At 61.0% G+C, this 115343-nt stretch carries 79 protein-coding genes, 1 tRNA gene and 2 pseudogenes (2 of these 82 cut by a window edge); 48 read left to right on the plus strand and 34 right to left on the minus strand.

The window, feature by feature from the left end:
• The 3 genes and pseudogenes from IPM54_31270 to IPM54_31280 form a co-directional block, all read right to left on the minus strand.
• On the minus strand, nt 1-719 hold the 5' portion of the coding sequence (locus tag IPM54_31270; GenBank protein MBK9264271.1) for a hypothetical protein. It extends 1330 nt beyond the left edge of the window; the window shows 719 of its 2049 coding nt (coding positions 1-719); the start codon lies at nt 717-719; its stop codon lies off the left edge, out of view.
• Between the two features lie 281 nt (nt 720-1000).
• Nucleotides 1001-2837: pseudogene (locus tag IPM54_31275) on the minus strand (c-type cytochrome).
• Between the two features lie 273 nt (nt 2838-3110).
• The gene (locus IPM54_31280; protein MBK9264272.1) at nt 3111-3566 is read right to left on the minus strand and encodes a hypothetical protein; all 456 of its coding nucleotides are present in this window, start codon (nt 3564-3566) and stop codon (nt 3111-3113) included.
• Nucleotides 3567-3834: 268 nt separating this feature from the next.
• On the opposite strand from IPM54_31280, the gene IPM54_31285 reads away from it, so the two are divergent.
• Nucleotides 3835-5343 carry a hypothetical protein gene (locus IPM54_31285; GenBank protein ID MBK9264273.1) on the plus strand — a complete coding sequence of 503 codons (1509 nt, stop codon included), beginning with the start codon at nt 3835-3837 and terminating at the stop codon, nt 5341-5343.
• Between the two features lie 76 nt (nt 5344-5419).
• On the opposite strand, the gene IPM54_31290 is transcribed toward IPM54_31285, so the two are convergent.
• Together IPM54_31290 and IPM54_31295 are read right to left on the minus strand one after the other, a co-directional pair.
• Nucleotides 5420-5614: a hypothetical protein gene (locus tag IPM54_31290; protein MBK9264274.1), complete on the minus strand. Its 195-nt coding sequence runs from the start codon at nt 5612-5614 to the stop codon at nt 5420-5422.
• A 50-nt stretch (nt 5615-5664) separates the two neighbouring features.
• A complete protein-coding gene (locus tag IPM54_31295; protein MBK9264275.1) occupies nt 5665-5913 on the minus strand; it encodes a hypothetical protein in 249 nt (82 codons plus the stop codon).
• Nucleotides 5914-6073: 160 nt separating this feature from the next.
• On the opposite strand from IPM54_31295, the gene IPM54_31300 reads away from it, so the two are divergent.
• The 3 genes from IPM54_31300 to IPM54_31310 all read left to right on the plus strand — a co-directional run bounded on the left by IPM54_31300 (nt 6074) and on the right by IPM54_31310 (nt 13395).
• Nucleotides 6074-7678 (plus strand): TolC family protein, encoded by a 1605-nt coding sequence (locus IPM54_31300; GenBank protein MBK9264276.1) that lies wholly within the window; start codon nt 6074-6076, stop codon nt 7676-7678.
• Between the two features lie 112 nt (nt 7679-7790).
• Nucleotides 7791-9995 (plus strand): sodium/proton-translocating pyrophosphatase, encoded by a 2205-nt coding sequence (locus tag IPM54_31305; protein ID MBK9264277.1) that lies wholly within the window; start codon nt 7791-7793, stop codon nt 9993-9995.
• Nucleotides 9996-10068: 73 nt separating this feature from the next.
• Nucleotides 10069-13395, plus strand: coding sequence for an SNF2 helicase associated domain-containing protein (locus IPM54_31310; GenBank protein ID MBK9264278.1), 3327 nt, complete (start codon nt 10069-10071; stop codon nt 13393-13395).
• Between the two features lie 98 nt (nt 13396-13493).
• Here IPM54_31310 and IPM54_31315 read toward each other — a convergent pair whose 3' ends face one another.
• Genes IPM54_31315 through IPM54_31325 form a run of 3 tightly spaced genes read right to left on the minus strand, consistent with a single transcriptional unit; the run spans nt 13494 to nt 15361 of the window.
• Nucleotides 13494-14096, minus strand: coding sequence for a biopolymer transporter ExbD (locus tag IPM54_31315; GenBank protein ID MBK9264279.1), 603 nt, complete (start codon nt 14094-14096; stop codon nt 13494-13496).
• Nucleotides 14093-14674 carry a biopolymer transporter ExbD gene (locus IPM54_31320; protein ID MBK9264280.1) on the minus strand — a complete coding sequence of 194 codons (582 nt, stop codon included), beginning with the start codon at nt 14672-14674 and terminating at the stop codon, nt 14093-14095. Before IPM54_31320 ends, IPM54_31315 begins: the two co-directional genes overlap by 4 nt.
• Before the next feature lie 12 nt (nt 14675-14686).
• Nucleotides 14687-15361 (minus strand): MotA/TolQ/ExbB proton channel family protein, encoded by a 675-nt coding sequence (locus tag IPM54_31325; protein MBK9264281.1) that lies wholly within the window; start codon nt 15359-15361, stop codon nt 14687-14689.
• Between the two features lie 626 nt (nt 15362-15987).
• On the opposite strand from IPM54_31325, the gene IPM54_31330 reads away from it, so the two are divergent.
• From IPM54_31330 to IPM54_31345, 4 genes are all read left to right on the plus strand, one after another.
• Nucleotides 15988-16650, plus strand: coding sequence for a MotA/TolQ/ExbB proton channel family protein (locus IPM54_31330; protein MBK9264282.1), 663 nt, complete (start codon nt 15988-15990; stop codon nt 16648-16650).
• Nucleotides 16651-16867: 217 nt separating this feature from the next.
• Nucleotides 16868-17425, plus strand: a complete 558-nt coding sequence (locus tag IPM54_31335) for a biopolymer transporter ExbD (protein ID MBK9264283.1) — start codon at nt 16868-16870, stop codon at nt 17423-17425.
• Nucleotides 17426-17519: 94 nt separating this feature from the next.
• Entirely contained in the window at nt 17520-18029 is a 510-nt protein-coding gene (locus IPM54_31340; protein MBK9264284.1) for a biopolymer transporter ExbD, read from the plus strand.
• Entirely contained in the window at nt 18029-19057 is a 1029-nt protein-coding gene (locus IPM54_31345) for a hypothetical protein (protein ID MBK9264285.1), read from the plus strand. The genes IPM54_31340 and IPM54_31345 overlap by 1 nt, the downstream gene beginning before the upstream one ends.
• Nucleotides 19058-19066: 9 nt before the next feature.
• Here IPM54_31345 and IPM54_31350 read toward each other — a convergent pair whose 3' ends face one another.
• Nucleotides 19067-19672 carry a hypothetical protein gene (locus IPM54_31350; protein MBK9264286.1) on the minus strand — a complete coding sequence of 202 codons (606 nt, stop codon included), beginning with the start codon at nt 19670-19672 and terminating at the stop codon, nt 19067-19069.
• A gap of 71 nt (nt 19673-19743) precedes the next feature.
• Entirely contained in the window at nt 19744-21072 is a 1329-nt protein-coding gene (locus IPM54_31355; GenBank protein ID MBK9264287.1) for an HD domain-containing protein, read from the minus strand.
• Between the two features lie 441 nt (nt 21073-21513).
• On the opposite strand from IPM54_31355, the pseudogene IPM54_31360 reads away from it, so the two are divergent.
• From IPM54_31360 to IPM54_31385, 6 genes and pseudogenes are all read left to right on the plus strand, one after another.
• A pseudogene (locus IPM54_31360) lies at nt 21514-23475 on the plus strand (hypothetical protein).
• Between the two features lie 286 nt (nt 23476-23761).
• Entirely contained in the window at nt 23762-25090 is a 1329-nt protein-coding gene (locus IPM54_31365) for a hypothetical protein (protein MBK9264288.1), read from the plus strand.
• Nucleotides 25087-26442, plus strand: a complete 1356-nt coding sequence (locus tag IPM54_31370; protein MBK9264289.1) for a cation:proton antiporter — start codon at nt 25087-25089, stop codon at nt 26440-26442. Before IPM54_31365 ends, IPM54_31370 begins: the two co-directional genes overlap by 4 nt.
• A gap of 56 nt (nt 26443-26498) precedes the next feature.
• Nucleotides 26499-27596, plus strand: a complete 1098-nt coding sequence (locus tag IPM54_31375; GenBank protein MBK9264290.1) for a zinc ribbon domain-containing protein — start codon at nt 26499-26501, stop codon at nt 27594-27596.
• A gap of 74 nt (nt 27597-27670) precedes the next feature.
• A complete protein-coding gene (locus IPM54_31380) occupies nt 27671-29098 on the plus strand; it encodes an insulinase family protein (GenBank protein MBK9264291.1) in 1428 nt (475 codons plus the stop codon).
• Nucleotides 29095-30672, plus strand: a complete 1578-nt coding sequence (locus IPM54_31385; GenBank protein MBK9264292.1) for an insulinase family protein — start codon at nt 29095-29097, stop codon at nt 30670-30672. Before IPM54_31380 ends, IPM54_31385 begins: the two co-directional genes overlap by 4 nt.
• Before the next feature lie 60 nt (nt 30673-30732).
• On the opposite strand, the gene IPM54_31390 is transcribed toward IPM54_31385, so the two are convergent.
• Entirely contained in the window at nt 30733-31344 is a 612-nt protein-coding gene (locus tag IPM54_31390) for a hypothetical protein (GenBank protein ID MBK9264293.1), read from the minus strand.
• Between the two features lie 39 nt (nt 31345-31383).
• Entirely contained in the window at nt 31384-32775 is a 1392-nt protein-coding gene (locus IPM54_31395; protein ID MBK9264294.1) for a hypothetical protein, read from the minus strand.
• Nucleotides 32776-32974: 199 nt separating this feature from the next.
• On the opposite strand from IPM54_31395, the gene IPM54_31400 reads away from it, so the two are divergent.
• Nucleotides 32975-34570, plus strand: a complete 1596-nt coding sequence (locus IPM54_31400) for a thrombospondin type 3 repeat-containing protein (GenBank protein ID MBK9264295.1) — start codon at nt 32975-32977, stop codon at nt 34568-34570.
• Between the two features lie 3 nt (nt 34571-34573).
• Here the strand turns inward: IPM54_31400 and IPM54_31405 are convergent, their stop codons facing one another.
• Nucleotides 34574-38044 carry a HEAT repeat domain-containing protein gene (locus tag IPM54_31405; GenBank protein MBK9264296.1) on the minus strand — a complete coding sequence of 1157 codons (3471 nt, stop codon included), beginning with the start codon at nt 38042-38044 and terminating at the stop codon, nt 34574-34576.
• A 317-nt stretch (nt 38045-38361) separates the two neighbouring features.
• Here IPM54_31405 and IPM54_31410 point away from each other — a divergent pair, with 317 nt between their 5' ends.
• The 4 genes from IPM54_31410 (at nt 38362) to IPM54_31425 (ending at nt 42009) form a co-directional block, all read left to right on the plus strand.
• Nucleotides 38362-38814: a hypothetical protein gene (locus tag IPM54_31410; protein ID MBK9264297.1), complete on the plus strand. Its 453-nt coding sequence runs from the start codon at nt 38362-38364 to the stop codon at nt 38812-38814.
• A gap of 4 nt (nt 38815-38818) precedes the next feature.
• Nucleotides 38819-39436, plus strand: a complete 618-nt coding sequence (locus IPM54_31415) for an STAS domain-containing protein (protein ID MBK9264298.1) — start codon at nt 38819-38821, stop codon at nt 39434-39436.
• Nucleotides 39437-39556: 120 nt separating this feature from the next.
• Nucleotides 39557-40567 carry an alpha/beta hydrolase gene (locus tag IPM54_31420; protein ID MBK9264299.1) on the plus strand — a complete coding sequence of 337 codons (1011 nt, stop codon included), beginning with the start codon at nt 39557-39559 and terminating at the stop codon, nt 40565-40567.
• A 71-nt stretch (nt 40568-40638) separates the two neighbouring features.
• Entirely contained in the window at nt 40639-42009 is a 1371-nt protein-coding gene (locus IPM54_31425; GenBank protein MBK9264300.1) for a 7-dehydrocholesterol reductase, read from the plus strand.
• A 272-nt stretch (nt 42010-42281) separates the two neighbouring features.
• Here IPM54_31425 and IPM54_31430 read toward each other — a convergent pair whose 3' ends face one another.
• The gene (locus IPM54_31430; protein MBK9264301.1) at nt 42282-42857 is read right to left on the minus strand and encodes a class I SAM-dependent methyltransferase; all 576 of its coding nucleotides are present in this window, start codon (nt 42855-42857) and stop codon (nt 42282-42284) included.
• Between the two features lie 98 nt (nt 42858-42955).
• Nucleotides 42956-43855: a 1,4-dihydroxy-2-naphthoyl-CoA synthase gene (locus IPM54_31435; protein ID MBK9264302.1), complete on the minus strand. Its 900-nt coding sequence runs from the start codon at nt 43853-43855 to the stop codon at nt 42956-42958.
• Nucleotides 43856-44060: 205 nt separating this feature from the next.
• Between IPM54_31435 and IPM54_31440 the strand changes: the two genes are divergently transcribed.
• Both IPM54_31440 and IPM54_31445 read left to right on the plus strand, forming a co-directional pair.
• On the plus strand, nt 44061-45536 hold the full coding sequence (locus IPM54_31440) for a hypothetical protein (protein ID MBK9264303.1): 1476 nt from the start codon (nt 44061-44063) through the stop codon (nt 45534-45536).
• Between the two features lie 26 nt (nt 45537-45562).
• Entirely contained in the window at nt 45563-46336 is a 774-nt protein-coding gene (locus IPM54_31445) for a hypothetical protein (protein ID MBK9264304.1), read from the plus strand.
• 27 nt (nt 46337-46363) lie between these two features.
• Here the strand turns inward: IPM54_31445 and IPM54_31450 are convergent, their stop codons facing one another.
• Both IPM54_31450 and IPM54_31455 read right to left on the minus strand, forming a co-directional pair.
• Nucleotides 46364-47104, minus strand: a complete 741-nt coding sequence (locus IPM54_31450) for a hypothetical protein (protein ID MBK9264305.1) — start codon at nt 47102-47104, stop codon at nt 46364-46366.
• A 33-nt stretch (nt 47105-47137) separates the two neighbouring features.
• A complete protein-coding gene (locus tag IPM54_31455; protein ID MBK9264306.1) occupies nt 47138-47764 on the minus strand; it encodes a hypothetical protein in 627 nt (208 codons plus the stop codon).
• A 101-nt stretch (nt 47765-47865) separates the two neighbouring features.
• Between IPM54_31455 and IPM54_31460 the strand changes: the two genes are divergently transcribed.
• Together IPM54_31460 and IPM54_31465 are read left to right on the plus strand one after the other, a co-directional pair.
• On the plus strand, nt 47866-49836 hold the full coding sequence (locus tag IPM54_31460) for a hypothetical protein (GenBank protein ID MBK9264307.1): 1971 nt from the start codon (nt 47866-47868) through the stop codon (nt 49834-49836).
• Nucleotides 49837-50010: 174 nt separating this feature from the next.
• Nucleotides 50011-51357 (plus strand): response regulator, encoded by a 1347-nt coding sequence (locus IPM54_31465; GenBank protein MBK9264308.1) that lies wholly within the window; start codon nt 50011-50013, stop codon nt 51355-51357.
• Here IPM54_31465 and IPM54_31470 read toward each other — a convergent pair.
• From IPM54_31470 to IPM54_31480, 3 genes are all read right to left on the minus strand, one after another.
• Nucleotides 51351-56642 carry an AAA family ATPase gene (locus IPM54_31470; protein MBK9264309.1) on the minus strand — a complete coding sequence of 1764 codons (5292 nt, stop codon included), beginning with the start codon at nt 56640-56642 and terminating at the stop codon, nt 51351-51353. The genes IPM54_31465 and IPM54_31470 overlap by 7 nt on opposite strands.
• A gap of 94 nt (nt 56643-56736) precedes the next feature.
• A complete protein-coding gene (locus tag IPM54_31475) occupies nt 56737-57846 on the minus strand; it encodes a hypothetical protein (protein ID MBK9264310.1) in 1110 nt (369 codons plus the stop codon).
• Between the two features lie 19 nt (nt 57847-57865).
• Nucleotides 57866-59104, minus strand: a complete 1239-nt coding sequence (locus IPM54_31480; GenBank protein ID MBK9264311.1) for a PEGA domain-containing protein — start codon at nt 59102-59104, stop codon at nt 57866-57868.
• A gap of 191 nt (nt 59105-59295) precedes the next feature.
• Here IPM54_31480 and IPM54_31485 point away from each other — a divergent pair, with 191 nt between their 5' ends.
• From IPM54_31485 to IPM54_31505, 5 genes are all read left to right on the plus strand, one after another.
• On the plus strand, nt 59296-59877 hold the full coding sequence (locus tag IPM54_31485) for a hypothetical protein (GenBank protein MBK9264312.1): 582 nt from the start codon (nt 59296-59298) through the stop codon (nt 59875-59877).
• A gap of 81 nt (nt 59878-59958) precedes the next feature.
• Nucleotides 59959-61458 carry a sigma-54-dependent Fis family transcriptional regulator gene (locus IPM54_31490; GenBank protein MBK9264313.1) on the plus strand — a complete coding sequence of 500 codons (1500 nt, stop codon included), beginning with the start codon at nt 59959-59961 and terminating at the stop codon, nt 61456-61458.
• A gap of 46 nt (nt 61459-61504) precedes the next feature.
• Nucleotides 61505-62869, plus strand: a complete 1365-nt coding sequence (locus IPM54_31495; protein ID MBK9264314.1) for a TolC family protein — start codon at nt 61505-61507, stop codon at nt 62867-62869.
• Nucleotides 62870-63239: 370 nt separating this feature from the next.
• Entirely contained in the window at nt 63240-63716 is a 477-nt protein-coding gene (locus IPM54_31500; GenBank protein MBK9264315.1) for a VOC family protein, read from the plus strand.
• 131 nt (nt 63717-63847) lie between these two features.
• Nucleotides 63848-65050 (plus strand): dispase autolysis-inducing protein, encoded by a 1203-nt coding sequence (locus IPM54_31505; protein ID MBK9264316.1) that lies wholly within the window; start codon nt 63848-63850, stop codon nt 65048-65050.
• Between the two features lie 485 nt (nt 65051-65535).
• Here the strand turns inward: IPM54_31505 and IPM54_31510 are convergent, their stop codons facing one another.
• Entirely contained in the window at nt 65536-67488 is a 1953-nt protein-coding gene (locus tag IPM54_31510) for a protein kinase (protein MBK9264317.1), read from the minus strand.
• Nucleotides 67489-67596: 108 nt separating this feature from the next.
• Between IPM54_31510 and ccsA the strand changes: the two genes are divergently transcribed.
• From ccsA to IPM54_31545, 7 genes are all read left to right on the plus strand, one after another.
• Nucleotides 67597-68349 carry a cytochrome c biogenesis protein CcsA gene (gene ccsA / locus IPM54_31515; GenBank protein MBK9264318.1) on the plus strand — a complete coding sequence of 251 codons (753 nt, stop codon included), beginning with the start codon at nt 67597-67599 and terminating at the stop codon, nt 68347-68349.
• Between the two features lie 5 nt (nt 68350-68354).
• Nucleotides 68355-68636 carry a CcmD family protein gene (locus tag IPM54_31520; protein MBK9264319.1) on the plus strand — a complete coding sequence of 94 codons (282 nt, stop codon included), beginning with the start codon at nt 68355-68357 and terminating at the stop codon, nt 68634-68636.
• Nucleotides 68633-68776, plus strand: coding sequence for a hypothetical protein (locus IPM54_31525; GenBank protein MBK9264320.1), 144 nt, complete (start codon nt 68633-68635; stop codon nt 68774-68776). Before IPM54_31520 ends, IPM54_31525 begins: the two co-directional genes overlap by 4 nt.
• 4 nt (nt 68777-68780) lie before the next feature.
• A complete protein-coding gene (locus tag IPM54_31530; protein MBK9264321.1) occupies nt 68781-69920 on the plus strand; it encodes an acyl-CoA dehydrogenase family protein in 1140 nt (379 codons plus the stop codon).
• A 138-nt stretch (nt 69921-70058) separates the two neighbouring features.
• A complete protein-coding gene (locus IPM54_31535; GenBank protein MBK9264322.1) occupies nt 70059-71660 on the plus strand; it encodes an SBBP repeat-containing protein in 1602 nt (533 codons plus the stop codon).
• A 749-nt stretch (nt 71661-72409) separates the two neighbouring features.
• A complete protein-coding gene (locus IPM54_31540) occupies nt 72410-76525 on the plus strand; it encodes a hypothetical protein (GenBank protein ID MBK9264323.1) in 4116 nt (1371 codons plus the stop codon).
• Nucleotides 76522-79833: a hypothetical protein gene (locus IPM54_31545; protein ID MBK9264324.1), complete on the plus strand. Its 3312-nt coding sequence runs from the start codon at nt 76522-76524 to the stop codon at nt 79831-79833. The genes IPM54_31540 and IPM54_31545 overlap by 4 nt, the downstream gene beginning before the upstream one ends.
• A 45-nt stretch (nt 79834-79878) precedes the next feature.
• Here the strand turns inward: IPM54_31545 and IPM54_31550 are convergent, their stop codons facing one another.
• Complete coding sequence (locus tag IPM54_31550) at nt 79879-80724, minus strand: HAMP domain-containing histidine kinase (GenBank protein MBK9264325.1); 846 nt, start codon at nt 80722-80724, stop codon at nt 79879-79881.
• A 303-nt stretch (nt 80725-81027) separates the two neighbouring features.
• On the opposite strand from IPM54_31550, the gene IPM54_31555 reads away from it, so the two are divergent.
• A complete protein-coding gene (locus IPM54_31555) occupies nt 81028-81429 on the plus strand; it encodes a response regulator (protein MBK9264326.1) in 402 nt (133 codons plus the stop codon).
• 50 nt (nt 81430-81479) lie between these two features.
• Here IPM54_31555 and IPM54_31560 read toward each other — a convergent pair whose 3' ends face one another.
• Nucleotides 81480-81899 (minus strand): response regulator, encoded by a 420-nt coding sequence (locus IPM54_31560; protein MBK9264327.1) that lies wholly within the window; start codon nt 81897-81899, stop codon nt 81480-81482.
• 264 nt (nt 81900-82163) lie between these two features.
• Here IPM54_31560 and IPM54_31565 point away from each other — a divergent pair, with 264 nt between their 5' ends.
• The 3 genes from IPM54_31565 (at nt 82164) to IPM54_31575 (ending at nt 87458) form a co-directional block, all read left to right on the plus strand.
• Entirely contained in the window at nt 82164-82865 is a 702-nt protein-coding gene (locus tag IPM54_31565; protein MBK9264328.1) for a HAMP domain-containing histidine kinase, read from the plus strand.
• A gap of 42 nt (nt 82866-82907) precedes the next feature.
• Nucleotides 82908-84089, plus strand: a complete 1182-nt coding sequence (locus tag IPM54_31570; protein ID MBK9264329.1) for a hypothetical protein — start codon at nt 82908-82910, stop codon at nt 84087-84089.
• 114 nt (nt 84090-84203) lie between these two features.
• Nucleotides 84204-87458 carry a hypothetical protein gene (locus IPM54_31575; GenBank protein ID MBK9264330.1) on the plus strand — a complete coding sequence of 1085 codons (3255 nt, stop codon included), beginning with the start codon at nt 84204-84206 and terminating at the stop codon, nt 87456-87458.
• Between the two features lie 46 nt (nt 87459-87504).
• On the opposite strand, the gene IPM54_31580 is transcribed toward IPM54_31575, so the two are convergent.
• Together IPM54_31580 and IPM54_31585 are read right to left on the minus strand one after the other, a co-directional pair.
• Nucleotides 87505-89484 (minus strand): thioredoxin domain-containing protein, encoded by a 1980-nt coding sequence (locus IPM54_31580; GenBank protein MBK9264331.1) that lies wholly within the window; start codon nt 89482-89484, stop codon nt 87505-87507.
• Nucleotides 89485-89905: 421 nt separating this feature from the next.
• Nucleotides 89906-90430 (minus strand): hypothetical protein, encoded by a 525-nt coding sequence (locus IPM54_31585; protein ID MBK9264332.1) that lies wholly within the window; start codon nt 90428-90430, stop codon nt 89906-89908.
• A 522-nt stretch (nt 90431-90952) separates the two neighbouring features.
• Between IPM54_31585 and IPM54_31590 the strand changes: the two genes are divergently transcribed.
• Together IPM54_31590 and IPM54_31595 are read left to right on the plus strand one after the other, a co-directional pair.
• The gene (locus IPM54_31590) at nt 90953-93802 is read left to right on the plus strand and encodes a protein kinase (protein MBK9264333.1); all 2850 of its coding nucleotides are present in this window, start codon (nt 90953-90955) and stop codon (nt 93800-93802) included.
• Between the two features lie 111 nt (nt 93803-93913).
• Nucleotides 93914-95359 (plus strand): MATE family efflux transporter, encoded by a 1446-nt coding sequence (locus IPM54_31595; protein MBK9264334.1) that lies wholly within the window; start codon nt 93914-93916, stop codon nt 95357-95359.
• A gap of 15 nt (nt 95360-95374) precedes the next feature.
• Here the strand turns inward: IPM54_31595 and IPM54_31600 are convergent, their stop codons facing one another.
• From IPM54_31600 to IPM54_31615, 4 genes are all read right to left on the minus strand, one after another.
• On the minus strand, nt 95375-97318 hold the full coding sequence (locus tag IPM54_31600) for a hypothetical protein (GenBank protein ID MBK9264335.1): 1944 nt from the start codon (nt 97316-97318) through the stop codon (nt 95375-95377).
• 26 nt (nt 97319-97344) lie between these two features.
• Nucleotides 97345-100176, minus strand: a complete 2832-nt coding sequence (locus tag IPM54_31605; protein ID MBK9264336.1) for a cation-translocating P-type ATPase — start codon at nt 100174-100176, stop codon at nt 97345-97347.
• Between the two features lie 14 nt (nt 100177-100190).
• Entirely contained in the window at nt 100191-101033 is an 843-nt protein-coding gene (locus IPM54_31610) for a PspA/IM30 family protein (protein MBK9264337.1), read from the minus strand.
• A gap of 129 nt (nt 101034-101162) precedes the next feature.
• Nucleotides 101163-101561, minus strand: a complete 399-nt coding sequence (locus IPM54_31615) for a CesT family type III secretion system chaperone (protein ID MBK9264338.1) — start codon at nt 101559-101561, stop codon at nt 101163-101165.
• Between the two features lie 208 nt (nt 101562-101769).
• On the opposite strand from IPM54_31615, the gene IPM54_31620 reads away from it, so the two are divergent.
• The gene (locus tag IPM54_31620) at nt 101770-102744 is read left to right on the plus strand and encodes a serine/threonine protein kinase (GenBank protein MBK9264339.1); all 975 of its coding nucleotides are present in this window, start codon (nt 101770-101772) and stop codon (nt 102742-102744) included.
• A gap of 17 nt (nt 102745-102761) precedes the next feature.
• On the plus strand, nt 102762-104126 hold the full coding sequence (locus IPM54_31625) for a sigma 54-interacting transcriptional regulator (GenBank protein ID MBK9264340.1): 1365 nt from the start codon (nt 102762-102764) through the stop codon (nt 104124-104126).
• Nucleotides 104127-104462: 336 nt separating this feature from the next.
• Here IPM54_31625 and IPM54_31630 read toward each other — a convergent pair.
• Nucleotides 104463-104557 (minus strand) — tRNA-Sec (locus IPM54_31630).
• A 186-nt stretch (nt 104558-104743) separates the two neighbouring features.
• Here IPM54_31630 and IPM54_31635 point away from each other — a divergent pair.
• From IPM54_31635 to IPM54_31645, 3 genes are all read left to right on the plus strand, one after another.
• Nucleotides 104744-105895: a transposase gene (locus IPM54_31635; protein ID MBK9264341.1), complete on the plus strand. Its 1152-nt coding sequence runs from the start codon at nt 104744-104746 to the stop codon at nt 105893-105895.
• A 691-nt stretch (nt 105896-106586) separates the two neighbouring features.
• Nucleotides 106587-108563 (plus strand): FG-GAP repeat protein, encoded by a 1977-nt coding sequence (locus IPM54_31640; protein ID MBK9264342.1) that lies wholly within the window; start codon nt 106587-106589, stop codon nt 108561-108563.
• 108 nt (nt 108564-108671) lie between these two features.
• The gene (locus IPM54_31645) at nt 108672-109670 is read left to right on the plus strand and encodes a threonine/serine dehydratase (GenBank protein MBK9264343.1); all 999 of its coding nucleotides are present in this window, start codon (nt 108672-108674) and stop codon (nt 109668-109670) included.
• A 21-nt stretch (nt 109671-109691) separates the two neighbouring features.
• Here IPM54_31645 and IPM54_31650 read toward each other — a convergent pair whose 3' ends face one another.
• The 4 genes from IPM54_31650 to IPM54_31665 form a co-directional block, all read right to left on the minus strand.
• Nucleotides 109692-111209 carry an ABC transporter permease subunit gene (locus IPM54_31650; protein ID MBK9264344.1) on the minus strand — a complete coding sequence of 506 codons (1518 nt, stop codon included), beginning with the start codon at nt 111207-111209 and terminating at the stop codon, nt 109692-109694.
• The gene (locus tag IPM54_31655; GenBank protein MBK9264345.1) at nt 111206-111973 is read right to left on the minus strand and encodes an ATP-binding cassette domain-containing protein; all 768 of its coding nucleotides are present in this window, start codon (nt 111971-111973) and stop codon (nt 111206-111208) included. Before IPM54_31655 ends, IPM54_31650 begins: the two co-directional genes overlap by 4 nt.
• 7 nt (nt 111974-111980) lie before the next feature.
• Nucleotides 111981-112841, minus strand: a complete 861-nt coding sequence (locus tag IPM54_31660; protein ID MBK9264346.1) for a methyltransferase domain-containing protein — start codon at nt 112839-112841, stop codon at nt 111981-111983.
• A 136-nt stretch (nt 112842-112977) separates the two neighbouring features.
• A complete protein-coding gene (locus tag IPM54_31665; GenBank protein MBK9264347.1) occupies nt 112978-114063 on the minus strand; it encodes a hypothetical protein in 1086 nt (361 codons plus the stop codon).
• Here IPM54_31665 and IPM54_31670 point away from each other — a divergent pair.
• Together IPM54_31670 and IPM54_31675 are read left to right on the plus strand one after the other, a co-directional pair.
• Nucleotides 114062-114295: a hypothetical protein gene (locus IPM54_31670; protein MBK9264348.1), complete on the plus strand. Its 234-nt coding sequence runs from the start codon at nt 114062-114064 to the stop codon at nt 114293-114295. The genes IPM54_31665 and IPM54_31670 overlap by 2 nt on opposite strands.
• Before the next feature lie 156 nt (nt 114296-114451).
• Nucleotides 114452-115343: the 5' portion of a proprotein convertase P-domain-containing protein gene (locus tag IPM54_31675; GenBank protein MBK9264349.1), read on the plus strand. Its footprint extends 821 nt past the window's final position; the window shows 892 of its 1713 coding nt (coding positions 1-892); the start codon lies at nt 114452-114454; the stop codon falls past the right edge of the window.

Raw genomic sequence — 115343 nt, forward strand, 5'->3', positions numbered from 1 at the left:
AGCGAGATGCCAGCCGCGATCGCGCCTGCTTTGATCTCCGGTGCTTTCACGGCGCCATCGCCGACTCCCGTGAGCGTCTTGCTGATGAGCGGCTCGGCTGGCTTGACCGCGACCGAGACTGCCGGCGGCTTGATGACCGGTGCGGCAACCTTGTTGGTGAGCGGAATGGGCGTATTGGCCGGCGTTGCAGGCTTTGCTGCAGGCGTGACGACGGGCTTGATCGCGGGGGGCGTGACGACGGGTTTGACCGCGGGTGTCGTCAAGGCGGGTTTGACCGCGGGCATGGACGACGTCGAACCAGGCTTGGCAAGAGGCGCTTCCGCGGGCTTTGGTGTCGCGAACGGTATCGGCGTTTTCGTGGCTGCGGGCTTTGGCGTCGCCGCGGCAGCAGGCGCTTTCGGCGCTTCCTTCGCAGGCCCTGGCAACGGCGCTGCAAGCGGGACCGGCGTATCGAACGTTTCGGTGGTGTCGCCCCAGTCATCCGTAGCAACGGCCTTCTTGGCGGCCGCCGTGGTCGGAGCCGGCACGCGCACCGGTGGCGCTGCGATCGGAGCTGCGATGGCCGGTCCAGCAACATCATCCGTGGCGCGACCCACTGCGGCAGCCGTCGGCTGTGCCGCCCCAATCGCCGCTCCACGGCCAGTTCGAGGCTTGGCAGCGTTTGTCCTGACCTTCTCGAGAAGCGCTTCGAGGGCCAGTATTCGTTGTTCGACGTTCACGCCCGGGAGCATACCGGAAGCTGCGTCAAGTGACGAGGATCCGGAGACTTGCGCAAAAAACTTGCGACGTCTGCAACCACGTCTGGGACAGCACGCTCGCGAAGCGCGCATGGGACGCGCGCTTCCCGAGGTTTTGTTCACGTTGGGGGGGCCGAGCCTCGCCGTGCTGCTTGCGCAAAAGCACGGCGAGGCTCGGCCCCCCCAAACCCCCCGAGGGACAAACTGAAGCCGGGTTCAATCGGGTGGTGCGGGGGCTGGACCTTTACATGGGCCGCGTGCTTTCAGAGCGTTTCGAGGTACGCGACGAGGTCGTCGATTTCCGCCGACGTGAGGTGCGAAATGACGCCGTGGTTGTCGCCACCGGTACATGCAGCGTTACCCGTGAAGCGGTCACGCAGCGTGGGAGCGCAGCCGTCGTGCATGTACGGCGCGCGGTCGGCAATGCCCATCAGCGTCGGGACCTGGAACTGTTTGCCCGTGCCGACGTCGGCAAACTGATTGTTCGTCAGTTTGGCGCCGTTGTGGCACGACCCGCAGGCAACCTTTTCGTCGTTGTAGATGGCCTTGCCACGCTCGACGGCCGCCGTGTCGACAGGCGCGGTGTGCGGAAGCTTGGGCACCGAGTCCATCCAGCGGGACACGAGCTTCGCTCGACGCGGATCCTGCTTGGTGCCTCCCATGCGATTGACGAACACCTCGCTCATGATGTGACCGACGTCGCGCATGTCGCCGTCCCAATGCAGCGGCGCCGTATCCGAAATGCCGCCGCGCAAGGTCTGGGTGCGTCGCGGCCCAATCGTTTGGAAGTCCCACGTACGCGCATCATCACCGCCGCCGGGATGGCACGACGCGCAGGCAATCGAGCTCGTCACGAACGTCTCGCCGAATGCGTCTCCTCGGCTGAGCGACGGGCTTTGGTGGAACAAGTCGTGCCCCGTGTCGCGACGGCTCTCGCCCGGAAGTGTGATGATGTCGTCGGTGCCCGGAAGGTAGAGCGCAGCGGGTTCGCGAAGCTGAACGACCGCGATTCCGCTCGACAAAAACGCTGCGGCAACGGGTTGGCCGGGAACGTCTTCCGTTGGCGGAGGCCCGCAGGGATCTTCCATTCCAGCCGGCGTGATGCCCGCAACGCTCGTGCGCACGATCGCGTTCGCACCAGCCGCAACGACGACCATTTGGCCCGTGGAAGAGACCGCAATGTCGACCGGCAGCGCCGTGCCCGGAATCGACGCATTGCCCGTCGCCGGAATGTCGATGGGCGACGCTTCGCCGCCGTCATTGACCTCGGTCACGGTCGTCTGGACGATGCCCTCATCGCAGCCGCCACCGCTGTAGCCGCCAGGCTCCGTGGTGATGACGGGGCCGGCCATGCCGCGCTGATGAATCATGAGCGCGCCGCCATTGGGGCGACCAACCATGCGCCAGGCAACGGCTGGTTGAAAATCGTTCTCCATACCCGTCAAGAAATTCAGCTTGCGGACCGTCGGCGGGGTTTGTCGTTGCCAAACCTTGCCCTCCGGGCCGATGACGAGAACTTCTGCGCTGCGAAGGCGGCTGACCAGGAGTTTGTCGCCCTGAACGACGACATCGCGAAGATCGCGGTCGAGCTTCACCGTGCGCGTGGGAGCCCCGCCGGCTGCCGGCATCGTCACGAGCTCACCGCCTGCACGCGACGTGAATGCGGTCGCCGGCAGCTTCGTAAACGATACCGCGTGGAGCGGCGCACACCTCGCGACGCTCCACGAGTTTGCCCGACGCGACGTCGACGGTGGCAACCGCGCCGCCCGCCATCAAGACCACATGGGCTCGGTCGCTTTCGTCGACGACCACACGACCAGGCTGATCGCCCGCTTCGAGCGCCACTGTCGCCTTCAATGCGGACGCGTGGACATCGACAATCCAGACGACGTCACGATCGGTATCCGCAGCGATCGCCGTGTTGCCGTCACGTGCAATGGCCAACGTGCCACCGTTGATGGGCGGCGGCGCGACGGCCGCGATGAAAATGTCCTCCTGGGGGACGATCGTGTCGGTACCTGAACAGCCGGCGGCAATGGAGCTGCCGGCAAGGGTGACGAGAAGCAATGCAAGCGCGCGTCGAGGATAGGTGGATCGCATGAGGCCTCCGCGGTCGGGCTTGGCAAAAATGAAGCCAAGCATCCATCATTGTCGCTTCTTTGTCTTTCGGCGCCAACTGGCCTTGGGACGCAGAATGTCCGCAACCCCAAAGGCCCGCTCCGAACGTCGTCCGCAGCGTTTCGTTCGCACTTTCGGCCGACCTCTTTGCGGCACGTGGAGCTCTCCTTCGCGGCTGCCCGGACCTGTGCCGCAAAGTGTGCCACTCGCAGCCGCCATGACGGGCGCGTCAGAGTCGATCGGCTGCGGCCACACTCACACCAGCTCGATGCGCTGATCGAGCAAGCCGCCCTGTACGTTCACGATGATCCGCTCCGGCGTGACTTCGATTCGTTCGAGAGCCACCGAGAGCAAAAATTTCGACGCGCTGAACGTTTCGTTCTTGCGAAAACGCAACTCCACCCCGCCATTGACGAGCGCGGCTTGCCCAGAAATGCGCTCCGGAACGACGAGGTTGAAACTCTTCAGCCGGATCGTCATGCGCGGCCCCAAGTTCATGAACGACGAAACACCCGCCTGCTGCTCGAAGGTCAATTCACCACGAGCTTCGAGCTGTTGTAATGCGGAAGGTTTGAGCTTTCCGCCGGCGGCGGCTTCGACGACCTGGGCAAGCGGGAGCCGGCCGCCGTCGCGTATGGCTGGGACGCACGAAGCGATCAAGTTCTCGATCGCTGGCTGCAAGTCGGGGCGTTTGTGCGTCTGAACCGGCATGACGAAATCTCCGCGCTTTCGGCAATGAATGCAGATGCATGGGCTGCGCCGACCTGATGCGTGTCCCACCTGTGCATTTTCGATGCGTCCAGGATGGTTCACGACATGATGCAAACCATGGCGTGGCGTGAATCCTTGCAAGATGTGTATCGAAAGGGCAAACAAACGCGCACGAAGTTTGGAGTTGCGTAATGCATGTCGCATGCACGCCAATGCATTCACATTAAATGGCTTGATATGCCCGGGCAAACCTGCCAAGCCCTGGCGCATGATTCGTACATCGATTCCTTCGCGCTTCGCCGCAATCGTGGGCGTCGCTGCTGGGGTTGCAGCGCTCTCCGTGGGCGAATCGGCATTTGCCGCGACCTATCAGGTTGGTCCGAGTAAACCATTCAAGCAATTGGGCGACGTCGCACCGCAGCTCGCTCCAGGAGACGTCGTCGAAGTCGATGGTGACGCAACGTATTCGAGTGTGTCACTCTCCAAAAATGGATCACCGCAGTCGAAAATTACCATTCGCGGGATCAAGAGAAATGGAAAGCGCCCCGTCATCAAGGGCGGCACCAATACCATCGCCATTCACGGCAGCCATTACGTCCTCGAAGGGCTCGACGTCACCGGCGGCAGCGCGCGGTGTGTCTTCCACCATGCGAACGACGTCACGGTGCGCGATACCGTCGTGCACGATTGCCCTGCGCACGGGATCCTCGGGGCGGACACCGAATCGGGATCGCTCACGCTCGATCGAGTCGAAGTGTATCGATCCGGCGAGGGAACTCGAAAACATCAAATCTATGTCGCGACGGACGAACGAATGTATCCCAATGCTGTCTTTCGCATGCAGCATAGCTACGTGCACGATAGCAATGGTGGAAACAGCGTAAAAAGCCGAGCCGGACGCAACGAGATCTATTACAACTGGATCGAGGGCGGGACCTACCACGAGCTCGAGCTTATCGGCTCGGAAGAATTTCCCACGAATCTCTTGCGCGAAGATTCGGATGTCGTCGGCAACGTCCTGCGGAAAACCAAAGGAGCGTTCGCCGTGCGTTTCGGCGGTGACGGGAGCGGCGAGACCAAAGGCCGTTATCGCTTCGTCAACAATACGGTCATCGCCGATGGCGGAACGAAGTACATATTCCGCTTGTTCGACGGGCTCGAAAGCGTCGAAATGCACAACAACGTGTTTGCCAGCGCTTCGGCGACTCCATTCACGCTCATTCGTGATGTGGAAGCAAAGTGGGCAAAAGGCCATCCCATCGTCACGGGATCGAACAACTGGGTTCCAACCGGCATGAAGACCCCCGCGCAATGGACCAAGACCATTGCGGGCAGTGATCCCGGGTTCGTCAATGCAAGCGCGCTCGACTATTCCCCGGCTTCCGGGAGTGCGCTGCGTAATGCTGGAAATAACTTTCCGTCGAGCTCGAGCGCGGCGCCTTTCCCGAATCCGCTGGCAACTGCATCATTCATTCCGCCGTCGCGAACGATTCAAGCGCCGCAGACGCGGGCAAATGATGGAGCCATCGACATTGGCGCGCTCGAAGTTGGCTCGAGACAGCAATCGAAGCGGGCTTTTTCGCTCGAAGAACAACTCGACGAAGACGAAATGAATTTGGCGGAAATGGAAGCGGCGCTCACCGATGCGTATGCCACGGGTGAACCGATGGCATGTTCGGTGGGCTCGGGACGCTCGAGAAGTCTCGCAGCGCCGACGGCGCTCGTGGGCTTTGCTGTGTTCGCTGCTCTGCGCCGCCGCAAGCGATCGCGACGCTGACTCGCGAGTCAAAATCAGCGATCATCTACCCAGCGTAACGCCGGCAAGCCATCGATGCTCACGGCGTTACGCAGCGCTACGAATTCGCAAAGATGCGCACGACCATCAAGGATTGCGTTTCGGGATCGATTTCAGCCCAAGCGGTGGCGCCTTTTACGTGAATGCTGATGCGGTATGGGTTATCGGCGCGGAGGCGTAAAATCTTGCCCTTGCCGGTTTCCGCTGCCGTATAGATTGCCTTGCAGATGGCTTCTGCGAGCCACGGATTCATGTTCCGGACTTGCGTCGTATTGGCAGGGTGCCACCTGACCGCGAATTTGTTCATGCAATCTGAGGGAGACCAGCGGCCGCGACGAACTCCTCATCGGTCAACCACTTGGTTGTGGTACGCACAATGTTATCGAATTCTGCGTTTTCTTCGTCCGAAATGGGAGCCAAAGGAGCGCTTTCGATGGCCGCGAGGAGGGGATGCACCGTGCTTCGTAGACGGACTCCGCTGTCCGAGCCGGGACTGGCGGCTTCTGGTCCAGGACTGGCAATGTCGGCTGTCAGCGCGTTGCTCTGTGCCATGGGTACATCCTTCGTGCGAGTCAGTTTTCTTGATGGCCATCGTCCTACGTGAGCGACGAATATGCAAGAAGAAAAACCAATTCTTCCTCAGCCTTCGTGCTGTCCACCCATCCCCGCTTGACTAACCACCACTGCGCCCATAAGTGACCGGCCGGTCAATATGCCTTCCCGAGCCCTCCGCATAGCCCTCGCCACCTCGACCCTCTTGCTCGTCGTCCCAGCCGTCGCCGACGAACCCAAGGAGCCGTTGCCCGCAGCTCCACCGGTTGCGGCTCCCACGCCACTGCCGGCGCCCGCTGCCGCACCGGATCGCATTGCCGAAGCGCTCGCACCGCAATCGGGAGGTTTGACCCCCAACGAAGTTGCTCGCATCGCCCTTCGCACCAGGCCTTCGCTCAAAGTGAAGCAAGCCGAGCTCAAAGCTGCGGCGGCGCGCGTCGATCAAGCGCTCTTGAACTTCGTTCCTCGTGTGAGCGGCGCCGCGAGTTACACCCGTTTGTCCGAGGTGCAGAACTCGCTTGGTACACAAACGGTTTTTGGCCTGAACACCGGAGATCCCGCAAATCCGTTCAATCCGAGCATTCCGACGGGGGGGCTCGTGAACGGCGCATGTCCCGCGCCTGCGCCGTCGTCATTCTCGTGTGTGCACGTGTTCGATGCGAGTGGCCGAGACCAAGGCACGCTTGCCGTGACGCAAGTGCCGTTCAATTTCCCGATATTGCTGAACGCGTATTCGTTCACCGCGCAGATCGCCGTTCCCGTTTCGGATTACCTGCTGCGCATTTCGCAGGGCTACGCGGCTGCATCGCGTGCGGAGAGCGCCAAGCGGATCGAGTTGCAAGCGGAGGGGCTACAAGTCGCTGCGGAGGCGAAGATCGCGTTTCTCAATTGGGTACGCGCCAAAGGCGCGGCCGTCGTCGCGGCGGAAGCCGTCACGCAGGCCGAGGCGCATCTCGTGGACGTGCGTCGTATCGTCGACGCAGGCCTCGCATCGAGAGCCGATCTCTTGCGCCTCGAAGCGCAAAAAGCATCCGCCGAGCAGCTTCGCACCGACGCCGGCGCGCTTGCCGATCTTGCCGAACAAAATCTCCGCATTTCGCTCGGTCTTCCCGCGGACAAACCCGTATCGATCGGGATCGACATTCTGCACGAAGCGGTAACGCCGAGCACGGCAACATTGTCGGCGCTCGAAGACGAAGCGCTTGCTCGCCGATTGGAAATCCGAGCGCTCGATGAAACCGAACACTCGCTGAAGTCGCTCGTGTCCATCGCGCGAGCCAACTACTTGCCTCGTCTCGATGCGTTCGCGAACGCGACGTATGCAAATCCGAACCAACGCATTTTTCCGCAGAGGGACGAATTCCGTTTCACGTGGGAAGCGGGCGTGCGTTTGTCCTGGACCGTGAACGATACGCTGTCGGCGCCGGCGATGGTGGCGGAAGCGAAAGCGCGGGTCGAGCAGATCAATGCGCAAAAGCAGCAACTTCTTCAAGGTCTGAGAATGGAAGTGGCCGCGGCGTATGCGGAGCTGAAGCGGGCCGAAGCGAACATCGAAGCGGCCGATCGAGGTCTTGCTGCAGCCGAAGAAACGCTCCGTGTGCAGTCGGAGCTGCTCCGCGCTGGGCGTGCGACGAGCGTGACGATCGTGGATGCCGAGGCGGAAGTGACGCGGGCACGCCTTCGTCGCGTGGATGCACGTGTGGGCATTCTCGTGGCAAAAACGCGGCTCGAGCATGCGACGGGACGTGACATACCCGCATCGTGATTCGTCCCAACGAACGGTTGCCCTCACGCACCGCTCGCGGTAGTGCACAGGCCCGCGCGTCGTTCCACGTCGCATCGAAAGGCCGCTCGACGCGCGTTTTGTCGCCTTTACCATGATCGAGCTCGTGCTCATCTTTGGCATCAGCCTGCTCGGGATCGCGTTCGCGGGATACCTCGCACGCTGGGTGATCGATTGTCCCGTCGGTGAAGGCGAGATGCCTCGCGTTGCGCTGCGCATTCGCCAAGCCGCCGAGCTCTTTTCGCGGCGCATGCGGGGAACCATCTTCGCCGTGTCCGCAGTGCTCGGCGGCGCCATCTTCCTGGCTTACGGTCTGGCACGACAAACAGGCGAGGCGACACCGCTACCGGCGCTCGAGCTCGGTGTGTGGCTCACCGTCTCGTTTGCGCTCGGCGTCGGCTCGTCCATCGTCGCCGGGCATGTGACGTCGTGGATTTCGGCGCGCGCGAACGTGCGCGCTGCGAGCGGCGCACGTAAATCTCTCGATCACGCTCTTCAGATCGCCATTCGTGGTGGGGCCGTTTCGGGCCTCTTCTCCGTGTCCCTCGGGATCTTCGGTCTTGGAGGTCTCTTCGCCGCCGTCTTCGCCGCCAAGGGAGGGTTTTCTCCCGAGCCGGCGGCTGCATTGCGCCTTGCTCCGCAGATCCCCTTCGTCATTTCCGGCTACGCGCTCGGGGCTGCGTTTGCAGCGCTCTTGGCCGAGCTTGCGGGCGGCACGTTCGCCAAAAGTGCCGATGTTGGAGCCGATCTGGCGGGCAAAGAGTGGGGTTTGCCCGAGGACGATGCGACAAACCCTGCAACCATCGCCGACCTGGCAGGTGATTGTGCCGGTGAATCCGCTGGCAAGGCATCGAGCCTGCTTGCATCGACCGTTGCCGAAAACCTTGGCGCGATGATGCTCGCGGCGGCGCTCTTTCGCAGCAACGAAGGCATCACGAGCGCCGTCTCGATCATGCTCTTTCCGCTCGTGACGCGCGCGCTCGGAGTCATGGCGGCCATGTTCGGCGTCATGGTCGTGCGTACCGACGATCGCGAAGATCCAGTGAACGCGATTGCTCGAGGTCTTTACGTCACGGCGCTGCTCTTTGCCGTCGGCACGGCCGGCGCATCGAAGTGGCTCCTTGGCGCACACTGGCTCCTGTTCTTCGGAGCTGCCGTGATCGGCATCGTCGCCGGCTTGCTCTTGCTGTTCGTTTTTCAGTACTACACCGAGTATCGGCACAGGCCCGTGCGTGAGATCGCCGAGGCTGCACGGATTGGGCCATCGCTGGCGCTATTGCGCGGCGTATCGGTTGGATTCGAGGCAGCGCTGGCACCGATCTTCATCGTTTCTGCGGCGGTCGCAGGAGCGCATTTCCTGGGTGCCCGCACGGGTTTGTCCGGGGGCGGCGTGTTCGGAATCGCCGTGGCCATGACGGGCACGCTTGGCACCTCGGCGTATGTGCTTGCTTCTCATGGCTTCGGTTCGATCATCGATAGCGCCAGCGGCATCGTGGAAATGACGATTGCGCGTGAGCGCCCGGATGTTCGAGGACGAACGGTGGTGCTCGATGCCGTGGGCAATACGGCGAAAGCATTGACGAAAGCGCACGCGAGTGTCGCAGCGGTGCTCGCGACGGCGATGCTCGTGTCGGCGTGGATGGATGAGATGCAGCGGCGTGTGTTGCCTGCGCGAACTGCCGATGCGAGCAGCGTCATCTCGTGGGGGCGCCCCGAAGTGTATCTCGGGGCCGTCGTGGGCGTGCTCCTCGTGCTTTGGTTTACGTCTCGATCGGTCAGCGGTGTGTCCCGGGCAGCCCGGCACATGCTCGAAGAGGCCCGGCGGCAGCGAAGCATCGGGCCTGCGAATACCCCGCCGGATCCCGTTGCTTGTGTCGAGCTCGGCAGTCGAGCGGCGCTTGGGCAGGCGATCGTCCCGGCGCTCGTTGGTGCCGTCGTGCCGATCCTTGTCGGACTGGGCTTGCGCTTTGCGGGAACGAAAGATAATCCTCTAGCCGTTGCTGATGCGGTCGCGGCGCTCATCATGGCCGCGACGATCGCCGGCGTCCTTGGCGCGCTTCTCCTTGGAAACGCAGGGGGCGCCTGGGACAATGCGAAAAAGTACATCGTGACGGGGGCCCACGGTGGGCGCTACCTCGTCGACGAAACCGGCGCGCGCATCGACAACCCGACGTACATCGCGGCCGTCATTGGTGACACTGTCGGCGATCCGCTGAAAGACGCTGCAGGGCCCGCAATTCACGTCCTCGTGAAAATGCTTTCTGTCATCACCATCGTTTTTTTGCCGTTCTTCTTGTGAAACCAGCATCGGCCGTGACGAGAGCGCTCGTTGGATCTCGCGCGTCCAGGACAAACCCCATCCGCCATATACCGTGCCGCCTCCCATTACCGACGCCCTTTCCACCCTGAGCGACCGAGGACTACGCCGCCTACTCGGCGCGCGCACTTTCCTGCGGGGGCTCGAGTACTTTCGACGTCGCGTTGTCGAGGACGTCGAAGTTCGCGACATGAGCGCCAGCGGCATCGTCCGCGCCAGCGACTCGGAACCTCATCCCGTGCGCGTCGAGCTGTCACCCGACGGCATCAAAAGCCACTGCACATGCCCGACGTTTGCCAAGGGAGGTCAGCACTGCAAACACGTTGCAGCGCTGCTCATCACGCTTCGCGATCAGGCACGAGGATCGCAGCCTCGGCAGAATCCGACCGGTCACGCGCCCATGCATCATCAAACCGCCCATGCAGGTGGCGATGCACTCAAGCGAGTTCGACGGCGTGAACGACATGGCGGCGTGCAACCACCGGCGGTCAATCCCGTGCCTGCGGTTTCCATGATCTCCTCCGTACCGACATCGAACCTCGCGGCGCCTCAAACGGACGCAACCGCCAAGCAGACGGGCATCGGTGCGTGGCTTCCGCCGGAAGGCATGGCCGGAGGGCGTCGCGTCGAGTTCCGACTGCACGTTCGTCAAGGTGCCCTTACCGTCACCGTGCTCGATGCCGAGGCGCGCGTGCCCGTTCTGCCCTCCGTTGCGCTCGCTTGGCAGGCGCTCTACCCGACGCCGGATCGCGATGCCCTGCGTCTGCTTGCTCGTTTCGAGAGCGGCAATCCACGTCATCCGGCCGTCGATGTACGTGGCGAAGACGTCGCCGAGCTGCTCCCGCTTCTCGAAGGTCAACGCGTCCTTCTCGAACCTGCGCTCATGCAGCTTCGTTTTGCCGACGACTCACTCAGGCCTCGCTTCGACCTCGAGACCGTCGGAGGCGACACGATCATCGTCAAAGTGAGCTTTGAAAAGCCCACCGACAAACGCCGTTTTTCGCTTCTTCAGGGTGGTTGGTTCGAGGGGTGGCCAGGCTGGCACATCGACACGCAAGAAGGCATCGCGCGACGCATCGACAAGCGCGTGTCTCCTGCGGCCATGCGGCGACTCCTTCGTTCTCCAACGATTGGCGAACCCATGCGTGATCTCGTGCGGATCATCATGCAGGGCTTGCCCAAGGTCGCGCTCGAAGTCGGCGCTGAATTGCCCGACCTCGCGCAGATCGTCGACGTCGTCGACTTGGCGCCCACGTTCCGCATGCGCGCAGGTGGATCGCTCGTCGAAGCGCGCGTGCAGCTTTGGGCTGCTTATGGCGACGAAGAAGTGCAAGTCCGCGCCGACGGCATCACGCCCCCAGTGCTCGTGCAGCCCCCCGAAGAAGGGATGAAACGCGCACGTTGCGTGCGCGTCGACATCGCCGCTCAACAGGACGCCGCAAGCAAGCTCGCAGCTCTCGGCTTGCGCCCCGACGACACGGGTCAGGGCTTCATCGCCAACGGTGATGCGGCCATTCGATTCTGGAGCGAAGGCCTCGCCGAGCTACCCGAAGACTGGGACTTGTTCGTCCCCGAAGATCTCGTCGACACGCAAGTTCGCCACAAGCCCATCGGAGCCTTTGCGAAGGTCACGAGCGGCATGGATTGGCTCAGCGTCAAGCTCACCTTCGAGAGCGAAGGCGTTGCGGTCGATCGCGAAGAATTGCGTCGATGCCTCGCCGAGGGCAAACGCTACGTGCGCCTCGAAGACGGGTCGTTCGCGACGCTCGATGCGGATGCCGTGCGCGCCATGCTCGATCGCGAAATCGAGCTGCTCACGTCTTCGGGCAAAGGCGGCAAGCTCCCGCTTTCTCATGCCGGGCGCATTCAGGAGCTGCTCGGGCACGCGAGCGGCGCGAGCGTTTCAGGTGGCGCGCGCGAGCTGTTCCACAAGCTCTCCAGCATCGGCGAGATCGAGAGCGCCAAGAAGCCTCGGAACCTGAAGGCCACACTCCGGCCTTACCAAGATGATGGTTTGTCCTGGCTCAAATTCATCCACGGCATCGGTTCAGGCGGTGTTTTGGCGGATGACATGGGTCTTGGAAAAACCGTTCAAACCATCGCGCTCTTGCTGTTGGTAAAACAGGAAGAGAAGCACCTGAAGACGCTCATCATCGCGCCGACCAGCGTCGTGACGAATTGGGAGCGCGAGCTCGAGCGCTTCTCACCGTCACTGCGCGTTGCGCTCTGGCATGGCGCAGATCGCAAAGAGCAAATCGAGGAAGTGCAGGAAGCGGAGGTGATCATCACGAGTTACGCGCTTTTGCGTCGTGATGAAGAGTTCCTCACGAAGCTCGATCTGACCTATGCAATCTTGGACGAAGCGCAGCACATCAAGAACCCGATGTCGGCAACGGCTGCGGCGGCCAAGCGTTTGAAGGCGCGTCGGCGGCTGGCACTCACGGGCACGCCGATCGAGAACCGCCTGAGCGAAATCTGGTCGATCTTCGATTTCGTATCGCCGGGGCTGCTCGGACCGCTCGACAAGTTCGAATCGCGCTTTGCGCGACCCATCGAAGCTGGCGACTACAAGACCGCGCAAAGGCTACGCGCGATCATTCATCCGTTCATCCTGCGACGTACGAAGCAGGAAGTGGCCAAGGATCTGCCCGAGAAGATCGAAACGGATCAGATCTGCGATCTCACGGGTGATCAGCGATCGATCTACATGCAGGTGGCGCGCGAAGTGCGAGCTCAGGTGCTGGGCGAGGTGGAGCGCGTGGGTCTGGCCAAGAGCCACATTCAGATCCTCGCGGGCCTCACGCGTTTGCGTCAAGCTGCGTGCGATCCGAGGCTCCTCGGTTTGCCGCGCGAGTTTGGCGACGACGACTCGGGCAAACTCATCGCGTTGCGCGAGCTCATTGCCGAAGCGGTCGAAGGTGGCCACAAGGTGCTCGTATTCAGTCAGTTCGTGATGATGCTCAAGATCATCGAGCGAGCGATGAAAGAGGACGGGGTCACGTACGAGTACCTCGACGGATCGACGAAGGATCGCGCGGAGCGTGTCGAGCGATTCCAGAATGATCCCACCGTGCCGGTGTTCCTCATCAGCCTGAAGGCGGGTGGTACGGGGCTCAATCTGACGGCTGCCGATACGGTGATTCACTTCGATCCGTGGTGGAATCCGGCGGTCGAGCAGCAGGCGACCGATCGTGCGCATCGCATTGGCCAGACCAAGGTGGTGACGGCGTATCGGCTCGTTGCAGCAGGGACGATTGAAGAGAAAATCTTGCAGCTCAAAGCGAAGAAGCGAGAGCTCGTGGCATCGGTGTTGAGCGAAGATCAGGGCGGGGCGAAGAAGCTGACGAAGTCGGATCTGGAAGAGCTATTCGCGGTCGACTGAGCGCCTCTTCCTCCCCCTCTCCACCGTGTGGAGAGGGGGCAGGGGGGTGAGGCATTCTCCCCCTCTCCACCGTGTGGAGAGGGGGCAGGGGGGTGAGGCTATTTCTTCCCGCTCATGACCATCAGGTGGTACTTGCCGAACTCGCTTTGACCGAGGGTGAAGAGGACCTCGATGAGGAGCCTGTAGGGCGTGGTTTTGTCGACGACCACGATGGCTTCGGACGAGTTGGGGTTCAGGCCTTTTGCGGTGCGGACGGCCTTGTCGATGTCGCGAGCGTGCTGCAGGGCGTTGCCGAGGGGGACGATGAACATGTCGTTCGGCCCGCCTCGTTTGTATTTCGCGTCGATGCCCGTTTGCGCGAGTTGATCGCGTGGGGGGAGCTTGACGACGGGCGAGGATTCTTGGCCGACGAGGATTTGGCTCTTGGAGACGACGATGAGCACGCCTTCTTCGGCGGGTTCGCCGGTCATGACGGACGCGGGCAAACGCAGATCGTCGGACTGAGGGATGGCGCCGGCGGAGGATGCGAGGCTCTTCAGGAGGAAGACGAGGATGATCGTCATCAGGTCGAGCATCGCGGTGATGTTGAGGAAGTCGATCTCGGGCTCGCGAGCGTTTCTTCTCTTGGCCTTCCGGAGGGCGGCCTTGAAGCGGACGACGCTGGCCTTTTGTGGATTCGAGGCCGTTTGTCCGGTGCTCATCGCCCTGCTCCCACGACACCGAAGTGCACATCCGGGAAGAGGTCTTCTTCGCCATCTTTGCGCAGCGCATCCATCGTATCGATGATGGTTGCGTAGTCGATTCCGCCGTTCGCAGTGATGGTCACCTGCGTTTCCTCCTTGAACTCGGGGCGGGCACCTTTGAGTTTTTTGGCGCAAGCGGTGACGGTGGCGAAGTCGTGTTTTTGTTCTCCGCCGACGTTTTGTATCGGGACGGTGATGCCGGCGCCGGTGCCTTGACAACCTGGGGCGATGTTGCCGCTCGAGGTTTTGAGCGAGATGCCGTCTTTGGTGACGAAGGCGGACAGGTTGAGAGCCTTGGTGGCGACGTCGCTCTTGCCTTTGCCGCCGATGGCTGGCGGGGTCGTGTCGATCGACGTGATGAACGTGACCGACACGCTAGCGAGCACGAACATCATCACGTTGGTGATGATGTCGAGAAAGGGGACGATGTTGAGCTCTCCCGCCTCTTCGCCAGGTTGCGGCTCTACAGGCTGCGATAGCCGCCTGATGCGGGATCGCTGTGCGGCGCTGAGCGGGGCATCGTTGTTCTCGGCCATGTAGCGCGCGCTCTAGAGGTTGGGCTTGCTGATGGTGAGGAGGTTGAAGACCCGCTCGGTCGTACTCTCCAGGTCGTGCTGGATGTTCTTCGCTCGGGTGTGAAGGAAGACGTGCGCGACCATGCACACAACGGCGATACCGAGACCGAAGGCGGTATTGTACATGGCTTCGGCGATGCCGTTCGACAGCATTTGTTGCTTGACTGCCGCGGACAAACCGGGAGCGGCGATGGACGAAAACGTCTTGATGAGACCGCTGACGGTGCCGACGAGACCGATGAGGGTCGCGATATTGGCGAGTGACCAAAGGGTTCCGACGCGTTTCTCGACGGCCGGTTTCAGCTCGGAGAGTTTTTCGCTGAGCGCGGCGTCGATTTCGTCGGCGCCTTTGCTTGCCTGGGTCAAACCCGCTTTGACGAGTTGCAGGATGGGGTAGTCGCCGGCGTCGCACAGCTTGATGGCGCGGTCGATGTTGCCTGCGACCACGAGCTTCTTGATCTGAACGAAAAACTCTTTGGAGTTGACGCGGTAGCGATCGAGTTGGAAGTACGTCCGCTCGATGATGATGGTCACTACGACGGCGGAGACGACCACGTTCATCATGAGGAACGTGGGGTTTTCCTTGATGGCCGCCCACATTCCGACCTCGCTCCCGCCTTCCGCCGCCAACATGAACAGGTGACGCATCCTCGCGGTCCTTTCTTCCTGCTTACTTTCGATGTGTCCGAAGCGTCGTGACGAAACTATTGAAGCCTCGGCGCGCGCGAAACGCGCGAGGGCGCCGAATATATAGCCGTCGCTCGATCGTCAGGGCAAGCAAAGCGCGGAAGCTGGACGGAGGCGTGGGGAACACTGAGATCGTGAAGATGTCGCTCGGCGCGTGAGAACAATCGAGTGCGGTGGCGCTGGATCCTTTCATGCGATTTGCAAAAGACACGAGTCTTCGAGATCCAGACCAAATGTGCTTGACGTCGGGTGGTCTGAGTCGCGAAGATGCGCCCGCCCAGCCAATATCGAACTTCCCCGATGCACCTCGAACGATGCGGACGTGAAGAGCGGTATGAGCAGGGTCGACGGAAGGAAGCGCAACACGCTACTTGCGTCGGGACGCGCCGCTCGGTTAGCGTCTTCGACTGCATGGATGCGTTGGCCGATCGCCTTGCATACGATGTGGGGTGCGAGGCCGCGACAAACGGCGAAATCGCACGAAGAACGTCGCAGTACCTGCCGCATTCCGAACCGATACGGTTTTCAAATAGAGGGCGACACCTCGGCCCCAAATGGACGAGAGGCGCAAGCTGGAGGACGAATAAATGCACGCGATGTACGAGCACTTCAAAGAGGGTGGATGGGGCATGTGGCCCATCTTGTTTTGGTCGATCCTCACGATCGGCATCATCGTCGAGCGCGCGATCTACTTGTTTGGCTCGGCGATCAACAAGGACGTCTTCCTCGCCACGATGCAGAAGTGCATCCTCGCTGGCGACGTTGCCAAGGCCGTCAAGATGTGCTCCGCCGCGAACGCGCCGCTCGCTCGCATCGTGCAAGCAGGCCTTGTCAAGGTGAATCGCCCTGACGAGGAAGTGCAAGCAGCGATGGACGAAGCCGCTCTTCGCGAACTGCCGAAGCTCAGCGCACGCACGGCCTACCTTGGCCTTCTTGCAAACCTGTCCATGCTCTCGGGCCTCCTCGGCACCGTGACGGGCCTCATCATCGCCTTCGGATCCGTCGGTGGTGAGTCGGTCGATCCGAGCCAAAAGGCTCGCGTGCTCGCGCAAGGCATCTCCGAAGCCATGAACTGCACCGCGTTCGGTCTCGCGGTCGCCATCTTGGGCCTCATCGGCTTCGCCGTTCTCAACGGCAAGACGCAACAGGTCGAAGACGACATCAACGAGGCCTCCGTCATGGTGCTCAACCTCGTCGTGTCCAACCGCCAAAAGGTCAACGTCAACGCCGTCGGTCAAGCGGCTGCGTGATGGCCACCGAGGGGCAGCTTCCGCGCCGAAGCTGCCCCTTGTTCTCCCAAGACTTCCGAACGTCTGGATGATTTTTCTCGGAAACTTCCCACGTCGAACGGTTGTCGAATTCCAGGCGCCCTCGCCATGAGCGCGAGGTGATTCGCAAAAAGCGGGGGTGCGAAAAGCATCCCAGCCCAATCATGCTCGCAAGCTCGAGCGTTGCAGGAGGCACAGCATGGGTGGCGTAGATGTCGGCGGCGAGGGTGGGAAGAAGAAGGCAACCAATACCGAAATCAACATGGTCCCCTTCATCGACCTGTTGATGTGCACCATCGCATTTCTCTTGATCACCGCCGTTTGGGTCACCAACTCGCGCATGAACGCGGATGCTCAAGTTCCCGGGCCACCGAACCCCGACAAGGAACTCACTCCGCAAACGCCCGAAAAAGTGCTGAATCTGCACATCGGCGAAACCGACTTCGCCCTCATCTGGAAACAGGGCGCTACGGTCGTCAGTGAAATCCGCGTACCGAAAAACTCGAACCCCGATAACCCGATCATTCGGTACCCCGAGCTCGCTGCGAAGATCAAAACCGAGTGGGAGCAAAACGGCAGCCACCGAGATCCCAGCGACAAGAAGCTCGATCAAGCGATCATGCACAGCGACAATCGCGCTCCTTTCAAGGAGATCATCGCCGTGCTCGACGCTCTTTACGCCACCAAACGCGTGGTGAAGCTTCCCGACGGTGACAAAGAACTTCCCGTCTTCAACATGACTTTCTCCGTTCGATGAGGAGCACACGTCAATGAGTGGCGGAAAATCTCACGGGCATTCCAAGCACCACAACCCGCACGCACACGTCATTCATCAACCGGGCAAACGGTTGATGCACGGCATCCAGTTGAAGTTCGTCCAAAACAAGGTCGGGGGCCACGGCAAAAGAGCCGTCGCCGGCGCCCTCAACTTGGTGAGCTTCATCGACTTCCTCATCACCACCGTCATCTTCCTGCTCATGTCGTTCTCCGCGTCCGGTGAAATCACCGTCGACAAGAACGTCAAACTGCCCAAGGCCGAGAACGTCGAAGACATCATCGACGCACCCATGGTCGCCGTGAACGGCAACCAAATCCTCGTCGACGGCGTCCTCGCAGGCTCCACGCGCGCCGTCGAAGAGCTCGGACGCATGCAGAAGATCGACGAGCTCTTCACGATCCTGAAGAACAAGCGCGAGCTGTGGAAGCAGATCCAGCCGAACAAGCCCTTCCCCGGCGTCTGCATCCTCCAGGTCGACCAGCAAGTCCCCGCACTCGTCGTCAAGAGCGTCTTCCAAACAGCCGCGTTCGCGGGTTACCCGAACGTCAGCTTCATGGTCGGCAAACTCCCCAAGTCAAACTGATGCCCCCCTCGGCGGACGAACGCCCGCGAGGCCTCCCATCCCTCGCACAATCCAAACAGGACCGCGCTTCCGGCAAGGTTCGGTATCCATCCACCAAGTTCTGGGGTTGGGTTGCCATCGTCCTCGCCGTCACGGGCATCGTTCACTGGAAACGTAGCCAGGGCGAAGTCGAAAGCACGCGCAGCACCCTGCTCGCCAAGCAACGCGCCGTCGTCACCGAACTTGGTCCACGCTGGTTTCCCCTGCGCGAAAAAATCGAGCGCTGGTCACTCGAGCTCGCCAAAGAACCCGGCGGCGAGGTCGTCGAGAAAAACATCCTCGCGTCGTGGAAGTTCCTGGACAAACCAGGCATCTATCTGCGCCTCGACGTCGACCAGGCAGCTTCTCCCGATACGCTACGCAAAGCCGCCAACGACTCGCTCCGCGACGGCTTCACCGCGTGCCTCTTCCGCGCCGACAACAAGAACCAACTGTCGGGCAAGGAATGCAAACGCACGCGCGAATGCGCCATGGGCGAAATCTGCAACGAGCTCGATCGATGCGCTCCACCGGCTCAGCCCTACAACTTGCGCGTCGCGTACAGGGCACTGCGCGTGCTCTCCGACGACTTCATTCGTGACGTGCAAGATGCCTCTGGAGACCTCGAGCTGCGAAAATACGTCCTCTTCTTCGAGGATACCGTGCAAGACGAGATCCCCATCGCGATCGGCCTGCTCGAACGCGCTCAATACTTCACGCTCGTGCTCGACGAGCCCGTCGACAACTTGAAGGTCCCGCAGGGCAGCTCGAAGAGCGAGGCGCTTCGGTCGGTCGTGCATCCTTCACGCGTCGGCATCTGGCGCCTTTCCGATGGCAAGCTCGTGCTCCGTGTTCGTCGCACGCCGGACGTCGAGCTCAAGCAGTCCGGTATGCCCCTCGACGAACGCGTCATGCTCGCGCAGCAGCGTCAGGCCTTGAGCTGTGCGCTGGCGGGCTCCGTGCGTGATGCCATGGGCGACACCGACGTTCCCGTCGAAAAACCTCAATAGCCGTTCTTCCTAGCGAACTGCACGATCTCGCGCGTCGATCAGGTGTGCGGCTGCGAGCTGTCTCCATGCGAGCGTGAACGACAGCTGCGCGCCCTGTTCCACCAAGCCAAACCTTTCGGCGCCGGACATTGCTGCGGGGCTCGCTCGCAATGCCGCACGTACTCCGAGCACCGGGCCCGTTGCGCTTGCCAGGATTGGCAAGCCAAACCCCAACGAAAACTCGAGCCCCGGTTCGTTCAGCGGGTTCGTCGGTAGCCGTGGAATCGTCCAATAGGCTCCAAGGCCGATCGCGAACGAGTCGATGGCGAGATCGAGCCGGCCGCTGCCGATCTGCAAGTTGAACGCCGTACGCGCCAAAAACAGCGGCTCGATGACGAGGCCCGTCGAGATCGAGCGCGGAGTGCGGCGCCCTTCGTCGAACGCATCCGTGTAGTGCACATAGACGCCGGCCGACGACAGGAGCATCGCGGATGCGAAGGCTGCAAGCGCGGGGCCTTCTTGCATCACGGCAACGCCGGCACCGATGCGCAAGTCGAGGTCGCCGTCGTAACGCCCGTAGGCTCCGTCGTCATCGGTCGCATGAGCGATGGTGGGCGCGAACAGGCCGATCGCCATGACGCAGGCGAAACCGCAGCGTTTGGCTCGGCGTTTACCCAGCGCGCTTCGATACGCTTTGGCCTCGGGCTTCAATGCTCGAACGCCTCCCGCATCGCATCGCGAAGTTCTGGAGCGAAGATGATCCGGCAGCGCGTGAGTGTTTCGTTGCGCAATCGATCGAGCAAGAACGAAACCTGAGACGGCGGTCGCGGACGGCCTTGCGGAAACACGACGTGTAGCGACTCGTCTTCCGCATACGGCACGTCCGTGGCGACATCGAGGCCCACATAGAGACTCGGATCGAGTCCAGCGTTCGAGGCGATCTCGCGTGCCTTGGCAAGAGCTCGCTCGCGGGCAGGTTCGTCCGGACAAGCGAACGCGTGGGTTGACTCGTCGCCTTGCGAATCAGGTGAAAGGTCCAGGGTTTTGAAGAGCGCGCGGGCGCGAAGTCTTTTGCAAAGGTCTGCAAGCACGGGGTCTTTGGCATCCTCCCATGCGTGGATCGCGCCGAGGAGCACTTGATCGTCGAGGTCGAGGTATTGCTCGAGCGAAGGGGTGTCGCCGCTGGCGATGACCGCGATCGCCTCGGGCAAGACGGGCAGCCGCGTGCCATCGGTGACGACGGCGAGCGCGCGACGCAGGATCGCGCCGATCATCCACTCGGCCGATCGCGTGGCTTTGTGGAAGTAGACTTGTTGGAACATGAAGTAACGCGCCAAAAGAAACGATTCGATCGCGACGATGCCTTTTTGGCCGTCGATGGCGAGCGATGGTGCGGCGTGTCCTGGAGGTCCGCTCGGTTCACTGAAGCGCAGGCTTCGAAGGAGCCAGGGCAGGTCGTAGTCACCGTAGCGCACGCCCGTCGCGTGAGCGTCACGCAGCAGGTAGTCACAACGATCGACGTCGAACGTGCCACTGACGGCACGAGCGAGGTACGGCAGTTCGTGCTTGCCGCGGATCAAGTCCGCGACGCGCCTCGGCAGTCCCGGGTCGTCTGCGGCGAGCGTGCGGTGCACGTCCGATGCGGGATCCAAGAGGATGCGCACGGTCCACTCCTCGTGTTCGACGGCGCCGGGCATGGCGCTTTCGAAGAGGTGCGAGAGCGGGCCATGCCCCACGTCGTGCAAGAGGGCTGCTGCGACGGCATCACGCGCGCGTTCGCTCGTCACGCGTTGCCAGAACGGCAGATCGCCATCGATTTGACGCAGTCGTGCGAGCAGGAGCTTCATGACGTGCGCGGCGCCGAGCGCGTGGGAAAACCTCGAATGTTCCGCGCCTGGATAAGCAAGCGACGTCAGTCCGAGTTGTCGGATTCTGCGGAGGCGCTGCAATTCGCGTGCATCGAGCAGGCGCGGGACGATCGCATCTTCTTCGCTTTCGAACGCGACGAGGCCATGGACGGCATCACGTAAAATCACATCTCCTCCGCAATACATCGTAAACGGGGAATGCTCGTCGGGCATCTCCGTACTGCTGTGGGTCTTCCCGGACGCACTCTACGGGGAGGTGGTAACGCGAGTGATCAGTGCAAAGGGTGCGGAAATCTAGCGTGCGCGGGTTTGGTGGTACCGACCGCGACAAACGTGATTCGACGAGCACGGTGTCCAGGAAAAACGACGTTGCGTTCGCTTTTCCGAGTGTCGCTCGCAGTTTCGTCGTGTAGTGTCCAACGATGGCACGAGCGTCGTTCGACGCATTGGTCAACCCTTCAGCCTCGTAGGTGAACCATGAGCTCCACCGGTGGACACGATGAAGGTGGGCTTCGCTTGGCCGGGGGGCCTTCGAACGCGGCACTCGCTACCGCGACCGACGAATCGGGCGATGAGCAAACCGACGGGCCGCTCCGGCGCCTCGATCACATCTTGCGCGCGCTTCCAAATTCAGAGCTCAACGCGCTCGTACGGCGCCTGGGCATTCGCATCGATCCGCAAAAGCGCATCGATCCGCCATCTCAGGTTGCTCGAGCGCTCGTGGGCATCCCCGACGTACGTGATCCGTCGCGCCTGCACCCAATCAGCCGCGAGCTTCTTTATCGCGTGGCCGAAGCAGGCGGAGCGCTCGTCGTGCCCTCGCTGCCCGCGGGACTCGAACCGCTCGTTGCGCGAGGCGTTGTGTACGCGCGCAAGATCGACGCGGGCATCGAGCTGGTTTTGCCCATCGCCTTTCTCGTGCAGATCAAGTCTTGGGAGGGCGAGGATCCGCGCGCGCTCCGAGCGCTTTTGTCACAGGCGTCCTTCGAAACCGCGAGCGCCATCGCGGCGCATTACTTGGGCCGTCCCGCAACGCCCCCCATCGCTCTGTCGCTCGAAGTTGCGTGGCAGCATCTGTCCGACGCCGAACGATTGCAGTCCGAAGTCGCGCGCTTGGCGCCAGCCGAGCGACGGCTGCTCGAAGCCATCGACGCCGTGGGCGGCGAGGTGGATACGCAAGAGCTTCTGGATCTCGAACGGGAACCGATGCGTTTGCGAGGAGCATCGGGTGTCACCGCGAGTCGTCGTGGTGCAGGGTTTGCCCTGGAACGCCGCGCATTTTTGATCCCCATTCATCCCAATCGTCACGTCATTCCGACGGAAATCGGCCACATCGTCGGCGCGGAACGTCGCAAGCTTCGAGAAGCGAGACGTGCGCAAATCCGCTCCTTCGTCCTCGAAGAAGATCACGCTCCTCGACGCGCCCGATTCGCGTCCGATCCTTCGATGCTCGCCGTTGGGCTCGCCTTCGCCATGCGAGAACCAGCCAGCGATGTTCGTGCAGGAAGTGAAGTACGTACGGGCGTTGGAACTCCGCGTTCACTCATCGTTCGTCTCGCGCAACGGTTCGGGCGTGACGTCGAAACCGTCGCGCTTTCTGCCGCGCTGTCTCGAGCCATCGGTCTCTGGGAGCCGACGTCCGCATCGATCGTCACCCCCCCAGGCTCGTTCGCCATTCGTGAGATCACGCGAGTTCTGTTCAACACGTGGCGTCGAGGTGGTGCATGGGACGAAGCGCGGCCCGAGCGTGAAGTGTTGCGCGGTGCTGCAGAAGGCCGGGAATCCAGTCCCATCGGCGCGCTTCGCGAAATGGTCCTCGATGCGCTGCAAGAGCTTGGCGAAGGTCGCTGGGTCCCGTGGTCGTCTCTTCGTGGGTATCTCGCGGCCGACGATCGTATTGGCGGTGTCGAGCGGTTGGTACGTCGCTGGGCCGAACGCATGGGCATCGAAGCGATCGACGTGAGCGAGATCGTTCGGCGTATCGCGCTCGAATCCTTGCCAGCCTTGGGCGTCTTGGATCTCGGCGGCGAAGGCGAGCTCGATGGAGGTCTCGCGCTGCGTCTCACGCCGCGCGGTCGAGCACTTCTTGCCGGCGTCGATCCTTCGGTCGACACGGAGTCGAGCCGTTTCGTCGACACGCATGTGCTCCAGATCCATCCATCCACCCGCGTGGCGCACGCGTTGGCGCTCGCGCCGTTCGCCGAGATCAGTCGCATCGGCGACAAGATCGACGTGGTCATCGCTTCCGCATCGGTTGCGCGCGCTCTCTCTGCAGGGCTCGAAAGCGATGTGTTGCGGGCGCGGATCGAAGCCGTCGCGATGTTGCCCGACAACATTTCCCAAATGCTCGATCAAGCGAGCGTCGTCCTTGGTCGAGCGACGTTCGTGCCCGTTTCAGGGTTTTTGTGGATTGAAGATCAAGAAGTGCGCGAGCTGCTTCGAACGCGGCGGCCCGTCGCCGACATGTTCGTGGATCCATCGCCACCTTCGGGCCTGCTCATCGGCCCCGACGTCGATCTCGAGCGCCTCGTGCGGCGTAGTCGAGCGCTCGGGGTGGAGATCGAAGCCGATGGTAACTTGATCCGCGCGCGATCTCTCAGTCCACAACCCGGTGTGCCGGAGACGTCGCGCCCCGTGTCTGCAACGCGCCCACGCACACGTACGCCGACCTCGCGCACGCCGCGTACGTAAGGTTTGTCCTTACATCATCCCATCCTCAGGGATGCGTCGAAAACGGCGAGAATGATGGACGTTTGTCCTATGCTCCCGGGACGGCCCTTGATTTCGGCCTACATTCTCAGCGCTCGTGCACTTTTTCCTCAGCCTCGTCGCCCGTTCTGACGGATACTCGGGACGCATGACGGAGGAGAGGCTGCCGAGGGTTGTAATTGGGCTCGCGATCGCGTTCAGCCTTGCCGTCCTGCTCGCCCAACCGAAGTTCAAGGCGCTCGAGCGTCGTCTGGGTGTCACTGTCCTGATTTCTGCTGGTCTTCCGTTTCTCGGCATGGGCGCGATTTTTGCGCGAGAAAGCGTGGGAGTGCTCACGCCGACGGTGCTCAGCGATCTGAAGCCCGCGTTCGAGTTTGGGCTTGGTTGGATTGGGTTTCTCGTCGGCTTGCACTTCGATGTTCGCAAGCTCGATTCGCTGCCTGCGTCGCTCGGACCGGTCATCGTGCTCGAGTCGTTCGTGCCGATGTTCACGACCGCGGTGCTGTGCGGCATGGCGCTCATTGGGATGGGTGTGCCTTGGGAGCATCACGATTTCGTGCGTGATGCGCTCGTGCTTGCAGCGTGTGCGGCGCCGAGTGCGCCGATCAGCATGGAAGTTTGGCAGCGGCGCGTTGGACCGAAGGCGGCGCGCATGATCGATGAAGTCACGAGCATCGACGAAGTGGTGGGGCTCGCGGTGCTTGCGGCCGTTGCGATTTATTTCAGACCCGAAGGAACTGGCATTCAGTGGCAATTGCCGTCGAGCGCGTGGTTCTTGGTGACACTCGGTCTTGGCGGAACGCTTGGAATCATCAGCTACGTGCTTTTGCGCGGAGCGCACAACGCGGCCGAGGAGGTTGCGCTCTTGCTCGGTGCCGTTGCGCTTTCCGCGGGTGTTTCTGGGTATCTCGCGCTCAGTGTCCCTGTCATTTGTGCCATTGCGGGCGCGCTCATGGCGAACCTTCCCATGCGTGATCTCCAGGGGCTTCGGGCGACGTTGATGACGGTCGAGCGGCCCATTTATCTCATCTTTTTGCTCGTCGTCGGGGCGCAGTGGCGGCCTGGTGAATGGCAGGGATGGGTGCTCGCGCCCGCGTTTGTCTTGGCACGTGTCGCAGGCAAGCGTCTCGGGGCGATCTGGTCCAAACGTTTGGGGCCGAAAGGTTTGCCCTCGGCGCGGATGCTCGCACTTGCACTTGCACCACAGAGTCCCATTTCGATCGTCGTCATCGTCAGCGCTGCGACGCTGTATGGAAGCAATGCGCCCGAACGAGTTCGGTGGGCCATTAACGCTGTGATCATTGGTGGCGTCTTGTCCGAAGGCGTCGTTCGGTTCTTGGAATGGCGTCGTCGCCGAACGGCGGATCTCACGCCTTTGCCGATCGTGCCGACGCCGCAAGTTGCGCCGATCGTTGCGCCGATCGAGGACAAACCCGTGCCGACTGCGCCGACGCCCAAAGAGGAGGTGTCGTCGTGATTCGTGCGGCGCTCGTCTTGGCGCTCGTCGCCGGCATCTCCTTTGCCGCAAGGTCGTTCTTGCCGGCGGACGTGACGATCACGGGTTCCGGTGCGGCGCTTGCCTTTGGTTTTCTACTCCTGGCAGCGATGCAGACGGCGCACATCTTCCACGCGCTGCGGTTGCCGCATCTCACGGGATTCATTCTTTGCGGCGCGCTCTTTGGTCCCGAGGTGCTGGGGCTCATCACGCCCTCGATGCTCCAAGACCTTACGCTCGTGAAGAAAGTCGCCGTGGGGCTCATCGCGCTCACCGCCGGCTGCGAGCTCAACTTTGCCAAGCTTTGGCCCAAGCTTCGCACCATCGGAGCCGTCGTCGTCGCGAGCCTCGCGGCTTGCGCCTGTCTGCTTTTTGCATTCTTTTTCGCCATTTCAGCGCAATTGCCGTTCATGTCGGAGCTCGATGCGTCTCAGCGGGCCATCGTGTCGCTCATCTTGGCGAACGTGCTCTGCGCGCGTTCACCCGCGGTCGTGATCAGCATTCTCAAGGAGGCGCGCGCGGCTGGGCCCGTGAGTGAGCTTGCCTTGTCGACCGTCGTCGTCGCGGACCTTTCGGTCGTCGTCACGTTTGCTTTCTCCGACTCGCTCGCGCACCGAGTCTTCCCGGTTGCCGGTGCTGCTCCAACGTCCGTTTTTGGAGCTCTTGCGGCACATATCCTCGGGTCGATCGTCGTCGGTATCGGTATTGCGCTGATCTTCGGTCTCTACATTCAACGTGTTCGGCAGCGCATTGGATTGTTCGTCTTCGTCGTGCTGTTCGTCGTCGCCGAGGCGGGTCGTGCGTTTCATCTCGATCCGCTCCTCGTGGGTTTGTCCGCGGGGCTCTTTCTCGAAAACGTCAGCCCCGTGAGCGGGCACGAAGTCGTCCACGAAACCGAAATCGCAGCGATGCCTACGTTCGCCGTCTTTTTTGCGGTCGTGGGGGCCGAGGTGCATCTGCACGCCTTCTTGTCGGTCGCGCCGTTTGCGGTGCTCGCGGCCCTCGTACGAGCTGGCGGCATGTTCGCCGGTACGCTGCTCGCCGCGCGCGCCGTCAAGCTGGAGCCGGCCATTGCGCGCAAGGTTCCCTTCGGCATGTTCCCGCAGGCGGGCATTGCCATCGGTCTTGCTGGCCTCGTGGCGACATCTTTTGCCCCGTGGGGTCAAGATGCAGCGACGCTCATCCTCGGCACCGTCGTCATCAACGAGATGCTCGGTCCCGTGCTGTTTCGCATGGCTCTTTCGCGGGCCGATGAAATTGGCAAAAAGCGTGATCCGAGCCTCGCAGATGAGCCTTCTCACGCTCCTACACCCGAAGTCGACGCCGAGGCGTAGTAGATTCCCTACGGGATATCCTTCGTTTTCCCGTCAGCGATGCTTGGAGCTCAAACGTGACCGACCTGTCGCAATCCCCAGGGCCCTCCGGTGATTCCTTTCCTTGCTCGAGCTGCGGAGCAAAACTCGCCTACGACGCCACGATCCAAGCGCTCAAGTGCCCCTACTGCGGCGCGCAGCAAGCCATGCCAGCGGCTCCTACGGGCCTCGTACGCGAGATCCCCATCGAAGAGGGCATGCGCCTTGCCGAACGCGGATACGGCACACCTGTCACGCAAGTAGGCTGCAACGAATGTGGAGCGGTCGTCAGCGTCGCGCCTGGCGAGCAAACGGCGACGTGCACGTTCTGCAAGTCGCATCAGGTGCTCGCGCGTGAAGCGCTGGCGAACCCGATTCGCCCCGAGTCCGTCGTCCCGTTCAAAATCGACAAAAACAACGCTGCGACGCGCTTCGAAGAGTGGCTTGGCGCGCTTTGGTTTCGCCCGAGCGACTTGCGGAAGATGGCCAAAGTCGAAGGGCTCGCCGGCGTGTACATCCCGTACTGGACCTTCGATGCGCGCGTCTACTCCACATGGAGGGCGCAGGCTGGCTACCACTATTACGTCGATGAAACGTACACGGACGAGCAAGGCAAACAGCAAACGCGAAAAGTCCAGCACACGCGCTGGGAGCCCGCGAGCGGCCGGCGCACGGATGTTTTCGACGACATCATCATTTGCGCCTCAAAGGGATTGCCCCACAACCTCGGGGATCAATTTCGTTCCTTCGACACCAAAGCATTGACGCCGTATCGACCCGAATTTTTGGCCGGCTGGCGCGCCGAGGCCTACGCCGTCGACCTCATGCCCGCGTGGGACACGGGCCAGAGCAAGATGGCGAGCGTTCAACAGTCACGCTGCGCGGGTGACGTTCCAGGCGACACGCACAAGGACCTCGAGGTTCACAACGAGTTCTCGCGCGTCACGTTCAAGCACGTGCTCTTGCCCGTGTGGGTGGCGGCGTACCGGTATCAGGACAAACCCTACCAGTTCCTCGTCAACGGACAGTCGGGCGAGGTCGTGGGGAAAGCGCCGTACTCAATCATCAAGATCGTGCTCTTCATCCTGTTTCTCGCGGCTATCGCTGCGGGCATCTACTTCGCGACTCGGCGCTAGATCCACGCCGTTCACCCCTTCCGTTCGCTCGTTCGTCTTGGCATCCGGTGCCAGCCGGTGCAGGCTTCGCCGCCATGCGACCGCTACATCGTCCTTTCCACCGCCGGTGGTCGTCTCGCGCGCTGGCCGCAGCAATCGCGCTTGCCGTGCCGCTCGCTGCACCGACCTTCACGACCGTCGCGCATGCCGCGCCCGCTGCGCCCGCTGCGCGTATCGACATACCGTTTACCAAGTACAAGCTCGACAACGGGTTGGTCGTGATCCTGCACGAGGATCACTCGCTACCGCTCGTCGTGGTCAACACCATCGTCAAAGTTGGTTCGCGCTTCGAGGAGCCCAAGCGCACCGGTTTCGCGCACCTCTTCGAGCACCTCATGTTCATGGGTACGCGTCGCGTTCCCACGAAGATGTTCGACGCTTGGATGGAAGCTGCCGGTGGATCGAACAACGCGTGGACCAGCCAGGATCGCACCGATTATTACGATCTCGGACCATCCAACACCGTCGACTTGCTCTTGTGGCTCGAGGCCGATCGATTCGCCTCGCTGGCCGACGAAATGACCTTGGACAAACTCAACGTCCAGCGCGAGGTCGTACGCAACGAACGTCGTCAGCGTGTCGAGAACGCTCCCTACGGAAAAGCCGATCTGCGTTTGTCCGAGCTCTTGTATCCCGTCGGGCATCCGTACCACCACCCCGTCATCGGCTCGCACGAAGACTTGCAGGCGGCGACGGTCGACGACGTCAAAGCGTTTTTCCGCCGTTGGTACGTGCCGAACAACGCGTCGCTCGTCGTCGCCGGCGACTTCGATCCTGCCGTGGTCAAACCCCTCATCGAGAAAAGGTTCGGCCCGCTTCGCAATACTCCCGTGCCGGCCGCGCCCGCCGCTCCGAAAGTCAAACTTGACAAGGTCGTGCGCGAAACGCTCAAGGACAACGTGGAGCTCGGCAAGGTCATGATGGCTTGGCACAGCCCCGCTCGATATGCGCCGGGAGATGCCGAGCTCGACCTTTTGTCGCTCGTGCTGACCGAGGGCAAGGTCAGTCGTCTCTACAAGGCGCTCGTTTACGATCAGTCGCTCGCGCAGGAAGTCGTGGCGTACCAGGCATCTCAGGATTCGGGATCGTACTTCCAGGTTGAAGCGATCGCGCAGCCTGGGGTTCCGCTGGAAAAACTCGAGGCGGCCATCGATGCGGAGTTGAAGAAGCTGACGTCGGAAACGATCAGTGCTGCCGAGCTCACGCGGGCGCAAAATCAGTACGAAACGAGCTTCGTTTCGCGGCTGCAATCGATTCACACGCGAGCGATGAACCTCAATCTGTACGAATCGTTCGTCGGTGACCCTGGGTTTGCCGAGAAAGACCTCGATCTTTATCGCGCCGTCACGCCGGCATCTCTTTTGGCCATCGCAAGAGGCACGCTCGATCCGAATGGGCGCGTGATCATCCACGTCGTACCCGAGAAAAAGCCCGAAGCACCGACGGCGGAGGCAGCCCGATGAAAGTCTTTCGATCGCTCTTTTTGTCGTCGTGCATCGCGCTCGTTGCTTGCGGCGGCGAGCAGGTGCAGACGCACGCCGGAAACAAGACCGCCAAGACGACGGAGACGAAGCAGGAGCCGCCCCCGGTCGTCGTGGACCTCGGCCCGCGTCCCGAACCTGGCCCGGCCAAACCTTTCACGCCTCCCGTCGTTGAAACGTTTCAAGCGAAAAACGGCATGAAGGTGTGGCTCGCGCCGCGTCGCGGCTTGCCACTCGTATCGATGTCCCTCGTCGTCGAAGGAGGTTCGTCGATCGATCCATCGGACAAACCCGGTCTCATGCACATCACGACCGACATGCTCGACGAAGGTGCTGGCAAACGCAGCGCCATCGAGATCTCGGGGGCCGTGAGTGATCTCGGCGCATCGCTTTCGATTCATACCGGCGTCGACGCGAGCACGTTGTCCGTCACGGTGCTGAAGAAGAACTTCTCTCCCGCGTTCTCGATTCTCGCGGACGTCGTCGCGCGTCCCAAGTTCGACGCGAAGGAGTTCAAGCGCGTATCGGAGCTTTGGCGCAACGACCTGAAATCGCGGCCCGACGAACCTTCGAGGGTTGCGCGTGTGGTCAATGCTGCGGTGCTTTATGGGCCGGGCACGCCATATGGACATCCGAGCGATGGGCTGCTCGAAGCTGCCGAGAAGATCGATCTCGCGACGATCAAAAAGTTTTACGCGGAAAACATTCGTCCCGATCGCGCAGTGCTCGTCGTCGCGGGAGACATCACGCGTAGTGAAGTCGAAGCGGCCATCGATGCGGATCTCGGGTCGTGGAAGGCGCCCAAAGCAGCGGCGAAGAAGGATCCCAAAGTCACGATTCCGGGCCCTCGAAAAGCTGCGGACAGGCCGAAGATCGTGCTCGTCGATCGTCCCAAGGCACCGCAATCGGTGATTGCCGTCGTTCGTGAAGGACTAATGGCATCCGAGCCCGATGCGATTCGGATCGATCTCGTCAACACGCCGCTTGGGGGATCATTTACTTCGCGGTTGAACCAAAATTTACGCGAGGAAAAACATTGGGCGTACGGGGCGCGCACGGCGTTCCTTGGCACGCGAGGCAAGGGAGCGTTTTGGGCGCTGGCTTCGGTAGAAACGCCGGCGACCGGTCCGGCGCTGAAGGAAACGCTTCGCGAGCTTCAGAAGATGGCGCAGGAAGGGCCGACGGCCGAGGAGGTCGAGAAGGCCAAAGCGCAGGATCGTGCGGACATGCTCAAGACGTTCGAAACGATCAGCGACACGGCGGATCGATTGGCGTCGCTTGCTCAACTGGGCCTGCCGCCGACGTACGACGCTGAGGCGACGCGGGTGCGTCAGTCGCAGAAGGTCGAGGAGGTGGCGGCCTTGGCAAAGGCGCAGGTGGATCCTGCCACTGCCACGATCATCGTGGTCGGGCCGAAGGAAGCCATCTGGTCGGACCTCGTGGCGCTTGGTTTGGGTGAGCCTGCGTTATGGGATGCCGAGGGCAAACCCGTCGTTGCAACTGCGGCTGCCAAGGCGGAAGAGGCAAAGCCGAAGGACAAACCAAAAGGCAAGTGAGCGGTAAGGTTTGTTGGGGATGAAGAAGCCCGGTCGAAACGACGGCCGGGCTTTCTTGCTTCAGAATTGGGTCGGATTGAAGTCGACGGGGTTTGTCGGGGCACCTTCGTGCAGGACGCCGTTGCCAACCCAGTAGACGAAGCGCGGTTGGGATATGCCGTCGACGTACGCTTCGAGCCGCAGGATCGCGCCTGGCGTGACGTCGAGCTCGACGGCGTCGTAGTCGTTGTCGGTCTCGAGGTACAGATCGACGGCGCCCTGGCCTTGGTTGACCGTGATCGAGTCGTAACCTTCGAGGTTTTCCTCGTAGACCGCCGAAATGGTCGATGATGTATCGACCGACGCGTAGATCTCGAACGGACAGAAGTCGCCCGAGAAGTTCGTATCGCACGTCGTCCAGATGCGGTAGCGCCCGCCCGCGTAGTACTCGACGAAGATCCCTACGCCATCGCCCGGCGTGGCATCGAGTGCGACGTCGGTGTCGATGTTGACGAGCATGGGATCGCCTGTGATTGGGGGGCGATTGGTGTTGTCGTCGATGATGACGGTTCCGTCGTTGTCGTCATCGACGATGATGCATCCAGTCAGCGCACTGACGCCGGCGCAGATAGCGAGAACGCGCGACCACACCCCGAGTGAACGAAGCTTTACGCTAGGAAGATGAGAACGCATCGGACGTACTCCTGTTCGTAAGAGATGAACCGTGGTGGTTTACCGGCGTCCTCCCGAGCGTCCTCCCGACGGGCGCGACGGCGAGAACGATCGCGACGGCGAGGAAGGTCGTGAAGGCGAGATCGAGCGCGATGGTGACGACGGCCTAGACGGCGAAACCGACGGACGCGACGGCGAAACCGACGGACGCGACGGCGAAACCGACGGACGCGACGGCGAGACCGACGGACGCGACGGCGAGACCGACGGACGCGACGGCGAGACCGACGGACGCGACGGCGAGACCGAAGGCCTGCTGGGATTCACGGCCGGGCGGCTCGGTTGAACTTGCGGGCCCGACGAATCGCGCGAGGGCAAACGCGTGACGGGTCGACCGTCACCGGGGTTTGTCCGAACACCACGCGGGTCGCGCGTAGCGGGCGTCGTGTGAGCTCCGGGTGCGCGTCGCGATGCGGAGTAGCTCGCTCGGGCTTGAGCGGACGTGCTCTTGCGCGCGTAGGAGTACGCGCGCGGGTCGGGTTTGCTGCGCTTTTGCGGGGCTGCGTCGTGGGGAATCTTTGCTTCCGCAACACGCGGTGATGCGGGGCGATATGCGCGAGCGCCGTTCCCGGACGAACCTGCCCCGGACGCACGCACCGAAGGACGCGCCGCACGATAGGGGCGCGAATGCGCGCCGATGCGCTGAATGATGTTACGATCTCGAACGACGTACGTGTGAACGTGGCGGTGGAAGACGTAGGTGGACGGGCAGAAGACGTACGCCGAATACGGCGTTGTCCACACGTTCACAGCGGCTCCGCCAAACCAGTACCAAGACGGCGCCATCGGGGCCCAGCCGATGTAGCCGTAATCCGTCATGCGCCACGTGACCCATGCAGGTGCGTACACGCGACCGGGGATCCAACCCCAACCACGTCCGCCAATCCAAACCCATCGGCCGTAATGGAACGGGATGTAGCCCCAGTCGTAATCGCTGACCCACATCCAGTCTTCGTTTTCGTCGAGCTCCCAATGGCCGGCGGTTTGGTACGGCGCAAAGTCCGCGCCGACGACCTCGGTATCGGGAAGCCAAACCGTTCCGTACGTGGCGTCATCCGTCCACGTGCCGTAATCGGCGAGAGGCTCGCGAAAATCCGTGAGTGCAGTGGGGTCCGTGTCGACGTCGAATTCGTCATCGACAGCAACAGTTACGCTGGCTTCCACTTCGGCTTGCGCAGTCGTGGTTACAGCGACTTCGGCCTTGGCGTCGGCTTTGGGTCCTTCTTCATCCGTGAAGAAGCCCTTGACGGGTGTATCCGCGTGGACCGCCGTAGGTGTGAACGAAAAGGCGGCTGCGAGAAATGCCAGGGCGAGAGGGAGAAGACCTCGGCTGCGTGAATCAGCCTTGGAAGCAGGGGTTTTGGACTTGGGCGAGGACGCGACGACGCTCATGGTGTACCTCGATGATGGGGCGTTCGTGGGTCTGATGCCAGAACGGAAAGCTCTTTCCCGTAACTCTTGCAAGCATCGTTCCGCAGTGGCTCTCGTTCGACGGACGACAGCCCGGATCCTTCTTACGGTTTACATTTTGGATCGAGCTTGGGCCCAGCAAAGTTTTCACGCAGCATCAAAACGCATGTAAGGTTGAGTCGTGCTTGTACGGAAAGGATGGGCGGGGGTCGTTGCAGTTTTGGTTGTCGTCGGTAGCGCCGGCACTTCGATGGCTGCCGGTAAGTCGAAGCCCGAAGATGGCATTCGCATTGATCAGCTCCAGCCGGCATCTCCGGATAGCCCCTTTCTTCGCGCGCTTGGAGCGCACGAAAAAGGCATCAACACCATCGAGTTCGCCTTCGGTGCTTCGCTCGATTACGGCACCGGTCTTCTCAAAGCCGTCAGTGTCGATGCGGCGGGCGTCGAGAACGTCGAAGCAAGTACGGTCCAAAACGCATTATTGGCGCACATCGGCGCATCCATTACACCGCTGCCCTGGCTCGTCGTCGATCTCGCGCTTCCGGTTGGTCTCTACGTTGGCGGAGACATTCCCGAGCAGTTGATCAACGACGGCCGATATGGCGTCGACTTCAACCCCGTGTCCGCATTCGGTGTCGGTGATCTTCGCGCGGGTGTGCACTTCCGAGCCGTCGACACGAAGACCATGGACTTCATCGTCGGCGCGCGTTTTTGGGCCCCCATGGGCACAAAAGAAGCTTTTCTTTCCGATGGCGCGATTCGTGCCGAAGTCGACATCGCCATTGCCGGCGAACGAAATGCGCTTCGTTACGGATGCACCGCGTCGATCTCCCCGCTCATGTTCATCGGCCGCGTCGATGGCTTTCCCCATGACGGCGATCGCGCCGCACTGGCATGCGCCGGCCAATATCGCCTCGGATCCCGATTCTGGCTCGGGTTCGAACCGACGCTCGCGGTGTTCACCCAGGAACAAACAGCGCTGAATACCGCATCCCAAGATCATCCAACGACCATCGATATCATGATCGAGCCGCTCATTTCGGCGCGCCTGGCGCTCGGCGGCCTGCAAATCGGAGCCAGTGCAGGTCCAGGGTTTGGCTGGGCCGCAGGTGCACCAAGTTTCCGCGGCGTCCTGAGCGTCGCCTACGTGGGCGGTGGAAGACCCAAAGCACCTCCGCCCAAAGGGCCGTCCGATCGCGATCTCGACAAGATCCTCGACAAGGACGATGCATGTCCGGATGAAGCTGGCCCGGACAACAAGGATCCTGAAAAGCGCGGATGCCCGGCGGCCGACAAGGACGGCGATGGCATTCCGGACGAAAACGATGCGTGTCCGGAAACCACGGGCGTCAAGCACGCGAGCGAGCTTGCCAATGGATGCCCGGACATCGACAACGACTTGATTCCTGAGCCTGCGGATACATGCCCGAACGAACCAGGCGTGCCTCCGTATGGCTGTCCGAAGTACGCACGACTTGCTGGCGAATCGTTTGTGATCAAACCACCGATTCGATTCGCGGCACCCGGAAGCGATCAGCTCACGCCCGAAGGGCAAGCGGCCATCGAGGAGATTACGGCGACGATGCGGGCCAACCCGAAGATCGAGCAGGTCAGCATCTCGCTCGGAACGAAGGGCGTGAGCAGCGAGATCAGCGATCGTCGCGCGCAAGCGATCATCTTCGTTCTGCGTTCCGGCAGCCTGGACTCGAACCGTTACGAAGTCGTTCTTCGCGACGACCTCAAGGCGGGAACGGTCGAGGCGCGGATCATCAAGTAAGCCTCACTCCTCATCGTTCCAAATTCGGGATGAATGCTTTGATTCCGCAGGATCGGCCGCGTGTTCCAATTCTTTCGTGAGCGCCCGAAGCTTCGATACTTCGTCCTCGGCGCGTGATAGCCGTCGATCCGCCTCGCGCAGTTTTCGACTGAGCACCTGAAGCACGCCCATCGCGATCTCCACGGTGTCTTGCGCTGCTGCAATGAAGTCTTCGGAGGACACGCGAAGCAGCTCCACAGGTTCGAGCGCCGTCGCCGTCACCACGCGAGGGGCGCGATCGAGGACCGACGCCTCTCCAAAGACTTCGTTCGCGCCGCGCCGCGCCATCTCTTTGCCGTCCACGGACAAACCCACGGTGCCCGAAATGACGAAGTAGAGCGCTCCACCGGGATCCCCTTGACGATAGATGACGTCGCCGCGCCGAAACGTCAGCACCTCCGCCGTTCGCGCAAGTCCCACGAGCTCCTCGCCTGAAATGCGCGACAAGATGGGAACGCGCTGCAAAAAGAGCACCTTTTCAATCGTCGTGTACATGCCGTCTCCCGCCTCGAGCCCGCTTTGCCCGGTGCGTTTCCAATAGTTCGCCCAATACGCGACGATCGGATCGGGATCCTCGAGCAGCCGTTCGAGTGCGGCCGCTGCGCCTTCGGGCTCTAGCTCCACCGCGGCGATTGCCGCTGCTTCGCGCACGAGTGGGTCGCGATCCGACAGTGCTCCCAATGTGAGCTCGCCGCAGGCTTCGATACGCTTTACCGCAACGGCGTCGAGCGCCAACGCGGCGCGAAAGGGATCGTCCGAAGCGAGTTCCAGTCGGACAAACTCGACCACATCCGCCGAAGTCGGTGGTTCGGTGCTTTGCGGAAACGCGTTCGTGAGCTCCAGGTATCGATCGAAGAGCGCGATGAGCCGCGCGCCTTGCCGCCGATCGAGCAGTGATTCGAGCACCTCGAAAGCATTCGCTCGCAGCGCTGGATTCGATCCGAATACGTGCGCACGCACGCCCGCCACGACCTCGCGCGGATACACGAGCTCGCACAAACGCAAAATGCGAATGAGTCCTTTGCGCATGCGCCGGATCACGTGGTCGTCGAGGAGCGGCATCGCGACTGCAGGGCGCACGCGTATGTACAGATCGCGTTCACGTTCATGCGCAACGGCCTCCCGCTCGATTCGCTCTCGAATGGGTCCAAGGGGAGCTGGTGGAGCTCCCAGAGCGAGACGCAGTCGCGAAGCGGATGCGAGAATTTTCTGACGCACGCGATCATCAGGCTCGTCGATGTGGTCGAGAAGCGCAGAGAGTGCGGCGGTCGTGCCAATGCGCCACAGGATGCGCGGTACGGCCAGCCGCACGGTGGGAATCGTTTCCGTATCGGCAAGTGTCATGGACAAGTGCGAGACGGCGCGACTTCCCATGGCGACGATGGCGTTTGTCGCGGAACGTCGTAGGGCGCGGTGATCGAGCGCTTCGACGAGGCGAGGCAGGAGCCGCGGCGTAGCGGTCGTCGCAGCAGCAACGAGTGCGGCTTGCCGAACCCTTTGGTCCTCATCGCCGAGAAGGCGCACCAACGCTCGTTCGAGTGAGGTTTGTCCCACGAGACCAAGCGTTTGAGCTGCAACGATCCGATCGCGCGCGTCGCGACTCTCCAGAAGCGTACGTAGTCGTGGCGCCCCATCGAGCATGCCGTCGAGCCCTCCGTACCTGAGCAAGGCTCCAATGGCTGCGGCACGCACGGCGTCGTCTTGCCGCGATGCGAGCGCAGATAGTTCGTCGTGAGCATCTTCGCCGAGCGTTCGGGCGAGCGTTTCGACGGCCAAACCTCGCACTTCCGCATCTTCGTCGTCGATCCGCTCTCGGCTCAAGTCCGCGGCATCGTCAGGGGACAGCGTCCACGATGCTCGTAGCGCTGCAGCGCGAACGCGCGAAGACGCGTGCCGAGTCAGCGTGGGAAGGGCGTCCCGAACGCGATCGGGATCGAGCTGGCGCAACCTGTCCATCGCGAACAACACGCGAGGAGCATCGGTGCTCATGAGTGCTTCGGAGAGCGCTCGATCGAGGCGTCCTTGTTCCGCCGGCGAGTCGTCGGTGAGGCTGCCGCGCACGAGCGTTCCGCGCATCGCGTCGACGTATCCTCGGCGAATGTCACGCAGCATGGGCACCAGGATCAAACCGAGGGGCAGCGAGATGTAGCCGAGGTGCGCTGCTGCGGCGATGAGGTCCGGGCCTGCTTCGACCGCCGGGCCGGACGCGGCGAAAATGACGAGCAGAAGCGCGCCAACGCCATATCCAAGCGGTTTCATGATGGCGACGGACAACGTGCGCACGCGCTCGCGTTCTGCTGTCGGAAAGGGGAACAGGAGCAGTTGCAGTGCGACGTCGAAGATGGAGAACTGAAGAGCGTGATCACTGGCCTTCAGGATCGAAGCCGTGAACATCGACGGGACCGCGACGAGCAAGATCGAGCTCATCAAAAACGCGATGGGCAGCGCTACGGCCGCGCCGATGACGCCCCATCGTTTCAAGATGCGTGGGGTCACGACAAACTGCACGAAGAGTCCGACAAACCCCACGGCGCCGTAAAACGTCCCCATGAACGCAGCGAGCGAATCGCGCGTGGGAAACGTCGAGAGCGCGATGGCTTTGAACTGGTAGTCGCCAATCGTGAGCATGGTGAAGAGCACGAAGATCGTTCCACCGATCGCGGTGACGTAGCGTGATTGCAGCGGTGACGAGCGTGCTTCGGCCCGGGGCTTGGCGCGTTCGTCGGGACGATTCGAAGGCAAAATCCCGTGACGCGCAGCGGTCACGCGACAGAGCAGCGCGACGGCCAAGAGGGCCGCGACGAGCACGAAGATGAGGTTTTCCGTGCCGATGATGGGTGCAACGGCACCTGCAGCGAGACCCGATGCAATGGTTCCCGTGATGCGTCCTGCGCCAATCCATCCGAAAGCTCGCTTGGCGCTGCGTGCGTCGTACAGGTCTTGCGCGATGGTCCATGACAACATCGCCGTCAAATTCGCGATGATCTCGGACCAGATGGCGAAGACGAAGTATGCGGGCTCGACGTCGTATCCGATGAGCACACGCAACACGACGTACGTAGCAGCGGCGAAGAGGGCGAAAGCCGTACCGAATCGAGCGCGCGGCAGTCGCCGAACGGCGCGTTCGTAACCGAGGGCGACGAGGGCCGATACTGCGCCGACCGCCATCCACATGGGAGCGATCCACGTGACGGGAAATCGCGTCAGGAAAAGGGCATCGCGTGCGGTGCGTCCAACGACGAGCAAGAGGGCCGACAAGAACAGAAGCCCGGAGAGCAGTACAATGCGCTCGAGCTCGGCTCGATTGAGGGCAATGCCGAGACGCGACAGAGGACGGGGTTGGCTTTTGGCAGACGCGTGCGTCGCGGCCGGCTGTCCGGATTTTTCCGGCGCCGCTTTTTCGGTATCGGGGATGAACGGACCTGTGCCTGCCACGTGAAGAGGGAGCGTAATCGAAGCGGGTCGGGAGCTGGCCTCAGGTAGTGCAGGAAGCGCCGGGTTTTAGGGGCGGGAGAATCTGTACGGCACGTGCCAGGGGCATTTGCGAGCTTTCGCGCAGCTTGCTGGATGCGGCGAATGAATGGGAGAATGCCGGCGTATTTCGTACGCTGCTCATGGGTTCCGAACGCTCGCTCGGGCTGCCTTCATCCATTGCGCTCCACCGGCCATTGCGTGCAGCGCATTGCAGCTACTTCGATGTTGACTCCGGCTTCCGTCTTGGGCATTCTGCGGCGCTCGAACGGAGGGGCTCCATGTTGCATCAAGCTGTCATTCTTGGAAACACGGTAGACGTGCATTTCGAAAACCCGTACGTGACTCTTTATTGGAACCCTGACTTGCGAGCCGTTGGTACGTGGTTTCGACCTGCAGAATTCGGCGGCGGATGGGATGGGGTCAAAACGATTCAACTCGCGCTCGATGCGGGGCTCGAAATCATTCGCAGTCAGCGCGCGACGCGGTGGATTGCCGATACTCGGGAGATGGCGGTGATGCCTGCCGAGGCACAGCAATGGTGCGCTGAAGATTGGTGGCCACGTGCCCTTTCCGAGGGATTTCGATGGCTTGCCATTCTGCTACCGAAAAGCACGATGGCAAAGCTTGCGATTGATGAGTCGCTGGCATCGTCGGACGAACACCCCGAAAGCGAAACACGCTACTTTGGCGATATCGAAGCCGCCAAGGCGTGGCTTCGATCGAAACCATGACCTCATGACGCAAACCGACGACTCAGCTTCGGTCCATATCCTTCGCAGCCGCATCAAGCGCCTACGCTCACTCGTTTTTAATTTGGCTGCGGGCGAGCTTTCGCGGGTCGAGCAATTCGATGTAGCAGAACGTGATGAATTCGCAGCAATCGAACGAACGTTTGTCGCGTTTGCCGGAGAATTCATTGCCTCGAGGCAACGCACGCAGGAGCTCGAGGCGGAGAATGCCGCCGTCATAAACCGTCAAAACGAAATGATCCGGGCGCTCACCGCGCCCATCATCGATGTCTCCGACGGAATCGTGACCATTCCGATCGTCGGGGCGCTCGATGCGGCACGCTCCGCGTCGCTCTCGACTCGCTTGCTCGAGCACATCGTTTCGTTTGGGACGACGACCGTGCTGATCGACCTTTCGGGTGCCAGCGACGTCAATGAGGACGTCATTCACGAGCTCGAAAAGCTGACCCGCGCGGTTCAGTTGCTGGGCGCCGAGTGTGTGATTACGGGAATTCGTCCCGAAATGGCGAGCATCATCGTTTCACTCGGCGTGACGCTCGGCACGCGCACCGTACGCACGCTCGGGGCTGCGCTGAGCGAATATACCGCCCGGCGCCGCCGCTAGCTCGGTCGATACTCACCCAGCTCATTTTTCCAGTGGAAATGTGTTTGCCTTTCTCGCCCATTCGGCCGAAGATCCACCCGCGGCGCTGCCGCTTTGTCATCCCTTTGAGAAAGCACGCTCATGAGTCAAGCTAAAATTCAGGTTTTCTACCCGCCGAATCAAGGCAAAATCTTACTCCGGACGCAATTCGACTGGAATCGGTCCATCGAGCCGCAATATGTGAGCGAAGACGGAACGATCTCGGAGTTCATCGTCGAGTCGCACGAAAAGTATTTTTACTTCAAGCCGTGCCTCGCCAATCAAAAAGGTCTCACGTGGTCGCAGGGCGACAATTATCTGGCGACGACGCGGGGCGACACGATTCGCCGATGTTATCCGCACTTTTACTCGGCGGCGCGCGGCACATTTTCGCCCGTCGTCCAAGTTCCGGAAGGCTACAGCGATTCCAATCACCGCATTCGCGTGTACATTCCCCCGGGGTATGACGAAAACACGTTGAAGCGATACCCCGTGCTCTACATGCACGACGGGACGAATCTGTTTTTCGGCGAGGAGGCTTTTGGCGGCAACGAATGGCGCGTCGATGAAAACGTGGAGCTTCTCCATTCGATGAACCTCATCGACAAAGTCATCGTCGTGGGCGTCTACGCCAAAGATCGCATGTACGAATACACGAAACCAGGCTACGAACATTATGGGAACTTCATGGTGAACGAATTGAAACCGTTCATCGATTCCCGTCTGCGTACCCTGACCGATCCGCGCAATACGGCCGTGATGGGCTCGTCGCTCGGCGGAGTGGTATCGTTTTTCCTCGGATGGCACTACCCGCACGTATTCGGCAAGGCTGCGTGTTTGTCGAGCACCTTCGGCTATCGCGACGACCTCATTGAACGCGTGGCGTCGGAGCCGAAGCGGAACGTGCGTTTCTACATCGATAGCGGCTGGCCGCGGGACAATTACGAGCCGACGACGGCCATGCGCGATCAGCTCATTGCGTCGGGTTACGAATACGGCCGCGATTTTCTACACTACGCATTCCCCGGCGATCTTCACAACGAAACCTCGTGGGCGGCCCGCAGTCACGTGCCTTTCCAATTTTTCTTCGGAAAAGCGTCTCGCAGCAGGTAACGCTCGCTCACCGCGTCGCGCGGCTCCGTTTTTCCTTTGCAGCCCGCTTGCCTACTGGTAAGACGCGGCCCATGTCCGCGACAAAAGTCGAATCGTTCGTCGAATCCATTCTCACCGGCTTGCCCCTAGGTTCGCCTCGTTCCGCGCCTCCGAACGTCACGCCCGTGCAAGCGAGCGTCATTCGCACGACGATTGGACCGCTGCTGCTCATGATGTCGACGCCGGTGCTCATGTTGGCGTTATGGATGACTGCGCGGTATCACGACGGTTCGCTTCTCGCATTCGCCAAGGCCGGTCCGGATGTTTGGTGGCAGCATATGCCCGCGCCGACGTGGACGGCGGCTGCGATCATCATGGGTTGGGTCGTGGTGCAGGCGATCTTGCTGCAATGGCTTCCGGGAAAGCGATTTCTTGGCCCCGTGACGCCGGCTGGAGTTCAGCCTGAATACAAACTCAATGGCATTGCGGCATGGTTCATTACCCACGTTGGGCTTTTTGGCATTGCATGGCCCGCGGGGCTGCTCGATCCCGGCAAGCTCTACGATCATTATGGTAGTTTGCTCATTACATTGAACGTTTCGGCGTTTGCGTTCTGCGTTTTCTTGTCTTGGAAGGGCAGAACGTTCCCCACGGCGCCCGACAACGTGCTCACGGGATATCCCATTTTGGACTTCTTTCAGGGTCCCGAGCTGCACCCGCGTCTCTTTGGCGTCAATCTCAAGCAACTGATCAATTGTCGCGTTTCGATGATGGGGTGGAGCGTGATTGCCATCTGTTTCGCTGTTTCGCAATGGCAGCGTCATGGCGTCATCTCCACGTCGATGATTGCGGCCGTGGCGGTGCTGGTCGTGTATCTCTTCAAGTTTTTCTGGTGGGAGTCGGGCTATTTCACGTCGCTCGACATCATGCACGACCGCTTTGGTTATTACATTTGTTGGGGCGTGCTCGCGTGGGTTCCTTCGGCGTACGAAATTCCGTTCATGTATCTCGTCGACCATCCCATCCAATGGCCCATTGCGGTTGCCGCGGGGATGGTGGCGTTCGGCGTGCTTTCGATTTGGGTCAATTACGACGCGGATGCGCAGCGGCAGCGTGTGCGGGCGACGAATGGTGAAACGACGATTTGGGGCAAGCGTCCAGAAACGATTCGTGCGGCCTATACGACGGCCGATGGGCAAAAGCGTGAAAGTCTATTGCTCGTCTCCGGCTGGTGGGGCGTGGCGCGGCATTTCCATTACGTGCCCGAGCTCGCGCTTGCATTCGCGTGGACGGTTCCCGCCGGCTTTTCCCACTTGTTGCCCTGGTTCTACTGGGTGTTTCTCGCCATTTTGCTCTTCGATCGCGCCGGACGCGACGACAAACGGTGCGCTGCGAAATATGGCGAAACGTGGAAAACGTACAAGGAGCGGGTTCCCTACCGGATCGTGCCGTACGTGTATTGATTGGTCCTACTGTTGGATTTCGCGCCGATCCCCGCCGCGGGACCACGCGGCGGGTTGAAGAGACCGTCTCAGAACTCGCAACATCGTCGGTCCTCGCGGCCCCGCCTCGGGTTAAAACCCGAGGCTACACAATAAAAAGTCCTCGCGCTACCGCGCTCGGACTAGCGCCACGCTGCATTGCGACAAATGCATTCTATTGCGAAATCGTCAAGGATTCTCGATAACGATCCTCGATCGCACGACGCCAGTCCCGAACGGTAGTGAGGGACTTTTTATCGTGTAGCGCGGGGTTTTAACCCCGCGCGGGCGTTTCTGCGAAAGAGCACGACGTTTCGCCGAGGAAACTCGGCATCGAAGCCGAAGTGCGAAGCAATCCATTCCATGGTGCTTTTCCGATAAAAGCTCACGTGCGTAGGATCGCGAGGGTAGTGCCATTCGTCGAAACGACGCTCGCCCGTGACCATTTCGGTCATGATCCCGAGAATTGCGTTCGGGCGCAATAGGTCGTACAAGCGCGCAAATTCTCTTCCAGGACAACAAAAGTGTTCGACGGTTTCGGTGGCCGTGATGAAATCGTACGTTCGCTGGAGCGCCGCTGCGTCGGGCGCGAAGTACGGATCGTAAACGGTCATGTCGAATCCGCGTTCTTCGAGCATCACGGAAAGCGTAGGGCCGGGGCCCGAACCGATATCGAGCCCTTTTGCGCCAGGGGGCACCTTTTCGATGAGCGGAATGGCGAGCCGATCCAAAAAGGCGCGGTATCGCGCGTCGGTCGGATCGTTCTGGTGCGTGAGGTAATGCGCTCGTTCGGCGTCCGGATCAAGCCTTTCGGCGGGGTTGAGGAACATGAGCTCGCACGTGGAGCATGCGAGGTACGTGCGGCGATGTGCCCGTATCGGTTCGTGCAATGGTTTGGCCTGGCATAGCGGGCAGGCCACACCGTCACTCAATAATGCCACGGGAACTTGTCGTAGTCGGGGCGGCGTTTTTCCAAAAATGCGTCGCGCCCTTCTCGGGCTTCTTCGGTCCCGTAGGCGAGACGCGTTGCTTCACCGGCGAAAAGTTGTTGTCCGACGAGGCCTTCGTCGGGTAAGTTGAAGCCGTACTTGAGCATCCGCATGGCCGTGGGGCTCTTGCCATTGATGAGTTTTCCCCATTCGAGCGCCACGTTTTCGAGCTCCTCGTGCGGGACGGCGGCATTCACCATGCCCATGGCGGCGGCTTCTTCGGCGGTGTAATCGAGGCCCAAGAAGAAGATTTCGCGTGCTTTCTTTTGCCCAACTTGCCTTGCAAGAAGCGCGGAACCGTATCCGCTGTCGAAACTCGCGACGTCCGGATCCGTTTGCTTGAATCGCGCGTGTTCCTTGCTGGCCAGCGTCATGTCGCAAACGACGTGCAAACTATGCCCTCCGCCCACGGCCCAGCCTGGAACGACGGCAATCACGACTTTCGGCATGAATCGAATGAGGCGCTGGACTTCGAGAATGTGCAGCCGTCCGAGACGCGCGGGATCCGCCTTGCCCGTCTGCTCGCCTTCGTATTTGTATCCATCTTTCCCGCGAATGCGTTGATCACCGCCGGAACAGAATGCCCAGCCGCCATCTTTGGGCGAAGGGCCATTGCCCGTGATGAGCACGCATCCGACGTCGGACGTCGTGCGAGCATGCTCGAGCGCCGTGAATAACTCGTCGACGGTATGCGGCCGAAATGCATTGCGAACTTCGGGTCGATTGAATGCAATGCGTACGGTGCCTTGATCCTTTGCGCGATGGTACGTAATGTCCGTGAAAGAAAAACCTTCCACGCGATTCCACCGGGCGGGATTGAAAATGGCTGAGACGGTCATGCAGCGATAGCCTCCTCGCGGGCGCGAACGTACACGGACACACGACGACTCGCAATTCCGGACGCATGGAAAATGCGGGTGACACTTTGTCTCGGCCGCGGGTCTTGCGGGACAAGTTGTCTGGGACGCGGGTAATCGCACAAAGTCGAAGGAGTGCACAAAGGCGGATTTGCATCATGGCACGAGTTGTGCTCAAACGGAGAGGATGAACTCGAAGGAACAGGGCTTTTTGGGTGTGACGCATCGGAAGTGGAGAGTGGGGGGGTCGATCCTCGCGGCCATTGGCGCGTTGTCGGCATGGGAGGCAACGGCATCCGCCCAGCCGATCAGTTTCCAGCCCACGCCAGTCGAGCGGTTCCCCGATGCGCGTTCGCCTACGGAAGCGCTCCGATGGATTATCAACCGGGACGAATGTAATCAAGAGGATGGATACTTTCGTTTCAATCTATCGATCGCTGGCTGGGACTTGAATGAATCTTTCGAGGTTTGGGGCACGACGGTTGGAGCCGATTGCACCACGTATGATCAGCGCAATGGGGTCAATGCCAGGTGCTTTCGATTGAGCCCCAAGGGGCAGGTGAACCGGCAGAGCCAAGACGTCAACAATTTCTCTGTCGAATTCGATATAAAGGAGTTGGTCGCGCTCGAACCTGGTCTCGAATCGGATTGTGGTGAATCGAGCCTGGACGTCACGCAGCGGAATGTGAAGATCTATTTCATGCTGATGTCGGGTGGCCAATTCGTCGATGGATCCTCCAAGACTTGGGACAATACGAAGATTGACTTATGGGGCCCGCTTCCGCCCACCGACGTGGATTTTTCGAGCGGTGAAGCCTCGGTGGAATTGACGCTCTCCGGACCGCGCGAGGAATTGAGCACGGTGGTTGCGTATTGCGCTCGCGATGGTGAGGTTCCCATGGATACCACCGAGGAGAGTAATACCTCGTGCTCGTGTTTTGCCGCCGGCGATGATGGTTCGGCGGGTGGTGCTGCGGGCGACGGCGGCGGCGGTTCTGGCGGCGCAACGTCCAGCGGTAGCGGCGCTGGAGCGACGGGGGGCTCTGGTGGCATTGGAGGAATGGGCGGCGCAGGCGGCGTTGCAGGAATGGGCGGTGCTGGAGGAATGGGCGGCGCAGGTGGCGGCAGTGGAATGGCCGGCGCTGGTGGAATGGGCGGTACTGGCGGAATGGGCGGCGCTGGCGGAATGGGCGGCGCTGGCGGAATGGGCGGCGCTGGTGCTGGCGGCGCTGGAATGGGCGGCGGCGGAACGACGGGGACGGGGGGCGGCAGCTCGAGCAATGGAGGGGTTTGCGACCCTGGGCCACTTGCAGCCGACATCGTTCCCGATCCGAAATGGAAAACATGCGCGGAGGCCACCAATACGATCAAAGACCTCGAAAACAACGTCACGTATGCGATTGCCGTGGCGTATCGAGATCAGGTTGGCAATGTTGGAAAACTTTCGCCCGTCGTGTGCGCAACACCGGAACCCATCGAAGATTTCTTCGAGAATTATGTAAAGGACGGGGGCACGGCCGGCGGTGGATTCTGCTCGATATCGCACCGCACGTTGCGTAATACATCCTTTGGTGCTTCGTTTGCCCTCGGAGCCCTTGCGCTCGCGTTTCGCCGTCGTTCACGTCCATCTCGGAATGGCGTGGCGAAGGAGGTTTCGAAGTGAAGTTCGTCCATCTTGCATCCGTGATCATGGCGGGGGCAATCGTCGTCGCGGCACTTCCGGCCGAAGCGCAATCGCGACGCATTCGCAACACGAATTGGCGCCAGCGCGATCGAGGAAGCGGCCGTTATCAAGGTACTCCGCAACATTTTGCCTTCGAATTGCGGTTTGGCCCGTACTATCCCGCGATCGATGACGAGTTCGGCGGAAGCGGTCCATACAGCAGATATTTCGGCGATGCTGGGCGATTTTATTTTGGCCTCGAGTTCGACTGGCAGGCCGTCCGTATCCCTTGGGTCGGAACGCTCGGCCCGGGATTTGGTCTCGGGTATACTTCGGCGACAGCCAAAGCATTCGGAGAAGGTGTCCTCGATACGGCGACGACCAAGGACGACGAGCGCAAGGGCGAAACGTCGCTGATGATCGCCCCCATGCACGTATCCGCGGTCATTCGTGCGGACGAGCTATTTCGGCGAACCGGTTTTCCCTTCGTTCCATACGCCAAACTCGGAATCGGCGCTGGGCTTTGGTGGGTCAATGCCGGCGAGGAGCAAGCCAAGGTCGTCAAAAGCGGCGAGGAATTCCTTGGTCGAGGCATCAGTTATGGCGTGCACTGGGCGCTTGGCGGCATGCTGGCGCTCGATTTCCTGGGGCGACGCGAAATGTCGGCGCTCGATCAGGAAACCGGCGTCAATCACATCTATCTTTTCGGCGAATGGATGAACCAGAGCCTGGGACTCGGCTCCTCGCAAATGCGTGTCGGTACATCCACGTTCGTGGGGGGACTCGCGTTCGAGATGTAGCGACTCCGCCGTTGCAAAGGCCGCTCTTCATTGAAGCGCGCTCTTGGCCCCTTCCATTTGCATATCGACGAGCTCGGTGGTCGTTGCGTTTCCATTCACGGTGCCTTCGCTTCGTACGAATCCATTGATGGGCACGGCCGGGTGGTTCCACGATTTGATCTTCATCGACATGCCCATCAGGCTTTGATCGATTTCGTGCACGTAACATCCCTTGAATTCCCCGGCTTTCACCGTGGCATCGGCTCGCTCGGCTTTGTCCAAGTTCGGTTTGCCGAGAAGTGCAACATAGGAATCCGCAATGTTGCCGACCGCGGCGAGTGTCGCGCCGGAGAATTCTTGCACCGGACCCAGGCCCATCTTCATTCGCAGCTTCTTGATGGAGGTTTTTGAAAAATTCGTACGCATTGCGTCTTCCATCAAGAATTGAACGATCGTGGTGCCGGTCGGCGTATTCGATTCGATTTCGTACCAAAATGCGTCGCCTTCTTTGCCGACGACGCGAACGAAGGTTTGCGACGGAGGTTGTCCTGGAGTCGTGACGAGCATGCGGACCGCTTGACCCACGGCCAGCGGCACGATGTCGAATTTGTCAGGTGAAGGAAATGACTTTTTTGCTGCTCCGTCAGCCGATTTCGTGCCCGGCGCAGGCGTCGTGGTTGCGCTGGGCGCAGCAGGAGAAGATGCGGCGCCTTCGGTTTTTTTCGATTCACATCCGAAAGCAGCGAGGGCCAGGGCGAGCAGTGCAATGGAAGAGCGCGTCGTGAGCATCGGCGCGCAGCAAAGCACAAATTCCTTCTTTGATCAAGACTTCTTCGGATCGTCGCGCATGGCGCCCTTCGAGTAAACGACGAATTGATACGCCAAAACCACCATGATCAACAAATCTGCGCATACGGCGACGATGTCGAAATACGTCAAGTAACCCGAGGGACGCTGCTGGTGCGCTCGTACGCAAAATGCAGCGACTGCACCAAATCCGGAAATGACGAACGTCCACAAGTCGATGGCGAGCTGCACGCCCTTGCGCTGTTCACGCCGCCCATCGCTCCGATGAAAATGTTCCCAGCCAAACGCAAAATCCTTGTATTCGTCGCCCATGAGCTTTTCGATGCGAGGTGCAAGCGACTTGTCGATGTACCGGCGAATGGCCGTGATCTTTTCGTCATTGACGAGATACGTCCAACCAAGAATCGTCGTCACCCACGGCACGAGCAAAAGTGCGTGATGAATGGGGCCGCTCCCGCTGCCGAATCCCCCGAGTGCGACGGATGAAATGGCGCCGACGGCGCCAATGGTCGTGTAAAGAAGGTTGTCTCGGAATCCGATGCGTGAGCTTTGTTCGGATTTCAGGGCGCTGTATTCTTGCGCCAGCACTTGCAAGACGCGTTCTTTGTCGGAACGACCGCGTTCGGGCTCGGGCTTGCTCATCGGTTTGCAAGTATACTCGATTGACGTCATCGACGTCAATGGTGCTTCGTCATGACGAAAAATGAAGACCGAGGGCGGGCACATTGGGTAAGCTCGTCGCCATGAGGCAACTTTTTGCGATGCGTGGCTCGTGCGTACCGGTGATGGCTTTGGGCTTGCTCGTGGCGGGATGCTCGGAGCCCGCGACGACGGCGGCGATTGATTGTAGTAAGGCCGCGGCGGAATTGGTGGCCGAGGGTTGTGATCCCCTTGCGCCGATGCAATGCGGATTTCCGTTTCCCTCGAATTTTTGGCTCGCCGAAGACCGAGCGACCGTCACGGGTGGTCGCGTGGCGTTCGGCGCATCGACGCTGCCGGTCGCATCGGGCCACGGGCCGCTCGATCCCAAATGGTGGGCCGATAGCGATGGTTTTTCTGGTGGGCAGCCGGCGCTTGCGCATCTGCCGGGCGCGACGACGACGGGGCTTCCAACGCAAAATAGCATTGAGCTGTCGCTTTCGGACGCTTCTCCCACGGTCATCATCGACGCTGAAACGGGCGAACGAATTGCGCATTTTTCGGAGCTCGACATGAGCATTCCGCAGGAAGAAAACGAAGAGCGGGCGTTCATCGTGCGGCCCGTCGTGCGCCTTCGCGATGCGACTCGTTACATCGTTGCCATTCGTCACGTCGTGGACGTGGACGGTAACGAGATTGCACCGTCACCTGCATTTGCCGCATTGCGTGATGGATCGGCCTCGTGCGAGCCGTCGATTGATGCGCGCCGCACGATGTACGAGGACATTTTTGCCAAACTCGAAAAAGCGGGCGTGCCTCGGACCGATTTGCAGCTTGCATGGGACTTTACGACGTCGAGCCGTGAAAACAACACGCGGTGGCTCGTGGCCATGCGTGACGATGCTTTGGCCAAAGTCGGGACGCTTGGGCCCGATTACACGCTCACGACGACGGAAGAATTCACCGAGGCACAAAATGCACATATTTGGCGGCGTTTCGTGGGGACGATGAAGGTGCCGCTTTATTTGGACGACCCGGGTCCGAAGGGCAAGCTGGTATTTGACGAAAATGGTTTGCCCAAGCAGAATGGATGGGCGGATTACGAATTCGTGGTGCACGTGCCACATGTCGCGAAATCGGGGCAAAAGCTTTCGCTCGTGCAGAACGGTCATGGGCTTTTGGGGTCCAAGTTCGAGGGCGGAAATGGGTATCTCGGCGAATTTGCCAACAAATTTGGATACGTGGCATTTTCCGTGGATCTCATTGGAATGGCCAGCGAAGACGTTGCCACCATTACCGATGCCATCGTTTCCGACGCCGGCGCATTCCGCAACGCGGTTGATCGTCAACATCAAGGCATCTTGAACAGCCTGCTTGCGATGCGAATGATGTCGGGCAGGTTCGTAAACGAGGAGCTCGTCCAGGTGAATGGGCAAAGCGCCATCGATCCCGCGCAAAGGTTTTACCGAGGCGATAGCCAAGGCGGCATTTTCGGTACGACGTACATGTCCGTTTCGACCGATGTGACGCGGGGCCTCGTGAGCGTCCCCGGCATGCCTTATACCATGTTGCTCGATCGCAGCACCGACTTCCAACCGTTTTTCTTGTTCATGAAAAGCGCGTATCAAACGGGACGCAACATTCAGCTCATCGAAGGGCTCATGCAAATGCTTTGGGACCGGACCGAACCCAGCGGATATGCGCCGTACATGCGGGAAAACATGCTCCCGAATACGCCCGAGCACGAGCTACTGATTCACGTCGCCATTGGAGATTACCAAGTCACGCCGCTCGGTGCGCACATCATCGCGCGCACGGTTGGCGCGAAAAACCTATTGCCCGTCAATCGCAGCGTGTGGGGCATCGACGAGGCGAACGCGCCGCTGCAAGGAGCGGCCATCGTCGAATACGAGTTTGGTTTGCCGCCGGCTCCCGAGACAAACACGCCCACCAAAGGCAACGACGACCCGCACGGTACCGTGCGTCACCTCGATCCGTCGTACAAGCAAGCCGACAAATTTTTCCGGACCGGCATCATCGATGCATTCTGCGATGGTGCATGTGATCCCGAATGAGCAATGCATCGAGCAAGGATGGCGCCGTGGCGGTGGGTACATGGATGTCGCGGTTTTACGTCTCACGGCACGTTCGCCAAGAGAGCGGGCTCTCGGTCGCGATTAGGTAAAAATCGCCTCGGGAGTTGCACAAGACCTTGTCGTATCGTGCGGTTCGGGTGATAACCGGAAGGCATGGGCACGAGCAGCGACCGGGGACAGTTCAACAGGCGCGTACTCGTCATCGATGATCAGCGCTCGATCCACGAAGATTTTCGTAAGATCCTGGTCGGTGATGCCGAGGCGGTCGATCTGGACGCGATGGAAGCCGCCGTTTTCGGGATTCGGGCGCCCGAGCCGAGGCGAATCCGGTTCGAGGTTGACAGCGCGTACCAGGGAGCCGAAGCGATCGAGAAAATTCGACGAGCTCGTGCGGAAAAACGCCCTTATGCGCTCGTGTTCGTCGATGTGCGCATGCCTCCCGGATTCGATGGAGTCGAAACGTTGGCGGTGATTTTCGAGGAAGACCAGGACATTCAGGCGGTCCTGTGTACGGCGTATTCGGATTGGTCGTGGAGCGCGATTGCGGAGCGGATTGACAACGAGGGGCGGTTTCTCATTTTGAAGAAACCTTTCGACGCCGCGGAGGTTCGTCAGATGGCGGCTGCCATGACGATGAAATGGTCCGAGCAAGCGGCGCTTCATGCGGCATATCGGCGCCAGGAGCTGCTACACGAGGCGACGCGGCTGCTCGTGCGCGCGTCTTCGCCGCGAGCCTGCGGGCCGGCGCTCGTCGAATTGATTGCAAAATCGCTCGAATGGCCATTCGTGGCGCTGTGGTCATGCGCTGGCGGCACCAGATTCGAATGTCTCGGGGCGTTTGCGGATGCGACGCAGAGTGCCATTGCGGAATTATGCGCGTCGACCTTGTCGCTCGAAGACGCTGCACGCGTGTTGCCCAAAGAATCGTTGATTACATCGACATTTCACGCATTCCCATCGGAGCAGCGAGACGAGCGTGCCGGACTCGCAAAAAGTGCGGGGCTTTGCGGGGCGCTCCTGGTCCCCGCGCGCGCGGGGGAGCGTGATCTGGGGGTGCTCGAAATGTGGCGCGCCACGAAGACCGCGCCCGATCGCGGCGAATTGGCGCTCATTGAAGAGCTGTGTTCGAGGCTCGGCCACTTTTTGGATCGCGCACACATGCTCGAATCGCTCGCACAGCGCGAGGCATCATTGCGAGCGCTGCTCATGGCATTGCCGGACACTGTATTTCATGTGGGCCGCGATGGTCGGACGGTAGCGCCGCGACCAGGCCGCGAGGGGGCATTGCCCGATTGGGTAGCATTCACGAATTTGCTCGATCTCGTTCCTTCGCACGAACATCCGCGTTTGCTCGAGGCGCTCGTTCGCGCCATGGACACGGGTTCGGTGCAGCAATTCAGCTTTTCACCGGGCCTCGACGGGCGCAAGTACGATGCCCGCATTGCCCCGATGCTGGAAACTTCGGCCATCGTGGTCCTTCGCGACGTGACGCCTTATTGACGGCGCATGTCTTTTGGTGGCAATAGCAGCGTGAATGTCGCGCCGCGCCCCACGCCGTCGCTTTGAGCGATGATTTCACCGCCCATGCTTCTTGCGGCAATGGCGCAGGAATGCAAACCGAATCCGTGACCACCGGCGCGCGTGGTAAATCCGAACGTGAATAAGCGCGGCATGACGTCGGGAGCAATGCCGCAACCCGTATCTCGAACGGTGAAACCCAAGCGGTCGCCGTTTTCCACGCGAGCGGACACGATGAGGCTTTTCTCGTGGTCGTCACTCGTGGCCAAAAGTGCATGACCAGCATTGGAAATCAAGTTGACCAATATCTGCAATACTCGATGTTTCTCGAGTGGCCATGAAGTGACGGACGAATGGATGTCCCGCGTGATTTCGATATCGTTCGTTTTTGCTTCGAGCGCGCTGATACGAATGGCGTCTTCGACCAATTCTGAAATCATGACGTCATCGAAAAGACGCGTAGCGCCCGCGACCGATTGCTGAAGGGAAACGATGTCACGAATGTGCCCGACGTGTTTGTAGACGCGTCCAAGGTCTTCGAGATTGGAGCGGCGTTCTTCCTCGAGACGTTTGGCGAGCGCATCGAGAAGGTCGGGCACGGATTGGGCGCGCGGATCGCTCGAGAAAAATGCGGGCAAGTCATTCTTGTGCTCGGAAACGAGTCTCGCGACGCGTTCGATTGTGCCAATGCGTGAATCCTGCAGGCGAGCCAGGACCACGTCCGCGCTGACGCTGACGCTGTTGAGGGCATTGCCTACGTTGTGCAAGACATTCGTCGCAATTTCGGCCATGCCCGCGCGGTGTGCCGTATCGACGAGCCGCCTTTGAGCTTCTTCGAGCTCCTGCGTCCGTTGACGCACGCGCCGGTCGAGCTCTCGGTACAAAAGTGCATTGTCAATTGAAACGGCTGCTTGCGCGGCAAGGATGCGTATGAGCTCCAGCCGTTCCTTTGAAAATACCGACGGGAGGCGTCGGTGTTCGAGCAACAGCAGGCCGAGCAATTTGCCATGATTCGCAATGGGGACGCAGGCGAGCGCGCGCGGACGGTGACGGACGACATAACGATCGGCCGCGAATCGAGCGTCGATCAGGGCGTCATTGACGATGGCCGCTTCACCGGCGCGCAAGACGAGCCGAGCGAGTGAAGATGGCAAAATGTCATCGCAATTTTCGAGTGGAATGTTCGTCATTCGTGGCGTTTCGTCCGCATCGCTTCGTCCGCTCGCGACGAGCACGGGATCGCCATGTTGAAGCAGGATGAAGTGTCCTCGTTCGGCGCCGGCGTCGGCGAGCAGCACGCGGAGTACGGTGGAAACGAGTTTGTCGAGGACGATTTCTTCGGAAATACTTCGAGTTGCTCGAAGCACTGCTGCAATGTCGAGGGTGGTGTGTAATGTACGATTGGCCGTGGACGTGGCGGGCGTCGTGGTTGCGCGATGTTCTGCCGAGGGGCCTTCGAGCGCGCGCAATTCGGGGAATGCTTGTTCGAGCGCGCGGACTTTGCCGGTCGCGCCCCAGCGCGCGTAAGCGTCACGCGCGGCGCGCAAGTATGCGGCGGCGGGCGTCGTGAGCCCGCGTTGCCGATAAAATTGCGCGGCGAGCTCGGCGGCGAGCGCTTCGACGTGGGGAAATCGGGCAGATCTGGCTGCGGCAATGGCAGATTCATAAAGTTTTTCTGCATGAAAAATTCGGCCATCGATGCGAGCCAGCTCGGCGCTCAACAGATCGCGTCGGCAGGCGAAATTGTCCGGACAATATTCGGCCCAGGCTTCGAATTGCTGCTGGCTAGTCAATAAGGCTTTTCGGCGTGCTGGGCGTATGCTATCCAGCGCACGTTCCCACGTCATTGCTGCAGCAATGGCGTAAAAAAACAAATGCTCGGCAAGCTCCGCTTCGCTCGTAAAGGTGGAGAGCATCCTATCGGCAATCTCGGCCGCGGCGACGGCTTCGTCGAATTGACCACCGAAAACTCGAGCTTCCGCTTTGCGAATGTAATACCAGCAAACGACGAGACCCATTTGGCTCGTCGCAATACGCTGCTCGAATGCGGCTTCGTCGAAATCAGGACCGTCGAACGAACCTACTCGAACCGTGGTGCCGCGGAGGGAAGCGACGAGGCGCTTTTGCGTAACGACGATGTCGACGATGTTCTGATCCCGCGCTCGCTCTACGAAATCGCCCAATCGTTCGGATTCCCGCCATACTTCGTCCAGGGGATCTCCGCACACGAGCATGTTCGTCAGCAAGTGATTGCATGTATAGCAAGAAAAAATGAGGTCGCCGTTTTCTTGACCCGCGTGCAGCCCTTCGAACAAATATCGTCGATTGTCGCGATAATGACGACCATAGGCGTTCACGATATCCCCGAACATGAGGCCGAGCTTGGCTCGAAATGCCGGAAGATTGCGTCGCTCCATCAGATCCCAGCCAAATTTCCCAGCGAGCCATCCGAGCCGATATTGACCCGCGGTTCGGTCGACGAGGAGCGCCCCCAAATAGCCGAAAGCTGCGGCGGATTCATCCGTGACGCCGCCGCGCAACGTCATGTCGACCATCGTGACCACGACGGTCGCATAGAGCCCCTTGTGCGTAAAAAGCGTCGGAGGCGCAATTTCGAGCAGAATCGACATCGCCGCGCGTTTGTTCGGATCCGTCATCGACTCCAAATCCGCGAGCGTCTCGAGCGGGCACGTTTCGAGCTTGGCGATGACCGATTGCAGGCGTTGCGCTACTTCATCAGGCGTTGGGCTTGGCGAAAGTTCGATGCCAAACTTTCGCAATGCTTCGAGACCGGCGCTGGCGGCATCCGCCGGACGTCCCATTGAAGTGTAAATGCCAATGAGCGTGCGGTAGACGTCTGCTTTGTCCGGACCCTCCGGAACGCGCTTCATGAGCTCTTTGCAAAGTTTTTCCGCCTCGGAAAACTCGCTGCTCAAAAAATCACATTCTGCTTTGAGTATGCAGAGCTCGCGCATCGTGCCTGGCGCGTCGTCCCACCCGGAAGGACCAAGCGCTTCGATGCCGATCGACAAGCATTGGGATGCCGTACGGAATGCGCATGAGCGTCGTGCGCGCTGCGCTGCCCGCAATTCGAGATCTGCAAGCTGTCGCCGTTCTGCGACGTCGTTCATTGCAGTCAAACCCCGCCCCAATTGCGAAACGATGTCGAATATGCGGGCATCGAGCGCTGCGGGGGGCGTATCTGCCAAAATGGCACGCCCGAGCGCCCGATGCGTCCTGGGTCGCTCATCTTCCGCAATTCGCTCGTACGCTGCTTGCTGCACGCGGTCGTGAGAAAACTCGTAGCCCTCCGCGACGCGCAAAACGAGGTGGTCACGCACGGCTGCGGCAAGGTCGCCCGAGATTTGTTCCTCCGTTCGATGCGAAGCGACCGCAAGATCGCGCGTGGTCACGGCATTGCCGATACACGCCGCAATTTCCAATGCGTACTGCGCATGTGACGGAAGACGCTCGATGTGCCCCGTGAGAAGCTCGACGACGTTGTCCGCATATTTTCGCTCGCGAATGACGCCGAGATCCCAGCGCCACGTTGCCGCAGCGGAATCGAAAACAATCAAACCATCGCGGTGCAAGTCTCGGAGAAAGCGGATCGCAAAAAAAGGATTTCCGTGCGTCTTTTCATGCACGAGATGTGCCAAACCTCGCGCTCGATCTCCGTCGACGTAAAAAATGTCCTGTACGAGCTCTTCCAAGTTTTGCTCGGGCAAACCCGTGAGCGAAATCCTTTCGATACGCGTGCCTTCGTTTTCCATGTCGGCAAGCGTGAGCATGAGCGGATGCGTCGGATTCACTTCGTTGTCACGATATGCTCCGACGACCAAGACATGCCCCACGTCACGCTGCGTGAGCACCGAATGGAGCACGCGCAAACTGGCTGGGTCGGCCCATTGAAGGTCGTCGAAAAAAAGGACGAGTGGGTGCTCGGCCGGGGCAATGGTGGCGAAAAATCGCCCGAGCGCTGCGTGCAGGCGTGCTCGCGCTTCTGCAGGCGGCAGTTCTGCAATGGGAGGCGGACTGCCAAGGAGCGTCCCGAAACGAGGGCTGAGGTCGACGATGACACGGGCGCTCGGACCAAGCGCGGTGCGCAAGCTCTTGCGAAGCATGTCGAAATGCGCATCGCTATCGCCCAAGAGCTGGAGTGCCAGCTCGTCGAGCGCTTGCGCGAGCGTGGTGTATGGTATGTCGCGCCGAACCTGATCGAATTTGCCCGAGGCAAACCTGCCGCGCGCTTTGGCAATGGGCCGGCGAAGCTCGTGAATGAGTGACGACTTGCCGATGCCGGAATAACCAGCCACGAGAACGAGTGAGCTGCTGGCACTTGGCTGAGTTATTCGTTCGAATGCGGCGAGGAGCGTTTGGATTTCTTTGTCCCGACCATAGACGCGCAGCGGAATCCGAAATCGTTCCGGGACGTCGTATTGACCTACGGTCAATGCAGCGCAGTGCCCGTTTTGGTCCAAGCTATCCAGGCACGCGGTGAGATCGCGCCGCAATCCCGACGCGCTCTGGTAGCGTTCATCCGGAGACTTGGCGAGCAGCTTACGTACGATGGCGTCAACCGATTCCGGCACTTCGGGGGGTAGGGGAGGCGGGTCTTTGGCAATGTGGCCATGCACGATTTCGAGCGGATCGGGTGAATCGAAGGGAAGCCGTCCGGAAAGCAATTCGTACAAGGTGACGCCGAGTGAATAATAATCGGTACGATAATCCACGAGCTGTTCGGTGCGCCCCGTTTGCTCGGGCGAAATATACGCAAGCGTGCCGCCCATGGCTGCTGCGCGAGGCAAGTCGTCTTCACCTTCGGGCAATCGTTCGGCAATGCTGAAGTCCGTGAGAAAAACCGATCGTCTCTTTGCGTCGAGGCAAAAGTTCGACGGCTTGATGTCCTTGTGCACGAGTCGCACGCCGTGCACTTCGGCCACGGCGTCGACCATTTGCAGGGCAAAATTCAATAGGTTTGGCAGAGATAATCGATTGTGGATGCACGAAACGAGCGACTCGCCGCCGACGTCTTGGCTGATGAGCACCGGGCCGTCGGGTCCGGATTCGAGCGCGATGGGGCGCACGGTGCGTATGCCGGGCAAACCTCGAGTGACCGCGAATTCTTGGCGAAGTCTTTCGGCATCTTCGGGGCGCCGCGCGGTTTTGACGACGACGAGCGTGCTGTCGGCTTCGCGAATCGCTCGGGTGACGATCGAACGTGGACCGACTGCAATGGGATCGAGGAGGCGATAACCGGGAAGCATCGTAGAATGCCACCTCGATGGCTGGACAAGGGGACTCTGGACCGACGGACGTTTGAACGAAGCGGTCTACGAACGAGTTTCGTGACGTTCAGGGTTAGTCGCACACGTTGTTGGTGCACGAATTGCTGAAGCACTCGCTCGCCTGCGTGCACGGATCACCCGTGTTCTTGACGCAGACCTTGCCCGCGCTGCACTTGGCGCTGGCGCAATCCGTGGGGCCTGTGCACTGCGCACCGAGCGCGCCTTTGCAGCCGCCGAGGCCCGTGCAGGCAAGACTGTTGGCGCCGAGGCACGACATCCCATTGCCGTAATTGTCATCCTCGCCGTATTTCGGAATGAACTCGCACGTGCCCACGCTCGTGGGAAGATCACAGGCTTCACAAGCAGCATCGCATGCGCTGTTGCAGCAGATTCCATCGGCGCAGAAGAGATTCGAGCCGCAATCCTGAATGACGTTGCACTTTTGGCCTTGGATGCAAGCTGGGCATCTATCGCCGCCGCAATCGATGTCGGATTCGTCACCATTCCGGATGCTGTCGTCGCATCGGAAGCACGTATTCGACTTGGGATCGCAGAAAATCCCCATGGGACCGCAATCCGCATTCGTATTGCATTCGACGCACGTGCCTTCGCCGTCGCACGAATTCCCGCCGCCCGTCGTACACGCCGTTCCTTGTGGCGCGGGCGTGCTCACGGGCGAGCCATTCATGCACGACGTGAATTGGCAATCGATGAACGGAACGTCGTTATCGTCACTGACGACTTTTTCACCGCCCTGGCCGTCGCATTGAATTTCCTTGCAATCGTTGGGAATTTGCGTTGGAAGCTTCTGCCCATTGGGAGAAGGCGTCTGCCGGCAGATTTTGTCGAGGTCGCATGCCCATGGCAGGCATGGCGTCGAAACGCCGCATTGATCGGGTGTCGTGCAGCCGCCGCAATCGCCCGTCGCGGTGCAGATCAAATCATTGTTCAATCCGCAAGGAAGGCCCGCCATGACGACGTGCGCATTCGGCTGCCCTTCACATCCTTCGAGCGTGCAGGGATCGCCGTCGTCCGCAGCAGGCGTGCATTGACCTTTGAGCGCGGGATCTTCCCCGGTGCGGGCCAAATTGTCCACTTCGTTGGAACAACCGGGATTTTGAAGCCCAGCCAATCCCAAGAATCCAAGCAAAAGCATCCAAGTCGTGCGATTCGTCGGCCGCATGTCAGGTTCTCCGTCTCGCTCAGAACGAACCGGTAAGCGTGCCACCCAATCGGTCGAAGCCGATGACGGGGGCGAATTTCATGCCAATGATACTGCGACCAATGGGCACCTTCGGCAGCAAAAACAGCCCCACCGTTCCGACGGCGCCCACACCCGCAATGACGAAACCCGCCACAGCACCATTGGCGCGCGCATCCTGAGACGAAAGGGTGTCCTTGAGCTGCGCGCATGCGGGCTGGTTCGGCTGAAAAGAATTCGGCCCGCAAAGCCCGTACGTATTCGGTGTCGTTCGCGCAATCTCGGCAAGCTGCTTATCGGCTTCTTCGCCTTTGCCGCCCGCGGACACGGTCAAACCAATGCCCAATCCAAGACCCAGCGCGGTGAGCGCTCCGCCGCCGATGAGCCCATACGTGTGCCATTCCGGCAAAGGTGGCGGGGGAGGCGGAGGTTTCGGTTTTTCCGGGCCAGGCGGTGGCTTCTTGGGTCCCACGCTGGCTGGCAAGGGCTTGAGCACGACATCGGTCTCGCTCTCCGTGTTCGGCGCGACGACGTGGATCTCCTTCGCCGGCTCGTACCCTTCCTTCTTCACTTCGATGTCATGCGTGCCGGGCTCGACGAAGAGCGGCGCTGCCAGCGGGGAGCGACCCACGAGGCGTCCGTTGAGGAAAACTTCCGCTCCCTCGATGGGAATCTTGAGCCACCACGTTCCAAGTTTTGCCGTGACGTCATTGAAAACTCGCGTTGCCGTTTCCCTGTCTTCTGCAGGCGCCGTCTTCGCCTCGCGGAGGAAAACTTCCAGATGTTCCGCAGCATCGCGAGGCCGGTTCGACTTGGCTTCGGACAATCCGAGCAGCAACAGCGTGTTCGATTCGGGCTTCAACTTGTAGGCTGCGGCAAACAGTTCTCGCGCCTTGTCGAATTGACCCGCTTTGTTCGCCTTCCTGCCTTCTTCGATGAGCCGCGCAGCTTCCTTGTCGGGATCGGGCGAAGCTGCTCCAGTCGGAGCGGGAGCTTTGGCGTCGGGCGTTGGCGCCGCGGCCGCAGCCGTTGTGCCAGCCTTCGCATCGGCCGTGGGCGCTGCAGGTTTTGCCGCCGTCGGAGCGGCTGGTTTCGCGCTCGTCGAAGTCGCCGCTGGTTTCGCGGTCGTCGCCGGTGCTGCGGGTTTGCTCGGTGCCGCTTGGGCCATGCTCGCGGCGGACATCATCGTCACGCTCGAAAGCAGCAGGCCCGCCGGTACCCATCGCCTAAGCATCGTCATGTGCTCCTTGCTGCATGCGCATTGAAACCAAAGTAACGCTCCGCAATCAAGCGTAAAGTGCTTCAGCGATGAAGGCCAAGCTCTCTGTGTTCTCCAACGACACCCGAACCGATGCCAACGGTGGAAATGACTTCCTGCGGGGATGGACGGAAACTGGATCGAAAGGCTGCGATCGTGCTTCAATGGCGAGCATGCGCCAACTCTGCCCTATCGTTCTTGCCGGCTTGCTCGTCGTGCAGGTCGCGTCCGCCGAGCAGCCGACACCTGCGCCAAGTGTCGCAACCGGGTCGACGCAAGCTTCGGGAACTGCTACCGGCTCCGCACAAAGCTCGACCGAGTCGGCTGCGACGCCCAAACCCGTCAAGCGCATGGCGCTGCGCAAGGCGAAAAAACGTCGCGTCGTCAAAGGTCCCGTCGCGAACTTTCCAGCGTTTCGGGTGCTGCCCGATGGCAGTAGCCGCATCCACGTGGCGATCAGCGAGAAGGTGATCGTGGCCGAGCGCAAAGCCGAGGGGCGCATCGCCTACCGAATCAAGGGTGCGTCCGTGCCCGTTCGGACAAACCGCTTGCCGCTCGTGACCAGTTTCTTCCGCACAGCCGTCGCTCGCGTGTCGCTCGTCGAAGTGGACGAGGAGGACGCCGAGCTCGTCGTCGAGTTGCGTCAGCCGAGCGCCGTGACGCACAAGGTCGTCGAAACCGATGCGGGCATGCTCCTGCAAGTGGACGTTCCCGCGCCGGCAGCGCAAGCATCGGCACCTGCACCTGCGAAGTAGTTTCCGCAAGCGGCTGATGATGCGACAGGAGCAGCGGGGCATGCTCAAATGAAGCGCCCGGAGACGCGAGGGACAAACCCCATGCCAGACGAGCCTCCCATCGCCCAAGATCGAAAAGACGCTCCCGCGCTGCCGAAACCGCGTGTGCTCGTCGTCGATGACGAACCTGCGCTGCGTCGCAGTTTGGCGCGTATGCTCTCCGTCGAGAACTTCGATGTGCTGACGGCCGAAGATGGTGCGGCAGCGCTATCGCTGCTTCAGACGACACGCGTCGACGTCGTGCTGCTCGACGTGATGATGCCGGGCATGAGCGGCATGGATGTCCTTTCACGCATCAAGAAAGATCATCCCGAAGTCGAAGTCGTGATGATGACCGGCTTTGGTGACATCGACACCGCCGTTGCCGCCGTGCGACAAGGCGCATACAACTTCTTGACCAAGCCCTTCGGGCCTACGGAAGCCGTCTCGATCGCACTCGCTCAAGCAGCCGAGCACAAACGTTTGGTCGATCGGACCAGGCAGCTCGAACAACGGCTCGCGACGCACGAGCGGTTTGGCGAGATGATCGGCGGATCGAGGCGGATGCAGGAAGTCTACCGCGTGGCGCTCGGAGCTGCTCCGACGACGTCGACCGTGCTCATCTTGGGCGAAAACGGCACGGGCAAAGAGCTCGTGGCGCGCGCGGTGCACCAGCACAGCTTACGGAGTGACAAACCGCTGCGAGCCATCAACTGCGGGGCCATTCCGGAAACGCTCGTGGAAACGGAACTGTTTGGCAGTACGAAAGGTGCATTCACGGGCGCGATGGACCGACCGGGCCTTTTCGAGCTTGCCGACAAGGCAACGGTTTTTCTGGACGAAATTGGCGATTTGCCGCTGAGCGCACAAGCCAAACTGCTGCGGGCGCTGGCCGTCGGCGAGGTCAAACGCGTGGGTGCATCCGAACCGAAAATGGTGGACGTGCGCGTCATTGCCGCGACGAACGTGGACCTGAAGGAACGCATAGCGCAAGGTCGATTTCGCGAGGATCTTTATTATAGGCTCGCAGTCATTCCAGTGTACTTGCCGCCTCTGCGCCAACGTAAAGAGGATATCCCGCTGCTCGCGTACCATTTTTTGCAGAAATATGCGCGGCGAAGTGGTCGGGACATCAAGCGCATCGGCACCGAGGCGCTGCGCGTTTTGCGCGAACAACTGTGGCCGGGCAATGTCCGGCAGCTCGAAAATGCCATCGAGCATGCCGTCGTGATGGCGCGTGGCGATTGCATCATGCCGTCGGACCTTCCGCCGTTTACGCGCAATGAATCGCCCGCGTTCGAGGACGACGCGGCGGCGCCCGAGGCTTCATCGTCGGTCATTTGGGACGAAACGCTCGCGGATTTGCCTTATGCAGTGGCAAAGGAGCGCGCCGGGACGCTGTTCGACCGGACATACGTCGAGCGTCTCTTGAAACGAGCCGATGGGAACGTGAGTGAGGCGGCGCGACAAGCAGGAATGGATCGGTCGAATTTCCGGCGGCTCGTCAAGAAAGTGCGCGAGGTGTCGGAAGAAAATGGGCACGACGAGCGTGAAAGAGTGTAGGGAGTCGACTTGCACGAACCGCAGCTTCGTGGACAATGCGCTGCGCATGCTGCGTGTCGTTTCCCATCGCTTTTTCGTCAAGGCCGCTCTGGTGTTTGGCGTGTCGGTCGCTTCTGCGAGCGCCCACGCCGCAACGCCTGTCACGATGGACTTGCCCCATATTCTCGAAGCTGCCGACAAGAACCATCCGAACATCTTGGCGGCCAGGGCGCGTCTGCTCGCCGTGCGCGCTCAGCTCGACGAAGCCCACCGAACGCCGTTTACCCAATTCAAAATGACGGGAGGTGTTGGCCTTGCCCCGACCGTCCTTGGAAATAACATGTTCAGCCCCAATACCGACGTAGCGCTCACGAGCAGCCTCGGGCTTGCGTGGCGCGCGGGTATCGACGGGGTTTTGCCGCTTTGGACATTCGGCAAGATGACGAATTTGTGGGCCGCGGCCGAAGCCAATGTGCGGCTGAATGAATCGCAGGTCGAAAAAGAACGAGATACCGTGCGTCTCGATGTGCGAAAGGCATACTTTGGATTGCAGCTCGCGCGTGACAGTGCGCTGCTTCTCCGTGAAGTGCGCAAAGCGGTCAACCGGGCCGTCGACAAGGTGACCGACCAGGTGGAGAACGAAGATGCCGATCCCATCGAGCTTTACAAGCTGCAAACGTATGTCGCCGAAATTGAGGTGCGCGAGTCCGAGGCGACGCGATTCGCTACTGTGGCGCTGACGGGTCTGCGGTTTTACGCGGGCGTGCCGAATTTGGATATCCCGGACGAACCCATACGGCCTCCCAAGCACAAGCTGGGGCACGTTTCACGTTATTTGACGGCGGCCAAGCTGTATCGGCCCGAGATATCGATGGCGCGGGCGGGGGTTTTGGCGCGGACGGCGCAGCTCGAAGTGGCGCGGGCGCAATTTTTCCCCGATATTGGGCTCGGTTTGAATGCGGTGTATGCGCGAGCGCCCGAAGTGACGAATCAAATCAATCCGTTTGGTGCCGATCAGGCGAATTTTTTTGGGTACGGCGCCGGAATCGTATTCAATTGGAAGCTCGATTTTTTGACGCAATCGGCGCGTGTTCGTTACGCTCATGCGCAGCTCGAGGAAGTACGGGCGCTCGAACGGTTTGCGACGGGCGGCGCAGGAGCGGAAGTCGAAACGGCGTATGCCGAAGTCGTGGATTGGCAGAAGCGCATGGAGGCATACGCGAAGGCTGCATCGTTTGCAAAAAAGTGGATGGTGACGGTGCAGCAAGGCATCGACATTGGCGCGCGGGAAGAAAAAGATGTATTGGATCCGGCCAGGGCTTACGCGACGCACCGTTTTGCTTGGATGAACGCCACGATGGAGCTCGACATGGCCATGAGTCGGTTGGCGAAGGCGACCGGATGGGACGCGATTGCACCGGATGGGACGTGACACGCTACCGCCACTTCGTTGATTGAGCTTTGGGAGCGACCTGATTTCTCAGCACATGCGGCACTCCGCGCCGCACTCGCCGCCTTTGGCCGATTCAGGCCGAGGAGGCGGTCGAGGCGGTTGCGGTGAGTGACGCGAGTCGATTGCGGTTCTTTCAATTCGGGCTGGGCAAAAAGCATTGACTGGAATTCCGTCGCCACATTACGCGCTCACGAAAAAACAGCATGCGGATTTCTTGACGAATCCAATCTCCGCGGGAATTGATGAAGGGTTCGACGCAAGTTCGACGATCCATTCTCGAACGGCACGATTTCTGCCTGCAACCATATGGCAGTTCGTCGGCAAGCTCATTCAACCGCGTTGGGGGAGTATGGATAAAAGTGAATCAACGAGCCACATCGCGACCGGCTCGAAGGTATCGATCGTTCGTTCACAAAGGCTCTCGCACGGGACTTTGCTTTGCGCCAATCTCACGCGATCGCGGAAGTTTTACGAAGAATTTTTGGGACTCGAAGTCGTACGGCACGCGGCTTCGGCCATGATGTTCCGCCTTCATACGGGAATGCATGTCGTTTGCGTCGAATGCGGTCCAGAAAAACTTTGGGACATGCATGTGCTCCACCATTGGGGGATTGATGTATATTCCCAAGAGGCCGTCGACGAAGCTCATCAAAATGCGATCTCGTATAAAGATCATTACGGGATGCAAAAAATCATGAAACCCGTTCTGCAACACGGTGCCTATTCCTTTTATCTCCAAGACCTCGACCGTAACTGGTGGGAAATACAGTGCTCTACGCTCGATCACGCGGCGTACTTCGCTCGTGGCGACGTCATGACGCCATGATCTGGGGCCTTCGCTGCGAAGACCCTGGCGCGGCACACCCATTGCAACTGCAATTTTCCGACAGGCTCGTGCATCCCGTCGCGGGCCGCAAGAAATGGCGCGCAATCGCCCTAACAAGAGGCTGAATGACCATGTTCCAGAAGCTTGATGTCTCGCTTGCTTTCGTGTTTGTCATTGCCGGATCCCTCGTGACTGGCTGTGGGCCGCAAGAAACCGCCATTGCCTCCAGCGCAACGAGCAGCAGTGGGCAAGGCGGTGGCGGTGGCGTGGGTGGCGACGGTGGCGTGGGTGGCACAGGTGGCACAGGTGGCATGGGTGGTGATGGCGGAGCGGGAGGAGCGGTTGCGTGGGCCAAACCTGCTTGCAATGGCATTTCCGGCACGTCTGCGGTGACATTTACGACCGACGATGGAGCGACGCTCGCGCAGACTCCCGGGCAGCTCGACGGCATTGGATACACGTTCGGGCTGGCGGCGCTGGATACGCCGAATACGCTGCTCGCCGAACACAAGGGCATTCTCTTGCGTTCGGAGGATGCTGGATGCACATGGAAAGAAATTGGCCAGCTTGACGGCGGGCCATTTCGCATCACGGCGGCGAAGGGGGGTCTCGCCTATGCATGGGCCGATAACGGCGCGGCGTTTTACCGCATTGACGAGACAGGGTCGCACAAGGTCGCTACGCCAGCGCAAAACGTCGTCGGCGTGGGCGTCGATCCGCAGGACGGATTGCATCTTCGCATTGGCGATGCCAATGGCGCGCTGGCCGATTCCAAAGACGGCGGCAATTCGTGGATGAAACAAGGTAGCTTCCCCGCGACGGGCATCGGTTATCGCTTTGCATTCGACCCGACCGACATCGATCACGTGGTGTTTGGACAATCGGTCGAGGGGGCGGCCGTTTCGTTCGATGGAGGCAAGACCAGCAAGCCCAGTGCAGGGCTCGGGACGGGGACGAACCCGTTTTCGATTGTCGTTTCACCCGTGGACCGAAACGTCGTCTGGGCCGAAGCGAAAGACCTCGGATCGGACACGCGATACATCTATCGTTCGACCGATGGCGGATCGACGTTCAGCGCGGTCGTGACCGAATCGCCCGAGGTTACGCTCATCAATGGGAATTTGCTCGCGCCGCACGCAGCCGATCCAAACGTGCTCTACTTCGTGTTCGGTAGCTGGTACGCTGACTATGGGACGGATCTTTATCGTTATGACCATGCGACCGGGAAGGTCACGAAAACACATAATGCGTACGATGAAATCGGCGCGATCGTCGCGTCCCCCGCGGACTCGAACCTGCTCTACCTCGGGCTCACCGTCGAGAACGGAATTTGAGCTCGCGCGGTTGATGCTCGAGCCGGCCTGCCTCCGCAGGGTGCCAACCGCCCGCTAGCGAAGGTGCCAACCACTTTCCGTGGCTGGAAGCTCGACGACACAGTCTTGCTGCCATCGATTCTTCAGCCAGGTAGCCAGTTGGTCAACTGAGGACCGGCCTTTACGTTAGATTTGGTCTTCATCGCTTACCTCCTAAGCGTGCCTCATTAACATGGTGATGAGCAAGCGCCAAGTCGTTCGAGCCACTTCCCCTTCCCAAGGTGCCAACCACTTTGAGAGGTCTAATTTAGATTGCTTTTCAAGGCGCTTCGGGAGATGTAAGTCGGATCGCTCATCTGCTTCGCTTCCGGTTGCTTCCGCTTCTTCCCCAAAGTGCCAACCACTTTCCGTGGCCGGACGTGCGATGACACCGTCTTGCCACCATCGGTTCTTCAACCAGATAGTCACTCCGTGAAGATGGGTCCAGCCTTTGGGGGCTGAGGCAATTACCTGACAAGCAGCCACAAAAACAGCAGCACCAGCGTTACGAACAACGCGGCCGCGCCCGCCGCAATGGCAATCTGCGTTTTTTGCGGCGCATTGTTCCAAAATGCGAAAAGCTTATCCATGCCCGACGCCGGAGCCTGCGGCGCTCCTTGATACGACGTCGACATCCATGCAGGCGCTGCTCCGCCCGGAAGCGGCCCCGTCGCCCCCGGAATGTTTCCCATTGGCAAATTCGACGCCATCGTGCCCGGAATGTTGACCATGGGCATGTTCGACCCCGTCATCAGCGGATGCGGCTGCGGCGCCATGCTCGGCGGGCGAAATCCAGGCTGCTGACCCGGCATTCCTTGTGGCGGTATCGAACCCGGATTCAAAGTGGGAAACACCGATGTCTTCACATCCGCCGGCGCACTCAACCCACCCGACATTCCCGGTGCCGGCGGCGGCGCAAATACCCCCGATGCCCCCGGCGTCGACGCCGGCGGCAATGGCGGCGGCGCAAACCCGAAACCCTGAGGACCCGCTTGCGGCGGCTGGTTCGGAAATGCGGAAGGAAGCGGCGTGCCCGGCGGCGGCAGCCCCGCAAGCTCCGGAATCATCCCGAATGGAGTCGTCTTCGTGTACGGATTCGTTTGCTTCGGAAAACTCGCATTCGGATTCGATACGACCGGACTCGGCCCGCTCCCCGAACGGCTCGCAGTGCGCGACGAATCGATCATCTGCGTCTTTTCACTGTCCGGCGCGCGCTCGGGAAGCTCGGGTTTCTCCGAAGCCTCGGGTTTGACATAGAACGTCGTCGGCGTGTCGCGTCGGGCCCCTCCATCGTCGTCCCGCGCTGGCGCGGGAGCATGCACGGCTGCCGCGAGTGCCTGCACGGGAGGCTCGAGCGGCGGATATGGATTGACGGCGGCACCTTCGGGCAATTGAAAGATTTCCGTTGCTTGGCTGAGCATCTTCGGCCGCACGCCCGATGGCGTCGGCGCTCCGCCCGCAAACGGTCCCGGTGAAGGTCGAGGCGCTGGCGCTGCAGGGCGCGCTTGAGGTTCGTCAATCCAAGCAGCCACGGAACGATCACCGAACGGCGCAAGCTCGCGGCACAGATCGAGCACGGTGTCGTAACGATCGTCGCGCTCGGGCGCGAGCGCACGCATGACGGCACGACTCACCGCCGCAGGAATGTCCGGCCGCAAGCGCGCAAGATCGGTCGGCGGGCCCGAGCAAAGCGCGTAGACGAGGTCGCCGATCGTGTCGACGTCGTACGGTTTTCGTCCGCTGAGACTCTCGTAGAGCACGACGCCGAGCGAGTAGAGATCGCTCCGGCCATCGACGGCGGAAGGATTCCGCAGTTGCTCGAGACTCATGTAGTACGGCGTGCCGACGGTCGAGCCCGTTCGCGTGAGCGATCCACCGGGAACGGGCGCATCCTGGCCAATCTTGACGATGCCGAAATCCAGTACTTTGACGTCGTACAAGTTGGGCTTCGGACCTGGCGCGAGGTGAATGTTGTCGGGCTTCAGATCGCGATGGATGATGCCCGCCGCATGCGCTTCCGCGAGACACTCGCCGACTTGCAGCGCAATGTTGATCGTCATCTCGAGCGGCAACTGTCCTGCGTCGTGGAGCAGCTCGCGCAGGCTTTGTCCTGCGAGCAGTTCCATCACGAGGTACGGGCCATCCGTGGGACTCGTCCCCATGTCCACGATTTTCACGGCGCGCGGACTTTTCAGCAGGCTCGTCGCGCGAGCTTCTTGTTCGAGCCGCTGATACATCGTGGGATCGAGCAGCGACTTCAGCGCGAGCCGTTGGCCCGTGCGCATGTGCTCGACCTCGTGCACGAGGCCGTTGCCGCCGCCGCCAATGAGACGCAGCACGCGATAACGCCCATCCACGATGGTGCCTGGACGAAACGAGGACACCTCTGCTTGCGCTTGCTCGGGGAGAGAATCAGTCATGACGACAGTACGAGAGACGGCAGTCTAGATCAGCTCGGGTGCGAGCGATACTTTCGACTGCACGCGGCTTGAACGTCGCATGCGTTGGCACTAGGGTGCCCGCCGACCATGGCGATGAACGAGCCTGCGGCTTCGCGAACGACGAACGGGGGCCGGTCCACGAGCACGACGGACATGGCGTTTTACGCGCTGGTCCTGCTCGCAGCGATTGCGTTCGCGGTTACGATTCACGTCATCTTCTACAGAGTCCCCGTCGAAGCGACGATGGGGATTGTCCAGAAGATTTTTTACTTTCACGTGCCCGCTGCCATCTCGATGTACCTCGGCGCGATCGCATGTTTCATCGGCTCGGCGGGGTACTTGGCAAGGGGCACGCGCAACTGGGATGCCCTTGCGCGATCGGGCGCCGAAGCGGCCGTCGTGATGGGCATGATGGTGCTCGTGACCGGTCCGCTCTGGGCGGCGAAGGCATGGGGCGTCTATTGGACGTGGGATCCGCGCCTGACGACGTCGATGCTCCAGGTGCTCATCTACATCTCGTACGTCGTGCTGCGATCGTTTGCCGGTGATGGCGATGCCGAGCGCAAGTTTGCCGCGGCGCTTGGAGTGCTTGGCGCGGCAAACCTGCCGATCATTCGGTATTCGGTGCAGAAGTGGGGCGGCAATCACCCGACGGTGATCTCCTCGGGCGGCGGCGGGCTTGGGCATCCCGACATGAAGCTCGCGCTCTACTTGGGCTTTGCCACGTTCGCTCTTTTGACGGTGCTTTTGATTTGGTCCCGTTATCGCCTCGAGGTCGCGAAAAACCGGCTCCAGGAAATCGAAGAAGAGGCGCTCGAGCTCGGGCTTGGTGAGGAGTAGTCGCGATGCAAGCTGAAGACACGGCAGGAAAGTACGAAGCACCCGCGCCCGGCAAGGCACCTCCACCGAAGTCGGCGGACGATCGATCGACGGCGTTTCGTCCGGTCGAAGGCGGAACGCAAATGCAGAGCGGCGAGAAGCTTCTCGTCGAGGCTTACGCGGCGATCTGGATCATCACGCTCATCTTCATCGTGTCGCTCTTCCGGCGTCAGAAGCGAGTCGATCAGCGCATCGCATCGCTCGAGGTTGCGCTCGAGAAAGCTCGCGGGCGGGGCGGATCGCAATGAACGACATTACGCAGATCACGCCCGAGCACGTGATATTCATCCCCAGCGTCCTGCTGCTGGGGCTCGTGATTGGCTACACGCTGGGAGCGCGCGCGGTGCGTGCCGAGTTGGACAAGCGCAGGAGCAGGATGAAGGAGTAGGACCGTGTTGGATTTTTCGCTCTCCGAAGAGCATCGCAGCCTCATCGAAACCTGCCGCCGTTTTACCAAGGAGCGCATCATTCCGATCGCGGCCGAGTGCGATCGCGAGAGTCGTTTCCCCATGGATGTCTTCCGTGACGCCTGGGAGCTTGGACTGCTGAACCCGACGATTCCCGCTGAATACGGCGGTGCGGGTATGGGCGAGCTCGAGAATACGCTCATCACGGAAGAGCTTGCATATGGCTGCACGGGCATCGAAACGAGCATGCTTGCCAATGGTCTCGCGCTGACGCCCATCAAGCTCGGTGGCACCGAAGAGCAGAAAAAGAAGTACTTCGGCAAGCTGGTCGCCGAGCCGATCATGGCGAGTTATGCGACGAGCGAGCCGGATGCGGGCAGTGACGTCGCGGGCCTCAAGACGCGTTTTTCCAAGCACGGCGACGACTACGTCTTGAATGGACAGAAGTGCTGGATCACGAACGCGAGTTACGCGAGCTTCTACGTGATTTTCGCGACGAGCAACCCCGACCTTCGGCACAAGGGCATCGCCGCGTTCATCGTCGATCGCGACACGCCAGGACTACGCGTGGGCAAGAAAGAGGACAAACTCGGCCAGCGCGCGAGCGACACGGCGCAAGTGTTCCTCGATGATGTCGTCGTTCCGAAGGCAAACCTTTTGGCGCCCGAGGGTAAGGGCTTCAAGCTCGCGATGGAGACGTTCAATCAGACGCGTCCCGACATTGGAGCTGCGGCGACGGGCCTCATGCGCCGGTGCCTCGACGAGTGCATCGCGTACGCCAAGGAGCGCAAGACGTTTGGCACGGCGATCGCGAATCATCAGCTCATCCAATGGATGATCGCCGAGATGGCGATTCGCACGGAGGGCACGCGTCTTTTGTATCAGAAGGCTGCGTGGAACCTCGATAACGGCGTGCGTGATCCCATCGTGTCGAGCTTTGCGAAGGCGTATGGTGCCGACAGCGCGATGCAGACGGCGGTCGACGCGGTGCAAGTCTTTGGCGGCAACGGTTTCGTCAAAGAGTATCCGGTCGAGAAGCTGATGCGCGATGCGAAGGTGCTGCAAATCTACGAAGGCACGAGCCAGATTCAGCGCATCGTCATTGCCAAGCAGCTTCTGGCTTGAAGCTGGAGCAAGCGCTCAAATCCAGGCCCCGTCTGAAACCGGGTCCGGTTTCAACTCGAATCATTTACCTTCGTACGCTCTCGCCTTGATGATCAGGGCGTATCAATTTCTTGCACCTGCCAAGAGGAGTACCTTTCCATGCGCACTCGGAAAAATCACCGTTCGGTGGCCAATCGGTCGTCACTGGGTCTCATGAAAAAGATCGGCGCAATGACGGGCATCGTGTCGGCCTGTGCCGCGTTTTTGGCGGGAGCCTGTGGCGATGCTCAACCGACGAACACGACGGGTGCTGGTGGCGCGGGTACCTCATCGAGTGGTGATGGTGGCACGGGGCTCGAAGACTTCACGACCAGCAGCAACACTGGCAGCGTCTCGAGCAGCAGCAGCTCGAGCAGCAGTTCGTCGGGTGCTGTTCCAAGTTGCCCGACAGGCGATCCGACCGGTGGACCGACGAAGGTAGCGGCGGCGTTTGGCGATGCGAGCGTGCAGACGGGGGCCGCTGTTGCATTCGACAAGTCGGGCAACATCCTCCTCGCGGGATCATTTGCGGGCAGCATCAATTTGGGTGGAACGACGCTGAACAGCGCCGGCATGGACGATGTGTTCGTCGCAAAGTTCACGCCTGCAGGACAACTTTTGTGGGCAAAGCAGTTTGGCGATGGTCAGTTGCAGACGGCTTCGGGCATTGGAGCGGATTCCAATGGCAACGTGTACGTCACGGGAAGCTTCAAGGGCAGCATCAACTTCGGCGGGGGTGCTTTGAATGCAAACGGAAATCTCTTCGTCGATATTTTTCTCGCCAAACTCACGTCCGACGGAAACCACGTGTGGAGCCAGCGGTATGGCGACGAAAACGTGCAGAATGCGCGTGGTTTGTCCGTCGACTCCGCGGGCAACGTGATCATCGTGGGAAGCTTCCAGAATAGCGTCAATTTTGGTGGGGCAAACCATACGAGCGCGGGTGCGCAAGATGCGTTTGCGGCGAAGTACAACAGCGCGGGCGTGTATCAGTGGAGTCGTCAATTCGGCGATGCGGCGGATCAATACGCGCGCGCCGTGTGGCTCGATGCGATGGGCAACGTGTATCTTGCTGGTGACGTAGCGGGCTCGATCGACTTCGGCGGTGGCGCGATGACGGCGACGTCGAAAACGAGTGCGTTCGTCGCAAAGCTCGATTCGCTCGGCGTTGCGGCGTGGGCGAAGTTGAGCACCGGGGATGCGGAGGGCAGCGCGAAGGCGAACGCGGTGGCGGTTGGGCCGAACGGCGAAGTGATCGTGGGCGGCAACTTCCGCGGCACGTTCGACCTTGGAGGCATGCCCGTCACGAACCCCGGCACCGACGATGCGTTCGTCACGGTGTTGACTGCAGCGGGAGCGCATACGTTCACAAAGACGTTCGGCGATAGCGAATCGCAGACGGCGATGGGTGTTGCGATGGCACCGAACGGCGATGTGTTCGTCGCGGGGAATTTCTCGGGCTCGATCGACTTCGATACGGGCATGCCGACGATGAGCGCAGGGGCGTTCGACGGGTACGTGGCGCGTTTGAATTCGAAGGGTTGTCCCGTCTGGCTTCGCACGTACCCGGGTCCGGGTGTTCAACTGACGCAAGCGATGGCCATCGATCCGACGACGGGCGGCGTTGCGGTCACGGGATCCTTCAATGGAACGGCCGACTTCGGCACCGGCGTGCTCACGGCGGCCGGTGATGATGTTTTTCTCTTGTCTGTCAATCCTTGAAAGAGGTCGCCTCGATTTCGAGGAATGAGCGTGTGAGGGCGCACTGCGATGCGGTGCGCCCTGTGCTTTGACGCAGCGAGATCTCTGGGCGCTGGTGATTTGGGCGTCTTCTGCGAGCGCATGTCGACGGCTCGGTGGCTCGGCTCTTGTACCGGCGCGGAAAGTCGTGAGATCTTTGCCAAAGGCTTGCGTCCGTGAGGCGTGAGTGAACGTGGGTCATTCGGGGCGCATTGCGCGTTTCCAAGCGGAGCACTTTATGGCTTTATTTCGGCAGCCTTCGAAAGGTTTATTGACCTCGTTGGCGGTGCTTTCTGGTTTGGCGGCGGCGGCTGCATGTATGCAGCCGGCGAGCGCGCAGGAACCCGCCGCGTGTCTTTCGTTCAACCCGGCCGATTGGCCTGCGCCGGCAAGGCCCTACTTCATGCTCGTCGTCGATACGTCCGGATCGATGACGGCGTGTACGACGCCGCCCACGAACTACCCCACGGAATGCAACCAGAATGCCGCGGGATACGCGCTGAATTCCTGCGGCATGAATCCCAGTCGCCTCAATGACGCCAAGTGTGCTCTCCGGCAAACCGTGCAGGCGTTCAGCGGCGAGGTGAACTTTGGCCTCGCAACGTTCGCCAGCTACTTGTCTGGTTGTAGTGGCGGCGCGTGCGGCAGCGACTGCGGAACACCGACCGGAGGCACGTGTAACTCCGACTTTTACGACGCCAAGTGCAATTGGAACGTGTTTCAGGACGCCGGTGGCACCGCTTGCGGCAACACGCCAGCATGTTCCCGGAGCTGGGCCATCCCTGCCAAACCTTCCGGAAGGCACGTGGCGCAACGGCGCAAACGTCGTCTTCGGCATCACCAAGGATGCGTGGTGGCTCCCTCCTGGACAGCCCCAGCCGAACACCGCCGAGCTTCTCCAGTGGTTCGATGGACAATGCGACAGCAGCCGCGAGCTCTTCGCGGCAGGCAGCACGCCCATCGCCGGCTCGCTCGAGGCCGTCACTCAATATCTGCGAGCAGGCTGGACGCGATGGACGAACAGCAACTACTGCCCCAATCCCACGTACACGTTCGGGACCCCGGCGGATACCAACGATCGAGCATGTCGCAGCATCAACGTCATTCTGTTGACCGACGGCGACGAGAGCTGTGACTCGCAAACGGACGCAGTCAATGCCGCATCGAACCTGTTCAACAACGGCGTGACGATTGGCGGCAAGACGTGGAAGGTCCCGGTTCACGTCATCAACTTCGCGGGCGGCTCCGTGACGGCGACGAATCAGATCGCCGCCGCAGGTGGCACGAACGCGTCGATTCTCGCGAACAACGAGGTCCAGCTCGCGAGTGCATTCGCGCAGATCATTGGTGGTGCAATCAAACCCGAGGTTTGCAACAACGGCGACGACAACTGCAACGGCTGCACGGACGAGGGCTACAAGCACTACTGCAACCAGCAGCAAACCTGCTGCACTTGGGCGACGCAGGGGCAGCGGACGACGTGCCTCAACAACTACACCGCGTCCATCTCGCCAGCCGATCCGGACGGCAACCAAGCGCTCCTGCCGTGCACCACGCCCACGCAGCAGACGCAGCCCGCCAACTGGCTCTGTTACAACCCCGGCGACGTCTGCGACGAGAACGACAACAACTGTTCGGACGGCGTCGACGAAGGGCAGCTCAAGTGCGGCAACCCCGCGGCATGTCCCTCGACCGAGATCTGCGACGGCAAAGACAACGACTGCGACAACCAGGTCGATGAAATCGGCGGCTGCGCTCCTTGCATTCCGTCGCCCGAGATTTGCGATGGTTGCGACAACGATTGCGACGGCGTGGCGGACGATGGCGTTGCCGCGATCCCGTGCGGTTTGGCGAACCCCGCGAACTGCACGGGTACGCAAGCCTGTTCGGCTCCGCAAAACGTTCCCGTTGGCACGTGCGTAGCGGGCGGCGGCTATCAGCCCTGCAACAACAATCCGCTGCCCGAAATCTGCGACATGATCGACAACGACTGCGACGGCATCACGGACGATGGCGTTCCAGGAATCGCGTGTGTGCCTGCAGGAACGCCGCCCGGGTTGAACTACAACCCGCCGAGCCAATGCAAGATGGGCACGCAAGCATGCGGCAGCAGCGTCTGCTCGGGGTTCGTCGGGCCCTCCACCGAGGTCTGCGACGGCATCGACAACGATTGCGACGGGCAGGTCGATGAAGGTGCAACCGGCGTGGGATCTCCGTGTGGTACGGCCATTTCGCCGTGTACGCCGGGAGCGCTTGCTTGCGTGAACGGTGCGCTGGTTTGTCAAGGCGGCACGCAGCCGACTCCCGAGGTCTGCGACAACATCGACAACAACTGCAACGGTGTCGTTGACGACGCGCCGCTCGCGGACGGTCCGGCTGCGGGGATGAATGGCTGCTGGACCGATGCGGGCAATTGCTGCTCGTTTGCCGGTCTGCAGTGGTGTCCGCCGGCCGGTGCGACCTGCAATGGAACCGGCACGCTCACGTCGCCCTGTTCGGCAGGCACGCTCGTCTGTTCGATGGGGGGCTGGACATGCCAAGGACCGCTCGGCCCGTCCGCAGAGGTTTGCGACAGCGCCGATAACGATTGCGATGGCATGGTCGACGACGTCACGGGCGTGGGTTTGCCCTGCGGAACCGACCAAGGCGAGTGCGTTGCTGGCGTCGCGCAATGCAGCGCGAACGGCATCATTTGCGTCGGCGCCGTCGGCCCGACGACGGAAGTTTGCGACAACAAAGACAACGACTGCGACGGCGCGATCGACGACGGCGTGCCGGGCGTTGGCCAACCGTGTGGCGTCAATCAGCCTCCGTGCACGCTTGGAACCACGGCGTGTGTAGGTGGCATGGTGGTTTGTCAGGGCGGAGTTCAGCCGCAAGGCGAGCTCTGCGACGGCATCGACAACAACTGCGATGGCTTGGTCGACAACGCGCCGCTTGCCGATGCGCCTCCGCCAAACCTGAACGGTTGCTGGTCGCTTCCCGGCAACTGCTGTTCGTTCGGCGGCTTCGAGTGGTGCCCGCCTCCGGGCGCTTCGTGCAGCGACGTCGGTACGCTCATGGCGCCCTGCAACAAGGGCACGCTCGCTTGTCAAGGCGCGCTCGGCTGGGTTTGTCAGGGCGACAATCCTCCGCAAGCCGAAGCCTGCGACGGCTTGGACAACAACTGCGATGGCGCGATCGACGAGGGGATGTTCCCTGGCGAGGGTGCCGTTTGCGGTAGCGACGAAGGCGAATGCGTGTCGGGTGTCATCGATTGTGCCGGCGGCATCCTCGATTGCGTCGGTGACGTTGGACCGAAGTCGGAGCTCTGCAACGGGCTCGATGATGATTGCGACGGCGTCATCGACAACGGCATCGTCGTCGGCGGCTCCTGCACGCCGATGTACGACACGACGCTCTACCCTGGGCCTCGCGACAAGGGCGCGTGCATGCCGGGCATTCTCGAATGCGATGGCATGGGCGGCAACGTGTGCGTCGGCGGCACGGGCCCGCAGCCCGAGGTTTGCGACGGCATCGACAACGATTGCGACGGCGCGGTCGATGAAACGGGTCCTGCTCCCGACGGCATCGACGGCACGGCCAATCCGAGTCCGCCCCCGATGGCGTCCGTTGGCGACCTTTGCGGCGTCGACACCGGCGCGTGTCAGCAAGGCCAATACGCCTGCGTGAACGGGCTGTTCCAGTGTCTTGGTGGCACAGGCCCGCAAGAAGAGTCGTGCGATTGCGACGACAACGATTGCGACGGGACGAACGACGAACAAGATCCGAACGCGTCGCCGATCTGCGCACCAGGCAACTCGTGCGTGAAATCGGGCACCGTGTGCGCGTGCGCGGCTCCGTGCGACGTCGGCGAGTTCCCGTGTCCGCCCGGTCAGAAGTGCGAGGACGTCATTGCGAGCGACACCGGCACGAACCTCGGGCCCTTCTGCATCCCCGACAACTGCGGCGATTGCACGAAGAAGACGGTGCTCAACGCGGACAACACGGTGCTCTGTGCTCCCGCGGGTTCACCGGCGAATGCCAACTGCGTCGTGCCTCCGGTCTGCGTCTGCAAGGGCGCTGCCACGGGGTGCAAGAATCCGTGCGACGGCGTGACGTGTGCTGGTGGTGAAATCTGCACCGACTACGGTCCGAACGCAGGAAAGTGCGTCCCGAACAACTGCTTCGGCGCGCCTTGTCAAGGCTGCGATCAGGTGTGCAACAACGGTTCGTGCGTGACGAACCCGTGCAAACCGGATTCGTGTCCCGGCCAGGAGTGCCAGCCGAGCGGCGACTTCACCACGTTCACCTGCATCGAGTCTTGCGCGGGCAAGCAATGCAACCCCGGTGAAGTCTGCAAGAACGGCACTTGCGTTGCGGACTGCAGCCCCATGTGTGCGGCGGGCCAAGTCTGTGATTACACGCAGATGCCACCGGCGTGCGTGACGAACAACTGCACCATGCCGTGCGCCAACGGCGGGGTTTGCGATCCGGTCACGGGCATGTGCGGCAACGATCCCTGCGCCGGTGTGGTTTGTCCGTCCGGACAAACCTGCCAGAACGGCGACTGCTTTACGGGCCAAGGCGGCAGCGGTGGAAGCGGTGGCAGTGGCGGTGGTGGCGTAGGCGGCGGCGAAACCACGTCATCGTCGTCATCGTCGGGTAGCTCGGGCATGGGCGGCGCGGCAGGCGCGGCAGCAGATACCGGCGTGTGGGGTCTGCCCACGGGCGGTGGTGGCTGCGCTTGCGAAGTCGGCGCAAAGGACCGAACAAGCGGCTTCGCGTGGGCACTTGCAGCGCTTGCGCTGGGCATTTGGCGCAGGCGTACGACGGGCCGTCGCGGCGCCAAGGAGGTGTCGCGATGAACTCGCTTCGTAAACCCCTCAGTGCATTCTTCTCAATGCTCGCAGTGTCCGCGCTCGGCGCGTTCGGCACGACGGGCTGTCAGACCGAGGCGTTCTGCTGGGACAATTGTGCCGGTGACGCGCCGAGCGGTGGATCCGGCACCTCCGTCGGCGGTGCCGGCGGCACCGGTGGTCAAGGTCAAGGTGGCGGCTTGGGCGGCGAAGGTGGTTGCCTCTTCGGTCAATGTGGCACCAGCAGCGGTCAGGCCGGCAGCGGAGGGTGCGTCCAGACAAACGGAGGCATCGAGATCTGCGACAACCTCGACAACGACTGCAACGGGATGACCGACGACAGCGCGGACATCAACTTCAACAGTCCGAAGACGTGCGGCACGTGTGACAACAACTGTTACGCGTTGCTCGACAACGCCAACCCGGCCGGAATCGCCTGCGCTTGGGACGGGACTCCGAATACGCCGGGGACCTGCCAATGCGGCCAGAACGGTCTCGCTGCTTGTGCCGCCGGGTATTACGACCTCAACGGCGACTGCAAGTGCGAGTACTACTGCGTCAAGACCGCAGACGACGATACTTTGTGCAACAACAAAGACGACGACTGCGACAATCTCAAGGACGAGGACGTCGACGTTTGCACGAGCACGACCGATTGCGGCGCATGCGGCAACAACTGCGTCGTGCTTCACGGCACGCCCGACTGCACGTCGACGGCAATGGCTGGCGAAGCGTGCACGCCGGCCAATACGAAGTGCTCGATTGCAGCGTGTGATCCGGGCTGGATCGACCTCGACAAGTCCTACGCCACGGGTTGCGAATACGCCTGCAACCCGACCAACGGAGGCGTCGAGAAGTGTGGTGACGGCATCGACAACGACTGCGATGGGCTCATCGACAGCGCTGACGATCTGTCGGGTGACGTGCAAATTGGAGCGCTGTGCTTTGGCGATCCGAAGGGCATTTGCGGACTGATTGCCAACGCAGGCACGTTTGCGTGCGTGGGCAACGACTACCAGTGCGTCGGGCCAAACGTCAAAGTTCCGGGACAGGTGCCCGAGACCTGCAACAACCTCGACGACGACTGCAACGGTCAAGTCGACGACAACCCCGGCGATGCGGGCATGCTGTGCGGCATCAGCAACATCTACCCGTGCAAGCGAGGCACGCAGCAGTGCATCAACGGCGCGCTTCAATGCATCGGCGCCATCAATCCGAGCACCGAGACGTGCGATGGCATCGACAACGATTGCGACGGCATGATCGACGACAACCCGAGCGACGTCGGCATGCAGTGCGGTCCCGCGACGGACGTAGGCGCTTGTCAATTCGGTGTCACGCAATGCGTGGCCGGCGTGAAGACATGCCAAGGCGCCGTCTCTCCGACGACCGAAACGTGCAACATGATCGACGACGACTGCGACGGCACCATCGATGACGTCTCGGGCGTCGGTACACCTTGCGGTCAGAGCAGCACCTCACCCTGCATGCTCGGCACGTTCCAGTGCGTCGGGACGAACCTTGCGTGCGTCGGCAACGTCGATCCGACGACCGAGATCTGCAACATGGTCGACGACGACTGTGACGGCTCCGTCGATGAAGGCTTGCCCCCGCAGCAATGCGTTCCCGCGGGCACGCCCCCGAACCTCGTTTACGGCGGCTCGAGCCAGTGCAAGCGAGGCACGCAGGCTTGCGGCGGGGCGTGCACGGGATTCGTGGGTCCGACCAACGAGGTCTGCGACGCAATCGACAACGATTGCGATGGCGTCGTCGATGACAACTTGATGCTCGGCCCGTGCAACGTGCCCGTTCCGCCACCTGCCGGTGCCACGTCACCGTGCATGGCGGGCACGTTCCAATGCACGTCCGGCGTGCAGACATGTCAGGGTTCCGTTGGACCAACCAGCCCGATCGATGCCTGCGGCGTCGATTCGAACTGCGACGGCGTGCTGACGGGTCAACCCAACCTGCAGAATGACGTGGCCAACTGCGGCTCGTGCGGCAACAACTGCTACGCGAGCGCCGTGCACGCCATCTGGGGTTGCGTCAACGGCATGTGCGCCTTCCAAGGATGCGAAAACGGCTACTACGACTTGGATGGCAACAACACCTGCGAATACGCGTGTCAATTCACGCAGGCGCAAGAGTCGTGCAACGGCTTGGACGACAACTGCAACGGGGCGATCGACGAAAACGTCCAGACCCCGACGCCCGTTCAGGTTTGCGGAGTGAGCCCTGCAGCCACGCGTCCCGAATGCACCACGGGCATCTCCGTCGCGTGTATCGGTGGCGCTTGGCAATGCACGTTCCCCGCAGGCGTTTGCACGGGCGGCTGTTCGTCGAACGACGAGATCTGCGACCTGCTCGACAACGATTGCGACGGCAACCTCAACGAAAACGTCGCCAATTACGGTCAAGCCTGTGCAAGCGACGATGCCAACCCCGTCCCGGGCCATGGCGCTTGTCGCACGACGGGTACGTACCTCTGCGCGGGTGCCTCAGCGACCACATGCAGTGCCGTCAAGGCAAACTGCGCAGGTTTGCCCGGCGGTTGCACCGAGCTGTGTGACGGCGTCGACAACGACTGCGACGGCAGCATCGACGAGGTCTTCACATCCAAGGGCGCGGACACGGCGTACTTCGTCAAACCTGCCGTCACGAAGATCGCGGCAGCCAAGTGGATCTACAGCTACGAAGCCAGCAGGCCGACTGCGACGACCATTTCGGCCGGCAGCGGCAACGGCTATCAGACGAGCGCTCCAGCAGGCACGACGCTCGACAAGACCCGTGCGTGCTCGGTTCCGAGCAAGCTGCCCTGGTTCAACGTCACGCCGCTCGAAGTCGAACAGACGTGCGTAGCCATGGGCGGATCCATCTGCGCCACGGCGGATTGGACCAGCTCTTGTCAGGCAACGGCGTCGTGCTCGTGGGGCTACAACCCACGCGGCTCCGCATGCACGTCCGCGCACACGGGGACCAAGTTCTGCAACTTGCAGCCGTACGACTTCGTCCCCGGTACCACCGGCGACCAGGATGGCCTCTTGCCCACGGCGTCGAGCCTCTTGCAAAACTGCTGGTCGGACTGGTCAAACCTGCAAGGCAATACCGCCGCGACCAACAGGATCTACGACATCACGGGCAACATCCGCGAGATCACGCGCAGTGCGCCGGGCACGTATCCGCTCATGGGCGGTGCGTTCAACGCCGATACGGGCGGCTCGACGTGCACGTTCGACTTCTACACGACGACCAACAACGCGTTCCAACTCTACGACCTCGGATTCCGCTGCTGTTTCACGTCGGATCCGACGCTCTGAGTCCCCCTCGTCTGGGCGCCACTTTTCGGTGGCGCCCGCTGCCCGTCAAACCTCTGTTCGATCGCCGCTCATCGCAGGAAGCGTGAACGACACCGTGCTTCCGCGCGCAACGTCGGTCGTCATTTCAATGTGCCCGCCGTGCGCTTCGACAATCCCTTTGGCCACGAACATTCCGAGCCCCGTGCCGCGACACGTTCGTCGTTCGGGAGGCGGGCGTCGTGAGAACACGAATGGTCGTTGAGACTCCGGGACACCTGGGCCCGAGTCTGTCACGTAAAACCGTACCGCCTGGCCGATTCGTTCGGCACCGATGGTGAGCGACCCTGTCTTGGGCATGAAGCGCAACGCGTTGCCCACGATCCGTGAGAACACTTGGAGTAGCCGGCTTCGATCGACGTAAAGCAATGGCAGGCCGTCGGCGATGTTCGCTTCCACCGTGATCGATTTGTCGCTCGCTGATGCCGTGGCCGCAGCGAATGCTTCCTGCACGATCTCCGCTGCGTCGTACACGTCTTGACCAAGCAAGAGCCCGCCAGCGTCGATGCTCGAGGCATCCACGAGGTCTTCGATGATCTGATTCATCTCGCCCGCAGAGCGGCGGATCGCGGCGATTTGACGCGCTTGCTGCGGCGAGGCGGCTTCGCGCGCAAGCATCGTCGTCGTCACGAGAATGACCCCGAGCGGATTGCGCAAGTCGTGCGTTGCGATTTGCAACAGATCGGCACGCCGCGCCTCCGCCGCATCCGCCCGCTGCTGGATGCGCTGGCAGCGCTCGGCGAGAGACTCGCTTGCCGACCTGTTGCCAACGCCATCCTTACGATCGCGAACCGTTGTGTTGCTGTCGGCACTCGCCGCGCCCTGCTGCTTGGTTCCCTTGTTCGATGTCGCCACGCGTTCCCTCGACTGCTTTCAGACTACGGCGTATTCGCGGACAGAGTGCAGTCCGTGCCCTCCGTAGTTCCGGGTCGGTATTTCCATGACGGTGGCCCGTCAGGCGTTTCCCGACACGAGGATGAGGTTGCTCGGTCCGCCACACGCGGGACGATGGGAAGTCGCATCGTTTCTCGTATGCACCGCCGTCAAACGGTCAGCTACGACAGCGAAAGCGTGGTGTACGATCGAGTGTCTACGAGATGATGGCATCCTTCAGCATGGGGGGTTCAACACGTGACGACGCGAGATGACAGCAGGCGCATGGAGGTCCGCGACGCAGATTCTCCGCTGGTGCTGATCGTTGACGACTTCGACGACAATCGGGAGATGTTTACGGAGTTCTTGTCGTTTTCTGGTTTCCGAGTTGCTCAAGCTGCGACGGGCAAAGAGGCAATCGAGCGAGCGTTTTCTCTACTGCCCGACTTGATACTGATGGACTTGTCGCTTCCGGAGCTCGATGGACTCGAAGCGACGCGATGCTTGAAGAGCGACGAAAGGACCAAGCGCATTCCCGTCCTGGCGCTCACGGGTCACGCAGTCGCAGGCCACTCGCGTGATGCGCGCGCAGCAGGGTGCGCAGCGTTTTTGACGAAGCCTTGTTTGCCCGAAGTACTTCTGAACGAAATACGCCGAGTTCTTTCTGGAATGACGCATGCCGTTTGAGCGGAGTGATTCCGCACCAGGGGAGGGACGATGCGCCTCTGCGATGCACGTCAAGATTGCGTGTGCGCGTTGATGGTTTGCCAAAGCTGTCGGGCAGCCTCGTCCCAATCCACCGGCTTGATGAGGACCGCGTCGAATGCGCTGTTGGCGAGCATCGCGCGCGTCGACAGGTCGCGTCGTCCCGTACACGCAAAGAGTGCCGTGTGCCTCGTGGCTGGGTCTGCACGTAGGGCTTCAGCCACGACAAACCCATCGATTCCAGGCATACGCAGGTCGCACAGCACGGCATCCGGCACGTCCTGCGTCGCCAGAAACACGCCACGGAGGCCGCCTTTGGCACGATCCACGTTGAACCCGTGCGCTTCGAGGGCCGCTTGGGCGTTGTCCAGGAAGTCCGTGTCGTCGTCGACAATCAGTACTCGAGGGACCGATTTTCGCGTCGTGCCCGCCTCGCTAGCACTTTCCGACATTCCGTTTTCTCCGCGCGCGTGTGTCGATACGCCGCAATTGCTGCGGCGTGCGACGGTGCCGGCGAAGCATTGTTTTGATTCGGATTGGCGAATGCGCAACGTGCGGCTGTATGGCGTTGATTGCCCTGATGTACCCCGTGATTTCCGTTCTTTCGCGTTTGTCGTGTTCCTCTGCGAAAAACCTTCCCTTTCGGCCAACTCATGCGCGCCACCGTCCCATTCTGGCACTGGTTGGACCTGCGTCCGTGCTCCAGGTGAACACTCATGATTGTCGACGAGATCTTTGTCGATCGCGTAGCGCATGACCTCCGGGGCGAGCTGTCGACCATGCTCGCCGGTGTGCACTACATGCTGCGTTTCGGCCGTGACGCTGCGGTTCCCCCGCGCGACATGCTCGAACGTGTTGGGGACGCTGGCGAGCGACTGACTCGGTTGATCGAGGAGTTCGACGATAGCGTGTGGCTGCTCGACAAACCCAAGCCGCTCCTGCCCGCGCCCACACGCCTGCAGGAATTGCTCGACGACGTCGTTACACGGTCGACCAAGCTCGCAGCACTGCGTGGAGTTCGTCCGAACGTCGAGATCATGGACGGTGGAGATCGCGAATTCACGGCTGACGCAGACATGCTCGCGCGCGCTCTTCTGTACGTTCTGGACTTCGCCATGCTGCGTGCGCCAAGCCCATCCGTGCGCGTGTCGGCGACGTTCGACGATGGCGTCCCCGTCGTCCGTATCTTCGACGAAGGCCCCACCATTCCCGATCCAGTCAAGGAGCGCCTCTTCGAGCCATTCGTCGAAAATGAGCTCGCCTCTTTGCTGCCCCAAGGAAAGCGCAAAGTGCGGCTCGGACTGGGGCTCGCGATATCACGCGCGATCTTCGAAGAACATGGTGGTTCGCTGGCCGTCGAATCCCCTGCCGATGCGAACTCTTCGGGCATCGTGCTGCGCTGCGTGCTCACCCGCTGACCGCGAGTTGCGACATGCATGCGGACATGCTCCCGTGTGCGGATGCGCCATCCGTTGCTCGTCGTGTGCGGATTTGCCGTTGCTCCGTTCCTTGCAGGCTGTGGCGAATCGCCAGGTTTGTCGCGTACGTGTTCAGGCATCGCGATCGACGCCGCATCCCTCGTCCTCTTGTCGACGTTTCAAGTCAGTGGCCTCGGTCGTATCGATGCGGATGGCTGCTTGACGGAAGTCCCCGACATCGCACTCGGCACCGATCCCGCCTTGGCAGGCGGTCGCAACGACGTTTTCGTCGTCGCGCGTGATGATCAGCTCGTGCACGAGGTACATGCGGACAGCCTTTCGTTCGGACGAACGTTTGTCCCGTACGAGGATGCCGAGCTCGACGAAACGCACGTGCTCGCATGCAATCAAGCCGTCAAAGGGACAAACCCTCAGGATGCCGATATCGATGCAGACGGCCGGCTTTGGGTGACTCGCTGGGACAAACCCACCGTGGCCATCGTCGAGTCCGACGGCAGCTTTTCCGGAAAGGTCGACCTGTCGATGTTCGCCGATGCCGACGGACTTCCGGAAGCTTCTGCCGTGCGAATCGTGGGTGACCGCGCGTATGTGACCATCGAGCGGATTGATCGTTGCGGTGGCTATGAGCCGTCGGGACCTGGGATCATCGTCGAGATCGATGTCGCGACACGTCAGGTCGTGAAGAGCATCGAACTTGGTGGAGCGAATCCTTTTGGTCGCATGACTGCTGCACCGTGGGATGCGTCCGGAAGCACCATTGCTGTCGCACTGCCGGGCCGATTTCTCGAAATCGACGATGGCGACGCAGCGGCGATGGTGGATCTGAAAGGCGGCAACGTAGTCGGCTTCGGGCGTGAAACCGAGCTCGGAGGATCCGTGACGGAGGTTGTCTTGGCTGCTCCAGACGAGGCCTACATGATTGTTTCGAACACGGACAATCCCGACATCAATGCGACGCATGTCGTGCGCATCGATCCACAGACGGGGCAGGTGGCCTCCACGCTCATCGACAGCCGCGGTTCCGATATGCCCGATGGCGGCTTTTGCCACATGGGCTTGGCGGTCGTCGGTGAACGGATTTTGGTGGGTTCGAGACCGCCATGTGAGACGGGCGTCGTGGTTTTCGAGCGCCAAACGGGGCAGCAGTTGGGCGTGATCCGCCCATCAAACTTGCCGCCAATCGCCTTGCAGGCGGTGCCTTGATGCTTGCACGTCCTTTGCCCTCCCGGGGTGAACTTCGTCTACCATTGACGCACCAGTTCGGAGTGCCTTGGCGTTCCGAATCCCCAGTGTTTCCAAACGAGTCGAGGCGTACCATTGGCTGAACGCGCACCGTTATCGACGCTCAGTTCTCTGCTCGCAGGGCGCGGCGTGCCCATGCGCGCGATCGAAGACGCGATTGCACGGCAAGTCGTGCATGGTTCCGACCTGGCTACGAATCTGCTCGAAGTCGGCGGCGCGGGCGAGGAGCTGCTTTTGGCAGTGCTTGCTGAAGCGTCCGGGCTCGAAGCTGCGCCGCTCGGCAGCTTGCCCGCGGCATCGCACGAGGCGCTGCGGTTGGTCTCGGCGGACATGGCAAGTGAGCACAACGTCATGCCCCTTTCGCTGTCGGGTGCGGCGTTGAAAGTCGCGGTCGCCGAACCCTTCATCGATGCGACTGCGGCTCTGGGGCTTGGTTCGCCTTTCACGGTGGTGCAGCTCGTTGCTCCGCTAGCTCGTATTCGGCAGGCGATTTCCAAGGCATACCGAATGCCGCTCGAACGTCGTTTCACTCGACTGCTCGGCAAGCTTGGCGAACCTGGGGCGATGCCAGGGGAGTCGAGGTTCGACATTCAGGACGAGCCCACGCAGGTCTCTGCGCTGCCATTCGTGGAAATGGCTGCATCGCGTCCGGCGACGCAAACGCCGTCGACATTGCTGACGGGTGGAAAGCCGGTGCCTGTGGCTCCAGCCGCGCCAAAGCAAGCGCCTCCCGAACAGCCTACACGACGCAAAGAGTCGGAACCGCCCGCCGCTTCACTCGCAGGTGGATCGGTGGATTCCGTTGGTGCTCCGACGATTCCTCCGCAGACGATTCCAGGCGACGTAGCTCTTGCCAAGGGCAATGCGCCCGCATGGACGACGCGGGTGCCTGTCGTGCAAGTCGTCGAGCCTCCGGCGGATTGGCGGCCGCTCACGAGCGACGACATGCCGGAGACGGTGCCCGCTCAAAGGCTCGCAGCGATGGCGGGCAAGGCTGAAACCAAGGCTTCCGGAGAGGAAGAAGGCGCGCCGGTATCGCGCCGAACGGCAGGCTCGGTACGTCGCGACACTGCCCGCGGTCGAGCGGCAGGAGGTTTTTTCCGACGAACCGTCGTAGGTGAGCACAAGGCACGGGAGCAGGTGCGCAAGGCTGAAATCGAAGCGCCCGTGCAAGAGCGCCGCGGTTCTGTTCGAGTTCGTCGCAAGGGGCCGTTTACCGCGCAAATGGCCGAAGAGGAGCTTGTCACGGCAGCGACTACCGACGTCGTGCTCGACATCCTGTTTTCGTTTGCCCATCAATTTTTCGAATACACGGTGCTTTTCGTGGTCTCCGGCGAATTGGCCGACGGGCGCGATGCATCCGGTCCGGGGCTCACCGCGACGCAAATCAAGAACGTGAGAATTCCGCTCGATCAGCCGAGCATGCTGCAGCTCGCGCGCGAGCGAAAAGCGCCGGTCACGGTTTCACCGGTTTCACACGGCGTCGACGTCCAGATCGTGCGGGATTTGGCGCGCGAGGCACGCTTCGAGACCGGTTATCGAGCGACCATCGCCATCCTGCCGGTTGTCGTGAAAAACCGCGTGGTTGCCCTGCTCCTCGGCGATGACGGGAACGTCGATGTCGACCTGTCGGCGCTTGGCGACGTCATCATCGTTTTGGGTCGCACCGTGGAAGCGCTCGAGCGGATCATTTTGCGCAAGAAGCTCGGAGCGGCGGGACGATCGCCTTCGGTGGCGCCGCCCGCGATGCCTTCGTCGGAACGTGGTGAAGGCTTGCGACCCGTGGGGTTGGCCGCGCTTGCGCGTGCGCTCGATACGTCGACCGGTGTCGATTCGGAAAGCGCTGTGGAATCGCAAGCCGCGAGTCTTCCGCCAACGAAGTCCGCGCCTACGGCAACGCTCATCTCGGCGGCAGCCACTCGCTCTCAAGAGTCGCCGAGCCCGCCCGTTCGTCGCGATCCTCCCGATGTGCTTCCCCGCAGCGCGAGGCAAGCGGCTCGTTCTAGTGGGACAAACCATAGCGACGCTACGTCATCGTCTGGCGAACCCGCGCCGGACGGTGACGTCCCCGATCCAGCTGCCCCGTCCGAACGATCAGGTCCGGGTTCGCGTCGCCGGCGTTTTTTGAATGGGCCACTCTCGCGTCCGCGTATCGCGCCGGTTGCGCATTTCGACGCGGGCGCCGACGTGTCCGACGAGCCGCCGCAGCAGACGGTGCAAGGCCTTCCACGCTCGCAACGTCGCGGTTTCACGCCGACGTTCGGAGGCCGAAGCAGGACTGTCGTCGCTCCGCGTCCCTTGCCGGCAAACTTGGGTTCCGCAGGCAAACCTGCCGCTCCGAGCGCCACGCCGTCGACGCTTGCGGGGCCGCCGCTGCCTCCCACCGTTCAAGCGAGGCGCCTGGGTGGTTTGGAAAAGCAAACCTTCGCGGACACGTCCAATTTGGCCGCGCAACAAGCCGAACGGGAAACGGTCGCTTTGCTGCAGCGGTTTGTCGAATCAAACGGTGCAGACGATGATGCCGGGCAGGCCATCGTTCACATGGGCGAGCGTGCGTTGCCCGCCATCATGGTGCGTTTTCCCGGACCTCTTGCGCCGGGAATCGATCGCGATTCGACCGATTTGCCTGCAGCATCGTCTTGTGGGCCGCTGTTCGCACTCGTCGTTGCGATAGGTGCCGATGCGGTGCTGCAAGTTGCGCAACGGGCCACATCGATTCTTTCCGAGGATCGATTCTGGGCTGCTCACGTGCTTGGTGAGATCGCGTGTATCGAGTCCGCCGAAGTCGTCGGTACATTGCTCTTCGACGACGATGCCTCGGTGCGTCGCGTTGCTCGACGATCTGCGACGAACCTCATGGCGTCCGTACCCGACGCAGCGAGCGTACTCGCTCCGATGCTCGAGCAAGCGGCGCGGAGCCCGGCCGATCGCTCGGGTAGGCGTGTCATCGCCCTGGAGACGCTTGGTGAGCTTGCGATTCCTTCCACGATTCCGGCGCTGATTGCGATGCTCGCGGATCCCGTTCACGACGTCGCCGATGCGGTTCACCGCGCGCTCGTGCAGATGACGTGTCAGGACTTCGGTCGCGATACGCGTCGATGGAGTGATTGGTTTTCCGCGAACGCCTCGAGGCATCGCGTGGAGTGGATCATCGATTCGCTGTTGCACGATTCGGCCGAGGTACGACGCATGGCAGCGGATGCGCTTGCGCCTGTCATCAATCGAGATCTCGGCTTCGATGCCGATGCTGCGCGTGACGAACGCGCGGCGGCGCACGTGCGGTACTTGTTGTGGTGGGAGCAGGAGGGGCGAACGCAGTTCGCTCAGTAGAAATTCCCCCTCTCCAACGTGTTGGAGAGGGGGCTGGGGGGGGAGGCTACTTCTTGTCGCCCGCTTCTTTCATGACCATGTCGATCATCTTCTTGAACTTCGGGAACGGCTGCGCGCCGCTGATGAAGTAGCCCGTCGTCGAGCCGGCTGCGGAGATCAAGAAGCCCGGCGTGCCGCTGATGCCTGCCTTGTCGGCAACGGCGCTCTCGGCCTCGATGAACTTCTTGTGCTCTTCGGTGTCGAGCGCCTTCTTGAACTTGTCGAGGTTCAGGCCGAGCTCTTCGGCGGCCTTTTCCATGTTCGGGCGGCTGAACGCGTCGGGCGTGCCAGCGGCCTTGAAGAGCGCGGCGTGCATCTTCCAGAAGCCATCGTTGCCCTTTTGCTTCTTGGCTTCTTCAGCCGCGAGCGCTGCGGGCATTGCGTTCTTGTGGAAGGGGAGGGGTTTGTGGCGCCAAACGATCTTGATCTTGTCGCCGAACGCCTTCTCGACCTGAGCAACCGTGTCCTCTGCGCGCTTGCAGTACGGGCACTCGAAGTCGCTGAAGATCTGCATCATGACCTTGGCCTTATCGTTGCCCTTCCAAGCTGCCTCGCTCGGGGGAAGGTCCACGGTCTTCTTCTCGGGCGGCGGCGGGGTCTTGCCGTCCTTGATGATGGTGTCGTAGAGGTCCTTCGGCGCAACGCCCTTGCCGAGCAGTTCCTGGGCCTTCTTGATTTCCTCGTCGATGACGGCCTTGAACTTCTCGATCGGTTGGGCGCCGACGAGACGGCGGCCGTTGATGAAGAAGTGCGGTGTGCCGCTCGCTTGGAGATCATCGGCCAGATCCTGGTCGGCCGTGATTTGCGCGGAGTACTTCTTGTTGACGATGGCGTCCTTGGCCTTGTCGACATCGAGGCCGAGCTCCTTGGCGTAACCGAGGAGGTCGTCATCGGAGAGCTTCTGGTTGTTCTTCCAGAGCAGGTCGTACGCATCCCAGAAGCCCTTTTCACCCTTCTGCGCGCGCGCTTCGAGGGTCAGCTCCGAGGCAGGCTCGGCGCGGGGATGCATCGGCAGCGGGTTGTGCTTCCAGACAAACCGCACCTTGTCGCCGTAGGTCTTGACGATCTCGTCGATCGTGGGAACGACGCGGACGCAGAAGGGGCATTGGAAGTCGGACCATTCGACGATGGTCACGAGCGCCGTTTCGGGGCCTTTGGCCGGAGAGTTGCCAACGGGGACCTTCCAAACCGTCTTGTCCTCGGCGGGCTCTTGCTTTGCGGGCGTCGGAGGCGCCTTCGCCTTGTTCTCTTGCGAGAGCTTGGCGTAGACCTTTTCGGGCTTCGTGCCGCTCGCGATCGCCTTCTGGGCCGCAGCGAGCTGCTCGTCGATGACGGCCTTGAACTTGTCGATCGGCTGCGCGCCCGACAAGAGAATGCCGTTGATGAGCGACGCCGGGGTGCCGGAGACGCCTGCTGCTTTGCCGGCTGCAAGGTCTGCGTCGACCTTCGCGGCATACTCTTGCTTGTCGAACGAGGCCTTGAACTTGGCTTTGTCGACGCCTGCCTGAACGGCCCACGTCTCGAAGTTTTCAGGCGTGAGGGCGCGCTGATTCTGGAACGCAAGCTCGTGGAATTTCCAAAATGCTTCGGATCCCTTGAGGCGGAAAACCGTCTCGGCAGCAACGGATGCCGGTCGGGCGTTCTTGTGGAACGGAAGTGGATTGGACTTCCAAACGATACGCAGCTTCTGCGGGCCGTACTGCTGCTTGAGTTGTGTCAACGTGGCTTCGACCTTCGTGCAGAAGGGGCATTCGAAGTCGCTGAAGAGCACGAGTGTGACGGGTGCCGTACGTGAGCCCCACGTGGGATCTTTGGACGATACCGGTACGGCGGCATCCGAGTCGTCCCATGCGCCAGCGGGGGAGGATCCCTCTGCAGCGATTTCCGAGCCGCCGCGAGCTCCAGCTCCGCGGTCGACACCCCACATCAGCGCCATTCCTGCCATGAAGCACAGGAGGAAGCCGACGATGGCAGTTCCCTTGTTCATGATTCCTTTTCTCTCTTTCCCATGTGTGATGCTTGCCGTGCCGTGGGATTTTCCCTTGGAACTGCAAGCAAACCCGGTCCCGACACGTTTGTCGGAACGAAACTCTTCGCTTCCGGCGCTGATCTTTCGATAAGCGCCTCTTCTCGACGCACGGTCGAAATCGCTCCCGCCGGCCTTCAATGGCGCGTCGAGGTTCGATCTCGGACAGCTCGTCGCGTCGCCTGCACGGCTTTCGCGGTGCGGGCGGGACTTCGAGGTAGCGACTCGAAGCTTGTCGAATGCACCCACCGGAGTTGCCAAAGTGCGGGACTGTCATCGCGTGGATCGCGAGCAATCGAGAGCACGTTTGGCGAGTGCGGCGGGCGCCGCGCGGAAATCCGAAGCGCCCACTGACGAAACGTCAGCAGGACGCTCGGAACGATCACGCGCGTGGGGGGTGATAAACTTCGCGCTCGAAGCCGGCGCGCGGCGAGCCTACATCGATGAACATTGGTGGGAGCTCAAAGTAGATCCCCGGACGAACCACGATGGGCCCGGAAAGCGTCGCGGGCTCCACGTTGACCCAGGACAAACCGTCGACGCCGTGGTTGCTCTTGGGCGCACTTGCGAACGGTCCGTGATGGATCCCATCACAAGAGACGACGGCATCGATGCGCGCGTCCGACATTGGGTGGATTCGGTTTGGCGCGACGACCGTGGCGGCTCGAGCGTCGCACATGGCGGCGACTTGGGGATCGAACTCGTCGGATGCAGCGGCGCTCGAGGGGCAAGCGTCTGGGGAGTCGGCATCGGACGGCGGAGGTGTTTGTGCTGCGGGGCTCCAACCAGAGACCGCGTCTCCGTCGCAGATGGGGATGATCGCGGCAAACACGCGCAGAGGGGCAAGCCACGTGGCGGCGAAAAACGCCAGCATGGCGAGCAACCGCAAAAGCGCGATCCGCAACATCGGCCTGATCCATACCGGAGTTGAGGCTGGTCGGCAATTGTGATTCGAGGCACGTGGAAAAATTGCGTTCGTGGATTCCGTTTTGGACGTGCGGGGGAAGAGGGGCAGGGAAAGGTGCCAGGCACTTTTGGAAAAGGTGGGGAAAAAGGTGCCAGGCACTTTTGGAAAAGGTGCCAGGCACTTTTCGAGGTGTAAGCGCGCGCTCTTCCGGGAAAAGGTGCCCGCCCTTCTAAAAGGTGCCAGGCACTTTTTGAGGTGTAAGCGCACGCTCTTCCGGGAAAAGGTGCCAGGCACTTTTCGAGGTGTAAGCGCGCTCTTCCGGGAAAAGGTGCCAGCCACTTTTCGAGGTGTAAGCGCGCGCTCTTCCGGGAAAAGGTGCCAGGCACTTTTCGAGGTGTAAGCACGCGCCCTTCTAAAAGGTGCCAGCCACTTTCGGAGCTGGTCCGTTGCGCAACGCAACCCACACAACTACATGCTCCCAAATATTTGGCCCACCTTGTCCTACATGTGTACCTTTATCCCATGGCCACCGCCCCCCTCGACTCCAACCGCATCTCACGTGCAGCCGCATCCCAAACCGACGCTGCCGGCAAAGCCTCGCGAAACGCCACCTCCCACGATGACGCCACCCCCGGTGTGCTCGGCGACGAGCTCCCGCGCCCGCTTGGCCGCTACCTCCTGCTCCGCAGGCTCGCGCGCGGCGGCATGGGCGAGGTTTTCCTCGCCTCGACCATGGGCATCGAGGGCGCCGAACGACCCGTCGTCGTCAAAGTCATTCGTCGTGATCACTCGGCCGATCCCAGCTTCATCGCTCGTTTCCTCGATGAAGCACGCGTCCAGGCCCAGCTCCAGCATTCCGGCGTCGCACAGGTCATCGAGGCGTCGCTCGACGATGCGAGCGGTCAACCTTACGCCGTCGTCGAACACATCGAAGGCAAGAGCCTCGGCGACGTGCGTAGTCGAGCTTTGGCGCTGGGATATCGTGTCGGTTGGGCCGAAGCCGTTGCTGTTGCAACGATGATCGCCGAGGCTCTCGCGCACGTGCACGAACGCAAGGATCCCTCGGGGCGAGGCCTGGCGATCGTTCACCGCGATCTGTCGCCGCAGAACGTCATGGTCAGCTATGCGGGCGATGTGAAGATCATCGATTTCGGCACCGCCCGGGGCCTCAATCGACGATGCCGCACGGTGAGCGGGGTTGTTTTTGCCAAACCCGGATATGTCGCTCCCGAAGTAGCCAATGGCGACACCGGTGATGCTCGAGTCGACCTCTATGCGCTCGGCGTAATGCTTTGGGAGCTCTGCGCAGGCCGGCGTTTCTTGCAGGGCGATGCTGCCGTACACATGTCGGCCGTAGCGAAAAACGCGATGAATTTGCCGCCACTCGCCGCGGATATCGGCGCCCCCATCGAGATCGACCTCATCCTCGCCAAACTCACCGCTTTCGACGTCGACGAGCGTTACGCCGCAGCACGTCTTGCAGCCCGAGATCTCGCCAAACTCCTTGCGGCTGCACCGCCTTTGCCCGGCGGTGAACGAGGCGTTCGAGCTCGCACGGCGAACGTCATGGCGAACCTTTTTCCTGCCGAACCCGGCAAGTCTCGCCGCGAATTTGCCCGTCTCGTATCAGCCGCGCGCGCAGCCATGCCGGCCCCGTCCACCAAGGAAGAACCCGCGGCCCTTTCGGACGCACCCACGCCCGGTCACGGAGTTTTACCAGGTACGCGCCTGCGTCTCGTTCGCGAGATCGGTGGAGGCGCGAGCAGCGTCGTGCACGAAGCCGAACACGTGGACCTCGGTCGTCGCGTTGCTGTCAAGATCCTCGCGCCCGAACACGGTTCATCCCCTGAATACGCTGCGCGATTTCGTCGAGAAGCCCGCGCCATGTCGCGCCTTGCGCACGATGGGCTCGTGCAGCTTCACGACTTTGGTCGCGCCGCAGACGGCCGACTGTTCTGCGTCATGGAGCTGCTCGAAGGCGAAACCGTGGAAGCGATGCTCACGCGAGATCGCGATGTCGATTGGCAGTTTGCTGCCCGCATTGGTCTGCGCGTCCTCGGCACGCTCGAAGCGGCGCACTCGGCGGGTGTCGTGCATCGAGACGTCAAGCCGGCAAACATCTTCTTGACCAAGGATGGTCACGTCAAAGTGCTCGATTTCGGGCTCGCGCACACGCCCGAGGACATCGGTGAAGCCGTGCTTGGCGCGCCCAATGGAGACAATGCGGTTGCTGCTGGTTTCACGCTGTTTGGCACACCGGAATACATGGCCCCCGAGCAAGCTGCTGGCGGTCGAGTCGATGGACGCGCGGACCTGTACGCTTTGGGATGCGTTCTTTACGAGATGATCACGGGACAGCTCCCGTACCTTGGCGCAAGTGCCGCGGCGATTGTCGATGCAAAGATGAAGGGAAGTCCCGAGCGACCGCGAGATCGCGTGCCGAACAAGCGGTTGCCCGATGCGGTGGACGAACTGCTCATGAAGGCGCTATCGCGGCATCCTGGGCTGCGCTTCCAGAACGCGAACGAAATGCGCCAGGCATTGCTCAGCGTGCTCGCTGCGCCCGCGCGAGCCCGTAATCGTCGTAGGGCCATTGGCTTTTCGGCACTCGCGACGGTCATGGCCTTTGCTGCCGTGCTGTTCGTTGGCAAGTCACACGAAATTGGACGGCTCATCCCGCAGTCGCTTTCCCTCTCGCCGGTTGCCGAACAACCTGCGCTCGTGGCGCCAGCCTCGCCGGAACAGCCCTCTGTCGAAGATCCCGCGGCAGCGCCTGTCCTTGCGCTCGAGCTCGAAGAGGAGCCGATTGCGATTGACGATACGCCCTCCGACGAACCGGCGCCGACAGTAGAAGAGCCCGGCAAAGACGAAGTGGCTGCCGCCGCGCGGCCGCGAAAACGACCGTCCCGATCACCAGGATCGTCACGCTCACGTGCGGCATCGCCATCGTATGAGCCTGAGATCGAGGACCAACCCGAGCTCGTAGCGGAATCGGAATCCGAATCCGACTTCGACATCGTCGTGGAAGAGCTCGACGAGGACGTGTCGCAATTGCCGCGAACGGTGGTCGTGATCGAGCCCGTGCCGGGAGCGAACGACGACACGATCGTCGCTGGCGGAGAAGACGCAGCGTCATCCGAGCCTGCAACGCAACCTGCGCAGGTCGTGGCCGAGGCGCCGGAGCCCTCCGCGGACAAACCCGAACCGGCACCCGTGGCGAAGGCCGAACCAAAACCGAAGCCCAAGACCGTTCGAGCTGGAGGCAAGGACAAGGCCGAACAGGCTCGACTTCGTCGCAAGCGCAAGACGCGAATGGCATCCAAAGCGACCGAAGGCAGCACTGCGTCCAAGCCGGCCGGCAGATCCAAGTAGGAATGCTGCAGGACTCGGCGAGACCGTGAAAATCATGAGCAGAATGCGCACTTGTCGAGGCGCATTTTGCTCGCCCGTTCATCTCCACGTTGTATACCGCGCGCACACTCGATGGCCCAAATCGCTCCGCCGGTAGCTGGTTCGAACGCAGTCACATCGGGCCCTCCGCATCGCGCGATCCTGCGTCTCGCGTTGCCGACGGTCGGCGCAATGCTCACGCAAAGCGTCGTCAACGAAGTCGACATCGTCTTCTTCGCCCGCCTGCCATGCCCCGAATCGTCGAATGCTCAGGCGGCGCTTCTGCCGTCGCTCATCATTCTTTGGCTCTTCGGCGGATCGCTCAGCGCCATCAGCGTCGGCACCCAGGCCTTCGTCGGTCGGAGGTTTGCTGAGAAAAACCGAGAAGATGCCGGCGCGGTTTTGTGCAACGCGGCGTTCTTCGCCGTCGTTGCCGGCATCGCGTTCTCGATCATCGGTTATCTGCTCACGCCAGCCATTCTGTCGTTGCTCATCAAGAACGAGGGAGCTCGGGTCGCGGCCGAATCGTACCTGAAGTGGCGTCTTCTCGGCGTCACGTCGATGGTCGCAACGTTTGCGTTCAAAGCGTTTTTCGACGGCATCGGCAAGACGCACATCCATCTCGTCTCGGCGGTCGTGATGAACGCCATCAACATCGCCCTGTGTTTCGTGCTGATTTTCGGCAACGAAGCCCTTGGCGTACCAAAGATGGGCGTTGCAGGCGCCGGCATCGCCGGGTTCGTCTCGACGTACGTAGGCCTCGCGATCATGATCGGCTACGCGCTCAAGGCCGAATTCCGGAAGGTTTATAGACCGTTCGTCCCGAGCAAACTCGAGACGGGGTTGACCTGGTCCATCCTGAAACTCTCCATCCCGAGCAGCATCGCCACGATCGCCGTCATGACTGGCTTCGCACTGTTCGCAATGATTGCGGGCAAGCTCGACGAAGTTCAGCCCATCGGCGTCGTCTCCGCCATGTGTCCGGGAGGCAAGGCCGAGCCCGTCAACGGAGCCGCAACCACGGTCATCGTCGGCGTCCTCAAACTCACGTTCACCGCATGCCTCGCGTTCGGCACGTCCACGGCCACTCTCGTTGCTCAATCTCTCGGCGAAAAGCGAGCGGATCGCGCTGAGTTGTTCGGCTGGACGTCCGTGCGTCTTGGCCTCTTGATATTCGGCGTCGTCGGTTTGTGCGAGATGGTCTTTGCCGAGCAGATCCTCGCGTTCGTTTCGCACAGCGAGATCGTGCGCGAAACGGCGCTCGGTCCCATGCGTTTGGCAGGTGCATGCACGCCTATGATCGCCGTCGGCATGATCCTCACGCAGGCGCTCTTTGGTGCAGGAAACACGCGTTACGTGATGATCGTGGAGCTCGTTCTCCACTTCCTGTGCCTCGTGCCGCTCGCGTGGATCCTCGGCATCACGCTGAAGATGGGGCTGATTGGTATCTGGGTGGCTGGCGCCGTGTATGCCGCTGCGCTTGCTGCGCTCATGGCGCTCGAGTTCAAGCGAGGAAACTGGAAGAAGATCGCGCTCTAGCTCGCGATTGACCGGTCACTTGCTGAAGCCGTTCGTCTTCCAGCGATAACGCACGGGGGGCAGGTTGCTCCACGGAAGGATGAGCGGCTCGACGCCGCCGACGGGGCCCGTGTCCTGCATGAACGGGTAGTTCCCGCCATTCCACTCGATGGCTTTCCCCGACGAAACTTCGATATCCGTGCCGCGACCGGCCTTGACGAACTTGACGGTTCCCTCGACGCGTTTTCTGCCCATGCTTCGTGCCGTTTCCACGGCGAAAACGCGCTTCAAGCCTTCGCCGTCGACCATCTGGTACACGAACAAAACATCTCGACTCATCTGCCCTTCGTTCGTGGTCGCGCCCTGGATCTTGCCTTTGACAATGATCTCCGCTTTGCCGTCGCCCGTGAGATCGGTCGTGCTGACGTCGCTGATGTCCGTGCCTTTGGCGAATTGACCGAGGCTCATGTAGGTGAAACCCGTTCCGCCCTTCCAGCCGTTGCCGAAGACGACCAAGTCGCGATCGTGCAGCAGCACGGACTCCGCGCCGCTGTCTCCGGTGACGTCGGCAGACAGGCTGAACCGGGGTTTGCCCGTGACGCCTCGATCCCGCTTGTATTGCCCGTACACGCGCTCGAGCATTTCGCTCATGCTGGGGCCTGCGGGTCGTTGAGCTTGTGCTTGGGAAGCTGGTCCTGTCGTCACGGCGGCGACCGGAGCGGGCGTGCTTGCCTGTTTTTCCTCGCCCGCCTTGACAAACCTGCTCCCGTTCCATTTGTACGTGCGTGAAGCAATCGTTTCCCAGGGCAAGAGCGCGGGATCCATCGATGTCTCACGCGATTCGGCGTAGTTTCCTGCGTCGAAGTTTTTCGCTTGGCCCGGCGTGATCGTGATGGCCGTCTTGGCCCCATCAGCCGCGAATCGGACCTCGTTTGCGACCGACCCTTTTTCTGTGACGATTCCAATCTCGGTCTGGAAAATCATCGTTGGCGCGTCGGATTTGCCGAACTGCAGCACTTGCAGGTACTCGCGGTAGTTCTTCGGTTTTCCAAGGCGTTTTCGCAGGATGATTTCTGCCTGCCCATCGCCCGTCAGATCGCGCGTCTCGCACGACGGGAGCATTCCGGCGGAAGCATCCACGCCGAGGTCGGTCCAGAAAAACTCGGCACCTTTGCGGAAGGTCGGTCCAAGCACGACGAGCACATGATCGAAGACGATGACCCGCTCTTTCAGCGCGTCGCCTGCGACGTCCGCGATGAGGTTGAAGCGCGGAACGTTTCGGATCTTCTTGGCTTTGAGGCTCTCGCCGAGGGCTTGTTCGCTCTCGATCGAGACGGGAGGAAGTGATTCGTACGAAGCCGTAGGAGCTGTACCGACGGACGCTTCGATCGTGGTCGAACGGTCGGCATCATGGGCGAAGATCGCGCCGCGAAGGCCCACACGCGTCGTCGATGCAGGAGGAAAAGCGGACCAGGGAATGCTTGCTTCGAGGGTCCACCCGCCGCTTCGTGGAGCTTCGATGACCTTGGCTCCTGCGATGGTCTTGCCGTCTTTGGTTTTCGCGGATGCCGCGGACTTTCCTGGCTCACCCGGAAATAGCTCGACTTCGTGAATGGCTCCTCCGGGGAACCCGATGACGACCGAGATGCGGTCGCCGCCGCCTCGAAGTGCGTCGTCGGTGACGTCTGCGGCGATGAAGATGTTCGATGCGTCGTACGAGATTGCGGCTTGTGCTTGGAAGTCGGCTTTGGACGGGGCGCCTTTCACCTTATGGCCGAGCGTCATCAGGGCTGGCCATTCCTTGGGAATTCCGTCGAGTTTGATGGACGAAGTTTCCACGAGGGACGCCTTGATGGGAGACCCTGCAGCGCTGGCAGGTTGGGCGGCAAAAAGTGCTCCGGCTGCACAAGCAAGAGCGGTCAAGCGAGTGGTTCGACGAGTGCGGATCATGGGCCCGCAATGGACGAGTTCCTGGCGCATATGTTCATGCATTTGTCGCCGCAGGCTTATGCGGGACGTCGACGCAAAGCTCGATCAATGGCCTTGGCAATTTCCACTCCAGGCACGACCAGCGCCGAGAGGCCAAGGAGCAGCATCCACTCGTTGGCCGAGACTGCGTAGGTGCGAAACACCGGACGAAGCGCGGGCACGAGGATCGCCACGAGATGAATCGCGGCACTTGCGGCGCACGCGAGCACGAGCGGAAGGCTCACGAGCGGGCGCATGGAGAAGATCGACTGGTGCGGGCTTCGGCAGCTCCATGCGTGGAAGAGCGGCGAAAGAGCGAGCACCGAGAACGCTAGAGCGCGCGTTTGAAGGAGGTGCTCCTCGTCCTGCGGGGACAGCACATACAGCGCGATGGCTGCGGCGCCCATCATGCTACCGACGTAGAGAATGCCGAGATAGTCGCGCTTTCCGAGCAGCCCTTCGGACGTGTTGCGCGGTGGTTCTTGCATGAGATGCGGATCGGGCGGATCGATGCCGAGCGCCAAGGCAGGCAAGCCGTTCGTGACGAGGTTGATCCACAGGATCATGAGCGGCGTCAAAGGCGGCCACTTGCCGAAGAACGACACGACGAACACCGCGACCAGCAAGCCCATGTTCGACGACAGCAAGAAGAAGATGAACTTCTGGATGTTGCGGTAGATCGCGCGTCCCTCGCTCACGGCATCGACGATGGTGGCGAAGTTGTCGTCGGCCAGGACGAGATCGCCTGCTTGGCGGGCGACGTCCGTGCCGCCTTTGCCCATGGCGACGCCGATGTGGGATTCGCGCAGCGCTGGTGCATCGTTCACGCCATCGCCCGTCATCGCGACGACGTGTCCCTTCGACTTGAAGGCGCGCACGATACGCAGCTTTTGTTCGGCGGTTGTCCGGGCAAACACGCGCAAATGTTCGACTCGACGTGCCAATTCTTCGTCGTTGATCTTGGCGAGCTCGGCACCTGTGATGACTTCGTCGCCTTCGTCCCACAGGCCGATTTCTTGAGCGATTGCGGTTGCGGTGAGTTTGTGGTCGCCGGTGATCATGACGGCGCGGATGCCTGCGAGCTTGCACGTCGCCACGGCTTCTTTCACGCCGGCGCGAGGCGGATCCATCATGCCGACGAGGCCGAGGAACGTCAGCTCGCGCTCCACGTCGCCCTCGTCGGTCTTTTCGCGCTTGCGCACGCGACGACAGATCGCGAGCACGCGCAACGCTTGTGCACTCATGCGATCGGCTTCCGCCGTGATGGCTTGGCGGTCTTCGTCGGTCATACCGCGCACGCCATTGTCCGCAGCGAACTTGACGCACAGCGGAAGCAGCACGTCGGCGCTGCCCTTCACGTGCGCGATTTCGCGGCCGTGCTTGTCGCGCGTAATGACCGTCATGCGCTTGCGATCGCTGTCGAAGGGCAGCTCGTGGACGAATTCGTGCGACGGAGCGATGGACTCGCGTGGCAGGTGTCCCTTTGCAGCAAGCGCGAGGAGGGCAGCTTCCGTTGGATCTCCAACGATGTACCACTTCTTCTCGGCGTTCTGTTCGAGGTGTGCGTTGTTGCAGAGCGCGGCGGTGGCGAGCGTATACGAAAGCGGTGCCGGCAGTTTGTCGAAGTCGATCACTTCGCCTGCTTCCGCGATGAAGTCGCCCGTCGGATCGTACCCTTCGCCCGTGACCTTGTAGCGCTTGCCGCCAGTGTAGACGGCACGCACGGTCATCTCGTTTTGTGTGAGTGTGCCGGTCTTGTCGGATGCGATGACCGTTGCAGCACCAAGCGTTTCGACGGCGGGGAGCTTGCGAACGATGGCCCCTCGGCGCGCCATGCGCTGCATACCGAGCGCCAGCGTGATGGTCGTGATCGCAGGCAAGCCTTCGGGAATTGCGGCTACTGCGAGGCTCACGGCTTCGAGGAGCAGCTCGTGCCACGGCCTTCCACCGCGCAAGAAGCCCCAACCGAGCAGCACGGCGGAAAGCAGCAAACAGACGCGCAGAATCATCGACCCGAATCGGTCGAGACGTTCTTCGAGCGGCGTCTTCTGCTCGCCGACCGATTGAATCATCTCGCCAATCTTGCCGAGCTCGGTCTTCGATCCCGTGGCGGTGACGACGGCGCGCGCCTTGCCGCGAACGACGGTCGTACCGGTGAAAACCATGTTTCCGCGATCGCCCAGCGGTGCGTCGAGCGCGACCGGGGCGAGCGCATCCTTCGTGCACGCCGTACTTTCGCCCGTGAGGGCTGCTTCTTCCGTCGCGAGATCGATCGTCTGTACGAGACGTGCGTCGGCCGCGATCGCATCGCCAGCCTCGAGCTCGAGCAAGTCGCCTGGCACGACATCTTCGGCCGGGACCACCTTGACTTTGCCGCTTCGACGTACCCTCGCGGATGGCGCACTGAGCTTCTGCAGGGCTTCGAGTGCCGCTTCTGCGCGCCGCTCTTGGTAGTACCCGAGGAACGCGTTCAGGATGACGATCAGCAGGATCGCGATGGCATCGCCGAAACGACTCAAAAAGCCGTGTTGTCCGGACGTGTCGGTGAATCCTACGACGACGGCGATGGCTGCGGCAGCAAGAAGCGTGAGGACGAGTGGATTGGCGAATTGCTCGAGCAGCCGCATGAGCGTGCTCTTCTTCGCCGATTCGGGCAGCTTGTTCTTGCCGTACTTCGCGATGCGCGCGGAGGCTTCGGCTTCTTCGAGCCCTGCGTTCGAGCTCGCGCCTAGGCGCGCGAGAAGCGCTTCGAGTTGCTCGGCGTAGACCGGTTTGTCTTGACCATTTGGTGCAAGCGCCGTCTGTGAGGCGGGCGCTTTGCGCTCGGACGCCTGCACCGACTCTTTGCTCGTCGTGCCCGCTTCATTCATGTCGTTATGCCTGCCTACCGCTTCATCCGGGCCTGCTCACGTTGCTCTTCTGCTTCGAGCTCCGCGAGCGCTGCTGCGAGTTCGTCCTGTTCGGCCTGGATCGATGCGGCCGGCGCCTGGCCTGCTCCAGCAACACGCACCTGGGCTGGCGGAGGCGCGGCGACTTCCTTTGGCGCTTCTGCCGGCAAGACGCCCATCTTGCGCTTGAGCGCCATGAGGTCGTCTTCGGCGCCCGCCGTTGCTTCCAGTTTGCCAAATCGAGCCGCCAGGGTGTCTCCGCTCGCTTCTTCTGCAAGCTCGGTCGTGGCCTCCGCTTCGGCTTCCATCTGGTCGATCTTCGACGCCATGCGGTCGAACGTTTCGAACGCCGATGCGTTGTTCAGGCCAGACAGCGTCTCTTGAATCGCCTTTTGCGCTTCTGCGCGCTTCTTGCGCGCCACGAGCACGTTCTTCTTGCGCTTGGCTTCTTCAATTTTGGTGTTGAGCAGCTTCAGCGCCGTCTTGAGCTGGTCGACGGCTTGCTTTTGCTTCTGCCACTGCTCTTTGTAGGCGGTGACGAGGCTGTCGTGCTCCTTCTTCCGCGCCAGCGCTTCTTTCGCCAGGTTGTCGTCCCCGGCCTTGATCGCGAGCATGGCACGACGTTCCCATTCCGCTGCGTTCGCCGCTTCTTGCTCGACCTGCTTTGCGAGTCGCTTTTCATCGGCGATCGATACGGCGACCTGCTTTTTCGCCTCGATGAGCTGATTGCCCATGTCGATGACGACCTGATTCAGCATCTTCTCGGGGTCTTCCGAGCGGCTGATGAGGTCGTTCAGGTTCGACTTGATGAGGGTGGCTAGGCGCGCGAAGATTCCCATCTCGATTGGCCTCTCATTGCTCTCGCGGCTTCCGATGCTGCGGAAAGTGCGCCCCAACTTCTTCCGGGCGCGTCGATGTCGAGCGATACACGGTCATCCAAACCAAACCAGGCGGCGTGGGCGGGGCCTTCATTCCATCTTGGCCGTCGCCAAGTCATGCAACGTCGGCACGTGCCGCGTCAGCGCCAAGTCCACGTCGCTCAACGTGGCATCGAGCTCGTTGAGGTCGAGGTTGTCCAGCGGCAACGCGGACGATAGCACCACCGTGCCGTTGTCGATTCCGTACGCTGCGTGCATCAAGTCCGTCGCGTTGTACTCGAGCAAGCGACGGAAAAGGGCGAGCTGATGGTCTTTGTCGGCAGGGACCTGTCCAATCGCAACGCGCACGGCAACGATCGGCGGCACGACACGAAGTGCGATGGGCGGTTTTTCTTCGCCCACCGAAACCAAGTACGTGCCCTGGTCGTTTTCGAAACGCCTATCCAGCTCGAGCAGGAAATTCTCTACGTCCTCGGAAGTTCGCGGCATGGCTGCGGCGAGACTACAAGTTCAAAGGCTTCCGGTCGAGGGGGAGTGGGTTCTTTTCGCTGCGGATCGCGGCGTTTGCATCCGACGCGTTTCTTCCTTTCTTTCCTCTACAGTTCACTGGTACGGTCCTGATCCTGGTCCCGTGGCGATCCACCCTGGCGACTCCCTCGCGGGCTACCGTGTAACCCGCCTCCTAGGCCGCGGCGGCATGGGAGAGGTGTGGGCTGCGCGCAGCGACACGGACGGCCGCGAAGTCGCCATCAAGGTCCTGCTTGCCCGAGCGGCGGTCAAACCCGACCTCGTTCGCCGCTTCCAGCGCGAGGCCGAGATCACGTCGGCCATCCAAAGCCCCTACGTCTGTCGACTGCTCGAAGTCGGCATGACGCCGGACAACGCGCACCTGCTCGTCTTCGAAAAACTGGAAGGCGAGAGTCTCGCCGACCGGCTCAAACGAGAGCAATACCTGCCGTTTGCCGAGGTTTGGCCCATCATCGAAGACGTTCTCGAAGGACTCGTCGCAGCCCACGCGGCCGGCGTCATCCATCGCGATCTGAAGCCTGGAAACATTTTCATCGAACGCACGGGTCAACCCGATCGACCTGAACGCGCCAAGATCCTCGATTTCGGCATCTCGAAACTACGCCGCGGTGACGGTGAACAAGCCGAGCCAACGCTCACCGCATTCGATGCAACGCTTGGATCCTTCGCGTACATGGCGCCTGAGCAGGTTCGCGGCGCTGCTCGCGCGGACGAACGCGCGGACATCTATGCCGTCGGGGCAGTCGCCTTTCGAGCTTTGAGCGGGCGACTTCCGTTCGAGGGCATGACGGCCGCGCTGCTTGTTGCGATGAAGCTCGAACGTGCAGCGCCCAGCTTGACCGAAGCGACGGGTGACAAGTGGCCTGCGGCCATCGAGCGTTTCCTCGAATGCGCGCTGCATCGCCATCGAGAACATCGTTTTGCATCGGCCAGCGATGCGCTCGAAGCATGGCGCTCACTTGCACCGAAGGGTCGTGCGCTTGCGGCTCCGCCACCGACCGAAACCTCGTCGTTCGTCGCCGCTCCGGTCGATCCACCCACCGTCGCTGATGAGGTCGTCAATCAGGACGACCAGCCCACGTGGGCTGGCAACACAGCCGCAATGATTGGCATTCCTGGGGGATCCAGGAATTCCGATAGGTAACCGCTCGTGGTGACATCGTGATCGAGTCGACCATTCTGTCTCGAAACAAGGTCGAAGTTCGTGGCGGGCGAATCAAGGCGGCCAAGACGAACTGGTTCGAGATCGGCACCGAACCGGTCATCGTCGGCCGAAATTCGCAGTGCCAAGTGGTTCTCGATGACGCCAAGATCAGCGCCGTTCACGCCGAGTTTGTCGCGACTGAACATGGCGTACGCGTTCGCGATCTCGGGAGTCGCAACGGGATATTCGCCGGTGGAGTACGCATCGGCGAAGTGTTTCTCCTGTCGTCGTGCAAGCTGCGTCTTGGTGAAACGGACATCTCGTTCGAGCCTGCGCGGCCCGAAAAGATCGTCATTCCAAGCATTTCCTCGTTCGGAACACTCGTTGCGCAGAGCGCTGGCATGCGCGCCATTTTCGAAAAGATCTCGAAGGTGGCACCTACCGACTTGACCGTGCTCATCACGGGTGAAACCGGCACGGGCAAGGAAGTCGTTGCGCAAGCGATCCATCAAGCGAGCCCTCGCGCGAAAAAGCCCTTCGTCGTCGTCGATTGTGGATCCATCCCGCAGAGCCTTGCGGAGGCCACGCTTTTTGGGCACGAACGAGGTGCTTTTACAGGCGCGATCGACAAGCGCATCTCGCCCTTTCTCGAAGCCGATGGCGGCACGATTTTTCTCGACGAGCTCGGCGAGCTTCCGATCGAAGTTCAACCAAAGCTTCTTCGTGCCGTGGCCGAGCGCCGCATCAAAAGCGTCGGCGGATCTTCGTACCGCGAAGTGGACGTGCGCGTTCTCGCGGCAACTCGTCGGGACCTCGTTCGAGCGGTCAACACAGGGACGTTTCGCAGCGATCTGTACTTCCGCGTAGCGCAAGTTCGTGTCGAGCTTCCCGCGCTTCGACAACGTCTCGAGGACATTCCGGTTCTCGTCCGTCGGATGCTCAAGGATGCCGGGGACGAGGGAGCTTTCGAACGCGTGAGTAACACGACGCTGGAGCGACTGATGCGTCACGATTGGCCGGGCAACGTGCGCGAGCTGAAGAATGCGGTCGCGGTTGCGTTTGCCTTGTCGACGGACTCGGAAGAGCTCGACATCGCAGCGCACCTCGGCGCGCTGACCGAGATGCACGAGCCGCACTTTGCGACGCATGCTGCGCCGGCGCTTGCGGGTGATGCCGTGCCTTCGTTCAAGGGCAAAGCATTTCAGGAAGCGAAGCACGAGGTGCTCACGCGATTCGAGCGTGAGTACTTCGCAGCGCTGTACGAAGAGGCGAAGGGGAACATTTCGGAGATCGCGCGTCGGTCAGGGATGGAGCGCGCGCACGTGCGTACGTACTTGAAGCGCCATGGAATCGTCGCGCGGCCGTCCGAGTCTGAAGGTTGACGGGCGGGCCAAAAAAGGTGGCGGCGGCCAAAAAAGGTGGCTGGCACCTTTGGCCAGCCAGCGGCAAAAAGGTGGCCCGGCCAGACGGGCGGGCCAAAAAAGGTGGCAGGTGGCTGGCCAAAAAAGGTGGCTGGCACCTTTGGCCAGCCAGCGGCAAGGCGAGACGGAAGCGCACAGGAATCGAACCCGGGCCAAAAAAGGTGGCAAAAAAGGTGGCTGGCACCTTTTGCTGCCGCACCTTTGGCCAGCCAAAAAAGTGGCTGGCACCTTTTGCTGCCGCCAGCAGAACCTGCCCAGCACCTTTGGCCGCCAGCAGCCACCTTTGGCAAGGCGAGACGGAAGCGCACAGGAATCGAACCTGCCCAGGACAGCGGAACTGCCCCGCACCGATTTTGAAGACCGGGGGTGGCACCAGCCAACCGCGCACTTCCACTTGCTCTTCTACTCGCGATCGCCCCGAAGCGCCATTGGGTGTGGCCGGGAGGGACAAAGGTGCGGGATAAAGGTGCCAACCACTTTTTCAAAAATCTTCATCGAACCACGCAACTGGTGCCTCGCTCGTTCGATGGAAAGGTATGCGAAGAAAACGCTGCTTTCTGTCCGATGAAATCTACTTCGTGACCATTCGTACTGTCGAGCAGCGTTTCGCCCTCGACCCATACGCATGTCCCAAGGCCTGGATGCTGGCCGAGGGCAAACGGGTTGATTTTGACGAGAAGCAAGCAATGCGCGAGCGTGGCCGTGCGTGCGTCGAGCAAACGCAAGCGCTCACCGATGAAATCGCTCGAGTCGAGCTGGACGCCACACTGCCGCGCCCGGTCGTTCTCTATAATACGTTTACCGATGCGATTCCAAACATCATTGGGAGCTGCATGGCGCGCGGCGTTGAATTGTTCGGCGTGCGCGTCTATGGCTTTGTTTGGATGAGCAACCATGGGCACCTGCTCCTGGGGGCGCCGAAGGGCAAATTCGCAGATTTCATGGCGTATCTGAATGGACAAATTGCCGTCAATGTGAATCGATTTCTCGGGCGAACGCATCAACTGTGGGGGCGGCGATATGCTGCCGCCCAAGTGCTCGACGAAGCTGCGGAACTCGAACGGTTGGGTTATCTTTTGGCGAACCCGCAAAATGCCGGCATAGCGGATTCCATCAATGAATGGCCTGGTTTGTCGAGTGCGGCGTTCTTATTTCAAAATCATAAGCAGCGATTCTTGCGCTTCGATCGAACCGCTTGGTACAGTGCCGGATGCCCTGACGACATCGCGCCATTCTTGTCGACGGTCATCCTGGAGCAAAAACTCTTACCACAATTATTGAGGCTCAACAAGAAAAAGCTTCGGCGAAAAATACGCAGAATAATCAAGGCGCAAGTGAAGCCATTGCCCATTGAAGCGACGAAGCTGGAGCTCGAGCCCGAGCTTCCGATTCGACGCCGCCTGATGGCGCGAACTGTCATTCCAACGGATCGACCTGGATCGCCCAGGAGCAATCCGCGTAAGCGCTCACCTCAGCCGCTCTGCCACACGATGGAATCGTCATTGCGAAAATGCTACGAAGAGTGGTACCGCGCGTTCCGCATTGCATATGAGAAGAGCTCGCACGAATACAGACATGGCAATACGGCGGTCGATTTTCCACCGGGCTCATTTGCACCGTCGAGATATCCAAAGGCGCGTTATGCGAGTGACCCAGACGCTATCTCGATGCTTCATCCCACGCGCAGAAATTTGGAGATTGCGGATGCGTTGACGTCGCTGGTAGCATGAAACGGAAATGCGGCCATTGCGATTCGGTTGGCTTGGAAAGCAGACATTATCGATTCGCATGTCCGAGTGCGCAGTGGACAGTTGTATCCAGCTCCCGTATCGTTAATGGAACCTAAGGCTTGTCGAGCGCCCCGACACTGTCCCCCCAAGGCAGATGACTCAAGCGGTGCTGCGTAGCTTCGGTTGTTGCGTGACCACCACGCACGTTGGGCGGGCGTGATCATGTTGTTGCGGATTCTCTGCCTGCGCTCAAAGTGGCTGGCACCTTCGGACGACCAGCACCTTCGGACGACCACCTTCGGACGACCAGTCGAGCTTCCGGCCAAAGTGGTTGGCACCTTCGGACGACCAGTCGAGCTTCCGGCCAAAGTGGTTGGCACCTTCGGACGCCGCGACGCTGGCACCTTCGGACGCGACGCTGGTTGGTCGAGCTTCCGGCCAAAGTGGTTGGCACCTTCGGACGGACGCGGCAGCACCTTCGGACGGACGCGGTTGGCACCTTCGGACCGGACGGACGCGGCAGCACCTTCGGACGGACGCGGTTGGCACCTTCGGACCGGACGGTTCGCAGCACCTTCGGATGACGACCGGACGGTTCGTTCATTCCGACACAACGTTGGTCATCATACGTCAAAGGTCCCTCCCCGAACCATTGGAGGTTTTGCCAAGATCACGATAGGATACTTACACCATGCGTTCCCCCACGCACCGTGTGCTGCTCTTCTCTGTCGCGTTCGCGGGCTCGACGTGCAACAGCAGCCCCCCGACGAAAATTGATGTCCCTACGATTGCGGCATTCGCTCCCAATGCACCATCTCTCGTCACGACAGCCGAGACGAAGATTGTTGCGCCAAACGGCAAGCCCAGCGATCTATTCGGTTTTTCGGTAGCCATGAGCGGCGATACCATCATCATAGGTACGCCCTACGAAGATTCAGCGGCGCAGGATGCGGGGGCCGCGTACGTCTTCGTGCGAAAAAACGGCGATTGGCTCTTCGAACAGAAACTCGTGGCTCCCGATTTTGGGGCAACTCGATGGTTCGGGTATTCTGTCGCAATCGACGGCGACAACGCTATTGTCGGATCGCCCCAAGCCGATGGCAATATGCTCGATGCAGGTGCGGCATATGTCTTCTCGAGGACGAACGGCAGTTGGAGCGCGCTGCCGAAAATCGTTGCGAGCGACGGGAAACCGAGCGACATGTTCGGGCACGCGGTGGCCATTTCGGGAAACTCGCTGCTCGTGGGTTGTCCCAAATCGGATGCCAAGGGTATCGACGCCGGAGCGGCCTACGTTTTCGTGTGGAATGGCGCCCAATATGCAGAACAAAAGAAGCTGCTGACCGCAGATGCTGCGCCGAATGACCATCTTGGCGCAGCCGTCGCCATGGATGGCGAAACAGCGCTCGTGGGGGCTCCCGACGCAGGCGTATTTGGACCTAATTCGGGCTCGGCGTATGTCTTCTTTCGCCAAGGAACGCTTTGGAGTCAACAGAAAAAGCTAATCAGCCCAAACGGCGCGGCTGGCGATGCGTTTGGCTGGGCCGTAGATATCGAACATAATTCGGCCATCGTCGGCGCACCGCATGCAGATTCGATGGGGGCAGATTCGGGCGCGGCGTATTCGTTCGTCCGCACGGGGATCGCTTGGAACCCAAACGCCATTCTGCTTCCCCAGGGTTTGGCGGCAGATGATCGCTTTGGCTCGAGCGTCGCGATGAGCGGCAATTCAACCGTCATCGGCGCTTTGCTCGACGACACGACGAATGCGAACACCGGGGCCGCCTACGTATTCACGCGCAATGGTTCGTCATGGTCGCAGGATATCGAGCTCGTCGCGAGCGATGCGGTGATCGGCGATGCATATGGTTTTGCGGTGGCGATATCTGGAGACACGACGGTCGTGAGTGCATACCTGGACGATGATCTGGGTACGAGCTCCGGGTCGGCCTACGTGTACGTTTTGAAAAATGACACGGGAGACGATTGCGTGTCCGCCGCCGAATGCGCTTCGGGGTATTGTGTGGACGGCGTTTGCTGCGATAGCGCATGCGACCTCGGTCCCTGTGACGGATGCTCGATTGCGACAGGGGCGAGCGCGGACGGCATTTGCACATTGCTCGATGGCGCAACCTGTGACGACGGCAATGCATGCACATTGACGGATACGTGTTTGGTCGGGCAATGCGTTGGGGCTAGTCCCATGGTTTGTTCAGACGACCCATGCTTTGCGGGGATTTGCGATCCGGCAACAGGTGTTTGCCTTGCCGAGGTCAAGCCCGACGGTGCAAACTGCGACGACGGAAATGCCTGCACGGCGCTCGATGTTTGCACGGGAGGAGTTTGTCTTGGGACGAAGAGCACCGAGTGCCTGGCCATAAATGCTTGCCATGCCGAAGGCACGTGCGATACCATCAGCGGCGCATGTTCGGCGCTCGAATTGCCTGACGGAACGGTTTGTCCTGGTGGCGCTTGTCGATCTGGCACGTGCGTACCGAATGAATTGCCGCCTACCGGCGTATTGGTAACGGGCGGCGGGTGCGATTGTCGAATGCACGTGGATGCAAGTGCATACACACGCGGCTGGGGATCTGCGGCGATGATCGGTTTGGTTGCGATGCGAAAGGCTCGTCAGCGCAGGTCGCTTCATCATATGAAACCTCGGTAGGAGCCCCTCGCAAGCGCCGGAAAATCGAGGGCCCCTACCTCGTACGAGATTAGAACGGGTGCTCTTCGAATCTTGCAGCAAGTTTTCCAAAGGCCTAAAGTGACGCTCGTGAACGCCCAAGTAAACCAATCGCTCGATCCTCGTCCCGAAGACGTACTTGCCGCTGCCGAACGCCTTCGAGGAAAAGTGACGCGTACGCCCGTGCTGCGCATTCCGGCCATCGATGCGGCGGCAGGCGCCGAGGTGTGGATCAAGGCGGAAAACTTGCAGCGAATCGGGGCCTTCAAAGCACGCGGCGCGCTGCATGCGGTGGGAAGGCTGGATCCGACCGTTCGGACGCGAGGCATCATCACGTACAGCTCGGGCAATCACGCGCAAGCCGTGGCGTTGGCAGCAAAAGAGTATGGAATATCAGCGGACATCGCAATGCCCGAGGATGCGCCGGCAATCAAAGTGGAGGGCGTGCGAGCGCTGGGGGCAAACATCGTGTTTGCCGGGACAACCTCGACGGAGAGGCGCAACGCCGCGCATGCGATTCGAGAACGTACTGGCGGGACAATCATCGAACCCTTCGACGATGCTGACATCATCGCTGGACAGGGCACGGCCACACTCGAGCTCATTGAAGAAGTTGCAGCTCGTACGAATGGGGGATCGCTCGAAGCACTGTTCGTTCCGGTAGGCGGCGGGGGGCTCATTGCAGGAGCGTGCTTGGCAGCGGCGAATACGCCTACGCGGGTTTTCAGTGTCGAACCCGTGGGCTGCGATGCAATGGCGCAGAGCTTGGAAGCGGGACAGCGGGTCGAGGTTCAACCGGGACCAACTTTGGCGGATGGATTGAAGCCTGTCATGGTGGGCGAACGGAATTTTCGAATTGCGCAGAAGTATGTGGCAGGATCGTTTCGAGTAACCGACGACGACATTCGTCATGCGCTGACCATGCTCCTTTTTGCGGGCAAAGTGCTCGCGGAGCCATCCGGTGCCGCAGCGCTTGCGGCGGCATTACGACACGGGCTGCCGGATCGGCCGAAACGCATTGGTGTGATCGTGTCGGGAGGGAATGTGGATCGGGGAGTGCTGATGGGGTGCTGGGGAAAGACTGAGTAACCATTTTGCCAAACGCCCAATTCAACGTAATTGCTGCAAAAAATCCCTCGCCACAGCAGCCGGCATTCGTTTGTCCTGGTCAACCTCGCGGTTCAGCTTCCGCATCGTATCCGCGTCGATACGCCCGCACAATCCCCGCAATGATTCGATGACCTTTGGTTTGTCGTGGCGCAAACGAGCGCTCACGAGAATGACCGCATCGTAGGGTGGCAAGGCACCTCGATCGTCCTCGAGCACCAACAAATCATACGCTGCGATACGCCCATCGGTCGAAAATGCTCCAATCAGATCCACTTGCCCCGTCTTGATGGCATCGTACATCAGCGACGGGTCCATGCTGCGCTGCTCGGCAAATGCGAGACCATACGTGCTCGTCACGGACTTCCATTCCGCTCGCTGGAACATCTCGTAATCACCGCCAACTCGTATCGTTTTCGCCTGGGGAGCAAGATCCCCAATTCGCCGAGCATTCAATCGCGCCGCATCCTCCCGACGCATCGCCAATGCGTACGTGTTTTCGAATCCGAGCGGACAAACCAAGAGAATGCCGTACTTCTCGTCGAGCAAACGACCGGCCTCGACGAGCATTGCTTTGCGATCGATATGCGTTTCACCCTTGCCGAGAACCGACGACCACAATGTACCGGAATAATCGACATACGCATCGATTTGACCTGAAACAAGCGCATCAAAAGCCACCGTCGACCCCAAAGATTCGAGAACTTTCGTAGGCAAACCCGTTTGCTTCTCCGTTTGTCTTGCAAGGGCATGAGCGAGGATATAACTTTCCGTAAATGTCTTTGCTCCAATCGTAATGGGAGCATGTCCGGTAGACGTTCGCGATGGCCACATCGGCGTCGTCGCAAACACAGCGAGCAGTAAAAAGCCGGACAAACCAAGCCCGGACAAACGCCGATTTTGCAGCTCGATTCCACGGGAAATCACATGCACGAGCCCGTCGATGACGAGCGCCAAAAGTGCCGAGGCAACGCATCCGACGAGCACCGACGCATAATTGCGCGTCTGTAGCCCTCCAAAAATATAGTTGCCCAAACTTGGAGCCCCAACGGGCGTCGACAGCGTCGCCGTGCCTACGGTCCAGACCGCCGATGTGCGAATGCCCGCGACGATGACCGGCATCGCGAGCGGCAACTCGACTCGAAAAAGCGATTCCCGAGGCGTCATGCCGACACCCCGCGCCGCCTCGACGACCGCCGGATCGACACCGGACAAACCCGTGATCGTATTGCGAAGAATGGGCAAAAAGCTGTATAGCGACAAACCAATCAATGCGGGAAGAAATCCGATGCTGCGTACGCCAAGAGCCGCAAGCGCCGGAACCATGAACGCCAAAAGCGCGAGGCTCGGAATGGTTTGCAAAACGCTCGCCGTCCCCACGACCGGAACCTCGAATCGCCGAACGCGCGAAACGAAAATACCAAGTGGTACGCTGACCACGATTCCCACGACGAGCGCCGCAAGAGACAAAAGCAGATGAGCCGCAAGATGACCCGGCAATTCGGCGAGAAGGTCCGTCATCGGACGGCTCCTGCAAGCTTTTCCGCAATCAACGACGATTGCCTAGCCGGCGCGAGAACGATTTCTTCGACATAAGGATCCGCAGGGTTTGCCGCAAGATCGTGCACCGTTCCCACTTGAAGAAGCTTGCCGTCCTTCATCACCGCCACGCGATCCCCGAGCGCCATGGCTTCGACCATATCGTGAGTAACGAACATCGACGTAAAACCAAGTTTCTTGCGCAATTCGCAAAACGAAACCTGAAGCCGCTCGCGCGTCATCGGATCGAGCGCCCCAAAGGGTTCGTCGAAAAGCAGCACCGGCGGCTCGGCCGCGAGCGCTCGGGCGACAGCCACGCGTTGCGCCTGGCCGCCAGAAAGCTCGTGCGGACGGCGTGATGCAAAAAGCGCCGAATCGAGCTCCACGAGCTCGAGTAGCGTGTGAACGCGAGCGCGAATGCGCGCGTCGTCCCACCCCATGAGCTTCGGAGTGATACCTATGTTTTCAGCGACGGTGAAATGCGGGAACAAGCCCAAACGCTGAAACACGTAGCCAATACGACGACGCAATTCATGCGGCGGTCCACAGGTCACGTCTTGTCCTGCCACGACGACTCGCCCCGATGTCGGTTCGACGAGACGATTGACCATCTTGAGGGTGGTGGTTTTTCCGGACCCCGATCCCCCCAAGAGCACCAATGTTTCGCCCTTCTCTACGCGAAGCGTGACGGAATCGACGACGACGTGCTCGTCATACCGCTTGGTGAGGTCCGAGATTTCTATCATGAAAACATCATTCCCTGCGCTCTGCCGTCACCACCCAGGATGCCGACGGAATGACGACACCGGCCCCATTCTCGAATGGCGCAATGGCTTCGCGAATGGAAACACGAACGGCATCGACGAGCTCGGGGCCGGCTTTGGCATCACGAAGCGCTGCGCCGGCGAGGCCGATACGCATGAGAAGCGCAACGGCGCCATCGAGCGATTCACCAGCCGCGATTTGCATGGGCTCGTCCACTTTTTCTCGATTCACGTTGACAAAACCGGCTCGTTCGAGAATGCCCCGAACGCGTTCACAATCCGCAAATGCAAAAGGCCCAGGTGCATTGGGCTCGGGACGCTTGATGGGGAGATGTTTGGCAACGGCCATCGCGGGCAAGACCATCCAAGGGTTTTCCGAAAGGTCCCTCCAACAGACGAATGCCATGCGCCCACCAGGTCGCAATGCGCTGAGCAAATTGGAAAAAGCCGCTTCTGGATTGGCAAAAAACATGACGCCGAACCGCGAAAACAAAGCATCGAACGCTTGCGGCTCGAACGACGTGATTTGCGCATCGGCAATGCGAATTTCGGCGTGTCCGAATTCGGCGGTCGAAGTTCGCGCACGTGCCGCGAGCGGTTCGGAAATATCAATGCCGACGGCGCGCCCGCCCGGACCAACTCGACGCGCAATTTCGGCGGTGGTTTCCCCGCCCCCACAGCCGATATCGATCACGCGCTCGCCCAAAGCGAGCGCCAGGCGTTCGAGCGCCCGGAGGCCATGGGGACGAATTTGTGCGGACAAGGTCGTATCAATCGCGGCCCACTGCGGCCCCATGACTTCATTCCAATAACGAATTTGCTCGGCGTTCGGTCCTTCGTATGCAATCACGGGGCACTTCCTTGTGTATGAGTGGACGGGCGGAACACCAAGCATACACGTTGCCACGGGGCACGCAAGCGCTTCACGACAAACTCGTCAGAAACGATTCATGAAGGCAAACGCGTCTCGACGCGACGGCGGAAGCTTACAGGCAGGCAGGCATTTGCATGGCAGCTATCCACTCCGAGACGAGCTGAATGCCGGCTTGGTCCGGGAGGAGGTTCGGGATTTCCGGCATTTTGATTTCCGGATCCGTCGATTTCATGCGGAAGATCATGATGCTTTCTTCGGGTTTGCCCGGGACGACGTCGTATTCGAGCGCTCCGGTTCCCGAGCCCGCGGCGACGGTCCCCTTGCAAATTCCATTTTTCGTCGGATTGGTTTCCCATGCGAGGAGCACGAGACCAGATGACCCCCCGCCGCCGCCTGGTCTATGGCAATGGGAGCAATTCGCGTGAAGGTAGGCTCGGGCGCGATCGTCGAGAGGTGCAGATCCGAAGGGTTTTGACAGTGCCAGCAAGACGGCAGGGTCGGGCAATGGGGCATCGAAAATGCCGGCTTGCTCGAGGCGCGTGAGCTGGTTTTTTACGGCCCCGCCGTCATCGAGATCGAAGTTGACTTGGGGCGTGACGAGCCCCAGCAATTCGTTGACATCATTGCGCTCGTGGCAGTTGTTGCATTGGTTCGTATTGGGAATGATGTATTCTTGCGATGCTGCGGCGCCCATTTCGTCGATATAGTCGAGCGTGATGCGTTTGCCCGCCACCTTGCGATAGGCTTCCGTCTGTTCGTCGTTCCAAACATATGTATGTGAAGTAATGCCTTTTTCGGATGACGAGTCACGGATCAAGAGTCGCGTCTCGACGTGTTGCAACGTGCCGTTTGGATCGCGTTTGTCGCGAGGTAATGCGAAGTGTTTGACGACGATGGTTCCATCAGGGAAAACCCATGTTTCCTCGGGGCCAAACGTCACCTTTTGCCCCTCGGGCAATACGATGAATCGCTGTTTGTGCGCCCCATCGGACCAGAGCGGGGATACGACGTCGTAAGGAATCACCGCGGGCGCTGGTTTGATGTCCGATAGTTTACCTTCAAACAATCCGTATTCGCTCAGCGTCTCGTAGGGAATGGATGGAGCTGGCAGAGGTGGTTTGGTTTGTTTCGCCGTATCATCGCTGCACCCGGCGAGGGGCACCACGAGCAGTATCGTAATGGCATGTAGGAGCATCATGTCCGCGACTTTTGGCAAGATACCGCAGGTGATCATGCACGACGTATGTCACGATGGAAGAAGCAATGTCAACGCCGAAAATCGATTCGTATCTTTACCGAACGGAATACCGCCGTATCGGAATGTTTTCATCGAACCCCCAAACCTGCGCGTTCATCAAAAACTCGCCTTCCGCCGCGCGGACGTGGAGGCCAGGGAGACTGCGCGCATCACATTGCCGTCCAAAGAGTAGCGGATTGCCGAAGGCAACGTATCGCCCCGCTGGTAACTCGACTTATCGGTTTCCGGCGTGGACATCCCGAAATATTTGGCTTTTTCCACGACGCGGCTTCGGTTATTCTGCTGGCCAAGCGCGCTTTGTGACGTTGCAATTGTCGGAGGAAATACCATGCGGCGAGCATTCGACTTCACCTTGGTTGCCCTATTGGGGCTGTCGTTTCAGGTCGCAGCATGTGCTGAAGGCTCGACGTTGCAGCCCGCCAATGGGGGTGAAGGAGGCAACGGGGGTACGGGCAACGAGGGCGGAGGAGGCAGCGGGGGCAACGTGGGAGGAGGCGGCGGGGGGGGCAGTGGGTGTACGGAGGAAGTGTGCGACGGGATGGACAACGACTGTGACGGAATGGCGGATGAAGATTGCGAGTGTCTTTCGGGTCAGACGCAATTTTGTTACTCGGGTCCTCCGAATACGGCGAACGTCGGGTCTTGCAAAACCGGAATGCAGACGTGCGACGGGGCAACGAATACCTTTGGCGCGTGCGTGGGCGACGTGCTTCCGGGCACGGAAATTTGTAATGGTCTGGATGAAGACTGCAATGGCGTCGTGGACGACGGCATTCCGGAGAAAACGTGTGGTATTGGTGCGTGTGCGAACGTCGTTCCTGGATGTGTGGCCGGCGCACCTGGCATGTGCGTGCCTCTGCAGCCCTCGCCGGAGATATGCGATGGCATCGACAATGATTGCGATCAATTGACGGACGAAACGTATCCTGAAAATGGGCAAGGTTGCGACACGGGGCAACCGGGCGTATGTGCTGCTGGAACGAGCCAGTGCGTCATGGGTGCGCTGACGTGCGCACAAATGACGATGCCGAGCACAGAGCAATGCGACGGGCTCGACAACGATTGCAATGGAATGGTGGACGACAATCTCATGGGGCTCGGCTCGGCCTGTTCGACGGGACAGGTTGGGGTCTGTTCGATGGGAAGCCTTGCGTGTCAAGGTGGCGTCATCGATTGTTTTCCGAATGTGCCTGCATCATCCGAAGTATGCGACGGGCTCG

It is taken from the genome of Polyangiaceae bacterium, from assembly GCA_016715885.1.
Lineage (GTDB): Bacteria > Myxococcota_A > Polyangia > Polyangiales > Polyangiaceae > Polyangium.

Excerpts from the sequence above, each read along its gene's own strand:
- IPM54_31460 (MBK9264307.1), top strand. The coding sequence starts at position 47,866 with ATGAGGCAACTTTTTGCGATGCGTGGCTCGTGCGTACCGGTGATGGCT.
- IPM54_31410 (MBK9264297.1), top strand. The coding sequence starts at position 38,362 with ATGTTGCATCAAGCTGTCATTCTTGGAAACACGGTAGACGTGCATTTC.
- IPM54_31495 (MBK9264314.1), top strand. The coding sequence starts at position 61,505 with ATGCTGCGTGTCGTTTCCCATCGCTTTTTCGTCAAGGCCGCTCTGGTG.
- IPM54_31655 (MBK9264345.1), bottom strand. The coding sequence starts at position 111,973 with ATGATAGAAATCTCGGACCTCACCAAGCGGTATGACGAGCACGTCGTC.
- IPM54_31280 (MBK9264272.1), bottom strand. The coding sequence starts at position 3,566 with ATGCCGGTTCAGACGCACAAACGCCCCGACTTGCAGCCAGCGATCGAG.
- IPM54_31620 (MBK9264339.1), top strand. The coding sequence starts at position 101,770 with ATGGGAGAGGTGTGGGCTGCGCGCAGCGACACGGACGGCCGCGAAGTC.
- IPM54_31415 (MBK9264298.1), top strand. The coding sequence starts at position 38,819 with ATGACGCAAACCGACGACTCAGCTTCGGTCCATATCCTTCGCAGCCGC.
- IPM54_31585 (MBK9264332.1), bottom strand. The coding sequence starts at position 90,430 with ATGTTGCGGATCGCGCTTTTGCGGTTGCTCGCCATGCTGGCGTTTTTC.
- IPM54_31470 (MBK9264309.1), bottom strand. The coding sequence starts at position 56,642 with ATGCTTCCCGGTTATCGCCTCCTCGATCCCATTGCAGTCGGTCCACGT.
- IPM54_31545 (MBK9264324.1), top strand. The coding sequence starts at position 76,522 with ATGAACTCGCTTCGTAAACCCCTCAGTGCATTCTTCTCAATGCTCGCA.
- IPM54_31520 (MBK9264319.1), top strand. The coding sequence starts at position 68,355 with ATGCAAGCTGAAGACACGGCAGGAAAGTACGAAGCACCCGCGCCCGGC.
- IPM54_31525 (MBK9264320.1), top strand. The coding sequence starts at position 68,633 with ATGAACGACATTACGCAGATCACGCCCGAGCACGTGATATTCATCCCC.
- IPM54_31390 (MBK9264293.1), bottom strand. The coding sequence starts at position 31,344 with ATGCGTTCTCATCTTCCTAGCGTAAAGCTTCGTTCACTCGGGGTGTGG.
- IPM54_31420 (MBK9264299.1), top strand. The coding sequence starts at position 39,557 with ATGAGTCAAGCTAAAATTCAGGTTTTCTACCCGCCGAATCAAGGCAAA.
- IPM54_31555 (MBK9264326.1), top strand. The coding sequence starts at position 81,028 with ATGGAGGTCCGCGACGCAGATTCTCCGCTGGTGCTGATCGTTGACGAC.
- IPM54_31615 (MBK9264338.1), bottom strand. The coding sequence starts at position 101,561 with ATGCCGCGAACTTCCGAGGACGTAGAGAATTTCCTGCTCGAGCTGGAT.
- IPM54_31560 (MBK9264327.1), bottom strand. The coding sequence starts at position 81,899 with ATGTCGGAAAGTGCTAGCGAGGCGGGCACGACGCGAAAATCGGTCCCT.
- IPM54_31380 (MBK9264291.1), top strand. The coding sequence starts at position 27,671 with ATGCGACCGCTACATCGTCCTTTCCACCGCCGGTGGTCGTCTCGCGCG.
- IPM54_31430 (MBK9264301.1), bottom strand. The coding sequence starts at position 42,857 with ATGTTCCTCAACCCCGCCGAAAGGCTTGATCCGGACGCCGAACGAGCG.
- IPM54_31600 (MBK9264335.1), bottom strand. The coding sequence starts at position 97,318 with ATGCGCCAGGAACTCGTCCATTGCGGGCCCATGATCCGCACTCGTCGA.
- IPM54_31505 (MBK9264316.1), top strand. The coding sequence starts at position 63,848 with ATGTTCCAGAAGCTTGATGTCTCGCTTGCTTTCGTGTTTGTCATTGCC.
- IPM54_31320 (MBK9264280.1), bottom strand. The coding sequence starts at position 14,674 with ATGGCCGAGAACAACGATGCCCCGCTCAGCGCCGCACAGCGATCCCGC.
- IPM54_31580 (MBK9264331.1), bottom strand. The coding sequence starts at position 89,484 with ATGAACAAGGGAACTGCCATCGTCGGCTTCCTCCTGTGCTTCATGGCA.
- IPM54_31315 (MBK9264279.1), bottom strand. The coding sequence starts at position 14,096 with ATGAGCACCGGACAAACGGCCTCGAATCCACAAAAGGCCAGCGTCGTC.
- IPM54_31475 (MBK9264310.1), bottom strand. The coding sequence starts at position 57,846 with ATGCGGCCGACGAATCGCACGACTTGGATGCTTTTGCTTGGATTCTTG.
- IPM54_31300 (MBK9264276.1), top strand. The coding sequence starts at position 6,074 with ATGCCTTCCCGAGCCCTCCGCATAGCCCTCGCCACCTCGACCCTCTTG.
- IPM54_31290 (MBK9264274.1), bottom strand. The coding sequence starts at position 5,614 with ATGAATCCGTGGCTCGCAGAAGCCATCTGCAAGGCAATCTATACGGCA.
- IPM54_31665 (MBK9264347.1), bottom strand. The coding sequence starts at position 114,063 with ATGATGCTCCTACATGCCATTACGATACTGCTCGTGGTGCCCCTCGCC.
- IPM54_31465 (MBK9264308.1), top strand. The coding sequence starts at position 50,011 with ATGGGCACGAGCAGCGACCGGGGACAGTTCAACAGGCGCGTACTCGTC.
- IPM54_31510 (MBK9264317.1), bottom strand. The coding sequence starts at position 67,488 with ATGACTGATTCTCTCCCCGAGCAAGCGCAAGCAGAGGTGTCCTCGTTT.
- IPM54_31640 (MBK9264342.1), top strand. The coding sequence starts at position 106,587 with ATGCGTTCCCCCACGCACCGTGTGCTGCTCTTCTCTGTCGCGTTCGCG.
- IPM54_31565 (MBK9264328.1), top strand. The coding sequence starts at position 82,164 with ATGATTGTCGACGAGATCTTTGTCGATCGCGTAGCGCATGACCTCCGG.
- IPM54_31395 (MBK9264294.1), bottom strand. The coding sequence starts at position 32,775 with ATGAGCGTCGTCGCGTCCTCGCCCAAGTCCAAAACCCCTGCTTCCAAG.
- IPM54_31485 (MBK9264312.1), top strand. The coding sequence starts at position 59,296 with ATGCGCCAACTCTGCCCTATCGTTCTTGCCGGCTTGCTCGTCGTGCAG.
- IPM54_31350 (MBK9264286.1), bottom strand. The coding sequence starts at position 19,672 with ATGGCGATCGGCCTGTTCGCGCCCACCATCGCTCATGCGACCGATGAC.
- IPM54_31570 (MBK9264329.1), top strand. The coding sequence starts at position 82,908 with ATGCGCCATCCGTTGCTCGTCGTGTGCGGATTTGCCGTTGCTCCGTTC.
- IPM54_31670 (MBK9264348.1), top strand. The coding sequence starts at position 114,062 with ATGTCCGCGACTTTTGGCAAGATACCGCAGGTGATCATGCACGACGTA.
- IPM54_31605 (MBK9264336.1), bottom strand. The coding sequence starts at position 100,176 with ATGAATGAAGCGGGCACGACGAGCAAAGAGTCGGTGCAGGCGTCCGAG.
- IPM54_31425 (MBK9264300.1), top strand. The coding sequence starts at position 40,639 with ATGTCCGCGACAAAAGTCGAATCGTTCGTCGAATCCATTCTCACCGGC.
- IPM54_31595 (MBK9264334.1), top strand. The coding sequence starts at position 93,914 with ATGGCCCAAATCGCTCCGCCGGTAGCTGGTTCGAACGCAGTCACATCG.
- IPM54_31440 (MBK9264303.1), top strand. The coding sequence starts at position 44,061 with ATGAACTCGAAGGAACAGGGCTTTTTGGGTGTGACGCATCGGAAGTGG.
- IPM54_31455 (MBK9264306.1), bottom strand. The coding sequence starts at position 47,764 with ATGAGCAAGCCCGAGCCCGAACGCGGTCGTTCCGACAAAGAACGCGTC.
- IPM54_31295 (MBK9264275.1), bottom strand. The coding sequence starts at position 5,913 with ATGGCACAGAGCAACGCGCTGACAGCCGACATTGCCAGTCCTGGACCA.
- IPM54_31385 (MBK9264292.1), top strand. The coding sequence starts at position 29,095 with ATGAAAGTCTTTCGATCGCTCTTTTTGTCGTCGTGCATCGCGCTCGTT.
- IPM54_31435 (MBK9264302.1), bottom strand. The coding sequence starts at position 43,855 with ATGACCGTCTCAGCCATTTTCAATCCCGCCCGGTGGAATCGCGTGGAA.
- IPM54_31305 (MBK9264277.1), top strand. The coding sequence starts at position 7,791 with ATGATCGAGCTCGTGCTCATCTTTGGCATCAGCCTGCTCGGGATCGCG.
- IPM54_31445 (MBK9264304.1), top strand. The coding sequence starts at position 45,563 with ATGGCGGGGGCAATCGTCGTCGCGGCACTTCCGGCCGAAGCGCAATCG.
- IPM54_31650 (MBK9264344.1), bottom strand. The coding sequence starts at position 111,209 with ATGACGGACCTTCTCGCCGAATTGCCGGGTCATCTTGCGGCTCATCTG.
- IPM54_31450 (MBK9264305.1), bottom strand. The coding sequence starts at position 47,104 with ATGCTCACGACGCGCTCTTCCATTGCACTGCTCGCCCTGGCCCTCGCT.
- IPM54_31590 (MBK9264333.1), top strand. The coding sequence starts at position 90,953 with ATGGCCACCGCCCCCCTCGACTCCAACCGCATCTCACGTGCAGCCGCA.
- IPM54_31345 (MBK9264285.1), top strand. The coding sequence starts at position 18,029 with ATGCCCCCCTCGGCGGACGAACGCCCGCGAGGCCTCCCATCCCTCGCA.
- IPM54_31330 (MBK9264282.1), top strand. The coding sequence starts at position 15,988 with ATGCACGCGATGTACGAGCACTTCAAAGAGGGTGGATGGGGCATGTGG.
- IPM54_31535 (MBK9264322.1), top strand. The coding sequence starts at position 70,059 with ATGCGCACTCGGAAAAATCACCGTTCGGTGGCCAATCGGTCGTCACTG.
- IPM54_31490 (MBK9264313.1), top strand. The coding sequence starts at position 59,959 with ATGCCAGACGAGCCTCCCATCGCCCAAGATCGAAAAGACGCTCCCGCG.
- IPM54_31365 (MBK9264288.1), top strand. The coding sequence starts at position 23,762 with ATGACGGAGGAGAGGCTGCCGAGGGTTGTAATTGGGCTCGCGATCGCG.
- IPM54_31500 (MBK9264315.1), top strand. The coding sequence starts at position 63,240 with ATGGATAAAAGTGAATCAACGAGCCACATCGCGACCGGCTCGAAGGTA.
- IPM54_31610 (MBK9264337.1), bottom strand. The coding sequence starts at position 101,033 with ATGGGAATCTTCGCGCGCCTAGCCACCCTCATCAAGTCGAACCTGAAC.
- ccsA (MBK9264318.1), top strand. The coding sequence starts at position 67,597 with ATGGCGATGAACGAGCCTGCGGCTTCGCGAACGACGAACGGGGGCCGG.
- IPM54_31335 (MBK9264283.1), top strand. The coding sequence starts at position 16,868 with ATGGGTGGCGTAGATGTCGGCGGCGAGGGTGGGAAGAAGAAGGCAACC.
- IPM54_31480 (MBK9264311.1), bottom strand. The coding sequence starts at position 59,104 with ATGACGATGCTTAGGCGATGGGTACCGGCGGGCCTGCTGCTTTCGAGC.
- IPM54_31325 (MBK9264281.1), bottom strand. The coding sequence starts at position 15,361 with ATGCGTCACCTGTTCATGTTGGCGGCGGAAGGCGGGAGCGAGGTCGGA.
- IPM54_31285 (MBK9264273.1), top strand. The coding sequence starts at position 3,835 with ATGATTCGTACATCGATTCCTTCGCGCTTCGCCGCAATCGTGGGCGTC.
- IPM54_31340 (MBK9264284.1), top strand. The coding sequence starts at position 17,520 with ATGCACGGCATCCAGTTGAAGTTCGTCCAAAACAAGGTCGGGGGCCAC.